This is a genomic window from Nocardia sp. NPDC003183 (assembly GCF_053590715.1).
The window spans coordinates 112,045-223,682 of record NZ_JBSFTG010000006.1 but is presented as its reverse complement, the minus strand read 5'-3'; the positions used below and the strand labels follow the sequence as shown (position 1 = coordinate 223,682).

Sequence of the window (111,638 nt, the reverse complement as noted above, 5' to 3'; positions counted from 1 at the left end):
CCGGCTCGCTGGTCGGCAACCCTCCTCCGCGGTGGGGTGCTCCGGGTGACGACCTGGCCGTGTGTTCGGGGATTTCCGGCACGGCAAGAGCGGATTCACGCAGGAGGATCGACATGACTTACGCTGGCGACATCACCCCTGAGAAGGCGTGGGAGCTGCTCACCGAGCACCCCGGCGCCGTGCTGGTCGACGTGCGCACCGAAGGCGAGTGGGCACACATCGGCATTCCCGACACCAGTTCCATCGAACGCCCGGCCCACTTCATCGAGTGGGTCGACGGCACCGGCACCCGCAATCCCGAGTTCGGCGTGCAGCTCGAGAAGGCACTCGCCGGTCGCCCCGACGACGCACCCGTGGTGTTCCTGTGTCGCTCCGGTCAGCGTTCCGCGCACGCGGCGAACCTGGCGACCGCGGCGGGCGTGGCACCGTCCTACAACGTGCTCGACGGTTTCGAAGGTGGTCCCGACGCGTTCGGTCAGCGCGGCAGCACCGGTTGGCGCGCTGTCGGCCTGCCGTGGCGTCAGGCATAAGGAGAAAAGCATGATCACCGGTGGTTCGTTCGACAAGCCACTGCCCGAAGGCGTCGGTCCCGGCACGCTCGGCGTGCGCGGCGGTCTGCGCCGTTCCGGCTTCGACGAGACCTCCGAGGCGCTGTACCTGACCTCCGGTTTCGTCTACGAGAACGCCGAAGCCGCCGAGGCCGCGTTCACCGGCGACGTCGAGCACTTCGTCTACTCGCGTTTCGGCAACCCGACCGTGGCCATGTTCGAGGAGCGCATCCGCCTGCTCGACGGCGCCGAAGCGGCCTTCGCGACCGCGTCCGGCATGTCGGCGGTGTTCACCGCGCTCGGCGCCCTGCTGAAGGCGGGCGACCGTCTCGTCGCCGCCCGCAGCCTGTTCGGGTCCTGTTTCGTGGTCTGTAACGAGATCCTGCCGCGCTGGGGCATCGAAACCGTGTTCGTCGACGGTGACGACCTCGACCAGTGGGAGCAGGCCCTCTCCGTCCCCACCCAGGCCGTGTTCTTCGAGACCCCGGCCAACCCGATGCAGACCCTCGTCGATGTCCGCAAGGTCACCGAGCTCGCCCACGCCGCGGGCGCGAAGGTGGTGCTGGACAACGTCTTCGCCACCCCCCTGCTCCAGCGCGGTTTCGAACTCGGCGCCGACGTGGTGGTCTACTCCGGCACCAAACACATCGACGGCCAGGGCCGCGTCCTCGGCGGCGCCATCCTCGGTGCCCAGGACTACATCGACGGCCCCGTCAAAACCCTGATGCGCCACACCGGCCCTGCCCTGAGCCCCTTCAACGCCTGGACCTTGCTCAAGGGCCTGGAAACCATGCCGTTGCGCGTGCGCCACTCCACCGAGTCGGCCCTGCGGGTAGCCGAGTTCCTGGAGACCAAGGATTCGGTCGACTGGGTGAAATACCCCTTCCTGGAATCACATCCGCAACACGCACTGGCCAAAGAGCAGATGACCGGCGGCGGCACCGTAGTCACCTTCGCCCTCAACGGCGAAGACGGCAAGAAGCGAGCCTTCGAGGTCCTCAACCGCCTCCGCATCATCGACATCTCCAACAACCTCGGCGACGCCAAAACCATGATCACCCACCCCGCCACCACCACCCACCGAGCCATGGGCCCGGAGGGGCGTGCGTCAATCGGCTTGTCCGACGGGGTAGTTCGCATCTCGGTCGGTCTGGAAGACCTCGAAGATCTCCTCGGCGACCTCGACAACGCCCTGAGCTAGTTCGTCCGAACGTCCCGAGTCGGCCTGTCGCAACGATCCACGTTCGGCAGGTCGACGTCGGACTCGTGGATCGCCTACCGGACCGGGTCGTAGACCGCGAACCCCAGGTGGCCCGCGACGGTGGCCATGTTCTTGTCGTGGGTCACCACCGTGAGATCGTCCAAGCCGCTGCGCAGTGCCGAGGCGAGATGAATCGCGTCGAGTGTCCGGATGTGCGAGATGATCGCTTCGGCTTCGTTCAGCACAGCGTGATCGATCGGAATGATGTCGATGTGGTCGATGATCTGACCTCGGTCGAGCACGGGCAGGCCTTCCCGGCGAAGGACGCGAGTGATCTCGGTGCGCAACAGTCGCGAAGAGACGATCCGGCACTCTTTGTCCGCGGTCGTCTCATCGAACCACCGTGCGGCTTCGATGGAATGCCCCAGCATGATCCGCATTGCCACCGAGGTGTCGAGGTAATAGGCCCTCACCACTCGCCCTTCTCGGACTCGAGGAGCTCGTCGATCGACGCAGCGCTGCGGAGTTCGTGCCGGGCGATGGCACTCGTGTGTGCCCCGCCGTCGACCGCGCGCCGGATGATCTGGGTCGACGAGACCGCGGGGACGATGTAGCCGACCCGATGGTTGTGGCGCGTCAACTCATAGACCTCGCCGGACTCGACGTCGGCGACCATCGCGGACGGATTCTGGCGGAGTTCGCCGACACTGATCGACTTCATGAAATCAGTCTAGCCGAAAATTGTCTACTATTGTCTACAGCCTTCAGGGTAGCTTCTCGGTGGCCTCGACCATGCCCTGAGCGGATTCACTGTCGTGCGGCGTCCAGAATCGCGATCGCCTCGTCGATCGGATCGATGACGAAAAGTTCGGTTCCGGTGTCGGTGTCGACGCGCAGACGAGTGCGCAGGCCGCCGCTGAACAGGCCGCCATCCGGGCTTTGCTGCCCGACGGCGCGCAGCTGGGTCAGGCGCGCTTCCCAGCGCTTGCCGCCGGTGATCGCGTCGAGGTGATTGGGTACGAAGAGCAGTCGGGTTTCGGTCAGATGGAGGCGTCCGCCGACGGCCCTGCTCCCTTGTGCTCGATTGGCGAGTTTCTGCCAGACGACCTTCTCGGTGGCGTTCAGCGCGGGGCTACCGATCCACAATCCCATGGTTCATTTCCTTGTGTCGTTCCGGTGTTCGTGACCATGGATCGACATCTGGCCGGGCGCCGTTAATGGGCGCCCGGCCAGGGATCTGAGCAGACCGGTCTCAGCCGAGCGCGCGCAGGCGGGGGGCCAGGTCTCGCTTGAAGAGGTCGAGGAAGCGGAGCTGGTCTTGGCCGGGGGCGTGGAAGACCAGGTGGTTGAGGCCCGCGTCGAGGTAGGGCTTGATCTTGGCGACGGCTTCGTCGGGGTCGCTGGCGACGATCCAGCGCTTGGCGACCTGTTCGATCGGGAGGGCGTCGGCGGCCTTCTCCATTTCGATGGGGTCGGTGATGTCGTGCTTCTGTTCGGGGGTGAGGGAGAGGGGGGCCCAGAATCGCGTGTTCTGGAGTGCCAGTTCGGGATCGGTGTCGTAGGAGATCTTGATCTCGATCATCTTGTCGATCTCGGCGACATCGCGGTCGACCTTCTCGGCGCCCTCGGCGACGGCGGGCAGCAGCTTCTCGGTGTAGAGGTCCATGCCCTTGCCCGAGGTGCAGATGAAGCCGTCGCCCGCGCGACCCGCGTACCTGGCGACCACCGGGCCGCCCGCGGCGATGTAGACGGGGATGCCGCCCTTGGGAACGTCGTAGATGGAGGCGCCGACGGTGTGGTAGTACTCGCCGTCGAAATCGACGCGATCGCCGGTCCACAGCTCGCGCATCATCTTCACCGCTTCGCGCAAGCGGGCGAAGCGCTCCTTGAAGTCGGGCCATTCGCCCTTGTAACCGGTGGCGATCTCGTTGAGGGCCTCACCGGTGCCCACGCCGAGCATCACCCGGTTCGGGTACAGGCAACCCAGGGTGGCGAAGGCCTGCGCGATCACCGCCGGGTTGTAGCGGAAGGTCGGGGTGAGTACCGAGGTGCCGAGCTGGATGCGTTCGGTGCGCTCGCCGACGGCCGCCAGCCAGGCCAGTGAGAACGGCGCGTGGCCGCCGTCGTGGCGCCACGGCTGGAAGTGGTCGCTCACGGTCGCGCTGTCGAGACCGTGCTGCTCGGCGGCGACGCCGAGTTCGACCAGCTCTCGTGGCCCGAACTGCTCTGCCGATGCCTTGTACCCGAGCTTGAGCTCAACCATTCCAGCCACTCCTGTCGTCCGTTGACCCCTGCCAACACGACACTAGCGCGCAGCCCGTCATCCGCGCCCATGCCGTTTCGTCACCCACCACGCCGAGTTTTAGCGGACAATTAACTGGTGGCCACCAAGGATGAGCAGATCTTGTCGTACCTCACCGACATGGACGGCGTGCTGGTGCACGAGGATCAACTGATCCCCGGCGCCGACGAGTTCCTCGCCGAACTGCGGGCCAACGAGATCCCGTTCCTCGTGCTGACCAATAACTCGATCCGCACGCCACGCGACCTCCAGGCCCGCCTGCGCCACACCGGCCTCGACATCCCCGAGGAGTCGATCTGGACCTCGGCGCTGGCCACGGCGACCTTCCTCGACGACCAGCGCCCCAACGGCACCGCCTACGTGGTCGGCGAATCCGGTCTCACCACCGCGCTGCACGAGATCGGCTACGTGCTCACCGACAGCGACCCCGATTACGTGGTCCTCGGCGAAACCCGGACGTACTCCTTCGAGGCGATCACCACCGCGATCCGGCTGGTGGACAGGGGCGCGAAGTTCATCGCCACCAATCCTGATGCCACCGGACCCTCGCGCGACGGCGTGTTGCCCGCCACCGGTTCGGTCGCCGCGCTGATCACCCGTGCCACCGGTAAGGAGCCGTACTACGTCGGCAAGCCCAATCCGCTGATGATGCGCTCGGCGCTGCGTCAGATCGGCGCGCATTCCCAATCGACGGTGATGATCGGCGACCGGATGGATACCGACGTGATCGCCGGCTTGGAGGCGGGTCTGCGCACGGTGCTGGTGACCTCCGGCATCTCGACGAAGTCCTCGGTGGAGGCCTATCCGTTCCGGCCGACGATGGTGGTGGGCTCGGTGGCCGACCTGATCGGCCGAACGCGCCGGCCGTTCGCCGAGTAACCATGTGATCCGCATCTCATCGGAATAGGTGCCCGCCTGCCGTGGTTATAGTTGCCATGGCAACCAAAGGAGGGCCCGTGCAGTTCGGAATCTTCAGCGTCGGCGATGTGACCACCGATCCCACCACCGGCCGCACCCCCACCGAGGCCGAGCGGATCAGGGCGATGGTCGCGATCGCGCAGAAGGCCGAGGAAGTGGGTCTCGACGTGTTCGCGATGGGCGAGCACCACAATCGACCCTTCGTGCCGTCGTCACCGACGACGATGCTCGGCTACATCGCCGGCCGCACCGACAACATCACGCTGTCCACCTCGACCACGCTCATCACCACGAACGACCCGGTCAAGATCGCCGAGGACTTCGCGATGCTGCAGCACCTGGCCGACGGCCGCGTCGACCTGATGCTCGGCCGCGGCAACACCGGCCCGGTCTATCCGTGGTTCGGCAAGGACATCCGCGACGGCATCCCCCTGGCCATCGAGAACTACGCGCTGCTGCACCGGCTGTGGCGTGAAGACGTCGTGAACTGGGAAGGCAAGTTCCGTACGCCGCTACAGTCGTTCACCTCGACCCCGCGTCCGCTCGACGACGTGCCGCCGTTCGTCTGGCACGGGTCGATCCGGAGCCCGGAGATCGCCGAACAGGCCGCGTACTACGGTGACGGCTTCTTCGCCAACCACATCTTCTGGCCCACCGACCATTTCAAGCGGCTGATCGACCTGTACCGCAGGCGCTACGAGCACTACGGCCACGGCAGCGCCGACCAGGCGATCGTCGGGCTCGGCGGACAAGTGTTCCTGCGCAAGAACTCTCAGGACGCGGTCCGTGAATTCCGGCCCTACTTCGACAACGCGCCCGTCTACGGACACGGCCCGTCGCTGGAGGATTTCACCGAGCAGACCCCGCTGACCGTGGGCAGCCCGGAGCAGGTCATCGAGAAGACCCTCACCTTCCGTGAGCACTTCGGCGACTATCAGCGCCAGCTGTTCCTGGTCGACCACGCCGGACTCCCGTTGAAGACGGTGCTCGAGCAGCTGGACCTGCTCGGCGAGGAGGTGATCCCGGTGTTGCGCAAGGAGTTCGCGGCTCGACGCCCGGCCCACGTCCCGGACGCGCCGACACACGACTCGCTGCTCGCCGCCAAGACCACGGCGGAGGTCGGCGCGTGACATCCACGCCGCGCCGCGCACTCGGCAGCCCGCACACCACGGAGGTGATCGCATGACAACCCGTATCGCCGTGGTGTCGGCAGGGCTTTCACAGCCTTCGTCGACACGTTTGCTGGCCGATCGACTGGCCGCCGCGGCAGCACGCGAGCTGCGCGCGAGAGGCGCCGAGGTCGAAGTGGACTTCGTCGACCTGCGCGATCACGCGCGCGATCTGGCCGACAACCTGCTCACCGGCTTCCCGGCCCCCGCACTGCGCGCGGCGATCGACAAGGTCGTCACCGCCGATGGCCTCATCGCTGTGACGCCGATCTTCAGTGCTTCCTACAGCGGCCTGTTCAAGACGTTCTTCGATGTGCTGGAACCGGATTCGCTCGCCGGGATGCCGGTGCTGACCGGCGCGACCGGCGGCACCGAGCGTCATTCCCTGGCGCTGGAGCACGCGGTGCGCCCGCTGTTCGCGTACCTGCGCTCGATCGTCGTCCCCACCGCGGTCTACGCGGCGTCGACCGACTGGGGCGCGAACGGCGGCGACAAGGCGGTCAACAATCGAATCGACCGCGCCGCAGCCGAATTCGGCGCGCTGCTGCTCGGCAAGTCCGCCACTCGGCCCACCGATCCCTACACCGATACAACCCCGTTCGAAGACCTTCTCGCAGCAAATCACTGATGCACACCAACCCCCAAGGAGCACACTCATGACCACCGCCATCGCCAAGGGACTCACCGCGGGCACCTGGGCCATCGACCCCACCCACTCCACCGTCGGCTTCTCCGTACGCCACCTGATGGTGAGCAAGGTCCGTGGCCGCTTCACCGACTTCGACGGCGCCCTCGTGATCGCCGAGGACGGCACCGCCACCGCGCACGCCGAGATCCGCGTCGACTCCCTCACCACCGACAACGCTCAGCGCGACGGCCACCTGCGCACCGCCGACTTCTTCCACGCCGAGGAATTCCCGCTGATGACCTTCAAGTCCACCGGGTTCCGCGGCGAGGGCAGCGATTTCGTCGTCGACGGCGAGTTCACCGTGCGCGGCAACACCAAGCCGGTCACCCTCGAGGTCGAGTTCGTCGGCGTGAGCCCGGGCATGGGCAACGGCCAGGTCGCCGGCTTCGAAGCAAAGACTGTGGTCTCGCGCCGCGACTTCGGCCTCGACATCGACATGCCGCTGCCCGACGGCGGCGCCGTGATCGGCGACAAGATCACTCTCACCCTCGAGATCGAGGCCGTCCTCCAGGGCTGACCCGGCACCGACGTGACGCCCCCATCGCCTGTGTGGTGATGGGGGCGTCGGCCGCTGTGCGCGGTGGCTAGTCCTCGTCGGCGATGATCGTGTCGAGTGTCGCCGCGAGACGGGTGAGGGTCTCGACCGTCGCGGCGAACTCGGTCGGACCGAGCGCCTCGGCCAGCCGGTGCGCCATGGCCGCGTGCTGCGGATCGATGCGACGGATGGCGGCCGTACCCTCCTCGGTCATCGCGACCAGCTTGGCCCGCTTGTGCGCGGGGTTGGGCCGGTACTCACACATGCCTTTGCCGACCAGCAGGTCCGCGATCCGCTGCACGCTCTGCCGGGTGATGCCCATCGCGCGGGCGATCCCCGCGACCGGCTGTGGCTGGTCCTGCACGGCGGCCATCACCTGCCACCAGGCCACCGAGATTCCGGCAGGCGCGGACAAGCCGTCGCCGATGGTCAGGAATTGACCGTTGAGCCGGAAGACGGTGAGGGCGGCGCCGTCGAGCAGGTCCTGTTCGGAGTTCAAGCCGCGTGGCTCCCTTCGTATTCGGCGAGCGTGGCGTACCCGGCCGGGTCCTTGCGCGCATACAGCTTGTACCAGGCATCGAGTACCCGCGGTTCGTACAGGTCGAGCCGCGCGAAGATCTCTCTGGCGAATTCGAACGGCGACATGCCGTCCGCGGTGATCACGTCACGGTCGGTGACCGCGGGGGCCTCGACGTAGTGCTGCGCACCCGAATATCCGCTGTAGACAAGGAATTCCGCGGCATTGCTGGTGTGCGCGCGATCATCGAGCAGGCCCGCCGTGGCCAGTCCGAAGGTCGCGCCGCAGATCGCGGCCACCGGGACCCCGGCGTCGGCGAACTCTTTCGCCTTGTGCGCGAACGTGATCAGGTCCTCGCCCAGCCACAGGTCCGCGCCGGGCAGGATCAGCATCGCGCTGTCGGCCGGGTCGAGATCGGCGACGGCGAGGTCGGGCGTCACGCGCAGACGCCCCATGGTGGTGATCGGTTCGGTGGTGAGGCCGACCGTCGCGACCTCGAACGTTCCGGGCTCCCGGTGCCAGTTGCCGTTGGCGATGTGCGCCGTCGCGGCCCCCACTTCCCAGTCGGCGAGGGTGTCGTAGACGGCTACGTGAACTGTTTTCTTCGACATGACAGCATCCTGTCATGTTTGACAGGATGCTGTCAATAAGAATTTTGCTACCGGCTTATAGCCGACCCTCCGTACGCTGACGGCATCCGGTGCGAGACAGGGAGGTTCACCCGCGATGACCGACTCCGTGCACGGCATGACGGGCACCATCACGTCACCGATTCGGGAGGCGGGCGCACTGGGTGAGGTACTGATCTCGATTCGCGGGGGCACCGAGCTCTATCTCGCCCGAGCCGACGAACCGATCGCCGCCTGGACCACCGTGTTGATCGTCGCGGTCCACCCGGGTCGCCTGGTCGACGTGGTCACCTGGATTCCGCTTCCCTCTGAATGAAAGGGGCCCGCGATGCTGGGCTATCACGTTCCCGATCCCGACGAAGCCATGCTGGTCAGTGGCGCCAAGACCAAGGACGACACCCCGTTCAAGGTGGTCATCGGGCGCGGCACCTGGGTGGTGCCGCTGTTCCGCAAGGTCCGATACCTGTCACTGGCCATGTTCGAGTCCGAGATCCGCGAGCGCTGTGTCACCAAGCAGGCCATCCAGCTCGATGTGCGTGCGGTGATCGCGTTCAAGGTCGCCAACGACACCCAGTCGATCGTCAATGCGGCACAACGCTTCCTGTCCGAACAGGAGCAGGAGATGTCGGTGCTGACAGGGCGGATCTTCTCCGGCCATCTGCGCTCGATCGTGGGCTCGATGACCGTCGAGGAGATCATCCGCGAACGTCAGAAGCTGGCCGACGAGGTGCTCATCGCCTCCAAGGTGGAGATGAGCAATATCGGCCTGTGGGTCGACTCGTTCCAGATCCAGTCCATCGACGACGGCAACCTCGGCTACATCAATGCCCTGGCGGCACCGCACAATGCGGCCGTCCAGCGCGATGCCCAGATCGCTCAGGCCCAGGCCGCGCAGCGCTCCGCCGAAGCCGAGCAGGAGTCGTTGCGCCGTCGCGCCGAATACGAACGCGAAACCTCGATCCTCAAGGCCGAGTATCAGCGCGACATCGACAAGGCCAACGCCGAAGCGGCACAGGCGGGCCCGCTCGCCGACGCCATCGCCAGGCAGGCCGTGCTGCACGCCCAGGCCGAGCAAGCCCGCAAGAATGCCGAACTGCGCGAACAGCAACTCCAGGCGGAAGTGGTGAAACCCGCTGAGGCGGAGGCGGAACGAGTCCGCATCCTCGCGGTGGCCGAAGCCGACCGCACCCGTATTCAGGCCGAGGCGGCGGCGTCCAACAACCGCATCGCGCTGGACCAGATGCTCATCGAGCAACTCCCGGAAATCGTCAAGCAGGCCTCGCACGGCCTGGCGGGCGCCAACCTCACCGTCCTCAACGGCCCCGACGGCGTCGGCGAGCTGCTCAACGGCATGGTCGGCCAGGGCCTGACGGTCTTCAACTCCCTGCAGAAGGCCCTGTCGAACGGCGAGGTCGACAAGGTCTGATCGCCGCCACGGCGCGGCCCGAGTACTCGAACCGGCAGGGCTGACCGGATACCAGGTCAGTCCTGTTGGTTCACGAGTGCGGTCACCCGGATCTCGACGCGCATGCCGGGAGCGCCGAGGGCGGCGACGCCGATTTGGGTCCAGATCGGCGCGCGCTCGCCCATGCGCTTGCGGAACTGCTCGACCATGACGCGGTTGTGCGCGTCGCCGATCGTGTCCTCGACCGCCGGGATGTGGAAGCTGTCCACGGCTATGACATCGGTCCAGGTCGCCCCGACCGTCGCGAGCGTGCGCTCCACGTTCTCGAAGGCCTGGACGATTTCTTCCTCGAGGGATTCGGGGAAGGTGATGTCGTCGTCCCAGCCGCCCTGGCCCGAGATGTCGACGCGGTCGCCGACGCGGACCGCCTGTCGGTAGTGAAGCAGGTCGAAGAGGGTCCGGCCGTATCCCGGGGTGCTGGCGAAGGTGGCGGTGCTCATCGCGACAAACCTTTCATTTGACTTCAACTATGAAGTCAAACTAGCACGGAATGACTTCACGTGTGAACTCAATTATCCTCGCTATGATTACCCGATGACTGCGGTGACCCCAGGATCCGACGGCGCGGACGCCGAGGCGCCGACGTGGCTGAACGCGGAGGAGAAGGAAGCCTGGACCGGCCTGGTCTCACTGATCCTGCTGCTACCGGGCCGTTTGGAGGCGCCGCTGCAGGCAGAAGCGGGGCTGACGCTCTTCGAGTATCTCGTGCTGAGCCATCTGTCCGAGGCTCCCGAGTACCGGATCAGGATGAGCGAGCTGGCCTTCCTGGCGAACGGATCGCTGTCGCGGCTCTCGAACGTCGTCAAGCGATTCGAGCAGCGGGGCTGGGTAACCCGAGCGCCCGACCCCGACGACGGTCGGTACACGGTCGCTTCGCTCACCGACTCCGGGTACGCGACGGTTGTGGCGGCGGCGCCGACGCATGTGCGCGCGGTCCGCGAGCGCTTCCTCGATCAGGTGAGCGCCGCCGATGGACGAGCGCTGGCCCGGATCGCCGCCAAGCTGCGCGTGCGCCCCGCCGATCTGGCCTGAAAACCAGCGGTTACGCCCGGCGCAGGGCGAACATGCGCAGGTCGCGGGTGGTGCGGTCGCGGTAGGCGGCGTAGGCGCCGGTGATGTCGATGAAGCGGGCGAAGATCGCGTCCTTGTCCGCGTCGGTGACCGGGGTGGCGGTCACCGGGATGCGTTCGCCGGCGATGGCGACGGTGGCTGTCGGATCGGCGAGCAGGTTGCCGGTCCAGGCCGGGTGGTGGGCCTGGCCGAAGTTGGAACCGACCACGTACAGGGTGTCGCCGTCGTGGACGTAGAGCAGCGGCTGGGTGCGCGCGACGCCGGACTTGCGGCCGGTGGTCGTGAGCAGGATCACCGGGGCGCCGATCGGGCCGAGCACGGTGTACTTGGCGTCGGTGCGCTCGAGCAGCGCGCGGTCGAGCGGGGTGATGGTGCGGATCAGCCAGGAACCCGGCTTGGTCGCGGCGAATCGGTTGGCGGCGCGGGACAGCGGATTGGCGCGGGAGCCCCACTGGCGATCCGGGAACTGCGATGTCATGGGCCGGACTATAACGCGACCGATCGGACCCCACCGAACCCCTGAATCGCCGACGATTCACTAAGCTCGCGAGCATGGTCGAACAAGCGCCGTCCACCGTGTACATCGCCTCGCCCGAGGGCGACACCGGAAAATCTACGGTGGCACTGGGTGTCCTCGGCATGCTGTGCGCGACCACCGCACGCGTCGGCGTGTTCCGTCCGATCACCCGCTCCACCGACGAACCCGACTACATCCTCGAACTGCTGCTCGAGCACAGCACCGCCGATATCAGCTACGAACAGGCCATCGGCGTCACCTACGAGGACGTGCACCGCGACCCCACCGCGGCGATCAGCGACATCGTGATGCGTTTCCACGACGTCGCCAAGGCCTGTGACGCGGTGGTGATCGTCGGCAGCGACTACACCGACGTCGCCAGCCCGAGCGAGCTGCGCTTCAACGCCCGGATCGCGGTGAACCTGGGCGCGCCCGTCCTGCTGGTCGTTCGCGGCGCGGAACGGACGCCCGGCGAGGTCAAGCAACTGGTCGAACTGTGTACCGCCGAGCTCACCACCGAGCACGCCCACCTGGTCGCGATCGTCGCCAATCGCTGCGCACCCGACGAGCTCGACGACATCGCGACCGCACTGGCCGGTTTCGACGTGCCGTCCTGGACGCTGCCCGAGGTGCCGCTGCTGATGGCGCCGACCATGGGCGAGCTGTGCGAGGCGATCGACGGCGAAATCTACAGTGGCGACCCGGAATTGCTGCAGCGTGAGGCGCTGCGCATCATGGTCGGCGGCATGACCGCCGAACACATCCTGGAGCGACTGTCCGACGGTGTGGTGGTGATCGCTCCTGGCGACCGCTCCGACGTGCTGCTGAGCCTGGTGAATGCCCATGAGGCAGAGGGGTTCCCGTCGCTGGCGGGCGTGATCATGAACGGCGGCCTTCGCCCGCATCCGGCCATCGCCCGGCTGATGGAGGGCCTGCACCCCAGGCTGCCGATCCTGGCCACCGAGCTGGGGACCTACGACACCGCCAGTGCCGTGCACGGCACTCGCGGCCGGATGTGGGCGGGTAGCCCGCGCAAGGTCGACACCGCGCTCGCGCTGATGGAACAGCGGGTGGACGCGCCGGAACTGTTGCGGCGCATCCAGGTTCCGTCCTCGACCGTCGTGACGCCGCAGATGTTCGAGTACCGGCTGATCGAACGCGCCCGCGCCGACCGCAAACGCATCGTGCTGCCGGAAGGCGACGACGATCGCATCCTCCGCGCCGCCGGCCGGGTGCTGCAGCGCAAGATCGCCGACCTCACCATCCTCGGTGACGAGACGTCGGTACGGGCCCGCGCCGCCGAGTTGGGTGTGGATATCGCCGACGCCCAGGTGATGGCGCCGCGCACCTCGGGCTACCTCGACGAATTCGCCGCCGAATACACCGAATTGCGCAAGCACAAGGGCATGACGCTCGAGCGCGCGCGCGAAACCATGTCCGACATCTCGTATTTCGGCACCATGATGGTCTACAAGGGGATCGCCGACGGCATGGTCTCCGGTGCCGCGCACACCACCGCGCACACGATCCGGCCCTCGTTCGAGATCATCAAGACGGTGCCGGGCGTCTCCACGGTGTCGAGTGTGTTCCTGATGTGCTTGGCCGATCGTGTGCTCGCCTATGGCGATTGCGCGGTGGTCCCCGATCCGACCTCGGAGCAGCTGGCCGATATCGCGGTGTCCTCGGCGGGCACGGCGGCCCGTTTCGGGATCGACCCCCGGGTGGCGATGCTGTCCTACTCGACCGGCGCGTCCGGCACCGGCGCCGACGTCGACAAGGTGCGCACGGCCACCGAACTCGTGCGTGAGCGTGCGCCGGAACTGCCGGTGGAAGGCCCCATCCAGTACGACGCGGCGATCGAGCCCGCCGTCGCCAGCGCCAAGCTGCCCGATTCCGAAGTGGCGGGCAAGGCAACGGTTTTCGTCTTCCCCGACCTCAATACCGGCAACAACACCTACAAGGCGGTGCAGCGCAGCGCCGGCGCGGTCGCGATCGGGCCGGTGCTGCAGGGGCTGCGCAAGCCGGTGAACGATCTTTCACGCGGCGCGTTGGTCGCCGACATCGTCAACACGGTGGCGATCACCGCCATCCAGGCTCAGGGGGATGGCAAGTGAGTGACCTGGTTCTAGTACTGAACAGCGGCTCCTCGTCGATCAAATATCAACTGCTGCACGCTGTCTCGGCCCAGGTGCTGGCATCGGGCCTCGTGGAGAAGATCGGCGAGTCGCACGGCGGCAGGATCGTGCACGAGGCGGGGCCCGCGAAACTCGACTACGACGGGGCGATACCCGACCACAGAGCCGGTCTGCTGCGGGCGTTCGAGATGTTCCGCGAGACCGGCCTCGACCTGACCACGATCGGCATCGGCGCGGTCGGGCACCGGGTGGTGCACGGCGGCGAGGTGTTCTGGGAACCGACCCTGATCACCGACGATGTGCTGCACGCGATCGACGAACTGTCGGTGCTCGCGCCGCTGCACAATCCCGCCAATGTGGTCGGCATCGAGTCGACGCGGGAGCTGCTGCCCGGCATTCCCGAGGTCGCGGTCTTCGACACGGCGTTCTTCCACACCTTGCCCGACGCCGCCAAGACCTACGCGATCGACGCGAAACTCGCCGCTGCCCACGGTATTCGCAAGTACGGCTTCCACGGGACCTCGCACCAGTACGTGTCGGAGAAGGCCGCGCAGTACCTGGGGAAACCGGCCGAAGAGCTGAACCAGATCGTTTTCCACCTGGGCAACGGGGCGTCCGCTTCGTCGATCCGCGGGGGCATCGCGATCGACACCACCATGGGGATGACCCCACTCGAAGGTCTGGTGATGGGAACCAGACCGGGCGATCTGGATCCCGGTGTCACGCCGTATCTCATGCGGGCGGCCGATCTGGACGTGAGTCAGGTGGAGCAACTGCTCAACCGCAGCTCCGGCCTCAAAGGCATGAGCGGGGTCAACGACTTCCGCGAATTGCAGCAGCTCATCGACAGCGGCGACACCCAGGCGAAGCTCGCCTACGACGTCTACATCCACCGCCTGCGCCGCTATCTCGGCGCCTACCTGGTGGAACTCGGCACCGTCGACACCATCATCTTCACCGCCGGTGTGGGGGAGAACAGCTCGGCGGTGCGCGCCGACGCACTGGCGGGTCTACAGGCGCTCGGCATCGAAATCGACCCGACCCGCAATGAGAAGAGAGCACCGGGCATCCGCCGCATTTCGCCGGAGTTCGCCCCGGTGACCGTGCTGGTGGTCCCTACCAACGAAGAACTGGCCATTGCCCGCGCGGCCCACGCGCTGGTCGGCGGGCGCTGAGCTGGTCGGCGGGCACTGAGCTCAGAACCAGGATTTCGGTCGTAGTGAGTTCGCCAGATCGACAAGGGCGTAGCGGTGCGTCCGGTCCGGGGCGTTGCGGGCGAGCGAGCGCAGTCCGGATTCGGTGCCGTCGCGCAGTTCGCGTTCGGTGAAGGCGCGGCCGAACAGCTTGGCGTCCTTACGTTTCGGTGTGTTCCCGGCCTGTAGCCAGGCCAATGCCGAGCCCTGGACCAGCGTGCGCATGAGGGTGGCGCGGTGCTCGCCCGCTGGGATGGACTGGGCGCGCGAGGCGGCCAGCCGCAGGATCTGCTCGTCGAGTTCGGCGACGGGAGAGCTGGTGAGCAGCAACAGGATCGCCGTGGTCTGAGCGGTGGTGAAGTGGCGCGACGCGGCGGGCACATCGTCGAGGGCGTGGACCGCTTCGCCGACTCGCCCGGCCACCGCCAGTTGTCTGGCCAGGCCGAATGCCGCGCTCACCACCGCCCTGTCGGTGCGCCAGACGGTGTCGTAATAACGTTCGGCGAAACTTCGCCACTGTTCGGGGGCGTCGGAATCCCAGTGTTGCAGAATGAGTTCCGCGGTGGCGGCCAACGCCAGCTTCGGCGCGATCTCGCCCGGCAGCACTCGCAATACCGCCTCGAACGACGCGAAGGCGGCCTCGAAGTCGAGTTCGAGCAGATGGGCCTGACCGGTGAACCAGTCGGTGCGCCAATCGGATTCGCTGGGCACCCGATCGAGCATGTGCAACACCGCCGCCGACTCGCCCAGTTCCAGCCGCGCTCGCGCCTCGGCGAAGAGCAATTCGCCCGCCAGGGTGTCGGGTGCGTTGTCCGGATCGGCCTCGGCCCGCTCGCGGGAGTCGTGCAGTGCCTCGAGTACCCGCTCCGGTTCGGGATTGGCGGTGGCGGCCAGCAGCGGCGCCGACGGATCGGCGGGGTCGATCAGCGGAATCGGCAGTGCGGCCACCACATCGCGGGAATCCAGCAGCGGCGAGCGACCCACACCGTCGAGATACGCGTCGGTCTGGCTGATCAGTTCCTCGGTCCCGAAGCTGGTGCGCTGTGGACTGAACACTGTGGACAGCTGTGGATGTTCCGTGCCGGTGTCGTAGGCGAGGATCTCGCGCAACACCCCGGCCAGCTGCGCCGACATCGCCCGCGCCGACGGAAAACGCTGTGCCGGATCGGGATCGGTGGCGGTGAGCAGGAATCGATGGAAGAACTCGTAGCGGGCCAGCAGCGGTTCGTCGGCGGGGTCGGGGATGCCGTCGAGGTAGCGGCCGTGCTCGCTGGGCAGCGCCAGCGTGAGCGCGGCGATCGTCCGGCCCACGGTGTAGACATCGGAGGCGGGCGTCGGCCCGGTGCGGGCGATCTCGGGCGCCTGGAAACCCTTGGTGCCGTACAGGTTGCCGTAGGCGTCGATGGTGGCGACCGCGCCGAGGTCGATGAGCTTCACCTGATCCTCGGTGACCATCACGTTGTCGGGCTTGAGGTCGTTGTAGGTGAGGCCGATCGAATGCAGATGTTCCAGCGCGGGCAGGATCTCCAGCACATAGGCGATGGCCTCGGCCAGCGGCATCTGCTCGCCACGTGGCCTGGCATCGAGAATGTCGCGCAGCGAATGCCCGCCCACGTACTCCATCACGATGTAGCCGATGGACCCGTCACCCGCGGTGTGCTCGACGAAGTTGTGGATCTTGACGATGCTCGGGTGCGCCACCTCGGCCAGGAACTGGCGCTCGGCCACCGCGACGGCCTGCGCCTCGGCGTCACCCGCGTGCAGCAGGCCCTTGAGTACCACCCACCGATCGCTCACATTGCGGTCGATGGCCAGATAGATCCAGCCGAGACCGCCGTGCGCGATGCACCCCTGGATCTCGTACTGCCCGGCGACCATATCGCCCTCGTGCAGCGACGGCCGGAAATCGTAGGCGGCCCCGCAGGTTTCGCACTCACCGCTGGTCGAGGCGGCTCGCGCCGGCGTCGACCGCCCGACCGGATTGCCGCAGCGCCAACAGAACCGACGGCCTTCCGAGACCATCGGATCGGCCAGCACGGCGTCCCGAGGGTCGGCCGGGGTGACTGTCGGAATCGGCACCAGCCCGGCGCCGAGCCGCCGCGTGGGCCGCGACCGCGCGGTCCGCACACTGCGCCCCGACCGCGCGGTACTCACCCCGGTCTGTGGCGCGGACGGCCAGGAATCGGACGTCGCTCGTGCGCCGGGCGCATCGTCGCGCTGGGCTGCCTCGGTCGCCGCGTGCGGTGCGTTCACCGGAACCCGCTGTGCCGCTTCGGTCGCCGCGTAGGGCGCGGTTTCGGCGGGGCGATGTGCCATTTCGGTTGCCGCGTAGGACGCGGTCTCGCGGGTGCGCTCGGCCGCCGCGTTCGGGGCCTCAGGGGCGCGTTGCGTCGCTTCGGTGGGGACATACGCGGCGGATTCTTGTGCCGTCGGCGCGGGGCGGCTCGCCCGCTGCGTAGCGAGATGGTCCCGCGCGTGTTGCGAGGCTTCGAAGTCGGCCGGGGAAACGTCGCCCTGTTGGACGGCCCCGGACGCTTCGGCGCGCCGGGTGGCATCGGTCGCCGGGGTCTGGTCGCGGCTGCTCGCCTGCTTCCTGGCGAACTCCGAGGCGGCCTCGGCGGTGAGTTTGGGCAGCGGCCGCGTCTCGTCGTCGCCGGGCAGCGTCCACCCACCGGGCAGCGTGCCAGGACGGTGGCGCTGGGTCAGCTGGGTCGGCTCGCGCCGTTCCTGGTCGTCCGGTGCCGCGGCGTGGGGTGTCGATTCGGCGGGTGCCGGGTCGTGGTCGGCGTCGTGCCGGGCTCGGGGGTGCACCGGTGATTCGGCGGGCGCCTGATCCTCCGGGGCCGGATCGCGTCGCCCTGGCTCTTCGCTGGTCGGGTTCGTGCTCATGGCCGTCAGTCCTGGTACTTCGGTGCGGGCGGGCTCGGTGTCTCGCCGAGCGTCGCGAGCCAGCGGCGGTGGATGCGGGTCCAGGTGCCGTCGTTGCGGATGCGGTCCAGGGTGGAGTTGACGAAACGCACCAGGTCGTCGTTGCCCTTGGGAATCCCGATGCCGTACGGCTCGGCGCTGATGCTCCCGCCCACCACTTCGGTGTAGGGGTCCTGGGCGGCCAGGCCCGCCAGGATCGAGTCGTCGGTGCTCACGGCGTCGACCTGGCGTTGTTGCAGCACCACCAGGCAGTCGGCCCAGGTGGGCACCGTCAGGATCGTGGCGGCAGGCTGGTCGCGGCGGATGTGGTCGAGCGAGGTGGTGCCGCGCACCACGCACACCCGCTTGCCCGCCAGATCGGCCAGGCCGTCGATGCCCGAACCCTTCACCGCGAGCACCCGCTGGTCGGCCCGCAGGTACACCGTCGAGAACGCCACCCGCTGACGTCGCTCGCAGGTGATCGTCATCGTCTTCGCGATCAGGTCGACCGTGTGATCCTGCAGTGCGCGCTCGCGCTCTTCCGAAGCGAGACTGCGGTATTCGATCAGATCAGGATTGCCGAGCAGGTCGCGGGCGATCTCGCGGGCGATGTCGGCGTCGAACCCGACGATGCGACCGGTGAGTGGATCGCGGAAGCTGAACAGGTTGCTGCCCGCGTCCAGGCCCACGACGAGCCTGCCGCGCGCGCGAATGGCATCGATCGTCGGGCCGGTGGCGGTGCTCGGCCGCAGACTCGCGGTCGGATCGCCGCACTGTTCGCCGCCGGTGGGCGGCACCGGGGTGTCGGTGCCGATCGGAATGGCCTTGGCGGGCAACGGAGGTTCGGAATAGACACCCCGCTCAGCGGGCGCGGGGGCGCCCTCGGAGCAGCCTGCGAGCAGTCCGGCCAGCATCAGTGCCGCGATAACTCGGCCGCGCCTCATCGGTACTCCCGCAGTCGCGGCCACAAACCGAGCGCGACGCATGCCGCCGCCGCGATCCCGAGCACGAACGCGCCGGGGGCGAGGAACGACAGCACATCGATCGCCTGCGACACCCTGGCGCGCAAGGTATCTCGCGTCACCGCGCCCGCCTTGTCCAGTGCCCGGTCGAGTGCGTCGACCTGGGCGGCGGAATCGGCGGCGCTCGGACCGGTCGCGACGGTGGCCGCGCCCACGAAATCGCCCCGCTGGAGGGTGTCGTTCATCCGCTGGTGGGCCGACTGCCAGCGGGTGAGCGCGGCGCGCGCGTGCGCCACCTCGTCGCGGGCAGGCGCGTCCGCGGGGTAACCGGCGAGCAGCTCGTTGAGCCGGGTGGCGTTCGTATCGAAGGTGCGGTCGTAGTCACCGGTCGCGTCGCGGCGGACCAGCTTCACCATTTCCGCTGATCTGGCTTGCTGCACGAGGATTCGGCTCTCGGCCAATCGCGCCGATGGCACCGCGCCCTCGTCCCGGCAGCGAATCATCGCCACCGCGGAGAGTGAACCGGCCGCCACCGTCCAGATCAGGGTCAGCGCCAGCGCGCCGGTGCCGACCAGCAAGCCCACGTTGAAGAATCGGCGCGAGCGCCGCGCCAGCTCGACCTGCACCCAGATCAGCGCGCCGAGCGCCACCACGAGCAGCACGATCGCCGTCCACGGTGGTTGCACGTGCCGGTACTGCGCGGCGGTGACCGCGTCGAAGCGGTGGTCCTCCAGCTCCTCGGCCATCGGCAGCAGTCCGGTCTGCATCTGATGTGATGCCTCGCTCAGATAGGCCGCGCCGACGGGATAGCCGTTGCGATTGTTCACCCGCGCGGTCTCGATCAGCCCGCTGTAGACGGGCAGCCCGGTCGCGATGCCGGTGCGCAGGCGGCGGTCGGTGCCCGACGGATCGGCCGCCTCTTCGTCGGAGACGTGCCCGGCCTGGGTCACCAGTTCGGCGGCGGCCTCACCGATGGCCTGGGTATAGCGGTCGCGCACCGCTTGGGGTTCGAGTCCGCCCGCGATGAACGCGGTGCCCGCGGCGGCGTCGGCGATGGAGAGCGAGGTGTAGAGGTGATTGGCCGAATGCGCGTCGGGTTCGGTGTCGTCGAGCAGGACGCCGAGAGCTTGCTGACGCTCGCTCACGGTCGTCGAAGTCACCGCGCCCGCGGTGACGCACAGCACCATCAGGACCAGTCCGGCGGCAACGAGCCGACCCGGCGAGGACTGCGCGAAGCTGCGCAACCGGGCGGGTTGGAACTGCGCGCGCAACGCTCTGACGTCGGGCGCGGGCGGCCGGTCGACCGGCGCGGCCGGTCGGCGCAGCGGCGCCCAGCGCGGTGTCACCGGTGCCGCGCCGGTCGTCTCGGAGTGCTTCGCACCCGTCGTGGCCTGCGGTGACGGGCGAACACGGACGGCCGCCACCTCCGTCGAGGCATTGCGATTCCCCGGTTCGACCATCGTTCACCTCCCGGCGCTGTCCGTGCACACCTACCTGTGCGGAGTTTATTGTGGGCCTACGGGTAGCGCAGCCCCTCACACACCCCCGCAGCGGTTGCTGTACGGCTGCTCGGAGGAAAGAGTATGGGATGCGCGGCGACGGAGACGGCTGGTTCAAGGGCCCCGATGGGGCCAAGCACTGGGGAAAATACGGTGCGGCGGGTCTGCTGCTGCGCGCACCGCTGCCCGGTGGCGGTTCCGCGGTGCTGCTGCAGCACCGGGCGCCGTGGAGTCATCAGGGCGGCACCTGGGCGCTGCCCGGTGGGGCGCGTGACTCGCACGAGTCGCCCGAGCACGCGGCGGTCAGGGAGGCCGAGGAGGAAGCGGGCATCGCCGCCGCCGACCTCCGGGTCAGGGCCGAGCGCCTGACCATGACCGCCCCCAGCGGCTGGACCTACATCACCGTCGTCGCCGACGCCGACAAGCCGCTGCCCACGGTCGCCAACAAGGAGAGCGCCGAACTGGCCTGGGTCCCCGAGGACGAGGTCGCCGATCTGCCGTTGCATCCCGGCTTCGCCGTCGCCTGGATCGAACTGCGCGCGGTGCCGTTGCGCGTGCGCCTGGACGCCGACGCCGAGCTCGCGCAAGCGCTACCCCGCACAGTCGAACTGCCCGACCAGGGCTTCTTCTGGCTGCACGCGCGGGCCGACGGCCCCGGCGTCGAAGTCGTTCTCGACGGTGAGCCCACCGAAGGCCCGGTCCTCACCCGGGCAGACGTTCTCGCCTGAGTCCGGACCTCCTCGACCCGACTGCGCGCACATCGCAGCCACGCCGGTCGTGGCACTCAGTCAGCGGCGAGGAGCGCTTGCTTCAGTTCGCGAGCCGCGGCTTCCGGATCGGCGGCTTCGGTGATCGCACGGACGACGACCACGCGGCGGGCACCGGCGGCCAGCACCTCGGGGAGTCGTTGCGCGTCGACGCCGCCGATGGCGAACCAGGGGAGGGTGGGATGGGACTCGGCGGTCGAGCGGACGAAGTCGACGCCCGCGGCCTGGCGGCCGGGCTTGGTCGGCGTGGTCCAGATCGGGCCGGTGCAGAAGTAGTCGAGGTGGCCGTCGATCGCGGCCAGACTCGCCTGGTTGCGGTTGTGGGTGGAGCGGCCGATCACCACATCGGGGCCGAGGACGCGTCGCGCGTAGGACGGCGGCAGGTCTCCTTGGCCGAGGTGCAGCACATCGGCGCCCGCGGCGAGTGCGATATCGGCGCGATCGTTCACCGCGAGCAAGGCGCCGTGGCGACGGGTCGCGGCCTTGATCTCGGCGAGCGCACCGAGCTCGGCCTTCGCCTCGAGCTGCCCGAATTCGGCCTCGCCCGGCGATCCCTTGTCCCTGAGCTGCACGATGTCGACTCCGCCTGCCAGCGCCGCGTCGACGAAGCGGGACAGATCACCTTTTTCCCGCCGCGCATCGGTGCACAGATACAGCAGTGCACTCGACAGGCGCTCCCTTGGCGGGACGGAACGGTTCGGATGGGAGGGCTGCACGTTCTCGACGGTAGTCGCGCTACCGTTGGAGTGCGAACGCCGTGGCGGGCGGTAGGCGAAAAAGACAGGTGGAACGGGATGCGAACTCTGGCGGTCGTTGGCGGCGGCGCCGTCGGACTTGCCGTCGCATGGCGGGCCGCCGAGGCGGGCTGGACGGTCACCGTCTACGACCCCGAACCCGCGCGCGGCGCCTCCTTCGTGGCCGGTGGAATGCTGGCGCCGCTGTCGGAAGGCTGGCCGGGGGAGGACCGGGTGCTCGCCTTCGGCGCGGCCGCGCTGGCGCAGTGGCCCGCTTTCGCCGAACGGCTCCGAGCGGTCTCGGATGAATCGATGTTCGTGGCGGAGGAGACGCTCACCGTCGCCCTCGACAGCGCCGATGTCACGGACCTGCGCACCGTCTCGGACTGGCTGGCCGGCTTCGGTCACGATCTGCGGGTGCTCGACCGTGCGGGAGTCCGCGCGCTGGAACCCGCGCTCGCGCGCACCGTCCGCGCCGGCCTGCACGCGAAAACCGAACCCGCCGTCGACAATCGGCGCGTACTGCGTGCGCTCCGATCCGCCTGCGCCGGAGCCGGCGTCGAGATCCGTGCCGAAGCCGTTGCCGCGCTGGATGAGCTACCGCAGGACCGGATAGTCCTCGCGGCGGGCGCCCGCTCCGCCGAGCTCTGGCCCGGCCTGCCGGTGCGTCCGGTGAAGGGTGAAATCCTCCGGTTGCGTCGCAGGCCCGGCGTCAGCCCGCCACCGACCAGGGTGATCCGCGCCCGGGTCCACGGCAGGCAGGTCTACCTGGTCCCCCGCGAAGACGGAATCGTTGTCGGTGCAACACAATACGAGGCGGGCTTCGACACCACCGTCACCGTCGGCGGTGTCCGTGACCTGATCGCCGACGCCGAAACCATCCTGCCCGGCATCGCCGAATACGAACTGGCCGAAGCGAACGCGGGCTCGCGGCCGGGAACCCCCGACAACCTGCCGCTGCTCGGCCACCTCGACGGCCGGGTCGTTGCCGCCACCGGTCACGGCCGTAACGGCATGCTCACCCTCGCGCTCACTGCGGCGGTCGTGCCCGCGCTGCTCGACGGCGAGACCCCCGTGGTCGTCGAAGCCGCAGCACCTCAACGTTTTCCGGCATCGCAGATGCCATCTCTGTCGCAAGGAGGAGTTCGATGACCTCGACCATTCCGATCGGCGTCACCGTCAACGGTGTCGACCACGAGTTCCCCGAGCCGCTCAGCGTCCGTGAACTGCTGGCCAAGCTCGAATTGCCCTGCCAGGGTGTGGCATTGGCGGTCGACGGCGCGGTCTTCTCGAAGTCGCGCTGGGACGAGCCGGTCGGGCGCGGCTGGACCATCGAGGTGCTCACGGCGGTGCAGGGTGGCTGAGTCGCCGTTGCGGATCGCCGACAAGGAGTTCGGCTCCCGCCTGATCATGGGCACCGGGGGCGCCGAAAACCTCGCCGTCCTCGAACAGGCGCTGATCGCCTCGGGCACCGAGCTCACCACCGTCGCCATGCGCCGGGTCGACGCCGCGGGCGGCACCGGCGTGCTCGACCTGCTCAAGCGCCTCGACATCACCCTGCTGCCCAACACCGCGGGCTGTCGCACCGCCGCCGAAGCCGTACTCACCGCCCAGCTGGCCCGTGAGGCGCTCGACACCAACTGGGTCAAGCTCGAGGTGGTCGCCGACGACCGCACCCTGCTGCCGGACCCGTTCGAGCTCCTCGACGCCGCCGAGAAGCTCGTCGACGACGGTTTCGTCGTCCTGCCGTACACCAACGACGACCCGATCCTCGCCCGCCGCCTCGAAGAAGCGGGCTGTGCCGCGGTGATGCCGCTCGGCTCCCCGATCGGCACGGGCTTGGGCATCGGCAACCCCCACAACATCGAGATGATCGTCGCCGCCGCCGGGGTCCCCGTGATCCTCGACGCGGGCATCGGCACCGCCAGCGACGCCGCTCTCGCCATGGAACTCGGCTGCTCGGCAGTCCTGCTCGCTACCGCCGTGACCAGGGCGAAAGAGCCCGAACTCATGGCGTCGGCCATGTCGGCAGCCGTGCGTGCGGGCTATCTGGCCAGGCAGGCGGGCCGTATCCCCAAGCGTTTCTGGGCTCAGGCTTCTTCCCCAGCCGTCTAGGGGTCGAAGGTCATCCTCGAGGATGACCCGACTCGCTACTTCTCGGCGACGCGCGGCACGGCGATCGTGAGGCAAGCTGGGGCGCATGATCGAGCTGAAGGGCCTGACGAAGCAATTCGGCCAGACCGTCGCGGTGCAGGACCTCACGTTCACCGTCCGACCAGGACTGGTGACCGGGTTCCTCGGACCCAACGGTGCCGGTAAATCGACGACCATGCGGATGATCCTCGGATTGGACAAGCCGACGGCGGGCAGTGCGCTCATCGACGGCAAGCAGTACCAGCAGCTGGAACGCCCGCTCACGCAGGTCGGCGCGCTGCTGGATGCCAAGTGGGTGCATCCGAACCGCTCGGCGCGCGCCCATCTGGAGTGGCTGGCCGCCTCCAACGACATCCCGAAGTCGCGGGTCGAAGAGGTCCTGCGACTGGTCGGCCTGTCCGAGGTGGCGAACAAGAACGCGGGCGGATTCTCGCTCGGTATGTCCCAGCGTCTCGGACTGGCGGGCGCGCTGCTCGGCGACCCGAAGGTGCTGCTGTTCGACGAGCCGGTCAACGGCCTCGACCCGGAGGGCATCCTGTGGATCCGCCGGTTCATGCAGCGCCTGGCCGCCGAGGGACGCACGGTGCTCGTGTCGAGCCACCTGCTCTCGGAGATGTCGCAGACCGCCGAGCAGCTCATCGTCATCGGTCGTGGTCAGCTGATGTTCGACGGCACCACCCAGGAGTTCATCGACCGTGCCTCCGAGCAGTCGGTGCGCGTGCGCAGCCCGCAGCTGGATCAGTTGCGCAGCCTGCTCACCTCGCACGGCATGACCGTGAAGGAAGACGGCGACGCCGCGCTGATCGTCGCGGGCGTCACTTCCGACGAGGTCGGCAAGGTGGCGGGCACGAACAACGTCACGCTCTACGAGCTGGCACCGCAGCAGGCCTCGCTCGAGGAAGCGTTCATGCGGATGACCGGCGGCGCCGTGGAGTACCACGGTGAAAGCTTCGATCAACAGGCGATGGGAGGTGCGCTCTGATGGGCGTGCTCGCAGCGGAACGAATCAAACTCACCTCCACCCGCTCGCCCTGGTGGTGCTCGGCGGTCGTGGTGGTGCTCGGCATCGGCCTCGCCGTGCTGATCGCCTTGGTCACCAACGCCGACTCCACCGGGGATTCCGGCGAGGGCCCGCCGTTGCTCACCCCGAGCGTGGCGGTGTCGGGTGTCGCCGGCTTCGGCGTCATGGTCCTGATGATCATGGCCGCGCTGACGGTGACCAGCGAATATCGCTTCGGCGTCATCCGCTCCAGCTTCCTCGCGGTCCCGAACCGATCCAAGGTCGTGCTGTCGAAGACCGCGCTGGTCGGCTTCTACTCGGCCGTGCTCACCGGTGTGCTCGCGCTCATCGCGTTCATCGTGGCCAAGCTGATCACCGGTGACGACGCTCCCGGTCTCGTGCTCGACGGCAACTGGCGAGCCATCTACAGCGTGCCGATCTACGCGTTCCTGTGCGTCATGCTCGCCATCGGTGTCGGTGTGCTGGTGCGCCAGTCCGCCGCGGCGATCTCGCTGATCGTGCTGTGGTCGCTGCTGCTGGAGAACCTGCTCGGCGCGTTCGGCAGCTTCGGCCGCACCGTCAAGCCGTTCCTGCCCTTCCAGAACGCGAACCGTTTCCTGAGCGTCGAGGAGTACGCGGGCGACTGGCACTGGGGCGTGTGGGGAAGCCTGATCTACTTCGCCGTGTTCGTGGCGATCGTGTTCGCCGGCGCACTCGTGCTGGTCAACCGCCGCGACGCCTGACAATCCTGCCCGGGCCGCCCTCGCATTGGCCCGGGTCGCGAGGGCCGCGACCTTGTCGGGAGGTCGCCCCTGCACGAGCCCCCGGCGTCCGCTGCCCGGACGCCGGGGGCTCGCGCATATCCAGTGAGGACCTGGGTAACTCGCCGGGCACGGGCGAACGCGCCCACGCACGGAACCGTCAGACGCGTCACCTCGTCCCCACTCACCTGAGTCTGGCTGGAAGTCTCGGGGAGGCGGATCGGCTAACCTTTGAGCGTGAGTGAAACGCCTTCTGGCGGGGTGAATCCGCGGCGGCGCGACGCCGCGGACGTGTCCATCCCGTTGGAGCCGATCGTGAGTGAATCCGCCGAGTCCGACACCGATGCGCGCGCGAGCCGCAAGCGCGCCCAGATCTCGTCGAAGCTGCAAGCGGCCAACCGCCGGGCGGACCTGATCGGCGCCTTACGCAAGGCACGCCACCAGCTGCCGGGCGACCCGTCCTTCGGCGACCCGCTGTCGGTGACAGGACCCGGCGGTGCGCGCGCGGTGGCCCGGGCGGCGGACAAGATCGCGGGCGGCGCCCCGACCGCGGCCAGGGAAATCGGTTTCGGTGCCCTACAGGTGTGGCAGGCGGGGCTGGAGCGGATCGGCCGTGGGCGCGGCTCCGAGGAGGTGACCATCGTGTTCACCGACCTGGTCGGGTTCTCGAGCTGGTCGCTGTCGGTGGGCGACGAGCGCACCCTGGAACTGCTGCGCAAGGTCGCCAAGGCCATCGAGCCGCCGATCGTCGAGCGTGGCGGTCAGGTGGTCAAGCGGATGGGCGACGGTCTGATGGCGGTGTTCTCCTCGCCCGATCGTGCCGTGCGCGCCGCGCTGGCGGCCCGGCGCAATCTCGCCGGGGTCGAGATCAACGGCTACACCCCGCGTATGCGGGTCGGCCTGCACACCGGCTCGCCCCGGGAGATCGGCGGCGACTGGCTCGGCGTCGACGTCAACATCGCCGCCAGGATGATGGAGGCGGGCGGTAACGGCAACACGATGATATCCAGCATCACGTTGGCCGCGCTGCGCCCGGAAACCCTCGATGAGCTGGGCGTTGTCGCCAAACCCTACAAGCGGAACTTCTGGGCGGCGCCGCTGAACGGCGTCCCGGAAGACGTCAGGATCTTCAAGCTACACACGTCGGGCTGAGCGCTTTTCCAGCCGATCCTGTTCCTTCCAGTACTCGCGGAAGGCCTTCTGGGTCGGGGTGGGCTTGTCGGTCAGCGCCTGCCAGCTCGTCGAACGCACGAAGTCGATGATGAGCAGCACCGGCAGGATGAACGCGTGGAAGAAGATCAGGTAGTCGCCGCCTTCGAACACGAACCACAGGTATCCCGCGTACCCGAGGAACGCGATACCGAACACCGCGTTGAGCCCGCGCGAGAGCTGGCTGCGCCCGTTGTCGACGTTGGCCATGATGATCATCGCGAGGCCGCTGAGCGCGAGCAGGCCGACATACCAAGTGAACATGTGGGCAAGCCAACAGCCCTCGCCTTGCCCTGATCTTGCGAAAGTCTTGCTACTCCAGCCAGAGCGCGGCGCCGAGGCCCGCGAGGACAGCGGCGACGATCAAACCGATCGCCACCGGGCGGTTGTTCTTCCAGGTCGTGTACGCGCCGCCGAGCAGGAATCCGGCGAGGGCGAAGAGGAGGACGGACAGCATGGGTTCCATCTTGCCTGGTGGATTGTACGGAATTAACAAGCACGCATGCTTGCTTTTTTTCTGAACCGCTGCGATCCTGGGTGCCATGAGTGCTCTCTCCGCTGACCCGGACCTGATCCGGATCGGGAATTGTTCCGGGTTCTACGGTGACCGGCTCAGCGCCATGCGCGAGATGCTGGAAGGCGGTCAGCTCGACGTGCTGACCGGCGACTACCTCGCCGAACTCACCATGCTGATCCTGGGCCGCGACCGGATGAAGGATCCGAGCCTCGGCTACGCCAAGACCTTCGTCAAGCAGATCAAGGACTGCCTCGCGCTCGCGCTCGAGAAGAACGTCCAGATCGTCACCAATGCCGGCGGGCTGAATCCGGCGGGGCTGGCCGAGCAGTTGCGCAAGGTCGCCGCCGAGCTCGGGCTCGACGCCGAGATCGCACACGTCGAAGGCGACGACCTGGTCTCGCGGGCCGCCGAGCTCGATCTGGGTCAGCCGCTCACCGCCAACGCCTATCTCGGCGCGTGGGGGATCGTCGAGTGCCTGAACTCCGGCGCCGACATCGTCGTCACCGGCCGCGTCACCGACGCCTCCGTGATCGTGGGTCCGGCGGCGGCCCACTTCGGGTGGGCCCGTACCGATTACGACGCGCTCGCCGGTGCGGTGGTCGCGGGCCACGTGATCGAGTGCAGCACTCAGGCCACCGGCGGTAACTTCGCCTTCTTCACCGAACTCGGTGACATCGGCCGCCCCGGCTTCCCGATCGCCGAGATCCGTCGCGACGGGTCCTGCGTGATCACCAAGCACGACGGCACCGGCGGCGCGGTCACTGTCGACACCGTCGAAGCCCAGCTCATGTACGAGATCCAGAGCGCGCGCTACGCCGGACCCGACGTCACCACCCGCCTGGACAGCATCGTGCTGAGCCAGGAGGGTAAGGACCGGGTATTGATCAGCGGCGTCACCGGTGAGGCCCCGCCGCCACAGCTCAAGGTCTCGCTGAACACCCTCGGCGGCTTCCGCAACGAGATGTCGTTCATCCTCACCGGACTCGATATCGAGGCCAAAGCCGCACTGGCACAACGACAGCTGGAATCCTGGCTGCCGGACAAACCCGCCGAGCTCACCTGGACCCTGGCTCGCCTCGATCGCCCCGACGCCGAGACCGAAGAGCAGGCCAGCGCGATCCTGCGCTGCGTGGTGCGCGATGCCGACCCGAACAAGGTCGGTCGCGGGTTCTCCAGTGTCGCTGTGGAATTGGCGCTCGCGAGCTACCCGGGTGCCAGCTTCACCGCGCTGCCCGGAAACGGTTCGCCCTACGGTGTCTTCACCCCGGGTTTCGTCGACGCGCACGAGGTGCCGCATATCGCCGTGCTGGCGAACGGCACCCGTGTCGACATCGCCCCCGCTACGGAAACCGTTGTCCTCGAACCTGTTTCCGAACCCGAACTGCCCGCACCGCTGCCGCCCGCCGAAACCCGTCGAGTCCCGCTCGGCACTATCGCGCTCGCGCGCAGCGGCGACAAGGGCGGCGACGCCAATATCGGCGTGTGGGTGCGCACCGACGACCAGTGGCGCTGGCTCGTGCACACCCTCACCGTCGAGAAGCTGCGAGAACTTCTTCCCGAGACGGCCGACCTGACCGTCACCCGCCACGTGCTGCCCAATCTGCGTGCGGTCAACTTCATCATTTCCGGGCTGCTGGGCAAGGGCGTCGCCTACCAGGCACGTTTCGACCCGCAGGCCAAGGGGCTCGGCGAATGGCTGCGCTCCCGCCACATCGATATGCCGACGGAGCTGTTCGCATGACCTCAGTTTGGGAAACGCCGGAGCGAAAAGAGCTGCGCGCCACTGTGCGCGGGTTCGTCGAACGGGAGATCCTGCCCGACCTCGATGCCTGGGAGCGGGCGGGCGAACTACCGCGCGAGCTGCACAAGAAGGCAGGCGAACTCGGCCTGCTCGGCATCGAGTACCCGGAATCGGCGGGCGGCGAGGGCGGCAACGCCATCGACTCGGTGATCGTGGGCGAGGAGATCCATGTCGCCGGTGCGTCCGGCGGGCTGTGGGCCTCGCTGCTGACCTGTGGAATCGCGCTGCCGCACATGATCGCCTCGGGCAACCAGGCTCAGATCGACCAGTGGGCCAAGCCGACGCTGGCCGGTGACCTGATCGGTTCGCTGGCCATCACCGAACCCGGCGGGGGTTCCGATGTCGGCCACCTCACCACCACCGCCGTGCGCGACGGTGAGGACTTCATCATCAACGGCGCCAAGACCTTCATCACCTCGGGCTGTCGTGCCGACTTCGTCGTCACCGCGGTGCGCACGGGCGGCCCTGGCGCGGCCGGTGTTTCGCTGATCCTGGTGCCGAAGGACACGCCGGGCTTCACCGTCAGCCGCAAGCTGGAGAAGATGGGCTGGCTGGCCTCGGATACTGCCGAGCTGTCGTACGTGGACGTACGGGTGCCCGCCTCGAACCTGGTCGGCGCCGAGAACAGCGGCTTCGCGCAGATCGCCGCCGCGTTCGTCAGTGAGCGGGTGGGCCTCGCGGTGCAGGCGTATTCGCTGGCCCAGCGCGCACTCGACCTCACCGTGCAGTGGTGCCGCGATCGCGAGACCTTCGGCCGGCCGCTGATCAGCCGTCAGAAGGTGCAGATGACACTCACCGATATGGCACAGCGCGTGGATATCTCGCGCACGTACACCCGGGCGCTGGTCGAGCGCTACGTCGCCGGTGACGAGAACCTGATCGCTCAGGTGTGCTTCGCCAAGAACAACGCCGTCGAGACCGCCGAATGGGTGGCCAACCAGGCCGTGCAGTTGCACGGCGGGATGGGCTACATGCGCGAGGCCGAGGTCGAGCGCATCTACCGCGATGTGCGCATCATCGGCATCGGCGGCGGCACCAACGAGATCCTGACCATGCTGGCGTCGAAAGTATTGGGGTACCAGTCGTGACGACCTTCCGTTCCCTCATCGACACCGCCTCGCCCGAGTACACCGCGGCCGCCGAGGCGATGTCCACCAAGCTCACCGAGGTCGAGGCGGAGTTCGCCAAGGCCATCGCCGGTGGTGGCCCCGACAAGGTGGCCCGGCACCACAAGCGCGGCAAGCTGACCGCGCGTGAGCGCATCGAACTGCTGCTCGACGAGGACTCGCCGTTTCTCGAGCTGTGCCCACTCGCCGCGTGGGGCAGCGACTTCCACGTCGGCGCGTCGACGATCGCCGGCATCGGCCTCGTCGAGGGCGTCGAGTGCATGATCGTCGCGCCCGACCCGACGGTGCGCGGCGGTACGTCGAACCCGTGGACGCTGCGTAAGACACTGCGTATCAACGACATCGTCCGGGAGAACCGGCTGCCGGTGATCTCGCTGGTCGAGTCCGGCGGCGCGGACCTGCCGACGCAGAAGGAAGTGTTCATCCCGGGTGGCGCGATGTTCCGCGACCTCACCCAGGCCTCGGCGGCCGGAATCCCCACCATCTCCCTGGTCTTCGGCAACTCCACCGCCGGTGGTGCCTATATCCCCGGTATGTCCGACTACGTGGTGATGGTCAAGGAAGCCGCGAAGGTCTTCCTCGCGGGCCCGCCGCTGGTGAAGATGGCCACCGGTGAGGACTCCGACGACGAGACCCTCGGCGGCGCCGAGATGCACGCCCGCACCTCCGGTCTGGCCGACTACATGGCCGCCGACGAGCAGGACGCGATCCGCCTCGGCCGCAATATCGTTCGTCGCCTGAACTGGAAGAAACAGGGACCGGAGCCGCGCGCGGAGGTGATCTCGCCGATCTACGATCCCGAGGAACTGCTCGGCATCGTGCCCTCGGACCTGAAGATCCCGTTCGATCCCCGCGAGGTCGTCGCCCGCGTGGTCGACGGTTCCGACTTCGACGAGTTCAAGCCGCTCTACGGCTCGAGCCTGGTCACCGGCTGGGCCGAGATCAACGGCTACCCGATCGGCATCCTCGCCAACGCGCGCGGCGTGCTGTTCTCCGAGGAATCGCAGAAGGCCACCCAGTTCATCCAGCTGGCCAACAAGAAGAACACGCCACTGTTGTTCCTGCACAACACCACCGGCTACATGGTCGGCAAGGAGTACGAGCACGGCGGCATCATCAAGCACGGCGCGATGATGATCAACGCGGTCGCCAACTCCACGGTCCCGCACATCTCGCTGCTGATCGGCGCCTCCTACGGCGCCGGGCACTACGGCATGTGCGGGCGCGCGTTCAACCCGCGCTTCCTGTTCGCCTGGCCGAGCGCGAAATCCGCCGTCATGGGTGGGGCGCAGCTGGGCGGCGTGCTCACCATCGTGCAGCGCGGCGCGGCCGAGTCCAAGGGCCTGCCGTTCGACGAGGAGGCCGCCGCCGGTCTCGCCGCGATGGTCGAGGCGCAGATCGAGGCCGAGGCCATGCCGATGTTCCTGTCGGGCAGGCTGTTCGACGACGGCATCATCGACCCCCGCGACACCCGCACCGTGCTGGGAATGGCTCTGTCGGCCGTTCACACAGCCCCGATCAAGGGCGCCGAGGGCTTCGGCGTCTTCCGAATGTGAGATGCGCTGTGGCCATTACGAATGTCCTCGTTGCCAATCGTGGTGAGATCGCTCGCCGCGTCTTCGCCACCTGCCGTCGGATGGGCATCGGCACCACCGCGGTCTACTCCGATGCTGATGCCGCGTCGCCGCACGTGTCCGAGGCCGACGCGGCGATCCGGCTGCCCGGAAACACCCCGGCCGAGACCTATCTGCGCGGTGAGCTGATCATCGAGGCCGCTTTGTCGGCCGGTGCCGATGCGATCCATCCCGGCTACGGATTCCTCTCCGAGAACGCCGAATTCGCGCGGTCCGTGCTCGACGCGGGTCTGGTGTGGATCGGCCCGCCGGTCGCGGCGATCGAGCAGATGGGCTCCAAAGTCGAGTCCAAGAAGATGATGGACGCCGCCGGTGTCCCCGTCCTCGCCGAGCTCGATCCGGCCGAGGTCACCGACGCGCACCTGCCCGTGCTGATCAAGGCGTCCGCCGGTGGTGGCGGACGCGGTATGCGCGTGGTGCGCGAGCTGGGCGAACTGCAGGATCAGATCGCGGGCGCTCGGCGCGAGGCCGAGTCGGCCTTCGGTGATCCGACGGTGTTCTGCGAGCGCTACCTCGAGACCGGCCGTCATATCGAAGTTCAGGTCATGTCGGACACTTTCGGCAAGACCTGGGCCGTCGGCGAGCGTGAGTGCTCGGTCCAGCGTCGTCATCAGAAGGTCGTCGAGGAAGCGCCGTCGCCGCTCGTCGAGAAGATCGACGGCATGCGTGATCGCCTGTTCGAGGCGGCGCGTCTGGCCGCCGAGGCGATCGGGTACGAAGGCGCGGGCACCGTCGAGTTCCTGGCCGACGAGAAGGGTGACTTCTTCTTCCTGGAGATGAACACCCGTCTCCAGGTGGAACATCCGGTCACCGAGCAGACCACCGGGCTCGACCTGGTCCGCCTGCAGTTGCAGGTGGCGTCCGGCCTGCCGCTGCCCGCGACCCAGCCCGCCCAGCGTGGTCACTCGATCGAGGTTCGCCTCTACGCCGAAGACCCCGCGCACGACTGGCAGCCGCAGAGCGGTCCGGTGCACAAGATCGAGATCCCGTTCACCGCCGGTGAATTCACTGTTCTCGACCAGCCGGGCGTGCGCCTGGACACCGGTGTCGTCGACGACTCGGTGGTCGGCGTCCACTACGATCCGATGCTCGCCAAGGTGATCTCCTACGCCGAAACCCGCGCGGAGGCAGCACATCTGCTCGCCACCGCGCTCCAGCGCGCCAAGATCCACGGCCTGGTCACCAACCGCGACCTGCTCGTGCGCGTGCTGCGGCACCCGGCGTTCCTCGCCGGTGACACCGACACCGCCTTCTTCGCCACCCACGACCTGGCCGTGCTCGCTGCGCCGCTGGTATCGGAGGCCGATGAGTCATTGTCGATTGTCGCTGCGGCACTTGCCGATTCGGCTGCCAATCGCGGCACCTCTCGCCTGGCCGGACTCACCCCGAGTGGCTGGCGCAACCTGTCTTCGCTGCCGCAGACCAAGTCGTACGAGAGCCGGACCTCCGGCACCCACGAGGTGCGCTACCGCTTCACCCGCACGGGTGTGGCGGTCGAGGGCCACGACGGTCTCGAGCTGATCTCGGTCGCGCCCGATCGGGTAGTTCTCGGTGTGCCGAATGAACGTGGTTCGGTGCGCAGGCAATTCGAGATCGCGCGCTACGGGGATCACGTCGCGGTCGACTCCCCGCTCGGCCCGGTGGCTGTGCGCAGGCTGCCCCGCTTCACCGATCCGTCGGAGCAGGTGGCCGCCGGTTCGCTGCTCGCGCCGATGCCGGGCAGCGTGATCCGCCTCGGCGCCGCTGAGGGCGACCACGTCAAGCAGGGGCAGCCCATTCTGTGGCTGGAGGCGATGAAGATGGAACACACCATCGCGGCCCCGGCGACCGGCATTCTCAGTGCACTCAACGTGACCGTCGGCCAGCAGGTCGAGGTCGGAACCGTCCTCGCCGTCGTCGAGGAAGAAGAGCAGGAGCAGGCATGAGTTTCATCGAGACCGAAGAGCAGAAGGCGCTGCGCGCGGCGGTCGCCTCGCTGGCGAGCAAGTACAACTACCGCGACTACGTGCTGCCGCTCTCGCGCAAGAACGAGCCGCTCACCGAGCTGTGGGACGAGGCGGGCAAGCTCGGCTTCCTCGGCGTGAACCTGCCCGAGGAGTACGGCGGCGGTGGCGCGGGCATGTACGAGCTGGCGCTGGTGCAGGAGGAACTGGCGGCGCAGGGCGCCGGGCTGCTGCTGATGGTCGTCTCGCCTGCCATCTGCGGCACCATCATCACCAAGTACGGCACCGAGGCGCAGAAGCAGAACTGGCTGACCAAGCTGGCCGACGGCTCGTCGAAGATGGTCTTCGCGATCACCGAACCCGACGCGGGCTCCAACTCGCACCAGATCACCACCACCGCCCGCCGTGACGGCGGCGACTGGATCCTCAACGGCCGCAAGATCTTCATCTCCGGTGTCGATCAGGCCGACGCCATCCTGGTGGTCTCGCGGACCGAGGACCACAAGACCGGCAAGCTCAAGCCCGCGCTGTTCATCGTGCCGGTGGACGCGCCCGGCCTGGTGAAGAACGTCCAGGAGATGGACGTGATCGAGCCGGACAACCAGTTCACGCTGTTCTTCGACGACGTGCGCCTGCCCGCCGACGCCCTCGTCGGTTCCGAGGACGCGGCCATCGCCCAGCTGTTCGCCGGATTGAATCCCGAGCGCATCATGGGCGCGGCCATGGCGGTCGGCCTGGGTCGCTACGCCATCGACCGGGCGGTGGAGTATGCCAAGGAGCGCACGGTCTGGAAGACGGCGATCGGTGCGCACCAGGGTATTTCGCATCCGCTGGCCCAGGTGAAGATCGAGCTGGAACTGGCCAAGCTGATGATGCAGAAGGCCGCGACGCTCTACGACACCGGCGACGAGTTCGGCGCCGCCGAGGCGGCCAACATGGCCAAGTACGCGGCCGCGGAAGCCAGCATCAAAGCGTTGGACCAGTCGATTCAGACCCACGGCGGTTCGGGTCTGACGCGTGAGGTGGGGCTGGCGGCGATGCTGCAGGCCGCGCGCATCTCGCGCATCGCACCGGTCAGCCGCGAGATGATCCTGAACTTCGTCGCCCAGCACTCGCTGGGTTTGCCGCGCTCGTACTAGGCACAACGGTGGTCGCCCCGGAGGTGGGGCGACCACCCCTACCGGATGAACAGGAGTCCCGATGAGTGACGCGACGGAAGCACCGTTCGTCCGCTACAAGGTCGTCGACGGGTTCGCCAGGCTGACCTTCGACTCGCCGCACAACCGCAATGCGCTCTCGTCCAGGCTGGTTCGCGAGCTGCTCGCCGGATTCGACGCGGCGGCCACCGATCCCGCCGTGCGCGGCATCGTGCTGGCCCACACCGGTGACACCTTCTGCGCGGGCGCTGACCTCAAGGAGGCGAGCAACGCCGATCCCGCGGTGGCCGCCGATGAGCGCACCCGCGTGATGATCGACGTGCTGCGCGGCATCCTCGCCTCGCCCAAGCCGGTGATCGCGCAGATCGACGGCAATGTCCGGGCCGGTGGCATGGGCATCATCGGGGCCTGCGATCTGGTCGTCGCGGGGCCCGGCAGTAGTTTCGCGCTCACCGAGGTGCGCATCGGGATGGCGCCGTTCATGATCTCGCTCACGCTGGTGCCGCGGCTGGACCAGCGGGCTGCGAGCCGCTACTTCCTGACCGGCGAGAAATTCGATGCTGCGACCGCGCAGGAGATCGGCCTGGTCACCGTGGCCGCGCAGGACGCCGCCGCCGAGGTGAAACGCCTGAGTGGCGAGCTGCGCAAGGGGTCGCCGCAGGGACTGGCCGAGTCCAAGAAACTGGTCAACGCGGCGGTGCTGGCTACGTTCGACGCCGAGGCCGAAGCACTGGCCAAGCGGTCGGCGAGCTTCTTCGGCACCCCCGAGGTGATCGAGGGCATGACGGCCTTCTTCCAGAAGCGTCCGCCCAGCTGGGCACAATAGTCCGATGGCGACACCCCACGAACCCAAGCAGGACCGCAGCCGGGCCACCCGGCAGCGGCTGCTGGAGGCGACCATCGACTGCCTGGCCGAAACCGGCTGGGCAGCCGCCACCGTGTCGGTGGTCGCCGAGCGGGCCGGGGTGTCGCGCGGTGCCGCCCAGCACCATTTCCCCACCCGCGAGGATCTGATCACGGCCGCGCTCGAGTTCATGTTCGAGTTCCGGATGGACCAGGCCAAGGCCGAGGCCGAAACGGTGAACGCGGTCGCCCAGGGTGCGGGCCGCACGCGCGCCGTCGTCTCCGCGCTCGTCGAGTCCTACACCACCCCGTTCTTCAAAGCCGCGCTCCAGGTCTGGACCCACGCCGCCGCCGACCCGGCCCTGCGCGAACGCATCCTGCCCCTCGAGGCCCGGTTCGGCCGTATCTCCCACCGCCGCGCCATCGAGGCCCTCGGCGTCGACGACTCCGACCCGGTCACCCACCACCTCGTCCAGGCCACCCTCGACCTGGCCCGCGGCCTCGGCCTCGCCGACGTCCTCACCGACGACTCCGCTCGCCGCAAACTGATCGTCGACCAGTGGGCCGCCACCCTGCACACCGCCCTGAACCTGTCCCACTGAACCCTTGTGACCTGGTCGTTTCGAGGTATATAGTTCGGGCATGGGGGAATATATATCGAGGGACTGTGCGATGACCAAACGCCTGATCGAGATCGACGACGAGCTACTCGAGTCCGCGCAGGACGCGCTCGGGACTACCGGCGTCTCCGATACCGTGCGTGCGGCCCTGCACTCGGCAGCGGTCACCGCGGCCCGAGCCCGTCATGTCGAGTGGCTCATCAACGGGGGGCTGGCAGAGATGGCCGATAAGGATCGGCGCGACGACGTATGGCGATGACAGCGCGATACCTGGTCGACACCAGCGCACTCGCGCGAATGCCTCGTCCGGAGGTTGCCGGTCATCTCGTGCCGCTCATCGACGCGGGAGTGGTCGCCACCTGTGCCGTTATCGACGCCGAGATCCTCTACAGCGCGCGCAATCCTGTCGAATACGAACAGCTCCGATCGGATCGGCGCGCGCTGTTCGAGTATCTACCGACCAACGACGAACACTGGCAGAGCGCGTTTGCTATCCAGCGCGAATTGGCGCGGTCCGGCCGCCACCGCGCGGTCGGCATCCATGACCTGCTCGCTTCGGTGTTGGCGATAGAACACCGCCTCGTCCTGTTCCACTACGACTCCGATTTCGAAACGGTCGCATCGGTGGTGGACCTCAATCACCGCTGGGTCGCGCCTCGGGGGAGTCTCGAGACATCGTGACCAGGTGATGTCACACTCCGGTCGCCTACGTCGTCGTCTCTGTGAACCCGCAAGAAGCGATGAAGGAGTGGATCATGGTGGAGCAGAAGAAGATCGCGGTGGCGGGGGCAACCGGGCGGCTGGGTCGGCACGTGGTGGATGTGCTGGTCGAGCGTGGGTATGACGTTGTCGCCTTCTCGCGCGCCGACGGTGTGGACATCGAGACCGGTGCGGGTCTCGACGAGGCGTTGACCGGGGTCGACATCGTTATCGACGCGTCGAGTACGCCGTCGGCCGATCAGCAGGTGGCGACCGAGTTCTTCACCGCTTCCGCGCGGAACCTGCATGCGGCGGGGGAGCGGGCCGGGGTCGAGCGGCTGGTGGTGGTGTCCATCATCGGGATCGACGGTTCGCTCGCCGGGTACAACGCCGCCAAGCTGGCCCATGAGCAGGAACTGCTCAAAGGTGCACTGCCGGTGCAGATCCTGCGTGCGGCGCAGTTCCACGAACTCGTCGAGGTGATGGTCGGATGGGGCACGCAAGGCTCCGTCGCCTACGTTGCGGGTATGCGTACCCAGCTGGTCGCCGCGCGAACAGTTGCCGAGGCGCTGGTCGATCTCGCCGCGAATCCGATTGCCGCCGAGGATATTCCGTTCCCCGAGATCGCAGGCCCGCAGCCGGAGACCATGGCCGGTGCGGCCGCCGTTCTGGTCGAGACCCGCGGGGACGCGCTACAGATCATCGAAACCTCCGACTCGGCCAACCCCGACCGCGAGCAATTCGAAAACGGCACCCTCCTGCCGTCCCCGCACGCCACCCTGGCCGGTCCCTCCTTCGCCGAGTGGGTCGCCGCTGCGCTCTAACGCTGCTCGGCGCTCCAGTGCTGCTCGGCACATCAACGACGCTCGCCTGTCCGATGTTGCTTCCCCGGGGAGCTCGTGCAAAGGCTGCTGCTCCCGTTCTCCGACGTCGGGCCGAATTGTGATTGCGTGGTGGATGAAATCTGGGCGGCAACGCAGGGTGCCGGCGGCGCGATGGGGTGAGGCGACACGAAGGCTGGGCCCGGCGGATCGGGGTGATCCGCCGGGCCCAGCCTGTCGTCGAGACGGCTACGACTTCGGTTGGGTGAGGTCGTAGAGCGTTACCCCGTCGACCGTCGTCGCCGAGTAGTTCGCCGTCACCCATGCGGTGATCGCCGAGCTGGTCGACGCGCTGTTCCCGCCGGGACCACCGCGCCCACCGGCGACGAAGTAGTGGATCTTTCCGTCGGCCACGTACTGCTGGAACTGTTCGAGGGTGGGCGACGGGTCGCTGCCGTTGAACCCGCCGACCGGCATCACCGGCAGTTCGGTGGCCAACTGATACCCGGCGGCGCTGTTGGAACCGACGGCCGCCGCGACCCAGGTGTAGTCGGTGCCGTTCGACTCGAGCAGGGTGACGATCTGATCGCTCGGCCGTGATCCGCCCAGCAATCCGCCGGCGCCACCCATGCGCTGGTCGCCGTTCGTTCCCTGCGCGGCACCGTCCGGCGTCGCCGCGCCGTCCTGCCCCAGCGCGGCACCGTCCGGCGCACCCGTGGCCGCACCGTCCGGGGTCGTCCCGCCAGGTGCGGCACCGTCCCTCGCGGATCCGTCGGCGCCGGGCCTGCCACCGTCGCCCCCGGGACGCATACCGGGTCCCCCCATACCGTGCATCCCGCCGGAACTCGGTCCGGCGGAAGGGATCGCACCGGAATGCGCGGACGCGAGGGTGTCGATCGAGTAGGCGATCGGCCCGGCGAGGCCGAGGAAGGCCGCGGCGAGCGCCACGATCACCGACTGCTTGCGAGCCAGTGGGAACACGAACGCGACGGTGGCGACGACACCGACGACAAGGATCGTCCAGCGCAACCACGGCTGGAAGGAAGCGCTGCGTGACAACAACATCCACGCGGTCGCCGTGGTGAGCGCAATGGCCACTGCGCCCGCGCACCGCACCCACAGCCGATCACGCGAACCCCAGATCTGCACGGCGCCGATCCCGACCAGCGCCGCCACGGCGGGCGCGAGCGCCACCGTGTAGTACTGGTGGAAGATCCCCGCCATGAAGCTGAACACCAGTCCGGTGACGAGAAGCCAACCGCCCCAGAGGATCAGCGCGGACCGCCGAGCATCGGTGCGCGGCGCGCGTCCGCGCAAGGCGAGCCCGACCACGAGCGCGAGCAACGCCGCCGGAATCAGCCACGCGATCTGACCGCCCTGCGCGGGTTCGAACATCCGGGTGATCCCGGTGCTTCCCCACATCCCGTTGCCGCCGGCGGGCAGTTCCCCGCCGGGTCCGACACTGCCGGTCTCGTTGCCGTTCAACCGGCCGAGGCCGTTGTATCCGAGAGTGAGCTCGATGATCGAATTGTTCTGCGACCCACCGATCCACGGCCGCGAATCCGACGGCCACAGCTCCACCGCCACTATCCACCAACCCGCGCCTGCCACCATCGCCGCTCCGGCGGCGAACAATTGCGCGACCCGCTTTCCCAGCTTCGGGGATCCGGCGATCAGATACATCAGGGCCAACGGTGGCACCACCAACAGCACCTGCAACTGCTTGGCCAGGAACCCGAATCCGATGAACGCGCCGGTGAGCAGCAACCATCGCCACCGTCCGTCCGCGACCGCTCGTGTCATCGCCCACGCGGCCGCGATCATCAGCAAGACGAGCAGCGCGTCGGGATTGTTGAACCGGAACATCAGCACCGCGACGGGAGTCACCGCGAGCACCGTGCCCGCGATCAACCCCGCCGCGGGTCCGAACGATCTGCGCACCGTCGCCCACAACAGTGCGACGCTCGCGACGCCGAGCAGCACCTGCGGCACCAGCATGCTCCAGCTGTTGAGCCCGAACAGCCGGACCGACAGTTCCATCACCCACAGCGAAGCGGGCGGTTTGTCGACGGTGATCGAGTTCGCGGCGTCGGAGGAGCCGAAGAAGAACGCCTCCCACGATTGCGAACCTGCCTGTACCGCAGCGGCATAGAAGTCGTTGGCCCAGCCGTTGGCGCTCAGATTGATGAGATAGGCGATCAGTGTGCCGAGCAGCAACGCCGCCAATGCGGTTCGCTCCCAACGCTTTCGGGTCGGCGTGGTCTTCGCGATGCCGGCGGGTGGGGTGGGTGCGATGGTCGTGGTCATCGACGGACCTCCACCGCGTGCGTGCGCGCTGCCGACTCCGCGCTCTCGGTGGCTGCGAACACCGGCGAGACGCTCGTGCTCCGGTCGGCGCCCGCGTGCCGGAACACCCAGCGCAGGCCGACGAAACGAGCGAGTGTCGCCACGAGATTGGCGGTGATCAGGACGGTGAGTTCCACCGCCACGGGTGCGTCGGGTGCCCAGCGGTGCAGGGCGAACAGGGACCCGCTGGTGACCGCCAGCCCGAACGCGAAGATGGCCAAGCCCTGGAACTGGTGCGAGATCGCGTTGCCGCGTCCGCGCACGCCGAAGGTGAATGCCCGGTTGGCGGCCGTATTGCCCACCGCGGTGACCAGCAGCGATATCAGATTGGCGCCCTGACTGCCGAGTAGCGGCTGCAGCAGCAGATACAGGACGATGTAGGCGAGGGTCGAGCTCACCCCGACGATCGCGAACCGCACCAGCTGCCCGACCATGCCGAGGGGTACTCCGGCGACCAGCGGTTCCCGCCCGACAGCGGCCCGCAGCTCGTCCAGCGGGAGGGCGCCGGTGGTCAGCGCCCTGGTCAACCGCCAGATTCCGCGCAGGTCCTTGCGTGCGGTATCGATGATGTCGACCCGGCTGTCGGGATCGTCGATCCAGTCGACGGGCACCTCGTGAATCCGCAGACCCGCCCGCTCGGCCAGCACCAGCAGCTCGGTATCGAAGAACCACTCGCCATCCCGAACCAGCGGCAGCAGTTCGCGCGCGACCTCGGTGCGTACGGCTTTGAATCCGCACTGCGCATCCGAAAAGCCTGCCCGCAGCGTGGTTTTCAGCAGCAGGTTGTAGCAGCGGGAGATGATCTCACGCTTGGGTCCGCGCACCACGCGAGCCGACGCGTCGAGCCTGGTGCCGATCGCGAGATCGGAATGCCCGGACACCAGCGGCGCGATCAGCGGCAGCAGCGCGTCCAGGTCGGTCGACAGGTCGACATCCATGTACGCGACCACCGCCGCGTCCGAGGCTTCCCACGCGGCCCGCAGGGCCCGCCCACGCCCTTTGGCGTCCAGGTGCAGCACCTCGACGCCGTCGAGTTCGGCGGCCAGCAACTCCGCCACCGCGAGGGTGGCGTCGGTGCTGGCATTGTCGGCGATGGTGATGCGGGCCGTGAACGGGAATCCGGCGCGCAGATAGGCATGTAACCTCCGCACGCACAGGCCGAGATCGACCTCTTCGTTGTACACGGGTATCACTACGTCGAGCACCGGCGCGCGGCTGCTCTGCATGGCCTTCTGCTCGGCCTCGGTCTGAGTCATGACACCCAGACTCGATGGCCGCGCTGCCACCGAGCTGGGACCGAGCTGGGAGGTTGCTGGGGATCGTGGTCAGCCGCGACGCAGGCGCAGCACGCTGTCGGCGCGCTCGCCGACCACACCGTCGGGGCTGGTCGAGGGGGTGTGGACCAGCTCTGCGGTCTCGACCTGCCACTCGGGCCCGAGCTCGAGCTGCTCGAGCACCTGCTCGATGGTCGGGAACACATGAGCGTGCATCTGGCTGGAGGCCCAGCTCGGCGCGGCCGCGTGCGCGCCGATCACCAGTACGCCACCCGGCGCGACGGCGGCCGCCGCGCTGCGCAGAATCCCGGCCCGCTCGTCCGGCAGCTCCACCGGGGAGTGCAGGAACTGCGCCGACACCAGGTCGAAGGTGCCCGCCGGGAAGCTCGCCTGGAGGTCGTGGCGCTCCCACACGATCGTCACGCCTACCTCGGCGGCCCGGCGCGCGCCACGCTCCATCGCGGTCGCGGAGATGTCGGCGGCGGTGACCTGCCAGCCGCCCTCCGCCAGCCAGATCGCGTCGGCACCCTCGCCGCAGCCCAGGTCGAGGGCGGTCCCGGGGGTAAGCTCGGAGACCTCGCGCACCAGGAGGGGGTTCGGGTTACCGGTCCAGATCTGCGCACGTTCGCGGTAGAAGTCTTCCCAGAACTCTTCGGCGTTCGCCACGGTCTCGGTCATCGATGCTCCTGGTCAGTCAGGGTGAAAGGATCATCCGATAGTGCATCGGCGGCTCCGGCGGGCGCCAGAAATCTTGCTGTTTCAGCAAATGTGTTCCCGCTCTCGGTGGGGTGCGTAACCCGCGGTACGGCCCGCCCTAGTATTACTACCGTGACGCGCGGTTACCCCAAGACGGACGAGGCGCCGCGGCGTCGTGTCGACGCGCGGACCGAACGCTGGCGTGAGCATCGCGTGCAGGTGCGGATCGAATTCGTCGACGCCGCGTTCCGGGCGCTCGATCAGGTCGGGCCCGATGTGAGCATGGGCGATATCGCCAAGGAAGCCGGTGCGGCCAAGCCGAAGCTGTATCGCCATTTCGAGGACAAGACCGACCTCTACAACGCGATCGTCGACCGGGTACGCGACATGCTCTGGGAGCGCGTGCTCACCAGCGTGAATCTCACCGACGATTCGATCAGCGAACTCGTCCATACCGCGGCCACCGAATACGTGGCGGTCGTGTCGGCGCATCCGAACGTCTTCCGGTTCATGCTGCACAGCCATTTCAGTCAGCAGGCCAAGGAAACCGAACGCGCGCTGGTCGCGGCCCGCCAATCGGCGCGGCGGGCGGCGGAATTCTTCGCGGGCCTGCTGCCGACCGAATCGATCGACGTGACCGGGATCGAATTGGTGAACTATTCGATTTTCGGCGCGGTCGCCTCGGCCACGGACTGGTGGCTCGGCGCGAACCAGCGCGAAGTATCGGCGATGCCGGTCGAGCGCTTCGTCGACTATCTGGCCGAGAGCATCTCGGCGCTGGCGCAGGCGCACGCTCGCTTCAACGGGGTCAAGATCGACCCGTCGGAACCGCTGCGCTCGGCTTTCGGTCTCGACTGAGATCTCGCGCCCGACACGAACTCCGTTGTTCTCGTCGATCACGTCGTTGGGGTCGACGGGGGTGCGATGGGTTCAGTATGAACCTGGGTACCGACATGTTCGGGACGCCACGCTAGGCATACCTCGGCCGTGCGCGGCCGCGCCGATCATGCGTCGACGTGAAGTCTCCAGAGCGGTGATACGGGGCCGTGGCCTGCGCCGAGATCGTAGGAGGCGGCGAGGCATCGGTAGGTCCACTCCTTGGCGAACTCCACCGCGTCGGGAACCGGGTAGCCGTTGGCGAGCGCGCTGGCGATCGCCGCGGCCAGGGTGTCGCCGCCGCCGTGATCGTTGCCGGTGGCGATGCGCGGTGCGCTGAACTCGCGGAAGGTGTCGCCGTCGTAGAGCAGGTCGGTGCTGAATTCCGAGGCGCGCAGGTGCCCGCCCTTCACGATCGCCCACTGCGCGCCCAGCGCGTGCAATGCCTCGGCGGCCTTGCGCGCGGTGGCGTCGTCGACCACCTCGATCCCGGTGATCAGACGCACCTCGTCGAGGTTGGGGGTAACGACGGTCGCCAGCGGAATCAGCGTAGTGCGCACTGCCTCCAGGGCCTCCGCGTGCAGCAGTGGATCCCCGTGCATGGAAGCCGCGACGGGATCGACCACCAGGGGGATGGTGCCCTCGCGCCCGATTCCGAGCTCGCGGCACACCCCGGCGACGGCCTCGATGATCGCGGTGGAGGCGAGCATGCCGGTCTTGGCCGCGCCGATGCCGATATCGCGCACGACCGCCCTTACCTGATCGGCCACGACCTGCGGCGGAATCTCGTGAAACCCGCTGACGCCCACCGTGTTCTGCACGGTCACGGCGGCCACCGCCACGCACGCGTGCACGCCGCACAGCGCCATGGTGCGCGAATCGGCCTGGATGCCCGCGCCGCCACCGGAGTCGGTGCCCGCGATGGTGAGCGCGCGAACGGGGGTCTGGCCATCGGGGGTCAGCGGCAACATCTTCACGCCCCAACCCTACGACCGCACTCGCCGTCGCGAGACCCCACCTGGGCACTGCAAATGAAAACCATTATCATTAACTTGTGACCAACACCCTGACACCTCTGCCCGTCACCGTCCTGTCCGGCTTCCTCGGCGCAGGCAAGACCACGCTGCTCGATCACATCCTCGCCAACCGCGACGGCCGCCGGGTCGCGGTGATCGTCAACGACATGAGCGAGGTCAATATCGACGCCGCGCTGATCGCGGGCCAGGGGCACCTCGACCGCACCCAGGAGAAGCTGGTCGAACTCACCAACGGCTGCATCTGCTGCACCCTGCGCGAGGACCTGATCGAAGCCGTCGCGCGTCTGGCACGCGAGGGCCGCTTCGACCAGCTGGTGATCGAGTCCACCGGCATCTCCGAACCCATGCCGGTGGCCGCCACCTTCGACTGGGAGTTCGACGACGGGTTCCGCCTCGGCGACATCGCCCGCCTCGACACCATGGTCACCGTCGTCGACGCCTCGACCTTCCTGGCCGAACTCGTCCGCGGACAGGCGCTCACGGAACGCGACCTCGAAGCCGGCGAGGGTGATGCCCGCTCGATCGCCGATCTGCTGGTCGATCAGGTGGAGTTCGCCGACGTGCTGTTGATCAACAAGACCGACCTGGTCAGTGCGAACGCCGCGGCCACGGTGGAGGCGACCGTACGAAGGCTCAACCCGCGAGCGCACGTGCTGCGAACCGAAAAGGGCGTCGTGGATCTGCGCGAAGTGCTTGCCACGGGACGCTACAACCCGGTGGTCGCGGCCGAATCCGAAGGTTGGGCAGAGGAATTGGCGGGGGGACACGCTCCCGAGACCGAGGAATACGGGATCAGCAGCATCACCTTTCTCGCCGACCGGCCCTTCCATCCGCAACGCCTCGCCGCCGTGCTGGAGCGATTGCGGGGGATGTTGCGCAGCAAGGGATTCTGCTGGATCGCGAGCCGTCCCGAGCTGGCGGCGATCTGGTCGCAGGCGGGCCCGAATCTGACCTTCGAACCCGGCGCGTGGTGGTCGGAACTGGAAGTGCCTGCCGGACAGGAGCTCGTGTTCATCGGAGTACGCCTCGACGCCCCCGCCGTGCGGCGCGAACTCGACGCCGCGCTGCTCACCGACGCGGAGTTCGCGGCGGGCCCGAGCGCGTGGATTGGCTACGCCGATCCGTTTCCGGCCTGGGCCGACCTGCACGAGCATCACTGATTGGCATCTTTGCTGCGCGTATCACACTGCGCTGGTGCATGATTCGAATGGGTCGCGACCCACGCACCGATGAGGGGAGCGTGGGCCGCGGCACCTGGACGGATCAGGCCAGCCCGGCGAAGAACTCGCGAATGTCGCCGACCAGCACCGCGGGCGCCTCGTGCGCGGCATAGTGCCCGGCCGCGTCGTTCGCGCCGCCCGTACCCGCGCTGATGTCGTAGGAATTCCAGCTGACGATCTTGCTGTGGTCGCGCTCGGCGAACCGGCGGATCGACTGGAAATCGCCGGCGAACATGGCCAGCCCGGTCGGGACCGTGGTCGGCTCGGTCGGCTGCTCGGTGGCGTGCGCGTCCTCGTAGTAGAAGCGCAGCGACGAACCCGCTGTCCCGGTGAGCCAGTACAGCGCCACATTCGCGATCACGAACTGCGCGTCGAGCGACTCGCCGAACAGCTGCGCGTTCCAGCCGAGCAGGCCCACCGGGGAATCGGCGAGCGCGTAGGCCAGCGTCTGCGGCTGCTGGCTGTGCAGGGTATTGAAGGCCATCTTGTTCTCGTGGAACCACTGGAGGTGCTGCAGCGCGGCCATATCCGCCTCGGACAGGCCCTCGAACTCGGCCGGGTCGCCGGACGGGAACGAGAACAGCTGGGTGACGTGCACGCCGATCACCGTGTTGGGCGCGATCCGGCCGATCTCCGGGGAGACCATCGAGCCGCCGTCGTTGCCGATGGCGCCGTAGCGCTGGTAGCCCAGGCGCGTCATCAGCTCGGCCCAGGCGCGGGCGGTGCGGTAGCGGTTCCAGCCGGTGCTGCGGGTGGGGCCGGAGAAGCCGAAGCCGGGCAGCGAGGGGATGACGAGGTGGAAGGCGGGCGCGTCGGCCGATTCCGGCTCGGTGAGGGGCGCGATCACGTCGAGGTATTCGAGGATCGAACCGGGCCAGCCATGGGTGAGGATCACCGGCGTCGCATCGGCGCGCGAGGAGCGGATGTGCAGGAAGTGGATGTCCTCGCCCTCGATCTCGGTGGTGAACTGCGGGTAGGCGTTGAGCTCGGATTCCAGCGCGCGCCAATCGAACTCCTCGAGCCAGTACTCGGCGAGAGTGCGGACGCGACCGGCCGGGACGCCGTAGGCGTCGCCGACGCCGGGCAGTTCGTCGGGGTACAGGGCGCCGCGCAGCCGGTCGGCGAGGTCGTCGAGGCGGGCCTGCGGAACGTCGATTCGGAACGGGGTGATGGTGGCCATGTCGACTCCTCAAATTGAAACGGAATGTTTCGTTCTGTTCCAACCGTAGCAGAACGGAGCATTCCGTTTCAAGTGGTAGGCTGATATTCATGGCGAACCAGACCGAAACCGCAGATCAGCCCCGCTTGCCCGGTCGCAAGGCGCAGGCCGCGCGCAACGACGGACTGATCCTCGACGCCGCCCGCGCGGTGTTCCTCGACGATCCGAACGCACCGATCGCCGCCGTGGCCGAACGGGCGGGCGTCGGGATCAGTGCGCTCTACCGGCGGTATCCGAGCAAGGAGGTACTGCTGCGCACCCTCTGTCACGAAGGGCTACGCCGATTCAACGCGGAAGCCGATGCGGCGCTGGCGGATTCGGATGGCTGGCGCGGGTTCGTCGGATTCTTGGAACGGGTCGTCGAGGCCGACGTGCACTCGCTCACCGTGCGCCTGGCGGGCACCTTCACGCCCGACGAGTCGATGCTGCCCGACGTCGTGCACTCGGGCGAGGCCGGCGAGGAGCTGGTCCGCCGCGCCCACGCCAGCGGTCGCCTTCGGCCCGATGTCGACGCCCTCGACCTCGGCCTGATTTTCGAGGCCTGCTCGGCCGTCACGATGCCCGACCCGGTGCGCACCGCCGAACTGCGCCACCGTGTCCTCGCGCTGATCGTGGACGGGCTCACCGCCGAGGGCGAGTTGCCGGGCCCACCCCCGGTGACCGGTGAATTCGCCTGGCGATGGGAACGCAAGCCCTGACCGCCGCCGATACGGCTCTGCTCCCGAGCACGCAGCTGGCAGACTTGGCGCATCACCCGGACTGCAACGCGGAGGCGCGTAGTGAACTGGACCCTGGAAGTTGTGATCGTCCCGGTTTCCGATATCGATCGGGCCAAAGATTTCTACGCGCGTCAGCTCGGGTTCGCCGTCGACCACGACACGGTGATCTCCGACGACGTGCGCATCGTGCAACTCACCCCGCCTGGCTCGGGCTGCTCGATCGTCATCGGCAAAGGGGCGGTGCCGCAGATGCCGCCGGGCTCGCTGAAGGGCCTGCAACTCGTGGTTCCCGATATCGAGCAGGCGCACGCGGAGCTGGTGGCGCGGGGAGTCGAGGTCAGCGAGGTGCGCGAGCTCGGCAAGAATCCACGGCCCGTCCCGCACCCGCTCGACAATGTCGGTTTCGTCTTCTTCAGCGATCCCGACGGGAATAGCTGGGCGGTGCAGCAGATCTCCAGCCGAGCCGACAAATCCTCGAGCTGATTCGAACCCTGTCGGTATACCGCTTCGGGCGGGCACCATGCTCGCATGCTGTTGGAGAGGCCCACCGAAACCGGCGAGCGACGGATCCCGCTGTACCGTCGCCCCGGGTTCCTGCGCGCGCTCTCGCCGCTCGCGGTGTTGGTCATCTGGCAGCTCGCCAGCGCCAGCGGCTCGATCCCGGCCAAGAAACTGCCCGCGCCGTCCGCGGTGCTGGACGCGGGTCTGGAAACCTACCGATCCGGCCAGCTCACCGAGGCCCTGCTGGTCTCCGGCCAGCGCGCGCTGTACGGCTTCGCCCTCGGCGCGGTTCTCGCGCTGGTACTCGGCGTGCTCTCCGGCCTGAGCAAGATCGGTGAGTACGCGGTCGACCCGCCGCTGCAGATGATCCGCACCATCCCGCTGTTCGGCCTGATCCCGCTGTTCATCATCTGGTTCGGCATCGGCGAGGAGCCCAAGGTCTACCTGATCGCCCTCGGTGTGTTCTTCCCGCTGTACCTCAATACCTTCTCGGGCATCCGCCAGCTCGACCCGAAACTGCTCGAACTCGGCAGTGCCCTGCACCTCGGACTCACCGAACGACTGCGCCTGCTCGTGCTCCCCGGCGCCCTGCCGCAGATCCTGGTCGGCGCCCGGCAGAGTCTAGGCATCGCCTGGCTCTCGCTCATCGTGGCCGAACAGATCAATGCCAGTGCCGGACTCGGCTTCGTCGTCAACAATGCCCGCGAATTCCTGCGAACCGACATCGTGGTGTTCGGCCTGGTGGTCTACAGCCTGCTCGGCCTGCTCACCGACTCGATCGTGCGGCTGCTCGAACGCCGCGCACTGCGCTGGCGCCCGGCGGTGCACCGCTGATGTCCGTTTCTTCCGCTGGCTCGAGGACCCACCCCGTCCCGAGAGCAGGCAGGCCCGCTACCCGCCGCCGTTCGATCGCGAGGTTCACCCCATGACCGCTGCCGCAGCCACGACCGTCACCCCCATCTCGTCGCGATCGGCTCGCGTGCCCGCCGCCCGGATCACCGCTCTCAGCAAGCGATTCGGTGACCGCGCCGTGCTCGACGGGATCGATCTCGAGATCGGCGCGGGCGAGATCGTCGCGCTGGTCGGGCGCAGTGGATCGGGCAAGTCCACGCTGTTGCGGATCATCGGCGGCCTCGATACCGCGACTCGCGGTGCGGCTTCCGTCGAAGGCAGGCCGACGATCGTCTTCCAGGAACCCCGCCTGATCCCGTGGCAGCCGGTGGTGCGCAATGTGGCCCTCGGCAGGCCGAAGCCGCGCAATCGACGTGCCGACGAGCAAGCCGCCCGCGACCTGCTCGCCGAGGTCGGCCTCGCCGGTCGCGCCGACGCGTGGCCGCTCACCCTGTCCGGTGGTGAGGCCCAACGTGCCGCGCTGGCACGGGCATTGGTGGCCGAGCCGACGCTGTTGCTGCTCGACGAGCCCTTCGGCGCGCTCGACGCGCTGACCCGGCTGACGATGCACGAGCTGCTCCTCGGCCTGCACGCTCAGCGCGAGTTCGGCGTCCTGCTGGTGACCCACGACGTGCTGGAGGCGATCACCCTGGCCGACCGCGTTCTCGTTCTCGACGACGGCCGCATCGCCGCCGACGTGCCCATCGAGCTACCACGCCCCCGCACCGCCGCCGCGCCGGAAGTCGCCGAGTACGCGACGCACCTGCTCGCGCTGCTCGGCGTGCACTGAACCCTCCGCACCATCGCACGAAAGTTGTTCCCGTGAAACGCACTCCGATGTCCCGTCTGGCAGGCCTTGCCCTCGCCGTCGTCGCAACGCTCGCACTGAGCGCCTGCGGCGACGACACGGCGACCGAGGCCGCGCCCTCGGGCCCGGTCGACCTGAGCACCGTCACGCTGAAAGTCGGTGACCAGAAGGCGATTTCGATCGAGGTGTTGCTGAAGGCATCGGGTCAGCTGGAGAACCTGCCCTACAAGATCGAATTCTCCACCTTCACCGCCGGTCTGCCGCTGGTCGAGGCGGCGAGTGCGGGCGGCATCGACATCGCCCAAACCGGCAATACCCCGGTGATCTTCGGCGCGGCCGCCGACGCCGACATCAAGATCGTCGGGGCGCTCTCGGCCACCGGCAAGGGTGACGCGATCCTGGTCGGCAAGGACTCCACAATCGGTTCGGTCGCGGCCCTCAAAGGCAAGAAGGTCGCCGTCTACAAGGGCAGTTCGGCCAACGCGAACCTGCTCCTGCAACTGCAGAAGGCGGGCCTGTCGCTGAGCGATGTCGAGCCGGTCTACCTGGCTCCCGGCGACGGCTACACCGCGCTCACCCGCGGTGACGTCGACGCCTGGGCCACCTGGGACCCCTACACCGCCATCGCGGAGAAGGAGATCGGCGCAAAGTCGATCGCCACCGCCGACCAGGCCGCCAACGGCTACAACTTCTGGGTGGCAGGCAACAAGACCGTCGCCGACGCGGGCAAGTCCGCCGCTCTCGCCGACTTCTTCCAGCGCTACGCCGCCGCCACCAAGTGGTCCTCGGACAATCTCGACACCTGGTCGACCAAATACGCCGAGCTGACCCAGATCAGCGTCGACGCCTCCCGCACCACCTGGACTCGCTCGATCAAGGAGCCGATCAAACTCACCGACCAGGTCATCGCCTCCGAACAGGAAATCGCGGATGCCTTCACCAAGGCCAAGGCCATCCCCGGCAAGGTCGACTTCAAGTCGTTCGTCGACACCCGCTTCGACAAGGCGTAAGTCGCGCTGAGCCGTCACGGCGCCGTCGATCCCACCGGATCGGCGGCGCCGCTACGCTTTTCCGAACGCGAGCGCGACATTGTGGCCGCCGAATCCGAACGAGTTGCTGAGGGCGTAGTCGATCTTGTGCGGTCGTGCGGCCCCGGCGACGATATCGAGATCGATCGCCGGGTCCGCGTTGTCGAAATTCAGTGTGGGCGGGACGATCTGCTCACGCAGGCTCAGGATCGTGAGCACCGCTTCGAGAGCGCCCACCGCGCCGATCGAATGACCGAGCGCTGACTTCGGGGCGTACACCGAGGCATCGGGAGCGACCGCGGTGATCGCCGCCGCTTCGGAAGCATCGCCGATCGATGTCGACGTCGCGTGCGCGTTCACGTGATCGATGTCGCGAACCCGCAGCCCCGCAGTGTGAACGGCCTTGCGCATCGCCCGCGCCGCACCGGTGCCCGCCGGGTCGGAGGCCACGATGTGGAAGGCATCGGAGGTGATGCCCGCACCGAGCACTCGCGCGTGGATGCGCGCACCACGCGCCTTCGCGTGCCGTTCGGATTCGAGCACGAGCAGCGCGCCGGCCTCGCCGAAGACGAAGCCGTCGCGGTCGCGGTCGAACGGCCGGGAGGCGCGTTCGGGCTCGTCGTTGCGGGTACTCATCGCCCGCATCATCGCGAAGCCCGCGATGGGGACCGGGTCGATATGCCCTTCGACGCCGCCGGTTACCACCACATCGGCCTCGCCGGTGCTGATCAGCCGCCAGGCGTGCGCGATCGCCTCCGACCCCGACGAGCAGGCCGACACCGGCGCGAAGACCCCACCCTGCGCGCCGATGTCGAGTCCGACGGTGGCGGCGGGTCCATTGGGCATCACCATCGGCACGGCCAGCGGCGAGACCTTGCGGTAGCCGCCCGCCCGCATCGCGTCGACGGCATCGATCAGTGCGTCGCCCCCGCCGAGGCCGGTGCCGATGGCCACGGCGAGTCGCTCACGGTCGACTTCCGGCGCGCCCGCGGCCTGCCAGACCTGTCTGCCGAGGACTAGCGCCATGCGTTCGACGTAGGAATGCCTGCGCTGCTCGATCCGCGTCAGTTCGGCATCGGGCGAGGTGACCAGTGGTCCGCCGATTCGCACCGGCAGATCGTGCTCGGCGAGGAACCGCGTGGGTAGCGCGCGGATTCCGCTCTCGCCGCGCAGCAGGCGCGACCAGGTCTCGTCCATGGTGTCGGCCAGTGCGGTGGTCGCCGCGTACGCGGTCACCACCACGCCGCCCCGAGTTTCTGAAGCGATCGGTACAGTCACGATGACATGAATACCTGTAGCACTCGCTACAGTCAACCCATGGCCCGTCCCCTCGACCACCGCAAGCGCGCCGAGATGCTGGCCGGTGTCGTCACCTACATCGCCTCGCACGGCTTGGCCGAGCTCTCGCTGCGACCGCTGGCCGCGGCGCTCGGAACCAGCTCGCGCATGCTGATCTACTACTTCGGAACCAAGGAAGAGCTGCTGGTCCAGGCGTTGGCGACGCAGCGACCCGACCTCGCCGCGGTCTTCGCCGATATCGCCGAGCCCGCGCAGCTACCCGCGCGGCTGATCGGGTTCTTCGACGTGAATTCCGAGGGTGCCGAGGCCGACAGCGTGCGAGTGCTGCTGCAGGTGCTGGGTGCCGCGTGTGCCCCCGGCTCGCCGTACCAGGACTACGCCGAGGCCGCGATCGCCACCTTCGTCACCGAACTCGCCGCCGCGCTGCGCCGGACCGGGCTGGCCGAAGATCCCGAGGTGGTGTCCACGCTGCTGGTCTCCGGATTGCGCGGCATCATCCAGGACCGCGTGATCACGGGCGACCGGGAACGTACGGGCCGCGCCGCGCGCACCCTCATCGCGGCGGTCCTGCCCGGCTGAGCGCCCGTCGGTGATCGGGTCTCATCCGGCCCGGATCGGCCTTCGCGTGCCCGGATCGCGGCTGGACCTGCCGCGAGCATTGCCGGGCGGGCGTCACTGGTGTGGGTAGCTTGTCGTCAACGGACGTCGAGGGCCGAGCGGCCGGTGAGGTGGCCAGGGTGAGCGAAGCGCGGGACGAGTCCTACGGGTCGGTGCGCTGGGTGATGCTCGGGGTGCTGTGCGCCAGTCTGTTGCTGGTGGCGATGGATGCCACGATTCTCAATGTGGCGCTGCCGTCGCTGATCGAGGATTTGCAGGTCGGGCCGATGGAACAGCTGTGGATCATCGATATCTACGGGCTCGTGCTCGGCGGCTTGCTGATCACCACCGGTGCGCTCGGTGATCGGGTGGGGCGAAAGTTGTTGTTCATCAGCGGGTTCGTGCTGTTCGGCATCGCGTCGGTGGTCGCGGCTACCGCCGGGAGCGCGGCGCAGTTGATCGGCGGCCGGGTATTGCTCGGAATCGGCGGTGCGATGGTGATGCCGTCGACGCTGTCGCTGATCCGCAACATCTTCACCGACGTGCGCGAACGCACCATGGCAATCGGGATCTGGGCGGCGGTCGCCGGGGTCGGCGCCACGGTGGGGCCCATCGTCGGTGGGTTCCTCGTCGAGCACTTCGGGTGGTCGTCGGCGTTCTGGCTCAATGTGCCGGTGGTGGTCGTGACGGTGGTGGTGGGGCTGTGGGTGTTGCCGGAATATCGTGCGCCGCAGGCGGGGAGCCTGGACTGGTTCGCCGCCGCGCTGTCGGTGGCAGGCATCGTCTGTCTGGCGTGGGGCGTCAAGCATCTCGCGAAAGGTGAAGCGAGCGAGGTGGACTGGGCGATCCTGCTGATCGGCATCGCCGCGCTGGCCTGGTTCACCCGACGTCAGCTCACTGCGGCCGACCCGCTGCTGGATGTGCGGCTGTTCCGCAACGGCGCGTTCACCGCGGCGGCCGTCGCGACGCTGCTGGCCATGATGGCGATCGGCGCGGCCATGTTCCTGATCTCGCTGTGGCTGCAATACGTCCACGGCTACAGCCCGTCGCAGGCGGGCATCCGGATGTTGCCCGCCGCGCTCACGCTGCTCACCGCCTCCCTGCTCACGCCGTTTCTGATGGAGAGGTTCGGTGTCCGCGCGGTGCTCGGTTTCGGCCTCGGCGCGGTCGCCCTCGGGTTCCTGCTGTTGGCGGTGAGTCCGGAACCCACCACCTATCCGGTGGTCGCGCTGGTGCTGGTGTCGTTCGGTCTCGGCGACGGTATGGCTGTGACCGCGGCGGCCGCAGTCCTGGTCGGCGCCGTGCCCGCGGACCGGGCGGGCCAGGCGGGTGCGGTGGAGGAGACCAACTACGAGGTCGGCGTCGGTTTCGGCGTCGCCCTGCTCGGCAGCCTGCACGCCAGGATCTTCAGTCAGCACATGACGGGCCTGTCCGTCCCCGCCGACAAGCTCGATCAGGCGAGCGGTTCGATCGGCGGCGCGGCCGAGGTGGCCACCGACCTACCCGAACCCGCCCGCGACGAACTCGCCCTTGCCGCCGGTCATGCCTTCGACGTCGCCCTCACCACCACGTCCTACATCTCGGCCGCCGTCGTCGCGGTGGTTGCTGTCGGCACGGTCTGGCTGGTCCCGAAAGGCTTCCGCGTCACCGGCGGCCACGGATGACCACACCCTTGACGCAACCCAACGGTTGCAATACCCTGAATTGCAACCAGTCGGTTGCAATATATGAGGAGGCATCATGGGATTTCCTGATCAGATCGTCCGGACCGTCGAGCTCGCGCATCCGCCCGCCAAGGTATGGGCGGCCATCACCACCGAGGAAGGGCTGGGGAGCTGGTTCGGCAATACCGCCGAGATCGACCTGCGACCGGGCGGGGACATGCGAATGACCTGGAAGGAAGGGTTCGCCGCCGACATGCGGGTGGAGCGGGTCGAGGAGCCCTCGGTGTTCGGCTACACCTGGCCGATCAACGGGCTGCCCGACGACGACCCGCGACGCACCTATGTCGAATTCAGCCTCGAGCCGGTCGGCGACGGCACCCGGCTGACGGTCACCGAGACCGGCTTCGCCCAGCTGCCCGAGGAGGCGCACAAGGCGGCGTTCGAGGGCAATGTCGGCGGCTGGAAGAGCGAGCTGGGCGAGCTCGTCGAGTACCTCGATGCGGCCTGAGCAGGAGGCCACCGCCGAACGGGTCTTCGTCGCGCTGGCCGATCCGAGCAGGCGGTCGGTACTCGCCGCACTCGCCGCGCACGGTCCGGCCACCGCGACCGACCTCGCCGATCGGCTGCCCATCACCCGGCAGGCGATCGCCAAACACCTTGCCCTGCTAGCGGATGCGGGCCTGGTGATCGCGGAACCGGGGGAGCGGCGGCGCGTGCGCTACCGCCTCGATTCCGCTCCGATGCACGTGGCACAACAATTTCTGGCCGCCCTGTCCCGTGACTGGGACGGCCCACTCGACGCGCTCCGCCGGCATCTCGACGGCTGAGCCGGAAGGAAACGCAATGAGCGACAACGATTTCACCGCCACCATCACCGTCGACAAGACACCCGACGAGGCCTTCGCGGCCATCAACAACGTGTGGGCCTGGTGGTCGGAGACCATCGAGGGCAGCACCGGCACGGTCGGTGACAGCTACCTCTTCGAGGTTCCCGGCCTGCACCGCTGCACCATGACGACCACCACGTCGATTCCGGGCGAGCGCCTGGTCTGGCACGTCACCGACTCGCACCTGTCCTTCATCGCCGACACCACCGAATGGGAGGACACCGACGTCGTCTTCGACATCACCGAGAACGCCGACGGCACCGAAATCCGTTTCACCCATGTGGGTTTGGTGCCCGCCGGGGAATGCTACGAGGTGTGCTCCAACGCCTGGGGCGCCTACATCACCACCAGCTTGCGCGGTCTGCTCACCACCGGTGAAGGCGACCCGTTCCGGCGCACGAGCACCGGCGAGTCGGAACTGCTCAAGCACGGCAACGCCGACTTGGTGAAGCCGCGTCCCTGATCAGCCCCGAGGCGCGATGAGCAGCGTCTGGGTGCTGCGCCCGATCGGCCCGGTCTCGTCGAACAGCGCGGATTCGGCGAGGCCGATGCCGTGTGGCTGGGGATGGGTGACCGCGTCCAGGCACACCCACTCGCCGACCGGCTGACGATGCAGGGTCACGGTGAGGTCGGTGTTGATGAACAGGTACTTCGACCAGTCGAGGACCGCGCTGACCCCGTTGCCCGAATCGGCGGCGGCCAGCGTGCGCTCCAGCGGACTCGGGGTGGTCCCCGCGACGATCGGGTACTTCAACCGGATCCAGCAGATCGCGGGCCCCGGCGCGGCGAATGATCCTGCGGAGAAACGGTATTCGATGCCGGTGTGGAAACCGATCTCCTGATCGGAGGGAAACTGCTCCGGCTCCGTCGCCGCGGGCAGTGGCCTGGTACCGGTCGGCAGGAACTGGGCGGGCAGATCGAGGGCGGGCTCGGCGAGCTTGAGCCGCCAGGCGTTGGCCTGCATCACGGGGCCGCGCTCCGACGACAGAGTCGCCTCGATCAGTTCGACACTGCGCCCCGACCGCACCACCTTCGCCTGCGCGGTGAGCGGAGCCAGCGGCACCGGCCCGAGAATCTCGACGGCGACTCGTCCGACCTGGAATCCCGGCCGGGGCTCGCAGCGCTCGATCACATGCCCGAGCAGAGCGGACGGCGGTCCGGCGTGCTGGGCGTCCGGCGACCACGGGCCCCGGGTCAGCTCGGTCGAGAGGTACCGGTTCGGGTCCGCGGGGTCTCGGCGGTAGAAGGCATCGGCCACCCGGCCGACGTTACCCCGCGCGCCCCGTGGCCTAGGCGCTGCCCGTCAAGAGGGCGGTGAACAGGTCGAACAGTGGGCGCAGGGCGCACGGGCTGGTGTCGGAGGTGCAGCCGATGGACGACGAACCGGAGTCGGCGACCGGGAGGGACGCGGCCTGGGCGGTGCCGAGCGGGGCGGCGACGGACAGGGCGGCGGCCGCGAGGGCCCCGGCGACGATGCGTTTCATTGATTCACTCCAGTGCTCGGCGTGCCGGTAGGTCGACACGATTGCCAATCGTTACCGATCGCCAGGGTGAGCGAAAGCCCCGAAATCCAGGGTGCACGCGCTGCGACGCCCGCCCGATCGCGAAGATCGGACGGGCGTCGACGAGGGCGGAGCGGGGTCAGGAGACGACCGGGAGGTACACCTTGCTGCCCTGGTCGGCGAACTCGGCGGACTTCTCGGCCATGCCCGCCTCGATGGCGGCCACATCGGTGAGCCCCTGCTTCTCCGCGTATTCGCGCACGTCGGCGGAGATGCGCATCGAGCAGAACTTCGGACCGCACATCGAGCAGAAGTGGGCGGTCTTGGCGGGCTCGGCGGGCATGGTCTCGTCGTGGTACTCGCGGGCGGTGTCGGGATCCAGCGAGAGCGCGAACTGGTCGTGCCAGCGGAATTCGAAACGGGCCTTGGACAATTCGTTGTCGCGGTCCTGGGCGTGCGGGTGACCCTTGGCGAGGTCGGCGGCGTGGGCGGCGATCTTGTAGGTGATCACGCCGACCTTGACGTCGTCGCGGTTGGGCAGACCGAGGTGCTCCTTGGGCGTGACGTAGCAGAGCATCGCGGTGCCGGCCTGGGCGATGATCGCGGCGCCGATAGCCGAGGTGATGTGGTCGTAGGCGGGTGCGATATCGGTGGCCAGCGGGCCGAGGGTGTAGAACGGCGCCTCTTCGCAGAGCTCTTCCTCGAGCTTCACGTTCTCGACGATCTTGTGCATCGGCACGTGGCCTGGGCCTTCGATCATCACCTGCACGCCATAGGATTTCGCGATCTTGGTGAGCTCCCCGAGAGTCCGGAGTTCGGCGAACTGGGCCTCGTCGTTGGCGTCGGCGATGGAGCCGGGACGCAGGCCGTCGCCGAGGGAGAAGGTCACGTCGTAGCGCGCCAGGATCTCGCACAGCTCACGGAAGTGCGTGTACAGGAACGATTCCTGGTGATGCGCCAGACACCACGCGGCCATGATGGAGCCACCGCGCGAGACGATGCCGGTGACGCGCTTGGCGGTGAGCGGGATGTAGCGCAGCAGCACGCCCGCGTGCACGGTCATGTAGTCGACGCCCTGCTCGCACTGCTCGATCACGGTGTCGCGGTACATCTCCCAGGTGAGCTTGGTGGGATCACCGTTCACCTTCTCCAGCGCCTGATAGATCGGGACGGTGCCGATCGGGACGGGGGAGTTGCGCAGAATCCACTCGCGGGTCTCGTGGATGTTCTTGCCGGTGGACAGGTCCATGATGGTGTCGGCGCCCCAGCGCGCGGCCCACACCATCTTCTCCACCTCTTCGGCGATCGACGACGACACCGCCGAATTGCCGATATTGGCATTGATCTTGACCAGGAACTTCTTGCCGATGATGGTCGGCTCCAGCTCCGGGTGGTTGTGGTTGGCCGGAATCACCGCGCGACCGAGTGCGACCTCGTCGCGCACCAGTTCGGGCGAGACCCCCTCGCGGGCGGCGATGAACCGCATCTCGGGGGTGATGATGCCCTGACGAGCACAGGCGAGCTGGGTCGGCGGACCGTCGACGGTCGGGGAGTCCCATTCGTCGCGCAGTTTCGGCAGCCCGGCCTCGAGGTCGATCACCGCGTTGTCGTCGGTGTACGGCCCCGAGGTGTCGAAGACATCGAAGTGGTCGCCGTTGGTGAGGTTGATCCGGCGCACCGGGATGCGCAGGCCGTCTACCTCCTGGTAGTGCTTGACGCTGCCCTGGATCGGACCGGTGGTGACGGTGTCGACCGTCCTGTCAGAAGACGTGTTCGAGCCCACGATATTTCCTCCCTACGCCGGCATTACCCGGTCAGGTTCATACGGTCGACGGCCCTGAACGCCCGAGATGGGCTAGCCGTCCTCTCAGCCCGCTGGTGCGAGCCCCCGTGCTTCTTTGAGCGCTGGCGCGCTCGAGTTCGCGGCCCCTGGTGTCCCGCCGATGGGAGGCCGTTGCTTGCTCCTTCGTCGCCTACGCAACGGCCTCCCATCGGCGGGACGGCCGCGAACCGCCGCTTCGCGGCGAGCCCCTCCTCGAGGTCGGGGCATGCGTGGCTGGTGTGCAGTCTAGGCGGCGGCCTGAGCGTTCGCTATCGGGTGCCGGATTCGGTCAGCTGGCGCTCGACCGAGGCCGGCATGTCGTCGGCTTCTTGCAGCCCGAACTTGTTGTGCAGTGCCACCAGTGGCTTCGGCGCCCACCAGTTCCAGGTGCCCATCATTCGCATGAGCGCGGGGGCGAGCAGGCCGCGGATCACGGTCGCGTCGCTGATCACCGCCAGTGCGCAGCCGAGGCCGAACAGCTTCATCATCGACACGCCGGAGCTGGCGACGCCGAGGAACACGATGCTCATCAGCAGCGCGGCGGCGGTGAAGATGCGTCCCGTGCGGGCCACGCCCATCGCGACCGCCTCGGTATTGCCCTCGGTGGTCTTCGGCCCGGCCAGCCATTCCTCGCGGATCCGCGACAGCAGGAAGACCTCGTAGTCCATGGACGCGCCGAACGCCAGGCTGAACATGAGGATGGGCATGGCCAGGTTGAGGGTGCCGGTCGCGGTGAAGCCGAGCAGGCCCGACAGGTGGCCTTCCTGGAAGATCCACACCATCGCGCCGAACGTCGCCGCCAGCGACAGGATGTTGAGGATCAGTGCCTTCACCGGCAGCACCACGCTGCCGGTGAACAGGAACAGCAGCACCAGCGTGGTGAGCGCGATCAGCGCGCCCGCCAGCGGCAGTTTGCCGGTGATCGCGTTGACCGAGTCCTGGTTCAGCGCGGCCGGGCCGGTGATCAGGGCTTTCGACGGCGCCGGAACGGCGCGCAGGGTGTCGAGTTGGTCGCCGCCCGCGTCGGAGTAGGGGTCGACCGTGGTGGCGACCGACAGGTAGGCGCCGTGCTGCGGGTCCGTCATCTCGGGCACGCCAGGGGCCACCCGCAGCCCGTTGCGGTACACCGCCGCGCTGCTGAGCACGGCCGGTACGTCGGGCACCTTGGACAGGTCGCGGGCGTAGGTGTCGAGTTCTGCTGTGCTGCCCCGGAATTCGGGTAGCACGATGGTCGCGCTCGAGGCCAGGTCGGCATCGAATTCGGTACGCAGGATGTCGCCCACTTCGCGACTGGCGACATCGGTGGGCAGCGACCGGTCGTCGGGGTAGCCGAACTGGACACCCAGGAACGGCGAGCCGAGCAGCAGCAGGAACGCGGTGGTGGCCAGGGCGATCGGCAACGGACGCTTCATCACCGCGTTGACCAGGCGATACCAGAAGGTCTGGCGCGGTTCCTTTTCCGTCCTCGGGGCCAGCCGGAACAGCCGGCGCATCGGTGCGCGCAGGTCGCCCGAATCGATGCGGTGACCCACCAGAACGAGCAGGGCGGGCAGCACGATCACCGCGGCGGCCGCCGCGGCGGCGACCACGGCGATACCCGCGTAAGCGAACGACTTGAAGAAGTACTGCGGGAACACCAGCAGCGCCGACAGCGAGAGCGCGACGACCAGCGCCGAGTACACGACCGTACGACCGGCGGTTTGGATCGCACGGGTCACCGCCGCAGTCGGGGTAAGGCCCGCCGTCAGCTCTTCGCGATATCGACTGACGATGAACAGGCTGTAGTCGATCGCCAACGCCAGTCCGAGTGCCGTGGTCATGTTCAGCGCGAAGATCGACACATCGGCGAGCGCGGTCAGCACGCGCAGAATGCCCAGCGACGCCGCGATGGCGAACAGCCCGATCGCGACCGGCAGCGCGGCGGCCATGAGGCTGCCGAACACCAGGGCCAGCAGCAGGCCGGTGATCGGGATCGCGATCGCCTCGGCGATGATCAGGTCTTTGCTGATCTGGGTGTTGATATCGGCGAAGGAGGCGGCGAGCCCACCGGCCTTGACCGTCACCGGACCGCTCTCGACCTGTAGTTCTTCGCTCAGCTGGGCCGCCCGGACGGGCAGTTCGGCGTCGTCGCCCTCGATGCTGGCCAGGATGAGCGCGTGGGTGCGGTCCTTGCTGAGCATCGCCTGTTTGAGATCGGGGCGCGCGGTCCAGTACGACTGGACACCGCTGACGATCTCGGGATGTGCGCCGAGGACGGCGAGCGCGCGGTCGGCGGCGGCGCGCGCGGCGGCGGAGTCGGCCACGCCCTCGGCAGTGATCGTCAGGACGTAGTTGGGCTCGCTGCCGGGGAAGTGTTCGCTCAGGTATTGACTGGCCTGGACCGAATCGAGATCGGAGGTGACGAATCCGCCCGATTTCATGTGCGAGTGCACGGTGGCGCCGATCGCGCCGCACAACACCATCAGCACCAGCGCAACCGCGACCACCCATCGTGGTCGGGCAACGGCGGTGCGGGCGATTCTCGTCAACATCGTCGGGTGCCCTCTGCTCGGAAACGTTCGAACCGTCACCGTATCCCGCGTCGAATTATATCCGATACCGCCTCGGGGTGGAGGCCGGCCGAGTACCATCTCCGCCCCTGGGTGGACGCGGAGGACGGCCCACAACCGCTAGCGGTGTCTCAGGTATCGCGTGCCCGCAGGATTCGGCCGCCGACCGCGCCGAGGCCGATTCGCCTGCCCGCGGTGCCCGGCGCGGTGGCGGTGATCGTCACCTCGTCGCCGTCGGCCAGAAATGTGCGGGTCTGATCCTTCACTGTGATGGGTTGTGTTCCACCCCAGGACAATTCGATGAAAGACCCGCGCTGGGACGGCTCCGGCCCGGAGATGGTGCCGGAGGCGTAGAGGTCGCCGGGCCGGATCGAGGCGCCGTTCGCGGTGAGGTGGGCAAGCATCTGCGCGGGTGACCAGTACATGCGTGAGTAGGGCGGATACGCGACGACCTCGCCGTTCCAGGCGACGGTCAGGTCGATGTCGAGGCCGAAGTCGCCGGTACCGCGCAGGTAGGGGAGAGGTTCTGGGTGCTGTGCGGGTAGCGGCACCCGCGCCTGAGTCAGCGCGGCCAGCGGGGTGATCCAGGCCGAGAGTGACGTGGTGAACGACTTGCCGAGGAAGGGGCCGAGCGGCTGGTACTCCCAGGCCTGGATATCGCGGGCCGACCAGTCGTTGACCAGGGCGACGCCGAACACGTGCTCGGTGAACTCGTCGACGGTGACCGGTGCGCCGAGCGTGGATCCGGAGCCGACGACGAAGCCCAGTTCGGCCTCGATGTCCAGCCGCTGCGACGGTCCGAAATCAGGTGTGCCCGCGGCGGTTCGGCGTTGTCCCCGCGGCCTGATGACCGGGGTGTCCGAGACGACGACGGTGCCCGCCCGGCCGTGGTACCCCACCGGCAGGTGCCGCCAATTCGGCAGCAGCGGTGCACTGTCCGGACGGAAGAGCCTGCCGAGGTTGGTGGCGTGGTCGATGCTGGCGTAGAAATCGACATAGTCGCCGATCCGTACCGGCAGTGCCATCCGCACAGCGGACAAGGGATACACGGCATCGATCGGCAGCGCCGTGTCCGCGAGCGCGCGCAACCTCGCGCGGACCTCACGCCAGCGGCCGGAACCCTGTGCCAGGAACGCGTTCATCTCGGGGCGAGCGAACACCGGATCATCCAGCAGCACAGCCAGATCGAGCACCATATCGCCCAAGCGGCAACCGACCCGGAGGGTGCCGCCGGGGGGTGCGAATACGCCGTAGGGCATATTCTCCGGCCCGAACAGCGAGTCTTCGGGTACCTCGACGCGCAACACCTGCGCGCCCGTCATCGGCCGCCGTCCACGCCGCTGCGCTCACTCATGCGAGCCCCGGCCCGCGACCGGACCAGGTCCACGCGTACGCGGGGTCTTCGCAGGCCAGCGCCCCTTCGCCGAGTTGCAGCGGGCGGAACGTATCCACCATCACCGCCAGCTCGTCGAAGAACTCCGCCCCGATACTGCGTTCATAGGCACCGGGCTGTGGGCCGTGCGCGTAACCACCGGGATGCACCGACACCGAACCCTGGGCGATACCGGAACCCTTGCGCGCCTCGTAGTTCCCGCCGCAATAGAACATGATCTCGTCGGAATCCACATTCGAGTGGTAGTACGGCACCGGAATCGACAGGGGGTGATAGTCGACCTTGCGCGGCACGAAATTGCAGATGACGAAATTGGTGGCCTCGAAGGCCTGATGCACCGGCGGCGGCTGATGAACGCGGCCGGTCAGTGGCTCGAAATCGGCGATGTTGAACGTGTACGGGTACAGGCAGCCGTCCCAGCCGACCACATCGAACGGATGCGTCGCGTAGGTCATCCTGGTGCCGATCACCTCGGTGCCCGCCCGATGCTTGACCAGCACCTCCACCTCGGTGTCCTCGACGAGCAGCAATTCGAGTGGCCCGTGCAGATCCCGCTCGCAATACGGCGAATTCTCCAGTAGCTGACCGAACTTCGAGAGATAGCGCTTGGGCGGGGTGATGTGGCTCGATGCCTCGATCACATACGCGCGCAACGGTTCCTCACCCATCGGCAGCCAGCGGTGGGTCGTGGCGCGCGGCATGAGCACCTGATCGCCCTGGCGGACCGGCACGATCCCGAAGACGCTCTCCACCACGGCCGCACCGGATTCCACGTACACCAGCTCGTCGCCGATGGCATTGCGGTACAGCGGGGACGCGCCCTTGGCGACCACGTACGAGATCCGCACATCGGCATTGGCCAGCAGCAACCTGCGCCCGGTCACCGGGTCGGTCGTGGTTGCCGTATCGCCGGGAAACAGCAGCGGCAGCCGCAGATGCCGGTGGTGCAGTGGATGATTCGGCGTCAATGTCTGGTCGGGCAGCTCCCAGACCGTAGCGTCGACGATCGCGGGCGGCAGCGCGCGGTGATACAGCAGCGAGGAGTCCCCGGAGAACCCCTCCTCGCCCATCAACTCTTCGTAGTAGAGGTTGCCGCGCGCATCCCGATGCTGCGTATGCCGCTTCGGCGGCACCGTTCCGACCCTGCGATAAAACGACATGAGGCGCGCCTCCCGCTACGTTGCAGGCTGAAACTTCCACCTCCAACGTAACCGAGAACGCGTGGCGGATCCGTCAGAATTCGGCGATCACCGGTGCGTGGTCGCTGGCGCCCTTGCCCTTGCGTTCCTCGCGATCCACCGAAGCGTCCTTGATCTGGTCGGCGAGGGCGGGGGAGGCGAGGATGAAGTCGATGCGCATGCCCTCTTTGCGGGGGAACCGCAGCTGGGTGTAGTCCCAATAGGTGTAGACGCCGGGGCCGGGGGCGAACGGGCGCATCACGTCGCGGAAGCCGATGTCGAGCATGGACTGGAACGCCTCGCGTTCGGGCGCGGACGTGTGGGTCTTGCCGACGAACAGCTCCGGCGCCCAGACATCGTCGTCGGTGGGGGCGATGTTCCAGTCGCCGACCAGCGCGATCTTCGCCTGCGGGTCGTCGGCCAGCCAGCCTGCCGCCTGCGCGCGCAGGGTCGAGAGCCAGTTCAGTTTGTAGGTGTAGTGCGGATCGGCGAGCGTGCGCCCGTTGGGGACATAGAGGCTCCACACCCGCACCCCGCCGCAGGTCGCACCGATCGCGCGCGACTCGACCACCGGCGATTCGATCAGCGAATCGCCGGCGTTCTTGTCGAAGCCGGGCTGATCGGGGAACGCGAGCTCGACATCGGTGAGCCCGACGCGCGACACGATCGCGACACCGTTCCACTGATTGATCCCCACGTGCGCCACCTCGTACCCCGCGGCCTCGAACTGCTCGAACGGGAACTGATCGTCACGGCACTTGGTCTCCTGCAACGCCAGCACATCGATGTCGTGACGGTCCAGAAAAGCGATCGCCCGATCGACGCGGGAGCGGATCGAGTTGACGTTCCAGGTGGCGAGACGCACGGTTGTGACGGTCCTTTCGAGGCTAATGACTCTGCGGGGCGGCGTAGCGATAGGCGTGGTGCTCCATGAAGCCGAGTTCGCGGTAGAGGGCGAGGGCGCCGGAATTGCCCACCTCCACCTGGACGTAGGCGTGGCTCGCGCCCAGCTCGGCACCCCACCGGATCAGTTCGGCGCACAGCAGCGCGCCGAGTCCGTTGCGGCGGTGCGCGGTCGCCACGGCCACACAGGTGAGCCCGACCCAGCGCCGGCCGTCGGGGGCGGTGGTCACCGCGCCGCGGCCGATGGACAGGGGTTCGGGCAGGCCGAGGGACGCGAAACCGAGAGTGCCGTCCAGGACCGAGGTGAGCACGGCACGGTCCGGTTCGCGCACGGAGGGGTCGAGGGGAATCTCGCCGCGGTAGCGGTGCGTCCGCAACCAACCGTCCTCTGGCTCGTCGGTGATGCGCACCATCGACGGTCCCTGCGGCAGCACGAAATTCGCGATGTCGAGACCGAGGACCACGGTCTCGCTCCAGGTGTTCCAGGTCGGCGGGACGGGAGCGAGCCGGTCGGGCAGTTGCAGCAGCAGCGGCAACCCCCGACTCGTGTACCAGTCCGCGATCTTGCGCATGGTGTCGATCGACAACACCGCGGGCACACCCGACTCGCCCAGCGGCACCGCCGAATTCGCGCGCCCGGTGTAGCCGTTGCCCGCTCGTACCAGCCAGCCGTCGATCCACAGGTGCGCGCTGCCCGGCCAGGCCATGGCCGCCGCGGTCTCCAGCGACCGGATCTCCTTGGTCCGAATGGGCCTGGGCCCCAGCGCCTTCAACGCCACAACGCGATCGGCGGACACCGAGACCAGCTCACCCTCGGCGGTCCGCACCGACGGCGGCGTGAGCGACACCAGTTCGCCGATCACGTCGGTGAGTGGCTGGGGATAACCCGCGGGCAGCTGGTACCGCATCACCACCCGGCGGCCGAGGGGGATATCAGTCGTCATGACCGAACGGATCAGGAACCGTTCCCGGGATCCAGCTCAAACCCGGTGTGCCCCAGCCGTTTCGCTTGATCGCCTTCTTGGCGGCGCGGGCATTGCGGCCGATCAGCACGTCGACGTAGAGGAAACCGTCGAGGTGGCCGACCTCGTGCTGGAGCATGCGCGCGAAGAAGCCGGTGCCCTCGATTTCCACGGGCTCGCCGTTCGCGTCGGTCCCGGTGACCTTCGCCCAGTCCGCGCGACCGGTCGGGAACTGCTCGCCGGGCACCGACAGGCAGCCTTCCTCGTCGTCATCGGGGTCGGGCATGGTCTCGGGGATCGCCGAGGTCTCCAGCACCGGGTTCACCACCACGCCCTTGCGGCGGAGGGGATTGCCGGTGGCGTCGAAGTCGGGGCAGTCGTAGACGAACAGGCGCTTGCCGACGCCGACCTGATTGGCCGCCAGGCCGACACCCTTGGACTCTTCGAGAGTGTCGTACATATCCGCGATGAGCTCGGCCAGCTCCGCGGGGGTCTCCGTCACCTTCGCGGTGGGGTTGTGGAGAACGGGGTCACCGACGATCACGATCGGGAGAATTGCCATGGTCGCCATTATCGCCGCTGGCGCGGGCGGACGATCGGCGGACCCCTGTGGGCCGCGCCACCCCTACTGGCCTTCAGTCAACACGCCGTGACATGGGTCGAAGGATCGGGGGAACCCGTGGTTGAATGACGACGGTATCTACCCATCTCGTGATACTCGGCGAGGGAGCAAGATGGACGGCGCAGCAGCTCGGCACATCGCGCAGGGCCACACTGCGGGCGAACAGGATTCGGCCGCCGACGAGAGCACCGGTCTGAGTCGTCGTGAACTCGACATCCTGGACTTCGAGCGCAAATGGTGGAAATACGCGGGCGCCAAGGAAGACGCGATCCGCGAGCTGTTCGCCATGTCTGCCACCCGGTACTACCAGGTCCTCAACGCTGTCGTCGACTCCGACGCGGCGCTGGCCGCCGACCCGATGCTGGTCAAGCGGCTGCGCAGGCTGCGAGCGAGCAGGCAGAAATCGCGTGCGGCCCGCAAACTCGGTTTCCAGGTCTGACATGACGGCCACACACCCTTCGTTGCGACTAGGGTTGGGCGGGTGAGCAACCCGAACCCCACCCCCGGCGGCCCGCCGTTGCGCGCGCTGGCGATGGTGTTGATCGCGCTGGCCATTGTCTTCGCCGGTCTGGGTGCGATGTCGCTGTCGAACTCCGATGCCGTGGCATCGGATACCGAGCAGACCGAGACCACCACCTCCAGCGCGGTCGCGCAGGCGCCTGCCACCACGCCCGCGCCGAAGACCACCAGCGCGGCCGCCGCCCCGACCACCACCACGACTTCCGTCGCACCGACGACCACCACCACGGCACCCGCGACGGGCGGCACGGATCAGACGGTATCGGTGCGGGTGCTGAACAACAGCCTGGTCGCCGGCCTGGCCGCGCGCACCGCGAGCGAACTGACCACCGCGGGCTGGACCAACGTGAGCACCGGCAACTACAGCGGTGAGAACCTGACCACCACCACCGTGTATTACGGCGGCGGCGCGCGCGACAAGGCCGCGGCCACCGAGATCGCCGAGCAGGTCGGCGGGACGGTCGCGCCCAAGTCGGGGGACACCTCGCCGGGTGTCGTCGTCGTACTGACCGGTCGCTGAACCAGGCGCGGCACGCGGTGCCGTAGGCCGTGTCGCCGCTGTGGCATCATCTTGAGCGGTATAGCCCCAGTCCGATAAGGAGTCCCCTGATGGCCACGTCGACAACTCGTCGCCCGTCCTGGCGCATTGTGACCCCGGTGCTCGCGGTCGCCGCGTTCGGGCTCGCAGCCTGCACCAACAGCCAGGAGTCGAGTGACGTCAAGGGCACCACGCCGCCGGTGTGGACCAGCTCGGCGGCACCCGCGGGCGAAAGCGGCGGTCATGGTGGCGGTCACGCCGCACCGTCGGAGACCGCGGCTCCCGGCCACGGCGACGACCACGGTGGCGTGGCGGGCGGCCTGAAGACCTCGCTCAAGAACGGTGCGGGCGCCGAGGTCGGCACCGCGACCATCGTCCAGGAGGGCAGCCACCTGGTCGTCACCGTCGAGGCGCGCGGTCTGACGCCCGGCTTCCACGGCCTGCACTTCCACCAGAACGGCACCTGTGAGGGCGACTTCGCCTCGGCCGGTGGGCATCTGCAGGTCGGCGGTGCCACCGCGCACCCGGCCAGCGGTGACCTCACCTCGCTGCAGGTCGGCGCCGACGGCTCCGCGAAGCTGGTCACCCGGACCGACTCGGTCACCCTCGACAACGTCAAGGGCAAGGCGCTGATCATCCACGGCGGCGCCGACAACTTCGGCAACATCCCGCCGCGCTACACCCGCGAGGGTGGCACCGGGCCGGACGAAACCACGCTGACCACCGGTGATGCGGGCGCCCGGGTGGCGTGCGGCGTCGTCGGTTAGCGAGACACTCCCATGGCCGGGGCATTCGAGTCGGTTTCGTTTCGCGGTTCGCCCCGGCCGACCATCGGCATCGAATGGGAGATCGCGCTCGTCGACAAGGTGACGCGGGATCTGTCCAACACGGCTTCGGCGGTCTTCGACGCGGTCGGTGACCTGCGCGCCCACGACGGCACCCAGCAGGTCACCAAGGAACTGCTGCGCAACACGGTCGAATTGGTGACCGGCGTGCACGACACGGTCGGCGGCGCGGTCGAAGACCTGCACGGCACCATGAACGCGGTGCGGCGCGCGGCCGATCCGCTCGGTGTCGACCTGTTCTGCGCGGGCACCCACCCGTTCGCGGCGTGGTCGGCCCAACAGCTCACGCGCTCACCGCATTACGACGAACTGATCGAGCGCACCCAGTGGTGGGGCCGCCAGATGCTCATCTGGGGCGTCCACGTGCATGTGGGAGTGTCGCACCGGGACAAGGTCTTTCCGATCCTGAACTCGCTGCTGCTGTCGTATCCGCATCTGCTCGCGCTGTCGGCGTCGTCGCCGATGTGGTCCGGCGACGACACCGGCTACGCCAGCAACCGGGCGCTGATGTTCCAGCAGTTGCCGACCGCCGGGCTGCCGTTCCAGTTCGAGAACTGGCGCCAGTTCGAAGGTTTCGTGCACGACCAGATGAAAACCGGTGTGTTCGAACAGCTCGGTGGGATGCACTGGGATATCCGGCCCGCGCCCAAGTGGGGCACCATCGAGGTGCGCGTGTGCGACGGGCTGTCCAGCCGCACCGAACTGGCCTCGGTGGCCGCGCTGATCCACTGCCTGATCGTCGACCTGGATCAGCGCCTCGAGAACGGCGAGCAATTGCCGACGCTGCCGCCATGGCATGTGCAGGAGAACAAATGGCGCGCCGCGCGTTACGGGCTCGACGCGATCGTGATCGTCGACGACGCCAGCAATGAGCGTTTGGTCACCGACGATCTGATGGATCTGCTCACCCGGCTCGAGCCGACCGCGAAGCGTCTCGGCTGCGCCGCCGAGCTGGCGGCGGTGGCCGACATTCCCCGTCACGGGGCCTCCTACCAGCGGCAACGCCGGGTCGCCGCGCAGACACAGGGCGACATGGTCGCCGTCGTCGACGCGCTGGTGCGCGAGCTGGACCAGTAGCGTTCAGCTGCCCGGGGAGATCGCGTTCACCCGCCGTTTACGATGGTCGGATGCTTGTCGAACATCCGCGCGCCGTTGCGGGGGGTGCCACCCTCGGTTCGCGTCTGCGTGAACCACGCACACTCGCCGTCGCCGGGGTGGCCGCAGTGCTCGCGCTGCTGGTCGGATTGCAGATCGTCGCGTGGATCATGGGTTTCGACGGACCGCTGGCCAGCCTGGCTCGCGACTTCGTCGGTACGCCCAAGTCGATGTCGGTGCCGTGGGCGGGACTGGTGCTCGCGCTCGTCGGGATCTCCACGCGCCGCCGGGTGTTCGCGCTGGCCGCCGCGATCGGGATCGACGCGGTGTGGGTCGCGCTGCGACTCATCGACGGCAAGCCGTTCACCGTCGGCAACGGGCCGACGATCGTGCTGGCCGCGCTGGCTGTCGTCGCGGCAGTGCGATGGCGGGGTCGTGAACGCCGCGACGCGTTGACGGCGGTCGCGCTCGGTGCGCTGCTGGTGCTGGCCACCAAGGTCGGCGATGTGTGGCTGCACCTGACTTCGGCGGTGCGGCCCACCGTGCTCGACGAATACGTGCTGCTCGCCGATCACGCGCTCGGTGATCCGTCGTGGGTCGTCGGGCGTGTGCTGGATGTGCTCGGGCCCGAGGTGTACGCGGTACTGCACTGGGTCTACATCGAATTGCCGGTGGCCGCGATCGCGGTGGCGGTATGGCAGTTGCGCACCGTGGTCACGACCGGGCAGTGGCCGACCCACTACCTGGTGCGCACCTTCCTGGTGCTCGGTCTGGTCGGGCCGCTGTTCTACGTGCTGTTCCCGGTGGTCGGGCCGATGTTCGCGTTCGGCGCCGACGGGCACGGCTTCCAGGTGGGCAATTTCTGGCCCGCCGCGATGCCGCCGCTCGATTCGAACCCGGCCGCGCTCACCTTCGACGAGTTCACCCCGCGCAACTGCATGCCCTCCATGCACACCGCGTGGGCACTGTCGCTGTTCATCCACACCCGGCGCGATGTCGACGGGTCGCGAGCCCCGGTCTGGATGCGCTGGGGCGGGGCGTTCTGGCTGGCTGCCACGGTCACAGCCACACTGGGTTTCGGGTATCACTACGGCGTCGACCTCGTGGCGGGCGCGGTGCTGTGCCTGACCGTCGAGTCGGCGCTGCGCGCGCCCGAGCGGGGTTGGGGCGGCTTCCGGATCCGGCTGGTCGGCTTCGGGGTGGCGGTGTTCGCGGGGCTGCTGCTGTCCTACCGGTACCTGGCGGTGCCGATGGCGGAGTATCCGGTGGCGGCGGGCGCGATCGTCATCGGGTTGCTGGCCGCGGTCGCGATCGCCTTCCACAACACCTGGTTCGCCACCGCGCCCGCACCGGCCCTCGAGCGAATCGCGACGCCCGCCACCTAGAACAACCCGTCGCGGTGGCGCTGTTCGCGGTAGGCGGTGCGGCCGATGAGATGGGCGATGACCGGCGCGGTGATGATCGTGAACAGGCCGGTGAGCACGAGCATCCAGACATTGACGTCGTCGCGGATGTCGATGCCGGTGCCGACGAGAACCAGCATGAGGCCGACCACCTGTGGTTTGGTGGCCGCGTGCATCCGAGTGAGGGTGTCGGGGAAGCGGACGATGCCGATCGACGCCGTGAACGCGAGTGCGCAGCCGGTGAGGATCAGCACCGCCGACACCCATTCCCAGACGCTCATCGGTCGTCCCTGACCCGGAATCGGGTGACCGCGGCCGAGCCGAGGAAACCGACCAGCGCGAGCGCCACGATCGCCGGGATCACCGTGGTGTCGCCGCTGTAGGCGGCCCACACCGCGAGCCCGGACGCGGCGATGGCCATCAGTGAATCGATGCCGACGACGCGATCGAGGGTGCTCGGCCCCGCGAGGACGCGGTAGCTGGTGATCACCGCGGCGGCCGTGAGCAGGACGGCGGCGATGACGGCGACGACAGTCATGGTTGCACCTCCGGTGGTGTTTCGACGCGGCGGCGTTCGCTCGGTCGTTCGAAGGCATTGATCATCAGGTGTTCCAGGCGCCGGGTGGTGCGGTAGAACTTCACCACCGCCTCGTCGCTGCCCACATCGAGCACGTGGACATAGACCACGCAGCGCGCGCGGTCGAGTTCGAGGACCATGGTGCCGGGGATCAGGTTGAGCAGATCGGTGCACATCACCAGCACCAGATCGGACTGGATGCCCAGATGCACGCGCAGCACGCCGGAGACCGGCGGGCCGCTGGGCCGAATCGCGAACCAGGCCACCTGCAAGCTCGATTCGAGCGCGTAATAGGTACCGACAGCGATCAATTCGAGAAACGACAGCGGATGGAAACGCCCGGACACCGGGACCAACGGGAGGGGAAGGGCGAAGACCACGATCAGTGCGACAACGGCCCCGGCGAGGGTGTTGGCCAGGCTCAGATCGCCCCACAGCGCGACCCAGACGGCGGTGAGCCAGATCAGCACGGCGACGCGAAGGATATTGTCGCGATTCACGAATCGGCTCATCGCAGCACCGGGCCGAGGACCGAGTCGATGTAGACCGACGGGTTGTTCAGGTCGCCGGCGGCGCGCTCGGCGATGCCGAGGACCGGCCCGGCGAACACCGTGAGCGCGAGGCCCGCGGAGACGAGCCCGATGGTGGCCAGCACCATCAGGACCGGCATCCGGCCGGGATCGGTGCGATCCTCGTAGTACACATCGGTCGAATCCTCCACCAGTGTCGGTAGATTCGCCGCGGTGAGATGACCTTCCGGCGCCTCTTCGCGTGGTCGCCAGAACGCTTTGCTCCAGACCCGCGCCACCGCGTACAGCGTGAGCAGGCTCGTGATCACCGAACCCGCGACCAGCACCCACGCCAGGACGCTGCCCTCGGCGGCACCGGCTTCCAGGAGTGTGACCTTGCCGATGAATCCCGAGAAGGGCGGGATACCACCGAGATTCAGGGCGGGGACAAGGAACAGCACGCCCAGCAGTGGACTGGCGGTGGCCAGTCCGCCGATCCGGCGCAACGACACCGAACCGGCCTGGCGTTCGATCAGTCCGACAGCGAGGAACAGCGCGGTCTGCACCAGGATGTGGTGGGCCACGTAGAACACCGCGCCGGTGAGGCCGGCGGTGGTGGCGAGACCGATACCGAACACCATGTAACCGATATGGCTGACCAGTGTGAACGAGAGCAGTCGCCGGATATCGGTCTGCGCGATGGCGCCGAGGATACCGACGATCATCGTCGCCAGTCCGCACACCAGCAGGATGTTGTCGAACGCGCCGTCAGGGAACCAGAGCGTGTGCGTGCGGATGATCGCGTACACACCGACTTTGGTGAGCAGACCCGCGAACACCGCGGTGACCGGCGCGGGCGCGGTGGGGTAGGAGTCGGGCAGCCAGCTCGACAGCGGGAACACCGCCGCCTTGATCCCGAACGCGACCAGCAGCACCGCGTAGCAGGCGGTGCGCACGCCACTGGGCGTCGCTTCCAGGCGCACGGCCAGTTGCGCGAGATTCAGGGTGCCCGTCGCCGCGTAGGTGAGGCCGATGCCGATCAGGAAGATCAGCGACGACACCATCGACACCATCACATAGGCGATGCCGGTGCGGATCCGTTCCTCGGTGGCGCCCACGGTGAGCAGCACGAACGAGGCGACGAGCAGGACCTCGAACCCGACGAACAGGTTGAACAGGTCACCGGCCAGGAACGCGGTCGACACGCCCGCGGTCAGAACCAGATAGGTGGGCCGGTAGATCGAGGTCGGCTGGTGTTCGCCACCATCGGAGATGTTCTGTCCCGCACCGTAGATCGACACCACGAGCAGCACGAAGGCCGAGACCAGCAGCATCGCGGCGCTGAGCCGATCCACCACCAGCGTGATGCCGATCGGGGTCGGCCAGCCACCCACCTGCACCGCGGTGGTGCCGTCGCGGTCGGCGAGATACAGCAGCAGGGCGCTGATCAGCAGCACCACCGACAGTGCCGTCAGCGTGATCATCGCCTGGAGCCGTGGGCGGCGGCCGAACACCAGCGTCGCCGCGGCGGCGAGCAGCGGAACCAGTACGGGCAGTGGGGCGATGGCGGGCAACAGTTCCGGGGACAGGGTCACTGTTCGGGATCCTCCCGTTCGCGGCGGGCGGCGACCTGGGCGTCCTCGGGGTCGTTGGTCACGTCTTCGGTGGTGGTCAGCATGTAGGAGCGATAGGCCAGCGCGAGCACGAAAGCCGCCAGGCCCATGGTGATCACGATCGCGGTGAGCACCATCGCCTGCGCGAGGGGATCGGCCATGCCGTCGGGGGAGGTGTCGGCGCTGCCGAGGATCGGTGGCTTCCCGTCCGGGCCGCCCATCGTGAGGATCAGCAGGTTCACCGCGTTGCCGAGCAGGATCATCCCCAGCAGCATCTTCGACACCACCCGCTCGAGCAGCAGGTAGACACCGCACGCGGTGAGCACGCCGATGGTGATCAGGAGAACGAGGTCGGCACTCATCGGATTTCCTTGTCCAGGCGGGCGCCGAGGCTGCGCAGGACGTCCAGCACCAGCCCGACGATCACCAGGTAGACGCCGAGGTCGAAGAACATGGCGGTGACCAGTTTGAGGTGGCCGAGCAGCGGCAGCGTCACCTCGATGATCGCCGAGGACAGCGGCGGTGCGCCGAGCAGCAGCGACGCGGTCGCGGTGCCCGCCGCGAGGGTGAGGCCGGCGCCGAGCAGGTGCCCGGCGTCGACCGGGAGCGCTTCGCCCAGTTCGTATCGGCCACCCGCCAGGTAGCGCAGGGTCAGGGCCAATCCGGCGACCAGGCCACCCGCGAAGCCGCCGCCGGGCGCGTTGTGGCCGGCGAAGAAGAAGTACACCGACAGCACCATGATGGTGGGGAAGACCAGGCGGGTGGTGATCTGCAGGACCATCGAGCGATCGCGGCGATCGAGGAGGCGGGCGGCGGGCAGCCAGCTCACCGCGTCGGGATCGTAGTTCGGGGAATCGGCGGCGCGGGGTGCGCTGCCGAAGCGGCGGCTGCGGAAGACCAGCGACGCGACGCCGGTCGCGGCGACGACGAGCACCGAGATCTCGCCGAGGGTGTCCCAGGCGCGGATGTCGACCAGCAAGACGTTGACCGCGTTCTTGCCGCCGCCGATCCGATAGGCGGCATCGGGGATGGCGTCCCAGATCGGGTTCCCGTGCTTGGCGGCGATGGCGAACGCGGCGAGTACGGGGACGGTGATGCCGACGCCGACGGCCAGCAGTGCCCGGCGGAACTTGAACGCCGTGCCCTGGCTTTCGGCGATCTCCGCCGGGAAGGCGCGCAACACGAGCACGAAGACGACCAAAGTCAGTGTCTCGACCAGGAATTGGGTCAGTGCGAGATCGGGGGCGCCGTGCAGCGCGAAGATCACGCCGCAGCCGTAGCCCGTCACCCCGACGACGAGCACGCTGGCCAACCTGTTGCGCAAGACGGTGGCGGCCAGCGCCATCGCGATCATGATCGCGCCGATCGCCGCCTGCAACGGTGAATCCCACAGTCGCAGCTGCACTCCGGTCCGCGTGCCGATCGCGAGCATGACCGTCGGCAACACGATGAGCGTGCCGAGGATGGTGGCCTGGCTGGCGGGCAGTGAACCGGACTGCACAGTTCCGGTGATACGCAACGACAGTCGGTCCATCGCGCGCAGGGCCGCGTCGTAGTTGCGATCGGCGTTGCCGAGACGCGGGTGCGCGGGTTCGCCGATCCGGCCGCGGATCAGGAACAGGGCGATACCGGCCGCGACGATGACCATCGTCAGCGCGAGCGGTCCGGTGAAGCTGTGCCAGAGGGCGAGATGGGTGTCGAGCACGCCCGGCAGCGACTCGGCGTAGGGGCTCAACCATCGATCGACCGCCTGGGTGTCGAGACCGCCCGCCAGCCCGGCCACGGCGAGCACCGCGGGCGGACCGAGCAGCAATGGGCCGGGCGCGTGCCAGGTGACCGCGCGTTCGGGATTCGCGGTGACTCCGAAAGCGCCCCAGACGAATCGGATGCTGTAGGCCACGGTGAACGCCGACCCGACGGTGACCCCGGCCAGCAGGGCGAACCGCACCGGCGGACTCAGTATCTCGGCCGACCACAGCGCGCCGAGCGCCGACTCCTTGCCGACGAAACCGAGCAGCGGCGGCAGCCCGGCCATGCTGAGCGTGGCGAGTACCGCGATCGCGCACAGCACCGGCGCGCGCCGGCCGAGCCCGGACAGTCTGCGCAGATCCCTGGTCCCCGCGCCGTGATCGATGATGCCGACCACCATGAACAGGCACGCCTTGAACAGTCCGTGCGCCACCAGGAGAGCGAGCCCGGCCAGCGCCGCGTCGGGCGTGCCGATGCCCATCATCATGATCATCAGCCCCAGCTGGCTGACGGTGCCGAACGCCAGTACCAGCTTGAGATCGTGTACCTGGATCGCCCGCCACCCGGCCAGCAGCATGGTGACGATGCCGAGTGGCAGCAGCATCAGATGCCAGGGCGGGGTCTGCGCGAGCGCGGGCGCCAGCCGGGCCACCAGGTAGATACCGGCTTTCACCATCGCGGCGGCGTGTAGATACGCGCTCACCGGTGTCGGCGCCGCCATCGCGCCGGGCAACCAGAAGTGCAGCGGCACGATCGCCGATTTGCTGATCGCCCCGATCAGTACCAAACCGATCGCGACCGGCACCGCGCTCCCGGCCGGGACCGAGCTCGCCGCGAGCAGGTCCGAGAGCAGGAAACTGTCGTAGCGCAGCCCGAGGACGACGATGCCGACCAGCATCGCCAGCCCGCCCGCGCCGGTCACCAGCAGCGCCTGGATCGCGGCTCTTCGACTGACCGCGCGTTCGGCGTAGTGGCCGACGAGCAGGAACGACAGCACCGTCGTGATTTCCCAGAACACGTACAGCAGCAGCATGTTATCGCTGGTGACGAGCCCGAACATGGCACCGGCGAACCCGGTGAGCTCGGCCGCGAACACCCCGAGCCTGGCCTCGTCACGCTCGAAGTACCGCCCGCAGTACGCCAGGATCAGCGCGCCGACGCCGAGCACCAGCGTGCACATCACCGCGGACAGGGCATCGAAGCGCAGATCGATGTCCATCGAGATCTGCGGCGCCCATTGCACATGCGTGCGCACGGTGGTTCCCCAGTGCGCGATCACCCAGCCGAGGCTGCCCAGCGGTACCAGGGCGAGCAGGTAGAAAGCGTTGCGGCCGAGCACTCGTACACACAGCGGGGCCAGGAGGGCGGCCAGTGCGTGAACGAGCAGTACGGCTAGCAACTCCCCCTCCGTCGGGTAGGTAGCGGTCGAGTAGCGCGTCCCGATCCTACGGGCGCGGACGGGATGTTCGGCGGCACCGAGGTTGTCGCGTCGGCCATGTCGCGAGCGGTTCGGCTATGGCTGCGCCGCCCGTGGCTGCGCGGGTGGCCGGATCTGATACAGCACCGCGAGTCCGGCCGCGGCGCCGACGGTGATGGCCAGTGCCACCTGCCCCGGCACTCGATCGGCGACGGCGGTGCTGCCCGTCGGCCAGTGCCGCTGCCCGGTGGGAATCGACCACAGGATCGACGGCAGGTACAGCGCACCGAGCGCCAGCATCGCGCTCGGCAGGTAGCTGACCCGGATCGAGCCGATCGCGAAACCGGTGACACAGGTCAGCAGCACCACCCCGGCCGTCCACACGAATGCCCACGGAAGACGCTCGGCCACAATGGCGAAACCGCAGATCACGGCGACGCCGAGCAACACGCCCCACGGTGTCGCCCACCGCAGGCCCGCCAGGATGGCGACCACACCGACCACCAGGACGAGGACGAGATGCCAGCCGAGGCGGGGTGCGTCACTGAGTGAATCGGCCGCGGCGGCGACGCTCACGGCGATCAGCACACCGGTGCCGTCGCGGCCCGGCAGGAGCGCGGCGGCCACGAACGCCGCCACGAGGGTGACGATCACGGCGAGCGCGACCTGCCAGGAGTTTCCGCGGCGGCCGTCGAACTCGCGGCCCAGCCACTCGGTGGCGATCAGCAGCGACAGCGACAGCACGGTGGTGGCGATGATCGGGGCGATCGGCAGATCCGCCGCCATCCGTGGCACCGCGGGCAGCATGATGCCGTGCCGGTGGCGCGCGGTGTTCACCGCCAGCAGCACGACGGCGGAGCCGATCAGCCAGAACGGGGTGTGCACGGCCTTGTCCGCCGTCGCCGCGGCGTTCGAGGTGAACACCGCCACGACTTCGCCGTAGACGAACACGACCAGGACCCCGAGCCCGAAACCGACCGCGGACCAGCGCATCCGCCACGCGCAGATGCACAGCGCCCCGAACAGCACACCGCCGCACAGCGAGTCGATGTAGTTCTGGGTGGTGAGTACGTCGGCGGAGGTCATCGCCTCGCCGATGAAGTAGTTGATCGCCAGCGCCGCCGCCCCGCCCGTCGCGGTGAGCCAGATCAGCCCCGGCCGGGTGATCGGCCTGGCCAGCACGGCGACGACGACAGCGACGATGAGACCGAGTGCGGCCGCGCGGGGAACGCTGTTGATCAGACTGGTGACGCGGTACGGCGAATCGATCGACGAATCGTCACCGAAGCTGAACGGCAGGAACAGCGACATCCCCGCGGCCGCGGCGCCGGCGAACGCCGTGACCACGTCCAGACCATCACCGATCTTGGGCACCGTGCCGACGTTACCGGCGACACACGCCCGCACCGGGGATGTCGCGGCCGGATCAGGGTGGCGAGTTCGGCCTCAAACCCTGCTCTCGGCATAGCGACGCAGCGATTCGACCTGCGCGGGGTCGAGGGACGGCCGCACGCTCGCGCGGGCGGTGGCCACGTCCTCGGCCGTGACGTCGGCGGCGGCCATATCGCGGCGCAGTGCCGAGAGCGCGGCCTCGCGCAGCAGGGCGGCGCAGTCGGCGGCCGAGTAGCCGTCGAGATCCTCTGCCAGCGCGGCCAGGTCGACATCCCGGGCCAGCGGTACCGAGCGTCCCGCCGTGCGCAGGATCTCGAGCCGGGCCGGACCGTCCGGCGGTGGGACGAAGACGAGCCGGTCGAGCCGACCCGGCCGCAGCAGTGCGGGGTCGATCAGTTCGGGGCGGTTGGTCGCGCCGACCACCACCACATCACGCAGGGGTTCGACGCCGTCGAGTTCGGTCAGCAGCGCGGCGACCACCCGGTCCGACACCCCGGAGTCGCTGCTCTGGCCGCGTCGGGGGGCGAGCGCGTCCACCTCGTCGAGGAAGATCAGCGAGGGTGCCGAGTCGCGGGCCCGCTGGAACAACTCGCGCACCGCGCGTTCGGAGGAGCCGACCCACTTGTCCATCAGCTCAGCGCCTTTCACCGCGTGCACGCTGAGCTGGCCGGTCCCTGCCAGCGCCCGCACCAGGAACGTCTTGCCGCAGCCGGGCGGTCCGTAGAGCAGGACCCCGCGCGGCGGTTCGATGCCGAGGCGGGCGAAGGAGTCGGGGTGGCGCAGCGGCCACAGCACCGATTCGGTGAGTGCCTGTTTGGTTTCGATCATGTCGCCGACGTCGTCGAGGTCGAGCGAGCCGATCGCCAATTCCTCTGTGCCCGAACGGGACAGCGGGCGAATCACGTCGAGCGCGCCGATCAGATCGTCTTGGACGAGTTCGGGTTCGGTGTGCTCCCGGCTGGCCCGGCCTGCCGCGCGCACGGCCGCTTCCCGGCACAGCGCGGTCAGGTCGGCCACCACGAAACCCGGTGTGCGTGCGGCGATCACGTCGAGGTCCAGTTTTCCCGCCGGCACCTTGCGCAGCAGCTGTTCCAGCAGTGCCCGCCGGATCGCCGCGGTGGGCAGCGGCAACGCCAGTTCGCGATCGCACAGATCCGGAGCGCGCAGACGCGAATCCACCTGTGTCGGATGGGCGGTGGTGGCCAGCAGGGCAACGCACGGTGCGCGCACCGCGGCCCGCAGCTGGTCGAGAACGAGGGTGGCGACGGGCTCGGCCTCGGCGGGCAGCAGCGCGTCGATATCGGTGATCAGCAGCACGCCGCCCTGTCCGGTGGCGACATCGGCCACCGCCTCGGCGACCTCACGCAGCCGGGTGCCGCTCTCGGTCGCGCCGACGCTCGGGCCGTCGAGCTCGACGATACGACGCGGTGCGACAACAGCTTTGGCGAAGGTGGCCTTGCCGACTCCGGCGGGTCCGGTGATGAGGACACCGAGATGGGCCGGTGCGCCGAGCGTCTTCAGCAACTCCGGCTCATCGAGAGCCAGGCTCAGCCATTCGGCCAGCTTGGCCGCCTGGCTCTGCACGCCCGCCAGATCCTCGATCTGGACCGGCGTGCTCCCCGAACTCACCTTCACCGCGCCGGATCCCGGCTGGTCCGGCTCCGAAAACCACTGCCGGCCCGGCGTGCTCGAAGGCTGGCGTACGTCGCCGTCACGTTCCACCGTGTGCTGGATCGCTGCCGCACCCGCACCCCAGCCGACGGCCGAATTCGGTTGCACGCTCACCGGTCCCGGCATGGGCTCGATCGCCGTCACGGTGAGCAGTTCGGTGGTCCAGGCGATCCCGAAGGCACGCGAGAGCGCCTGGGTGGCCGCCGAGGAACTGATATCGGGTCCGAGATCGCGCGGCAGCAGCGACACCGTGTCACCGACGGTCACCACCTTGCCGAGCAGCGCCTGCCGCAGGGTGGCCGCCGGGATGCTGGCCACAGCGTGCGCCGAGCCGCTCAGCGAGATCTGTCTGGCGCCGAAGACGGTCACCGGGGCGACCGTCACCGCCGCGTTCTCCCGCAGTCCCACATTCGACAGCGTCACGTCATCGAGCAGCGCCACCCCCGGCGGACTGTCCGCGGGCGCCTTCGCCACCACCGCCGCGGTCCGGCGCGCGCCGATCAGCGCGATGCCGTCCCATTCGCGCAGGCCGAGCGCGGTGAGCGTCTCGGGGTGCAGGCGCACCACCCCGCGACGAGCGTCGGCTGCGGAGGGATTGAGCCGGGCGGTGAGCGAAAGTTCAGCCACCGCCCCATTCTGCCCTTCTCGCCGCGATCAGGAATCGATAGGCCGACGGCAAGGTCAGACGGCCATTCTGGCTGACATGACGAACTATCGCCGCCAGTCGGTACGCTGCACCGGACGCGCCGGAGGTGCCGGCGCCGCGATCTACCGGGGAAGCAGCAGATGAACCGAATCTCCCTCGCCGTTCTGGCCGCCGGGGCACTGACCCTGACCTTGGTCGGGTGCGGGTCCGACGACTCCGCTGATGCGAGCGGGCTGCGCAAGGGCACGCCGAGCTCCAGCGCGTCCGCCACCGCCACCAAGGCGCCCACGTCGAGCGCGGCGCCGAGCTCGGCCGCGGCGGGCACCGACATCACTTGCACACAGTTCAAGACGCTCGACCCGGACGGCGAGAAGAAGGCCATCGATCAGATCCTCGCGGCACACCCCGGCGGTCCGTTCGAGGGCAGCCCCAACGTGGCGCTCAGCACTGTGAAGCTGGTCTGCCTCGTCCCGGCCAATGCCGACAAGCCGGTTGCCGACGCCGCCGGGATGAAGCCCTAGCCATCGCTCAGCCCAGCAGCGATTGCCAGTTCGCGGGGACCCGCGCGGCCGGTCCGGGGACCGACTGATCGGTGGGATGGCTGGTCGGCGCGGCGAGCTCGGGACCATCGCTGTACATCTCGCCGCTGGCGAAGTTGTAGAACCAGTCCTCGCCCGGTTCGTAGCTCTGCATGAACGGGTGCGCGGTGGCCTCGAAATGCTTCGTCGCGTGCTTGCTGGGAGAGCTGTCGCAGCAGCCCACATGCCCGCACTCGGCACAGCGGCGCAGATGCACCCACCAGCCGCCGCTCGCGTCGCATTCGACGCACCCGGCGCCACTGGGCGGCACGCTCGGATCGATCCCCGCTTCAGCCATCTAGACCTCCTGTAGTAGGTGTGCTGACATCCTCCGCCGCCGGGTGCAACGGCAGGCGGACGATGAAGCGCGTGTTGCCGGGTTCCGATTCCACCCGGATGTCACCGTTGTGCTTGTTCGCCACGATCCGGAACGAGATGTCGAGACCGAGACCGGTACCGTCGCCGACCGGTTTGGTGGTGAAGAACGGCTCGAAGATCCGGCCCCGCGCCTCGGGGGGAATGCCCGGCCCGGTGTCCCCGATTTCGATCGCGGCGCAGTCGTTCTCCTTGAAGGTGCGGATCGTCAGGGTGCCCTCGCCGCCCATCGCGTAGACGGCGTTGTCGATCAGGTTGGTCCACACCTGGTTGAGTTCGGCGGCGAAGCAGGGGATCGGCGGCAGCGCGCGGTCGTAGTCCTTCACCACGCGGATGCCGTCACCGAGTTTGCGGTTGAGCATCACCAGGGTGGAATCGAGCAGTTCGTGCAGGTCGACGACCTGATAGGGCGCGCGATCCATCTGCGAATACTGTTTGGCCGCCCCGACGAGAGTGGAGATGCGGGTGGTCGAGTCGAAGATCTCGTTCATCAGCAACTCGGTCTCGATGGTGTAGTTCAGCCAGCGCACGGCGCCCTCGAACACCGGCGCCTGGCAGGCTTCCAAGGTCGCGTGCACACCCTCCAGCCAGTCGGTGTCCAGGCCCGCCTGCACGAAGGTGGGCGCCAGATTCCAGCCGTCGGCGATGCCGCGCTCTTCGAACCAGTCGGCCAGCGCGTCCTCCCGATCGGCCGCTTCCAGTGGGCTGAGGTCGGGTGCCTTGGCGACCTGGTCGGCGGCCTGTTCCTGCATCTCGACGAGCTTGACCAGCGCGTCGGCCGGGAACTTGCCCTCGGCCATCATCTTCAGCTTGTGCCGCATCCCGGCGACGCGTTCGCGCAGGCCGGAGGTGGCACGCACCGCGGCGGCGGCGGGATTGTTGAGTTCGTGGGTGAGCCCGGCCGACAGCGATCCCAGGGCGAGCAGCCGTTCGCGTTCGGCGATCCGCTGGTTCGACTTCTGCCCGCCGAAGAACGCGCCCTCGAGCAGGTGCACGGCCATCGGGAACCACTCGTGCATGATCCGGGAGAAATCGGCCGCGTCCATGACCAGGAACCGGGAGCGGCGCAGCACGTACATCGAGCCGTTGTAGTCCTGATTCGCCCGATCGCCCAGGTAGGCCATCCAGGCGCCCGCGTACACCCCGCGATGGTCGGTGCGGTTGATCTCGATCTCCACCCCGCCGGACAGTTTGGTGAGCCGGACCTCGCCGTCGATCAGCACGTAGAAGCAGGTGGCGGGTTCGCCCTCGCGAAACACCGGACCCGGTTCGACGTACTCGATGCGCCCGATGGCGCACAGTTCGGCGAGCTGGGAGTCGTCGAGCTTCTCGAACAGGAACAGAGTGCGCAGTTCTTCCGGATCGCAGATCATAGAGTCCTCACTCACGCTGTCTCAATGGGCATGATCGGGCGGCCTGCGTGGTTACGCTCCGCTACCGCCTCCGGCCGCTGACCTCTCATGCCAGATACCGGTGGACGAGCATGACCGCCATCGCACCCTCGCCGACCGCCGAGGCGACCCGCTTGGCCGATTCGGCGTGCACATCGCCCGCCACGAACACGCCGGGGACGCTGGTCTCGAGGTGTTGCGGCGGGCGCGGCAGTTCCCAGCCGGGTGGTCGCGCGCCGTCGACCATCAGATCGGGCCCGGCCAGCACGTATCCGGCGGCGTCTCGGGTGACGACGCCGTCGAGCCACCCGGTCTGTGGCGCGGCGCCGATGAACAGGAACAGCCGTTGCGCGTCGACCTTGTCTTCGGTGCCGGTGCTGTTGTCGCGCAGAACGATGCGTTCCAGGTGTGTGTCACCGTCGACGCCGACGACCTCGGTCTCGGTGTGTACGACGATGTTGGGGATGGCCGCGATCTGCTGGACGAGATAGTGCGACATCGACTTGTCCAGCGAGTCGCCCCGGACAACCAGGTGCACGCGACGCGCGTTGCGGGACAGGAACACCGCGGCCTGTCCGGCCGAGTTTGCCCCGCCGACGATGTAGACCTCCTGTTCGGCGCACTCGGCCGCCTCGGTCATCGCCGAACCGTAATACACACCGCGCCCGGTGAATTCGTCCACACCCGGTGCCGGATGGCGTCGATAGTCCACGCCCGTAGCGATCAGAACCGTATGCGCGCACAGCTTTCCACCATCGGCGAATCGCACGGTGCGCGCCGACCCGTTGATCTCGAGCGCGACCACATCGCGAGTGGTGATGATCTCCGCACCGAATTTCGCCGCTTGTCGCCGCGCCCGATCCGCCAGCTGTGACCCCGAGACCCCGTCGGGAAATCCGAGATAGTTCTCGATCCGTGAGCTCTGCCCCGCCTGTCCGCCGGTGGCCGTGCGCTCGACCAGCACGGTGCGCAAGCCCTCCGACGCACCGTAGACCGCCGCGCCGAGTCCGGCGGGTCCGCCGCCGACCACGATCAGGTCGTAGAAGTCCCCGCTGGGTTCGACGGTGAGCCCGACGTTTTCGGCGAGCTCGCTGTCGGTCGGCTGGATCAGGGCGGTGCCCGCGGCCGTGATCACCACCGGACAGGTCAGCGGATCGGCACCCGCCGCCTCCAGCAACCGGGTGCCCTCCGGCTCGTCGACCGGATACCACCGATACGGCAACTGATTGCGCGCCAAGAACTCTCGCACCTGCGAAGACCGCGGCGACCAGCGATCGCCGACGACCTTGGTCTCGTACACCGGCCGCTGCTCGGCGCTGCGCCACACCTCGAGCAACCCGTCGATCACCGGGTAGAGCTTCTCCTCCGGCGGGTCCCACGGCTTGAGCAGATAGTGGTCGAGATCGATGACATTGATCGCGTCGATCGCGGCGTCGGTGTCGGCATAGGCGGTGAGCAGCACCCGGCGTGCGTAGGGGTGCAGGTCCATCGCCTGTTCGAGGAATTCGATGCCGTCCATGCCGGGCATCCGGTAGTCGGCGATCAGCACCGCCACGGGCTGCCCGCGCAGTTTCATCTCGCGCAGCGCCTCGAGTGCCTGCGGTCCCGATTCGGCCCGCAGAATCCGGTAGTCGGCGCCGTAGCGGCGGCGCAGGTCCCGCACCACGGCGCGCGATACGCCGGGATCGTCGTCAACGCTCAGAATGGCCGGTTTGGTTACCGAGGGAGTGCTCACCCGATCGAGTATCCCCCTGCTGTGAGGTAGCCGTCAGAGCTGGTGGTGGAGGACGAGGTCTAGTTCGGTGGGGGTGAGCAATCGTTCGAGGCGTTCCTCGCGTTTGAGACGGGTGCCGCGGGGCACGAACGCGCTGGGGAGCGCGAAGGCGTCGTCCGGTCCGATGCTCGGCAGGAGCGGGACCTCGTTGATGTGCCTGCGTGGCAGGAGTGAGCGCAGTTTCACGGCCGATCACCTCGGGTTGACGACGGGAACGCTGGAGGCTGAGCTTCGTCGATCAGCAAACGTCGGTAGCGAAAAGTTTGCCAGCATGTCCGAGTTGGTGCAAGCGGGACAAGGTGGACACGGCGAGCCAACCGGTCGGTGGCCTGCTTCGGCGCAGGCCACCCCGGTTTTGTGAGAATTTGCTGATCGGTTATTTCCAGGCGGGCATGGTGACAACCTGTGCCGCATAGGACAGCCCGGCGCCGAAGGCGATCAGCAGCGCGGTGTCGCCCGGCTTCGATTCGCCCTTGCGCAACAGCGCCTCCATCGCGAGGGGGACCGATGCTGCCGAGGTGTTGCCGGAATCCTCGATGTCGTTGGCGAGGGCGCAGTGCTCCGGTAGCTCGAGCACCCTGGCCATGATCTCGATGATCCGGCCGTTGGCCTGGTGCGGAATCATCGCGTCGAGGTCGCCGGTGGTCAGGCCCGCGCGGTCGATCGCGTCGCGGCACACCTTCTCCAGCGAGTGCGCGGCCCAGCGGAACACCGCGGTGCCCTCCATCGTGAGATAGGGGCGCACCGCGTCGGTGCCTTTCTCCTCGATCTCGTCGAAGAACTCCACCCAGTCCTTGGTCTGGCGGATGGCGTGGTGCTGAGTACCGTCCGAACCCCACACGGTCGGGCCGATGCCCTGTTCGGTGGACGGGCCGACGACCACCGCGCCCGCGCCGTCGGCGAACAGGAAGGCCGTCGCGCGGTCGGTGAAGTCGACGGTGGGGGTGAGTTTTTCGACGCCGAGCACCAGCACGTGATTCGAGGTGCCTGCCCGGACCAGGTCCGATGCCATGCCCACCGCGTGACAGAACCCGGCGCAGCCCGCCGAGATGTCGAAGGCGGCCGCGCCGGTCATGCCCAGCTCGGTGGCGATGCGTGGGCCGATGGCCGGGGTGAGCATCAGATGGGTCGACGTCGCCACGATGACGCAGTCGATCTGGTCCACCTGCACCCCGGCGGCGGCGATCGCGTCGCGCGCGGCGGCGACGCTCATGGACTGGATGGTTTCCTCGTCCGAGGCGAAGCGCCTGGTATGGATGCCGGACCGGGTGCGGATCCACTCGTCGCTGGAGTCGATCGGCCCCGCTACCTCGTCGTTGGTGACCACCCGAGCCGGGCGGTAGACGCCCAATCCGAGGATGGCGGTGTGCTCAGTACCCGTCGTCTGGGCGATTCGAGCCATTGTGCGTCTCCTATGTACCTGTCAACCTGCGGCAGTACCGCTGGGTGTACCCGAAGCATCGAAATCTGTCCCTCATCGCCCGTGACCCGTACGTGGACACCATGTGAACGCTCAGACATGAGGCTTCCTCATATTAGCGTCTCATGATCAGAGTGTCGATTGTCACAGTGGAGCCGGGGGTATCTTGGGGACAAGGCGATTGCTCGCCGACCCTTCGAGGGATCGAGGACAGCATGCTCGGACTCGGCATCATCAGTTGGATCATCATCGGCGGTCTGGCCGGTTGGATCGCGAGCAAGTTCATGAAGACCGACGCACAGCAGGGCATCCTGCTCAATATCGTGGTCGGGATCATCGGCGGGCTACTCGGCGGCTTCGTGCTGAGTCTGTTCGGCGTCGATGTGGAAGGCGCGGGCTGGATCTTCAGCTTCATCACCTGTCTGGTGGGCGCCTGCGTGTTGTTGTACCTGGTGAAGCTGTTCACCGGGCGTAAATCGGTCCACTGACCACAGGTGCTTGCCCCGGGCTTCCCGTAAGGTGTGATCGCTTGTAGTCATCACACGAAAGAGGGAGCCCGTGGCACGCCGCCCCACCCCGCCCGGCACGCCCGATACCACCGGCGTCGGACATGTCGTCGACTTGGTGCGGGCCGCTGTACCCCCACTACATCCCGCCGGACTGCCGTTCGTGGCGGTGCCGTTGGCAGTGGCGGTCATCGGCGGACGTAATAAATGGGTGCGGAGGGCCGGTCTGGCCTCGGCCGCCGCCTGCGCCGCTTTCTTCCGGCACCCGCATCGCGTGCCGCCGAACCGGGCGGGCATCGTGGTCGCGCCCGCCGACGGTGAAGTGGCGCTGGTCGACACCGCGGTGCCGCCCGTCGAGCTCGGACTCGGCGATCAGCCGTTGCCGCGCGTCAGCATCTTCCTGTCGGTGCTCGATGTGCACGTGCAGCGCGTTCCGGTGTCCGGAACCGTGCGCGAGGTGCTGCATCAGCCGGGCAAGTTCCTCTCGGCCGATCTGCCGGAGGCCTCCGACGCCAACGAGCGCAACAGCATGGTCATCGACACCGCCGACGGTAAGCAGGTCGTCGTGGTGCAGATCGCCGGACTGCTGGCCCGTCGCATCGTCTGCGACGCCCGCGTCGGTGACCTGCTCACCATCGGTGACACCTACGGCCTGATCCGGTTCGGGTCTCGCGTCGACACGTACTTCCCGATCGGCACCGAACTGCTGGTGGCCCCCGGGCAGCGCACGATCGGGGCCGAAACAGTCCTGGCTGTGCTGGGATGATCGAACAGGCTCGCACAGCACCTCGCAAACGACCCCGCTCGGTGCGATTGCTGCCGAGCGTCGTCACCATTCTCGCGCTGTGCGCCGGCCTGTCGGCAGTGAAGTTCGGGCTCGACGGTGAGCTCGGGATCGCGCTGGCGATGGTCGGTGCCGCCGCCGTGCTCGACACGCTCGACGGGCGGCTCGCGCGCATGCTCGACGCCACCAGCAAGATGGGCGCCGAACTCGATTCGCTCTCGGACGCGATCTCGTTCGGCGTCGCGCCCGCGCTGGTCATCTACGTGACCCTGCTCGACGGCAACAGCGCGGGCTGGATCGTCGCGCTGTTGTTCGCGGTGAGCCTGGTCTTGCGCCTTGCCCGCTTCAACACCCTGCTCGACGACGATTCCCGGCCCAACTGGGCGCGTGAGTACTTCGTCGGTGTCCCCGCGCCCGCCGGAGCGCTGATCGCGCTGGTGCCGATCGCGCTGAAGGTGCAGTTCGGCGACGGCTGGTGGGACGGTTTCGCCTTCGTCGCCGCCTGGACGGTCTTCGCCGCGCTGCTGTGCGTGAGCACCATCCCGACCCTGGCGATGAAGTCGGTGTCGGTCGCTCCGCAGGCCGCGGCCGGGCTGCTGGTGCTCACCGCGCTGGCCGCCGCGCTGCTGGTCACGTACCCGATCGTGCTGCTGCTGATCTTGGTCGCGCTCTACCTCGCGCACATCCCGTTCGCCTGGCGGTCGGCCCGCTGGGTGGCCGCGCGGCCGGAGACCTGGCAGCACAAGCCGGCTGAGCGGCGGGCTCAACGGCGGGCGCAGCGACGGATGCCCGCGATCCGCCGACCGGCGATCCGTGGCTCGGCGCGCCTGCGCCTGCGTCGCCCGCGCAACGACGACTGACCAGGCATCCGACCCTCGCGACTGGACGTTTCGACATGGAGCAATCAACGCCACCTCCGCCACCCGAGGACCCCGCGGCGCCGGCCACCGATATCACTGAGTTTCTGGAGCATCGGCCGCGGCTGTTCTCGCTTGCGTACCGGATGTTCGGTGCGGCGAGTGAGGCCGAGGACGTCGTGCAGGAGGTATACCTGCGGTGGGCGCTGGCCGACCACGCCGAGATCGCCAATACCGAAGCGTGGTTGACGACCGTCACCGTGAATCTGTGTCGTACCCAGCTCGTTTCGGCTCGCGCCCGGCGCGAGACCTATGTCGGGCAGTGGCTGCCGGAGCCGGTACCGACCGGCGGCGGCGCGCTCGGTCCGCTGGGCACCGTCGAGGAACGCGAATCGGTGTCCCTGGCGGTGCTCACCGCGATGGAACGGCTCAGCCCGATCGAACGCGCCGTGTTCGTGCTGCGTGAGGCGTTCGGCTACTCCCATGGCGAGATCGCGGAGATGCTCGACCTCACCGTGGCCAACACCCAGCAGATATTCCATCGGGCCGGTCAGCGGGTGCGCACCGGTAAGCAGCGCTTCGTGGTGTCGGCCGAGCACGCGCGCACGATGATCGAGAAGTTTCTGCAAGCGGCCTCGACCGGCGATGTGGCCGGTCTGCGCGAACTGCTCGCCGACGACGTGGTGTCGGTCGCCGATGGCGGCGGCCGGGTGGTCGCGGCCAAGATCCCGGTGGTCGGTGGCGATGTGGTCGCGCGCTACCTGTCCAACCTGCGGCGCTTCCTCAGCCCCACGTCGCGGTTCGAATTCACCGAGATCAACGGCGACGTGGGCCTGATCCTGATCCAGGACGAGATTCCGGCCGGTGTACTCGTGTTCGACTTCGACGAAGCGGGCTCGATCGCGGCGGTCCGCACGGTCGTGAACCCGATCAAACTGGGCGCCATAACCGTGTGATACAGATCACTTAGAGAAGCTGTCAGGAACTCGGGGGCTGATCGGTCTGGTGTGTGTAGGCATTTCGAGAGAAGGAGCCACACCATGACCGGTCAGCATCGGATCGTCGTCCTCGGCGCCGGGTACGCGGGACTCACCGCGGCCCGTGCCCTCGCGAAGAAGACTCGCGACTCCCAGATCACCGTCGTGGACGGCCGCGCCGAATTCGTGCAGCGGGTGCGTCTGCACCAGGCCGCCGCCGGTCAGCCGGTCAAGCGGCTCGACCTGCGGAAGTCGCTGGGACGCAAGGGCATCGAATTCCTCCAGGCGCGGGTCACCGACCTGGACCCGGATCGCAAGATCGTCGCCCTGGACGGCGAGTGGACGTTGCACTACGACACCCTCGTCTACGCGCTCGGCAGCCAGGCCGACCGCGACGCCGTGCCCGGAGCGGCCGAGCACGCGAAGTTCGTCGCCACCGCCGAGGATCTGACGGAACTGTCGGGTCAGATCGTCATCGTCGGCTCGGGCCCGACCGGCATCGAACTGGCCACCGAACTCGCTGAGTCGCAGCCGGATTCGCGGATCAGCCTGCTCGGTACCGAGGACCCGGGCGCTTGGCTCTCGCCGCGCGCGCACCAGTTGATCCGGGACGCGCTCACGTGGGCCGGCGTCGAAATCCGTTCCGGCGTCAAGGTTGTCGAGGTGCTCTCCGATGCGGTTCGCCTCGCCGACGGCACCCTGGTGCCCGCCGATACCACCGTTTGGACCACCGGTTTCACCGTCCCCGATCTGGCTCGTCGCGCGGGTCTGGAGGTCGCCGACGACGGCCGTATCCGCACCGACGACACGCTGCGCTCGGTGTCGCACCCCGACATCTACGCCGTCGGCGACGCCGCGCTGATGGTCGGCGTGGACGGCCGCCCGCTGCGGATGGCTTGCGCGACAGCGATTCCCGCCGGCCAGTACGTTGTCGGGGCCATCACGGCGCGGGCGCGTGGCCGCGAACCCGAGCCGATGAAGGGCCGCTACGTCGCGCAGTGCATCAGCCTGGGCCGCCGTGACGCGGTGTTCCAGGTGGTCAAGGCCGATGACACCCCGACGAGCACGGTGCTCACGGGCCGTGTCGGCGCGCTGATCAAGGAACTGATCGTGCGTGGCACGGCCTTCACGGTCGGCCTGCGATAGTCCGACCGACTGGCGTAGTCGCCCTCTTCGCGGCCGTTGGGTCAGATCTGACCGGGGGCCGCGAAGTGGGGCGATTGCGCCGGGGTCGTCCGGTGCGGTCAGGTGGCGGTGTCTCGTCTGCGGCGCGGCCACCGGCGTCGAGCGTGTCGGGTCAGCGGCCCTGCCCAGGGCGCGATCGCGATCACGAGGAGCACGCTGAGCCATGGCAGCCGCCACCACCAGCGCACATCTCGTGCGAGCGCCGTCGTCGGCTCGGTCAGCAGACGTGCCGTTGACGACCACACCACGAACGCGTCCCCGATGGGCATCAGGCCGAAGGCGTACCGCTTGGAGCCAGGCAGGCCGATCGGCAGTCCGAGCAGCTCACCTGCGGAGCCGATCGCGGCCGCCAAGTCGCTGTCGCCGTTCACGCGGGCGGCGCCCTGGGCGACGACAGTGGCGGAAAGGCTGACTCCGGCGACCAACGGTCCCGAGTCGACGTCACCGCTCCCGTCGACACCCTTCGGATATTCGCGAATGGCGGGCCCGAAACCGCCTGGATAGGTGAGATATCGGTCTCGGTACCGCGCGTAGTGGCTCTTCGCGAATGCTGGGTCGATCTCGGGCAGGAATCGAAGTATCACTGTCTGTGAGGTTGCCCGGGCGCCGGTCAACATCGATCCGTCGGTCGGTGAAACCTGATGCGGCAGTAGGCCGGTCGCGGGGTCGAGGCGGGTCTCGGCCTGCGCGAGCCAGCGATCTATCACCGCCGTGTACCGCGCCCCGAACAGCTTGTCGTGCAGGCGAAGGGAAGCCACCGCGACGGTCGAATCGACCGGCCACGCCTGACCTCGATAGGCCTGGAGAAACGGTGTGCCGGCCGCGGAGAACGCCTGTGCGATCTCGGCGCTGTGCGTGGAGAACTGGTGCACCGCAGTGGTATCGGAGCGGTCGAGCGACAGGATCGCGCCCCGCAGCCAGTTGGTCCACCCGGCCCAGAACACTCCGTACGCGGGCTGCAACCCGGGGCTGAAAACCGCACGGCCCTCGTCGGATTCGGTTCTGGCCAGCGCCCAGCGTGCTTCGCGGAGCGCGTTGTCACGCAGTCCTGGATCGGTGTGCGCGGCCTGTACCCAGGCGAGACCGTAGAGCACGTTCGAGAAGACGTACCCCTCCGGAAACAGTTGCTGCGCAGCGGTATCCGAGCCGTCGTCGAGCGCGTCACGCACGAAGGCCAGCTGGCGCGCGGTCGACCCGGGCTGCCCGTCCAGGCCCGGTTGCGGCCACAGCAGTCGCCCGGCTCCGATCAGGCACGCCGCCGTCACGATGATCCCCATCACGCGCGGCGCCCAGCGCCGAATTCTCCCCATGGCGACACTCTGCCAGGAATTTGCCGTCAACCAATCGTTGACGATCCGGCATCGTCAACCTATGGTTGACGCATGAGCACTCCGAACTTTCGCCTCGACGACCTCATCGACGGCATCAAGAAGGCCCGCCCCGACAACGTCCTCGACCAACTCTCCGACGCGGTGGTCGCCGCCAATCACCTCGGCGAGACCGCCGACCACCTGATCGGCCACTTCGTCGACCAGGCTCGCCGTTCCGGCGCCTCCTGGACCGATATCGGCGCCAGCATGGGCGTGAGCAAGCAGGCCGTGCAGAAACGATTCGTGCCCAAGGGTCCGAGCGATGCGGCCGCCATGGATCCGCAGGCGGGCTTCGCCAAGTTCACCGACCGGGCCCGGCAGGTGGTCGTAGGCTCGCAGGAGGCGGCCCGCGCCTCGGGGAGCAGCCAGATCGCGCTCGGGCATCTGATCCTCGGCCTGATCGGCCAGCCGGAAGGTCTGGCTGCCAAGGAGATCATCGCCAGGGGTGTCGCACTGGACGCCGTGCGCGCTGCCGCGACCGCCTCGCTGCCCGCCGCCGACGGTGACGTGCCCGCGCTCATCCCCTTCGACGGCGACACGAAGAAGGTCCTCGAGCTCACCTTTCGCGAGGCGCTGCGGCTCGGTCACAACTACATCGGCACCGAGCACATCCTGCTGGCTCTGCTGGAACAGGAGAACGGCGCGGGCGTACTCAGCGGTCTGGGCCTTGACAAGGCCGTCGTAGAGGCCGAGCTCGTCGAGCTGCTGAATCAGTTCCTGGCTTCGGTGCAGGACGAGACCTGAGAACGCGGGGGCGCGCCCGGTGTGTCCTGCGCGCTGGGCGCGACCTTGCACTCTCACCACCTGAGTGCTAAAAATGGCTTGGCACTCGTGACTGTTGAGTGCCAGGTCGGGACGGTGAGATCGGGTTCCATCGACACCCTCGGTCGTCCGTCGCGGGCACCTCCTGGCCAGCGTACTTTGGGGCGATCCAACCTGTGGTCGTCTCGTGTGTCAGCCATAGACATGTGGAGGATCTCAACGCAATGGCCAAGACAATTGCGTACGACGAAGAGGCCCGTCGCGGTCTCGAGCGGGGTCTGAACGCCCTCGCCGACGCTGTCAAGGTGACGCTGGGCCCGAAGGGTCGCAACGTCGTACTCGAGAAGAAGTGGGGCGCCCCCACGATCACCAACGATGGTGTGTCCATCGCCAAGGAGATCGACCTCGAGGACCCGTACGAGAAGATCGGCGCCGAGCTGGTCAAGGAAGTCGCCAAGAAGACGGACGACGTCGCCGGCGACGGTACGACCACCGCCACCGTGCTCGCCCAGGCGCTCGTGCGTGAAGGTCTGCGCAACGTCGCGGCCGGCGCGAACCCGCTCGGCCTGAAGCGTGGCATCGAGAAGGCCGTCGAGGCCGTCACCGCCAAGCTGCTCGACACCGCCAAGGAGATCGACACCAAGGAGCAGATCGCTGCTACCGCTGGTATCTCCGCGGGCGACCCGGCCATCGGCCAGCTCATCGCCGAGGCGATGGACAAGGTCGGCAAGGAAGGTGTCATCACCGTCGAGGAGAGCAACACCTTCGGGCTCCAGCTGGAGCTCACCGAGGGCATGCGCTTCGACAAGGGCTACATCTCCGGTTACTTCGTGACCGACCCCGAGCGTCAGGAAGCGGTCCTCGAGGATCCGTACATCCTGCTCGTCTCGTCCAAGATCTCGACGGTCAAGGACCTGCTGCCGCTGCTGGAGAAGGTCATCCAGGCCGGTAAGCCGCTGCTGATCATCGCCGAGGACGTCGAGGGCGAAGCCCTGTCGACCCTGGTCGTGAACAAGATCCGTGGCACCTTCAAGTCTGTCGCCGTCAAGGCGCCGGGCTTCGGTGACCGTCGCAAGGCCCAGCTGGCCGATATCGCCATCCTCACCGGTGGCGAGGTCATCAGCGAAGAGGTCGGCCTCTCCCTGGAGACCGCAGGCATCGAGCTGCTCGGCACCGCGCGCAAGGTCGTCATCACCAAGGACGAGACCACCATCGTCGAGGGTGCGGGCGACGCGGAGGCCATCAAGGGCCGCGTGGCGCAGATCCGCGCCGAGATCGAGTCCTCGGATTCGGACTACGACCGTGAGAAGCTGCAGGAGCGTCTGGCCAAGCTGGCCGGCGGTGTCGCGGTGATCAAGGCCGGTGCCGCCACCGAGGTCGAGCTCAAGGAGCGCAAGCACCGCATCGAAGATGCCGTGCGCAACGCCAAGGCCGCCGTCGAAGAGGGCATCGTTGCCGGTGGTGGCGTCGCGCTGCTGCAGGCCGCCCCCGCGCTCGACGGCTTCAGCGGCCTGACCGCTGACGAGGCGACCGGTGTCAACATCGTGCGCGTCGCGCTGTCGGCTCCGCTCAAGCAGATCGCCTTCAACGCGGGCCTCGAGCCCGGCGTCGTGGCCGAGAAGGTCTCCAACCTCCCCGAGGGCGAAGGCCTGAACGCCGACACCGGTGTCTACGAGAACCTGCTGGCCGCCGGCGTTGCCGACCCGGTCAAGGTCACCCGCTCGGCCCTGCAGAACGCGGCCTCCATCGCCGCGCTCTTCCTCACCACCGAGGCCGTAGTCGCCGACAAGCCGGAGAAGTCCGCCCCCGCGGGCGGCGATCCCACCGGCGGCATGGGCGGCATGGACTTCTGATCCGCTGATCAGCTGGTTCCAACGCAAGTCACGAAGGCCGGTCCACCACGGTGGGCCGGCCTTCGGCGTGCAAAAACAAAAAGGGGAGTGACAACGGCGGCTTCGCCGAGGTGGCGAAGTCAGCCGACCGGTGTGAGGCGGAGGCGTTCGGCGAGTTCGTTGAAGATGTAGAAGTTGGGGATGGTGCTGACGGGAGCCAGCGACATCCACACGCCGGAGAGTTTGATGCGGATGTGGCCGCTGCGGGCGTCGATGAGCTGGATGTCTTCCCAGGACAGGGCTTCGCTGCGGAAGGTGAGGGCGTCGAGGGAGAGGGAGAGGTCGCCGAAGGGGACGGTTTCGCCGTTGTCGATGGCGGCCACCGCGGCGGGGAGTTGGGTTGCGGTGACGGCGGATTGGATGGCGCGGGCCCATTCACGGGCGCGGGCGAAACCCTCTTCGTCGATGGTCGCTTCGACACCGCCGGGGCCCGACAGCTCCAGCAGGTAGGTGACGGGGGTGGTGTCGTGGAACGGGATCGCGTGCTGACGCACTTCGGTGCTGTCCCACCGGAATCCGGCCACGCGCTGACCCGAGCGGTAGACGGTGACGCCCTGGTCGAACAGGTCGATGCGGGCGGCGCGGTTCTGCCGGTTGATCACCCCGCGGCGCAGTGCGAGCAGGACGGGCGCGCCGGCGATCACGAGCAGTGCCACACCGCCCTGCCAGCCGCCGACGGCCGCGACGATGATGCCGATGGTGGCGATACAGCCCGCGACGATGCCACAGCCGCGCACGAAGGTGTCGTCGGCGGGGGTGGCGAGAAAGGTGTCACGGTGCGCGCCGAGCTGCTGATACTCCGCCATCAGGTGTATCAGTTGGGTCAACGGCACCGCGTGCCGAGCATCGGCTACGTCCTCCGGCCTGTTCGGAGTGATCACTCGTCCCTCCAAGAGGCGTTTTCATCCGCGGCGAAGCGTATGCGAACCGGCGGAATATTGCCACCGGTACGGAGATGAAATTCTGGCCGCGACCGGGCGGAATGGCTCAGCCGATGGCGAAAGCGACGAAGAATCCTGCCGCGGTTGCCATTCCGACCCACCAGCCGCCTTCGCGATAAGCCTCGGGGACGAGCGAGTCGGCCAGTACCGCGATCGTGGCGCCGCCCGCGAACGCTTGGACCGCGCTGATCGCGGTCGTCGAAACCGAGTCGGCGTAAGCGTTTCCCAGCACGGTCACCGCGACGAGCACCGCGGCGGTCACCGCCCAGAGCGCGAAGGTCCGGCCCGCCTCGAACCCGTGCTGCTCGCGCATGAGTACCGCCCCGCTGACCGCTTCGGGCACATTGCCCGCCGCGATCGCGACCACCAACACCAATCCGCCTCCGCCACTGAGGGATACACCCAGTGCGAGGTTCTCCGGCACGCCGTCGAGCACCGTCCCGAGCAACAACGCCCAGCCGATAGCGGCGGGCCCCAGTTTGTTCTCGATGAGATGGTTGGCGACCACGTACACCCCCGCACCGGCGAACAGCGCGCTGCCGGCGAGCAGCGCGCCGTCGCGGTGGAAGGCGGGCGCGAAGAGCTCCTCCGATATCGCCGCGATCATCGTGCCCGCGCCGAACGCCATCATCGCGGCGAGCACGGCTTTCGGCAGCGTCCACCGCAGCCCCACCGCCACCCCGATCAGCAGCGGGACCGCGGTACCGAGGCCGTACAGCAGGGCGGTAGACATGCCGAGAGCCTATTCGGCCGTGCGCGACTAGGGTGGTTGACGTGTTGGTTGTGGACGAAGGCGAACCCACGGCACCGGCGATCGTGTTCCTGCACGGCATCCCCGGCTCGGTCGACTGGTTCGCCGCGGTCGCCGAGCGGATGGTCGCGACCTTCCGGGTGATCCGCGTGGACATGCACGACCTGGGCGCCGACGGCGACTTCAGCGCCGCGGCCCGCACCGCTCCGCTCGTCGCCCTCATGAACGACCTCGACCTCACCGACGTGACGGTGGTCGGCCACTCGTTCGGCGCCGAGATCGCGCTGGAACTCGCCGCCGCGTCGCATCGGGTGGCTCGCGTCGTGGTCGTCGGCCAGGCTCCGGACTACCGGGCCGCGAGCATCCCGACCGCCGCGAGATGGGTGGTCCGTCCGTGGTCGGTGCGCTTGGCGCAACGGTGGACACCCGGACCGGTGATCCGCCTGGCGAACCGTTCGGTCTTCGCGCCCCGATTCCGTTACGACTCGGCGCCCGGCCTGGCCGAAGCGCTGGTCCGCGATTTCCGCACTGCCCTTCCCGGCGGCCTCGCCTACGCGGTGGGCGGCCGTGCCGCCGACTTCGCGGCCGCCCCGCTCGACATCCGCGCGCAAGCCCTCGACCAGCCCGTCCTCGCCGTCCACGGCCGTCACGACAACCTCTACGACAGCACCGAGACCCTCGCCCGCTTCGCCGCGGCGGGCGCCGACACCCACCTCGTCGAGCACGCGGGCCATTCGCCCCAGGTCGAGCAACCGGACGAGTTCGTCTCCGTGCTGGGCGAATTCATCAGATCCCACTGACGGCGGAGACCACGAACGTCCCCGGTGTGCCCTGCGCCCCCAGTGGTCCGCCCTTGTCGAACTGTGAGGAGACGATCAGCGCCTGCTCGCCCGAATGCACCATCGTGGTGGGAACATTCAGCGCGGGATCGTGGAATTCGCCGGTGCGGGTGGCGGTGGCGCCGTTGTCGCCGAGGGTCCAGCGGCTGATGGTGTTGTCGAGGTTGTGAACGATCCACAGGGTGTCCCCGCGCAGGTCCAAGCCGTCGCCGTGGCGCGCATCGCCACCGGTCAGCGCCACCTTACGAATCGTTTCCTGGCCGCCGGTGAGGTCGATGCGGTACAGCTCGGCCGCTGACATGGCGACGACGATCAGATACGTCCCGGCCGGGTCGGCGACAATTCCGTTGAGCTCGAACACCTTCGGCTCACGCGGTCCGAGGGTGGCGGTCAGGTCGTAGGCCACGGTCAATTCGTCACGGCCGGAGCCGACGACCGCTCGGTAGACGACATTGCGCACGCTGTCGGTCAGGTAGGCGGACCCGTCCGCCCCGAAATCCAGATCGTTGACGAAACGTGGTGCGTCACCGGGTACTGCGAACTTCGCGAGCAGTGCGCGTGACCCGGTGTCGTACACACTCACGCCCACACCGGAATCGATCACCCACAGCCGACCGCTCCGATCGACCTTCACGCCGTTCGCTGTCTTCCTGCCGTCGGCGCCCGCGGGCAGGAACACCTCCGCGCGCGCGGCGTCGGCCGTCGCCCGGTAGACGGCTCCGTCCGCGAACGACCCGACATAGGTGTCGCCGTTGCGCGCGTCCAAGCCGATGCCCTCGGGATATACGGCGCTGCCCGGCAGTTCGTAGGCCGTGCTCAGCGTGGGTGTGGCAGGCGAGGTCCCGCACGCGGTCAGGGCCAGGCATGCGGTGGCGACGGCAATGGTTCGCAACATGATGAAGCCTCTCAGTGATGTAATGCCGAACATCAAGCGATAGGCAGTAATGTAAATTAGAGTCGTTATGATCGTCAAGGGAGTTACGAAGTGATGGGCGGATATCATGCACTCATGACGTCCATGCCCGCCGCCGAGAGGCTCGGCTCGTACATCAAGCGCGCCGAGCAAGCCCTGATCGCGACCAAGACTGCCGCGTTGAAACCGGCCGGGCTGACCGTCGCGCAGTACAGCGCGCTGTTGCACCTCGCGGAGAACCCCGGCATCTCGGCGGCCGCCCTGGCCCGGCTGGCCGGCGTCACCCCGCCGACGATGAACACCGTGCTGACCAACCTCCAGGAGCGCGGCCTGGTGGATCGGACCCCGCACGAGTGGCACAAGAACGTGCTGGAGACTCGCCTGACCGAGGCGGGACGGTCGGTGATGGCCGATGCCGACACCCGCGCGATCGCGGTGGAGCGCACACTGGCCGATCGATTCACCGCGGCGGAACTGGCGGCGGTGCAGGAGCTGCTCACGCGCAGCGCGCAGGCACTCGACGAGATCCGCGACAACCTGCCGTGACGAAAAAGAGCCCGCCGGAAAGTTCCGGCGGGCTCGGGCGTAGCTCGGCGTCAGCGCTCGGCGGCGACTTTCACCTTGCTCAGCGTCTCGTGCATCCCCGAGACCAGGTCGGCCTCGAACTTCTCCTCGCCGCCCATGGCGACCTTGATCGTGCCCCGCAGCCAGCCCGGCAGGCCCTTGGCGTCGACGGTGCGCGTCTCGACGACGCGGGTGCCGGTGGCGGTCGGCTCGAGCTCGTAGGCCCAGACCGTGCGGTTCTCGTTCATCCGGAACGCCAGCGCCTTGTTCGGCTCGAAGCGCACGATCCGCGAGGTGGTCGGGTAGACCTTCCAGCCCACCTTGTTGACGTTGACGGTGAAGGCGCCGTCGCGAACGCCGCCGAGCGCGACCATCTTCACGGTTGTCGGGCTGAGCTCGGACATGCGGCGCAGATCGGCGAGTACCGACCAGACCTTCTCCGGCGGTGCGGCGATGTCGATGCTGGCTTCGAGAGTGTTCGGCAACGGTGCCTCCGGGTATGCGTGACGGACTGTCACGCTCAGCATAGGCACCCCCATGGGGACCGGCCTCCGCCCGTAGGTGAATTCTTGCAGGCTGATCGCAACCCGGGCGCGGCGGCTGAGGCAGCGCAGAACCAACCGCGGCGCGCGGAACGCGGAGGCGAACCCCGTACGGCGGGACCCGTGCTCGAATTCCGCATCGCGATCACCGCAGGGGTGGACAAGGCCGTCGGACTCCCGGCGATCACCGGGCTCCACCGGTTCCACGACGGGCCGGTGGCCGGACGGCCGGCGTGGTGGGCGAGCCTGAAAGCAGGGATTGTCCAGGTCGCCGCGCCGCGGGCGGTGTCCTGCGCCTCGGTCGGGTCGCCGAGCATCGGCAGCGCCACGTAGAGCTGTCCGGCGACGAGAATCCCTACGGCACAGATTGTCGCGGCTGTTCTGCCTGTCGGCGCTCACCCCCGGTCCGTCGTTTCAGTAGTCGCCGACGGGCTCGAGCCCGTCGCTCAGCGGAGTGGTCATGGGAACAGGAGTACCCCGCCCAGCGCTCGGCGGCAATGATTTGTCGCACCCTGCGCTGATCCGATAACGCCGTATTCGACTGTCCGGCAGTCACATCGGTTGCCGCCGGATCCGTCTGCTCGTGGGTATCGGCGATCAACGGATGTGAGTACCACGCTTCGGTACACTCACGTTTCACATCGCGGTTGCCCCAGCGCGTCGATGACGTGTCGGCGATGCCGATATTCACGATCCCGTGCTGTCGACGGCTTCGTTCTCATGAGTGAATCGGCTCATGTAGGGCCCGCGCGCGCCCCGAGTTCCTTGGTCTTGTGTCCCATGACAAAAAATTCTAGAAAATTCCTTTAAAACACTCCCACTTCACATTGTCACTGGGTATCGTCCGAGACGGCAAATGGCCAGTGACAACGAAGTCACAAAACATCGACTTGGAGTGACACATGCTTTACAACATCACTGACGACAGCAGCGACGGCAACATCCTGACCCTGCTGCTCGGCCTGCTCACCAGCTCGCTGAGCACCGGTTCGGTGCAGGGCTCGGGCAACTGAGCCGTCTGTAGCCATCTTTCGGCTAACGCGCGGTTGGCCGATTGGGCAGCCGAAGGGCCTGATCCATGACGAGGGGATCAGGCCCTTCGGTATTGTCAGCGACAATGTCACAGGATGCGAATACGGGACGAATGTATGCCGGGCAACCCGTAGAGGACCGGCAACGCCAGCGGCGTGCGCGTTTTCTGGAGTCAGGCCTGACGGTCTTCGCGCGCGACGGGTATGCCAACAGTTCGGTCGGTGCGATCTGTAAGGACGCGGGACTATCGTCTCGGCAGTTCTACGAGGAGTTCACCGGTCGCGAATCTCTGCTGCTGGAGCTGTACGAGCAGATCGACCGACATTCGCGCGAGGCGGTGGCCACCGCGCTCGAGGACAAGTCCGAGGCGACCGTACTCGAGCAGATCGATGCGGCCGTACGGGCCTACGTCGAGTCGATCGGCAACGATCCCCGCAAGGCGCGGGTCGCGTTGGTCGAGGTGGTCGGAGCAGGCCCCAAGGTCGAGAAGTTCCGCCTGGAACTGCGCCGCGTGTGGGGTTCGCTGCTGGCCAGCGCCGCCGAGGACGCGGCCATGCACGGCGAAATCCCGCCCGGCGACTACGAACTGCGCGTGCTCGCCATCATCGGCGCGGTGAACTACGTGGTCGACGGCTGGAGCGGCAGCGACCCACGCCCGCCGCTCGACGAAGTGATCAAGGTGCTGAGCCGGGTGATCCTGGGCGCGGTCGGGGCTTGATGGCGCGGGTCGAGATCGTCCCGATCCAGGTACCCGACGGCAGCACCTTGCCGGTGCGTCTCATTCCGGCCACCGGTGCGCACCGGCATCCGGTCACCCCGGACGCACCACGCGCGGTCGTGGTCATCGTCCCCGGTCTGGCCGTGCCCGGCGAGTTCTACGAGTACTTCGGACACCGGCTGGCCGCGTGCGGATTCGATGTCGCCATCGGCGAATTGCGTGGTCAGGGCGAGAGCACCCGCCGACCCGATGGCGAGAGTACCTACGGCTACCACGAATTGGTCTCGGTGGACTTTCCGGCGATGCTGGCCGCGGTGCGCAACCGGTTCCCCGCCAGCACGCCGTACCTGCTCGGCCACAGCATGGGCGGGCAACTCGCGGCGATGTACGCGGCCAGGGTGCGCGGCAGGCTCGGCGGCCTGATCCTGATCGCCTCCGGCACACCGTATTTCCGGGGGTATCGCGGGGTGTTCGGTCCGGGCGTGCTGGTGGGCACCGCGGCGGTGGCGGTGGCGTCGAACCTGGCCGGGTTCTGGCCGGGGGACCTGCTCGGCAAGCGCGCCTACGGCAGGCAGTCCAAAGTTCTCATGTCGGACTGGGCCAGGCTGGCGCGTACCGGGCGCTTCGTGCCCGTCGGCGCCGATATCGACTACGACGAGCGGATGTCGCGGCTGAAGTTCCCGGTCCTGTCGATCACCGTCGCCGGTGACGACATGGCCCCGCAGACCTCCGCGGATCACCTGCTGAGCAAGCTGCCCGGCACACAGGTCACCCGGTGGTTCCAGCCGGAGGCCCTCGGGCACAACGGCTGGATCACCGATCCGGACTCCACCGTCGACGCGGTGGAGAAGTGGCTGCGCGACCGCTGACCCTCAGGCCGAGCGGCGCCCCTCGATCAGCATCTGGATGAAGAACTCGTAGACCAGCGCGGACAGGTACGCCGACTGCTTGTTGTCGGCGGCGCCGCCGTGACCACCCTCGATGTTCTCGTAGTACCAGACGGTGCGATTCTGGGACTCCAGGAGCGCGGCCATCTTTCGCGCATGGCCGGGATGGACCCGGTCGTCGCGGGTGGAGGTGGCCAGCAGGATCGGCGGGTACTGCTTGCCGGTGTCGGTGTTCTGATACGGCGAGTACTCGCTGATGTAGGCCCATTCTTCCGGCTTGTCCGGGTCACCGTATTCGGCGACCCACGACGCGCCCGCCAGCAGCAGGTGGTAGCGCTTCATGTCCAGCAGCGGCACCTGGCAGACGATGGCGCCGAACAGTTCCGGGTACCGGGTGAGCATCACGCCCATCAGCAGGCCGCCGTTGCTGCCGCCGATCGCGCCGAGCCGGTCCGCGGTGGTAATGCCGCGGGTCACGAGGTCGCGCGCGATGGCGGCGAAGTCCTCGTAGGCGCGGTGGCGGTGCTCCTTCAGTGCGGCCGTGTGCCATTCGGGGCCGTACTCGCCGCCGCCGCGGATGTTGGTCATCACGTAGGTGCCGCCGCGTTCGAGCCAGTTCATGCCCGCCGAGCCGAGATAGGCCGGAGTCTTGGAGATTTCGAAGCCGCCGTAGCCGTTCATGATCGTCGGGCCCGGCGTGCCGCGCCGGTCGCGATGGCGGATCACGAAGTAGGGCACCGCGGTTCCGTCGTCGGAGGTCGCGAAGAACTGTTCGGTTTCGATGCCGGTGGCGTCGAAGTAGCCGGGGGCCTGCTTCAGCGTCACCGCGGTTTCGCCGATCGCGCTGCTGAGCAACGTGGTCGGCGTGGTGAAACCGGTTGTGGTGAGCATGAACTCGTCGCCGCCCTCGAGTGGGTCGAGGTTGGCCACCGAGGTGGACGACATGGCGGGGGAGTCGGCGAGTTCGCTGCTCGCCCAGCCGTCCGGGCCGGGGGTGAGCACGCGGAATCCGGTCTGTACATCGCGCAGGGTGGTGAGGATCAGGTGGTTCTCGGTCCAGCCCCACGATTCCAGTGAGGTGTGCGGATCCGGGGCGAAGAGAACCTCGAATTCCCGAGCCCCGGAGAGGAATTCGTTCAGATCGGTGACCAGCAGGCTGCCGGGAGCGAAGGAGGTCTCGCCCGGTGTCCACTCGGTCTTCAAGCGCACCAGCAGCCAGTCGCGGTACCAGTCCACGTCCGCGTCGGTGGGGGTCTCGATCAGCCGCCACTCCCCGTCGTCGAGCAGCGATACCTCGCTGTTGAAGAAGTCGGTCGACCGGTGCAGATAGTGTCGTTCGTAGCCGGGGTGGCGGTCGTATCCGGCGCCGATCGAGACGTCGCTCGACTTGCCCTCGAACACCGTTTCGGCAGCGGACAATTCGGTGCCACGCCGCCAGCGCTTGGCGATGCGCGGGTATCCGGAATCGGTGAGTGATCCCGGCCCGAAATCGGTGCCGAGGTAGACGGTGTCGGCATCGATCCAGCCGATCCGCGACTTCGCCTCCGCGACGAAGAACCCACCGTCCTCGGGCGCGACGAAGTGCCTGGTGGTCAGGTCGAATTCGCGCTCGACGGTCGCGTCGGCGCCGCCACGGGACAGGTGGATGATGGCGCGCTCCTGCGACGGCCGCAGCACCGCGGCGCCCGCCCACACCCAGTTCTCCCCGTCGGCCTCGGCCAGCGCGTCGACGTCGATCAGCACATCCCACTCGGGGGCGTCGGTGGCGTAGGACTCGAACGTGGTCCGCCGCCACAACCCGCGCTGATGCTCGGCATCACGCCAGAAGTTGTACAGCCACGGCCCCCGTCGGCCGGGATAAGCGATCTTGGTGTCGTCGTCGAGCATCGCCAGTACGCGACGCTCCATCTCGGCGAATCGGTCGGTCGCCGCGAACCGCCGCCCCACCACGTCGTTGCGGGCGCGCGCCCAGTCCAGCGCGCCCTCGTCGGTCACGTCCTCGAGCCAGAGATAGGGATCGGTCACGTTTTCTTCAACGCCGCTCATCCCCACATTGTTGCCGATGCGGCCGATCGCGGTCACACTCGTGCCGGTTTGTGGTTTGCCACGCCAGGGCATCGGGCCTGCGCGCATAATCCCCATACCTGGTAGGTACGGGTAGTGGTCGAGGTTGCCGTGCTGTTGCGTGTTGCCCCGGTCGGGGTAGGGGAGTGTGTTCTCCTGATTCGGTGACCTCGCTACAGACAGCGGTACGCACCGGGTCCCCGACCCTCAACCTTGTCTTGGCCACCTGGGTTTCGGCCATCAACTTCTGGGCGTGGAACCTCATCGGTCCTCTCTCGCCGAACTACGCCGACAAGATGGCGCTCAGCAGTATGGCGGCCTCGATCATGGTGGCGATGCCGATTCTCGTCGGCTCGCTGGGCCGGATCGTGTCGGGCGCGCTCACCGACCGGATCGGCGGCCGGATGATGTTCATCGGGGTCTCGTTGGCCTCGATCGTGCCGGTCGTCGCGGTCGGGATCGCGGGCAGCATCGAGTCCTACCCGATGATGCTGGCGTCGGCTTTCCTGCTCGGCATCCCGGGCACGGTGTTCGCCGTCGGTATCCCGTTCGCGAATTCCTGGTACGTGCCCGCCCGGCGCGGCTTCGCGACCGGAGTGTTCGGTGCGGGCATGGTCGGCACGGCGGTGTCGGCGTTCTTCACACCCCGGTTCGTCCGCTGGTTCGGGTTGCTGCCCACCCATCTGATCGTGGCGGCCGCGCTCGCGGTGACCGCGGTGCTGTGCATCCTGTTCATGCGCAACTCGCCGGACTTCACTCCGAACACCGACCCGGTGCTGCCCAAGTTGCGCGCCGCGATGAAGCTCGGTGTCACCTGGGAGATGTCGTTCCTGTACGCGGTGGTGTTCGGCGGCTTCGTCGCCTTCAGTTCGTATCTGCCGACCTACATCAAGAACGTGTACGGGTTCTCCGCGGTCGACGCGGGCACGCGCACCGCCGCCTTCGCGCTCGCCGCGGTGATCGCCCGGCCCATCGGCGGCGCGCTGTCGGACCGGATCGCGCCGAAGTACATCGTGGTCACCTCGCTGGCCGGGACGGCGGTGATGGCGGTGGTCGCGGCTTTCAAACCGCCGGCCGACGTGGCCTCGGCGGCCACGTTCATCACGATGGCGCTGTTCCTCGGGATCGGCACCGGCGGCGTCTTCGCCTGGGTGGCCAGGCGCTCGCCGAGTTCCAGTGTAGGCAGTGTCACCGGAATCGTCTCGGCCGCAGGCGGCCTCGGTGGCTACTTCCCGCCGCTGATCATGGGTATCACCTACGACGAGGCAGGCCACAGCTACACCATCGGGCTGCTGTTGCTCGCCGCTACCGCGCTGGCCGCCCTTGTCTACACCTCGGTAAAACTGCGCGCCGTCGAACAGTGCCCCGCCGCACCTTGATCCGACCTCGTCGAAGGAGACAGATCCAGTGCCATCCCCAGCGCGAATCGGCGGTGCCGTCGAAGACCTGCTCGTGCGCAGCGGCCGGTTCTTCACCCCCGGTGTCGAATCCGCGGATCTGCGCACTGTCAGCCGCATCGGCGGTCGTGAGGGCGACATCTTCTATCGCAACCGTTGGAGCCACGACAAGGTGGTGCGATCGACCCACGGGGTGAACTGCACCGGGTCGTGTTCGTGGAAGGTCTACGTCAAAGACGACATCATCACCTGGGAGACCCAGGACGTCGACTACCCCTCGGCCGGTCCCGACCGGCCGGGTTACGAGCCGCGCGGCTGCCCCCGTGGCGCCGCCTTCTCCTGGTACACCTACTCGCCGACGCGGGTGCGCTACCCCTACGCGCGCGGGGTGCTGGTCGAGATGTATCGCGAGGCCAAGCGGCGGCTGGGCGATCCCGTGCTGGCCTGGGCCGACCTGCAAGCCGACCCGGAGCGGCGCCGCGCGTATCAAAAGGCCAGGGGGATGGGTGGTCTGGTACGGGTGAGCTGGGACGAGGCCGTCGAGATGATCGCCGCGGCGCACGTGCACACCATCGCCGAATACGGTCCCGACCGGGTGGCCGGGTTCTCGCCGATCCCGGCGATGTCGATGGTCTCCTTCGCGGCGGGGTCCCGGTTCGTCGAGATGATCGGCGGGGTCATGACCTCGTTCTACGATTGGTACGCCGACCTGCCGGTGGCCTCGCCGCAGGTCTTCGGCGACCAGACCGACGTGCCGGAGTCGGGTGACTGGTGGGACGCCTCGTATCTGATGATGTGGGGCTCCAATGTGCCGGTGACACGCACGCCGGACGCCCACTGGATGGCCGAGGTGCGCTACCGCGGTACCAAGGTCGTCACGGTCAGCCCCGACTACGCCGACAACACCAAATTCGCCGACGAATGGATGCCGTGCGCGGCGGGTACCGACGGCGCGATGGCGATGGCGATGGGCCACGTCATCCTCACCGACTACTTCGTGCGCGCACGGGAGCCGTTCTTCGTCGACTATGTCCGCCAGTTCACCGATCTGCCCTTCCTGATCAGCGTGGTCGAACGTGACGGTCGTCTGGTTCCCGGCAAGAATCTCACCGCCGCCGATCTCGGCTCCAGCGCGGAGAACGCCGCCTTCAAGCCCGTGTTCATTGACAGCGTCACCGGTGAGCCCGCGGTACCGCACGGCTCGCTGGGGTTCCGATTCGGGCCGGAGGGCGTCGGGAAATGGAACCTCGACCTCGGCGACCTACAGCCCGCGCTGACCGCCGACGCGGGCGACGGGCGGTCGGTGATCGTGACGTTGCCGCGTTTCGACACCGTCGACGGCCACGGCGAGACGATCGATCGTGGTGTGCCGGTGCGGATCGTCGCGGGCCGCCCGGTCTGCACCGTCTTCGACCTCATGCTCGCCCAGTACGGCGTGGCACGGCCGGGGTTGCCGGGGGAATGGCCGAGCGGCTACGACGATCCCGGTTCGCCGTACACCCCCGCCTGGCAGGAGCCGATCACCGGCGTCTCGAGCGCGCAGGTGATCCGGATCGCCCGCGAATTCGCCACCAACGCCGTCGATTCCGGCGGACGCAGCATGATCATCATGGGCGCGGGCATCTGCCAGTGGTTCCACGGCGACGCCACCTACCGCGCGATTCTGGCGATGCTGCTGCTCACCGGCTCGATGGGCCGCAACGGCGGCGGCTGGGCCCACTATGTCGGGCAGGAGAAATGCAGACCGGTGACGGGCTGGTCCACCGTCGCGATGGGCACCGACTGGTCGCGCCCGCCGCGCCTGATGGCAGGCACCTCCTACTGGTACGCGCACACCGACCAGTGGCGCTACGACGGGTACCGCGCCGACGTGCTCGCGGCGCCGACCGGTCGCGGTCTGTTCCGCGACAAGCACACGATGGACGTGATGAGCTCGGCGGTGGCCATGGGCTGGACGCCGTTCTACCCCCAGTTCGACCGTTCGTCGCTGGACCTGGCCGACGAGGCGGCCGCCGCGGGCCTCGACCCGGTGGCCTACACCGTCGACCAATTACACAGCGGCACACTGCGTTTCGCGGTTCAGGATCCGGACAGCCCGAAGAACTGGCCCCGGGTCCTGAGTGTATGGCGGTCGAATCTGCTCGGTTCGTCATCCAAGGGCAACGAGTACTTCCTCAAACATCTGCTCGGCACCGGCTCCAACGTGCGCAACACACCCGCGGGTCCCGGGCACCGTCCCGTGGATGTGGTCTCGCCTGATCCGGTGCCGGAGGGCAAGCTCGATCTGCTGATGTCGATCGACTTCCGGATGACCTCGACCACCCTGTTCTCCGATATCGTGCTGCCCGCGGCGACCTGGTACGAGAAGGCCGACCTGTCCAGCACAGACATGCACCCGTTCATGAACGCCTTCACCCCGGCCATCGATCCACCGTGGGAAACCAAGTCCGACTTCGACGCCTTCGCCGCGATCGCGCGCGCCTTCTCGGCGATGGCTCGCGTGCACCTGGGGACGAGAACCGATGTCGTGCTCGGCACCCTTCAGCACGACACACCCGGCGCGATGGCCTACCCCCATGGCACTCAGTCGAATTGGCAGACCACGGGCGAGGTGCCGATACCGGGCAAGACGATGAGTCCACTGGCCGTCGTCGAACGCGACTACGCGGCGATCGCCCAGAAGTGGGCCGCGCTCGGACCGCTGGTGGAGCAGAAGGGGATGACCACCAAGGGCGTCACCGTGTTTCCCGATCAGGAGGTCATCGAGCTGGGACACCTGCACGGGGTGATGGATTCCGGTGTGGCGGTGGGTCGTCCGGCGATGGAGACGGCGGAGAAGGCGGCCGAGACCATCCTCATGCTGTCGGGCACCTCCAACGGCAGGCTCTCGGTCGCGGGGTTCGAAGAGCTGGACCGGCGCACCGGGCGTTACATGGTCGAGCTGGCCGAGGGCAGCGAGGAACGACGAATCACCTTCGCGGAGACCCAGGCTCGCCCCGTGCCGGTGATCACCAGCCCGGAATGGTCGGGCAGTGAGACCGGTGGCCGCCGCTACGCGCCCTTCACCCAGAACATCGAATACCTCAAACCGTTCCACACGCTCACCGGCCGCATGCACTTCTACGTCGACCACGACTGGCTGGAGGAGCTCGGCGAGGCGTTGCCGATCTACCGCCCGCCGCTGGACATGGCCAAGCTCTACGGCGAACCGGCGATCGGCGAGCGCGACGGTATCGGGTTGAGCGTGCGCTATCTGACACCGCACTCCAAGTGGTCCATCCACTCCGAATACCAGGACAATCTGCTGATGCTGGCGCTCTCGCGCGGCGGCCCGACGATGTGGATGAGCCCGGCCGACGCCGCGAAGATCGGCGTGCGCGACAACGAATGGGTCGAGGCCCTCAACCGCAACGGTGTGCTGGTGTGCCGCTCGGTGGTGTCGCAGCGGATGCCGGAGGGCGTCGTCTACGTGTATCACGCCCAGGAACGCACCATCGATGTTCCGCTGTCGGAAACGACCGGAACCCGCGGTGGCATTCACAATTCGATCACCCAGCTGCTCATCAAACCCACCCACCTGGCGGGCGGGTACGCCCAGACCTCGTTCGCGTTCAACTATCTCGGCCCGACCGGAAACCAGCGCGACGAAGTCACCGTGGTCCGTCGCCGTAGCCAGGAGGTGACGTACTGATGAAAGTCATGGCGCAGTTGGCGATGGTGATGAACCTGGACAAGTGCATCGGCTGTCACACCTGTTCGGTGACCTGTAAACAGGCGTGGACCAACCGCACCGGCACCGAATACGTGTGGTTCAACAATGTGGAAACCCGCCCGGGACAAGGTTATCCGCGCACGTACGAGGATCAGGAGAAGTGGCGGGGCGGCTGGACCATGAAGAAGGGCCGGTTGCGTCTGCTCGGCGGCGACCGGTTCAGCAAGCTCGCCAATATCTTCGCGAATCCGAAGATGCCCGCGATCGGCGACTACTACGAGCCGTGGACCTACGACTACGAGAACCTGACCAATGCCCCACTGAGCGATCAGATCCCGGTGGCAGCGCCGCGCAGCCTGCTCACCGGTGAGCCGATGATGATCAAGGGCTCGGCCAATTGGGACGACGACCTGGCCGGGTCGCCCGAGATCCTCCCCGGCGACCCGGTGCTGGCGAAGGTGAGCGAGAAGGTCAAGGCCGATCTCGAACAGACCTTCATGTTCTATCTGCCGCGCATCTGCGAGCACTGCCTCAACCCGGCGTGCGTCGCGTCCTGTCCCTCCGGTGCGATGTACAAGCGCACCGAGGACGGGATCGTGCTCGTCGATCAGGACAAGTGCCGCGGCTGGCGGATGTGCATCTCCGGATGTCCGTACAAGAAGGTGTATTTCAACCACAAGACGGGCAAAGCGGAGAAGTGCACCTTCTGCTATCCGCGCGTGGAGGTCGGCTTGCCGACGGTGTGCGCGGAAACCTGCGTGGGCCGGTTGCGCTATATCGGGCTGATCTTCTACGACGTGGACAAGGTGCTCGACGCCGCCGCCGTCGCCGATGAGCGCGATCTGTACGAGGCGCAGGTGGATGTACTCCTCGATCCCGCCGATCCGGACGTTGTCGCGGGAGCGCGTGCCTCGGGTATTCCGGACAGCTGGATCGAGGCGGCGCGGAGATCCCCGATTCACGCGCTGATCAAGGACTTCCGGGTCGCGCTTCCGCTGCATCCGGAATATCGGACGATGCCGATGGTGTGGTACATCCCGCCGCTGTCGCCGGTGGTCGACGCCGTCAGCCGGGACGGTCATGACGGCGAGGATGTGGGCAACCTGTTCGGCGCGCTCGAATCGTTGCGAATTCCCCTGGAATACCTGGCCGGGCTGTTCACCGCCGGCGATACCGACGCGGTGGCGGTGGTTTTGCGCAAGCTGGCCGCGATGCGGTCGTATATGCGCGACATCAACCTCGGACGTGAACCGCGAGCGGAGATTCCCGCGGCGGTCGGGATGACCGAGGAGAAGATGTACGAGATGTACCGGCTGCTGGCACTGGCGAAAATCGAGGACCGCTACGTGATTCCCTCGGCCTACGCCGATCAGGGGCATCAGCTCGAGGAATCCGTAGCCGACTGCGCCCTCGACTTCGACGGCGGACCCGGCATGTACGAACAGGTCTCGGGCCCCTTCGGCGAGACCAGTGGCAAGCCGGTGCCGGTCGCGGTGGAGACCTTCCACGCGCTCAAACAGCGCCAGACCAGTGAATCCGCCCCTTCGACCGGCGGCTCCCGGGTCAACTTGCTGAACTGGGACGGCAAGGGCGCACCGGAAGGCATGTTCCCCGGTGGCCGGAAATGATGCGCGCTCGCGCGGCCCGGCGCGCCGCCGAGCAGCGGCTGGTGTGGCAGGCGGCCTCGCTGCTGCTCGCCTACCCCGACAGCGAACACCGAACGCGGCTCGAACTCGTCACGCGACTGTGCGCCCACCTGCCGCGCGAGCAGGCCCGACCGTTGCTGCGGGTGGTGACAGAACTGGGCGAGCTCTCCGAAGTCGTTGCCGCACAACAGTTCACCGCGACCTTCGACCTGCGCAGGCGGGCGACGCTGCTGCTCACCTACTGGACCGATGGCGATACCCGCAATCGCGGCATGGCGATGCTCGCCTTCACCGAGGCGTACCGCGGCGCGGGTGTGGAGCCGCCGACCGGCGAGGTCGCCGACCACCTTCCCGTCGTGCTGGAGTTCGCGGCCACCGTCGACCCCGTCGCCGGCGCGGCCCTGCTCACCGCGTATCGGCGCGCGATCCACGCGATCGGACTCGCACTGTCGGACGAGGATTCGCTCTATGCCCCGGTGCTGGCCGCGGTGGTCGCGACCCTGCCGCCGGCGACCGAACAGGATCTCGGCTGGGCCCGCAGGCTGGTCGAGGTGGGACCGGCCGCCGAATCGGTGGGACTGGCGCCGTTCACTCTCACCGTGCCGCCGCGCCGAAGCGCGCACGAGCGCGAACCCGCTGTAGTGAAAGGACATCGGTGACATGGCAGCCAACGAGGTGTCGGCGGGCGAGATCTACTGGGACATCGTCCCCTATGTGAGTCTGGCGATCCTGATCGTGGGCACCTGGTGGCGCTACCGGTACGACAAATTCGGCTGGACCACCCGGTCTTCCCAGCTGTACGAGTCCACGCTGCTTCGCATCGGCAGTCCGCTGTTCCACTACGGGATGATGGTGGTGATCGTCGGCCACATCATCGGGCTGGTCATCCCGGAATCCTGGACCGACGCCATCGGCGTGAGCCAGCACGTCTATCACATCCAAGCGATCGTGCTCGGCAGTATCGCGGGGGTCGCCACCCTCACCGGCATCGTGTTGCTGATCTATCGTCGCCGCCGCAACGGCCCGGTTTTCACCGCGACCACGCTCAACGACAAGCTCATGTACCTGGTCCTGGTCTGCGCGTTGATCACCGGGCTGGCGACCACCCTGCTGGGTTCCGGCGCCGTCGGTCCCGAGCACAACTACCGGGAGACGGTGTCGCCGTGGTTCCGTTCCATCTGGATCCTGCGGCCGCGCGGCGACCTGATGGCCGAGGCGCCGCTGTCGTTCCACATCCATGTGACGATCGCGTTGATCTTGTTCGCGATCTGGCCGTTCACCCGGCTCGTGCACGCCTTCAGCGCACCGTTGAGCTACTTCTACCGCCCTTACATCGTGTACCGCTCCCGGGCGACCGCCAAGCCTGATGAGCTGATCGGCTCGCGCCCGGAGCGGCAGGGGTGGTGAGTCACCAGGAGTGGGCGACGTCGACGACCACGCGGGTCGGGTTGTCGAAGGTGCTCACGCGGAAGGGGAGGCGGGCGCGGACGCCGAGGCCGAAGGTGGTCCGGCCTTCGAAGGAGCCGGCGAACGCGACTTGGCGGAAGGTCGGATAGCCGCTCGTCGAGAGCAGGTCGGTGCGGTTCGAGGGGTTGTAGGTGCTGTTGCCCGCGTCGTCGTAGGCGGGGGCGAAGACCGCGATCTGGAGGAACCCGCCGCCACGGAGGGGGACGGTCGCGCCGGAGCCGTCCTGGGTGACGGTGCCGACGTACCCGACGAGGTAACCGGCGGCGGGGCCGGACAGGTCGATG

Annotated in this window: 111 protein-coding genes, 1 pseudogene and 1 riboswitch (2 of these 113 only partly in view); of the genes and pseudogenes, 63 read left to right on the top strand and 49 right to left on the bottom strand. The window is 67.9% G+C overall.

The window, feature by feature from the left end; all coding sequences use genetic code 11:
• Window positions 1-96, top strand: a riboswitch (SAM riboswitch) (it extends 24 nt beyond the left edge of the window).
• 17 nt (window positions 97-113) lie between these two features.
• Both ACWDXS_RS20810 and ACWDXS_RS20805 read left to right on the top strand, forming a co-directional pair.
• Complete coding sequence (locus ACWDXS_RS20810; protein WP_056815009.1) at window positions 114-530, top strand: rhodanese-like domain-containing protein; 417 nt, start codon at window positions 114-116, stop codon at window positions 528-530.
• 10 nt (window positions 531-540) lie between these two features.
• The gene (locus tag ACWDXS_RS20805) at window positions 541-1,749 is read left to right on the top strand and encodes an O-succinylhomoserine sulfhydrylase (RefSeq protein WP_387445479.1); all 1,209 of its coding nucleotides are present in this window, start codon (window positions 541-543) and stop codon (window positions 1,747-1,749) included.
• A gap of 74 nt (window positions 1,750-1,823) precedes the next feature.
• Here ACWDXS_RS20805 and ACWDXS_RS20800 read toward each other — a convergent pair whose 3' ends face one another.
• The 4 genes and pseudogenes from ACWDXS_RS20800 to fgd form a co-directional block, all read right to left on the bottom strand.
• Entirely contained in the window at window positions 1,824-2,222 is a 399-nt protein-coding gene (locus ACWDXS_RS20800) for a PIN domain-containing protein (protein ID WP_378633645.1), read from the bottom strand.
• A gap of 98 nt (window positions 2,223-2,320) precedes the next feature.
• A pseudogene (locus tag ACWDXS_RS20795) lies at window positions 2,321-2,470 on the bottom strand (type II toxin-antitoxin system Phd/YefM family antitoxin); the annotation flags it as partial.
• A gap of 86 nt (window positions 2,471-2,556) precedes the next feature.
• On the bottom strand, window positions 2,557-2,901 hold the full coding sequence (locus ACWDXS_RS20790) for a hypothetical protein (RefSeq protein WP_449967856.1): 345 nt from the start codon (window positions 2,899-2,901) through the stop codon (window positions 2,557-2,559).
• 100 nt (window positions 2,902-3,001) lie between these two features.
• Entirely contained in the window at window positions 3,002-4,012 is a 1,011-nt protein-coding gene (fgd, locus tag ACWDXS_RS20785) for a glucose-6-phosphate dehydrogenase (coenzyme-F420) (RefSeq protein WP_378996048.1), read from the bottom strand.
• Window positions 4,013-4,171: 159 nt separating this feature from the next.
• On the opposite strand from fgd, the gene ACWDXS_RS20780 reads away from it, so the two are divergent.
• The 4 genes from ACWDXS_RS20780 (at window position 4,172) to ACWDXS_RS20765 (ending at window position 7,343) form a co-directional block, all read left to right on the top strand.
• Complete coding sequence (locus tag ACWDXS_RS20780; protein WP_378996145.1) at window positions 4,172-4,930, top strand: HAD-IIA family hydrolase; 759 nt, start codon at window positions 4,172-4,174, stop codon at window positions 4,928-4,930.
• A 77-nt stretch (window positions 4,931-5,007) separates the two neighbouring features.
• Window positions 5,008-6,099, top strand: a complete 1,092-nt coding sequence (locus ACWDXS_RS20775; protein WP_449967853.1) for an LLM class flavin-dependent oxidoreductase — start codon at window positions 5,008-5,010, stop codon at window positions 6,097-6,099.
• A 52-nt stretch (window positions 6,100-6,151) separates the two neighbouring features.
• Window positions 6,152-6,766 (top strand): FMN reductase, encoded by a 615-nt coding sequence (locus ACWDXS_RS20770; protein ID WP_449967850.1) that lies wholly within the window; start codon window positions 6,152-6,154, stop codon window positions 6,764-6,766.
• A 28-nt stretch (window positions 6,767-6,794) separates the two neighbouring features.
• The gene (locus ACWDXS_RS20765; RefSeq protein WP_378996055.1) at window positions 6,795-7,343 is read left to right on the top strand and encodes a YceI family protein; all 549 of its coding nucleotides are present in this window, start codon (window positions 6,795-6,797) and stop codon (window positions 7,341-7,343) included.
• 67 nt (window positions 7,344-7,410) lie between these two features.
• Here the strand turns inward: ACWDXS_RS20765 and ACWDXS_RS20760 are convergent, their stop codons facing one another.
• The gene (locus ACWDXS_RS20760; RefSeq protein WP_449967847.1) at window positions 7,411-7,860 is read right to left on the bottom strand and encodes a MarR family winged helix-turn-helix transcriptional regulator; all 450 of its coding nucleotides are present in this window, start codon (window positions 7,858-7,860) and stop codon (window positions 7,411-7,413) included.
• Window positions 7,857-8,489, bottom strand: coding sequence for a DJ-1/PfpI family protein (locus ACWDXS_RS20755; protein ID WP_449967844.1), 633 nt, complete (start codon window positions 8,487-8,489; stop codon window positions 7,857-7,859). The genes ACWDXS_RS20760 and ACWDXS_RS20755 overlap by 4 nt, the downstream gene beginning before the upstream one ends.
• 115 nt (window positions 8,490-8,604) lie before the next feature.
• Here ACWDXS_RS20755 and ACWDXS_RS20750 point away from each other — a divergent pair, with 115 nt between their 5' ends.
• Complete coding sequence (locus tag ACWDXS_RS20750; RefSeq protein WP_056814983.1) at window positions 8,605-8,823, top strand: hypothetical protein; 219 nt, start codon at window positions 8,605-8,607, stop codon at window positions 8,821-8,823.
• 12 nt (window positions 8,824-8,835) lie between these two features.
• Window positions 8,836-9,933 (top strand): SPFH domain-containing protein, encoded by a 1,098-nt coding sequence (locus tag ACWDXS_RS20745; RefSeq protein WP_062986140.1) that lies wholly within the window; start codon window positions 8,836-8,838, stop codon window positions 9,931-9,933.
• A 56-nt stretch (window positions 9,934-9,989) separates the two neighbouring features.
• On the opposite strand, the gene ACWDXS_RS20740 is transcribed toward ACWDXS_RS20745, so the two are convergent.
• Window positions 9,990-10,412 carry a Rid family hydrolase gene (locus tag ACWDXS_RS20740; RefSeq protein WP_378996060.1) on the bottom strand — a complete coding sequence of 141 codons (423 nt, stop codon included), beginning with the start codon at window positions 10,410-10,412 and terminating at the stop codon, window positions 9,990-9,992.
• A 94-nt stretch (window positions 10,413-10,506) separates the two neighbouring features.
• Between ACWDXS_RS20740 and ACWDXS_RS20735 the strand changes: the two genes are divergently transcribed.
• The gene (locus tag ACWDXS_RS20735) at window positions 10,507-11,004 is read left to right on the top strand and encodes a MarR family winged helix-turn-helix transcriptional regulator (RefSeq protein WP_449967839.1); all 498 of its coding nucleotides are present in this window, start codon (window positions 10,507-10,509) and stop codon (window positions 11,002-11,004) included.
• Between the two features lie 10 nt (window positions 11,005-11,014).
• Here the strand turns inward: ACWDXS_RS20735 and ACWDXS_RS20730 are convergent, their stop codons facing one another.
• Window positions 11,015-11,521, bottom strand: a complete 507-nt coding sequence (locus ACWDXS_RS20730) for a nitroreductase/quinone reductase family protein (RefSeq protein WP_378996064.1) — start codon at window positions 11,519-11,521, stop codon at window positions 11,015-11,017.
• 74 nt (window positions 11,522-11,595) lie between these two features.
• On the opposite strand from ACWDXS_RS20730, the gene pta reads away from it, so the two are divergent.
• Window positions 11,596-13,674: a phosphate acetyltransferase gene (pta, locus tag ACWDXS_RS20725; protein ID WP_378996066.1), complete on the top strand. Its 2,079-nt coding sequence runs from the start codon at window positions 11,596-11,598 to the stop codon at window positions 13,672-13,674.
• The gene (locus ACWDXS_RS20720; RefSeq protein WP_449967835.1) at window positions 13,671-14,870 is read left to right on the top strand and encodes an acetate kinase; all 1,200 of its coding nucleotides are present in this window, start codon (window positions 13,671-13,673) and stop codon (window positions 14,868-14,870) included. The genes pta and ACWDXS_RS20720 overlap by 4 nt, the downstream gene beginning before the upstream one ends.
• Window positions 14,871-14,891: 21 nt before the next feature.
• Here ACWDXS_RS20720 and ACWDXS_RS20715 read toward each other — a convergent pair whose 3' ends face one another.
• From ACWDXS_RS20715 to ACWDXS_RS20705, 3 genes are all read right to left on the bottom strand, one after another.
• On the bottom strand, window positions 14,892-17,204 hold the full coding sequence (locus ACWDXS_RS20715; RefSeq protein ID WP_379312745.1) for a serine/threonine-protein kinase: 2,313 nt from the start codon (window positions 17,202-17,204) through the stop codon (window positions 14,892-14,894).
• Between the two features lie 578 nt (window positions 17,205-17,782).
• The gene (locus ACWDXS_RS20710; RefSeq protein WP_378996070.1) at window positions 17,783-18,739 is read right to left on the bottom strand and encodes a glutamate ABC transporter substrate-binding protein; all 957 of its coding nucleotides are present in this window, start codon (window positions 18,737-18,739) and stop codon (window positions 17,783-17,785) included.
• On the bottom strand, window positions 18,736-20,217 hold the full coding sequence (locus tag ACWDXS_RS20705) for a hypothetical protein (protein WP_449967832.1): 1,482 nt from the start codon (window positions 20,215-20,217) through the stop codon (window positions 18,736-18,738). The genes ACWDXS_RS20710 and ACWDXS_RS20705 overlap by 4 nt, the downstream gene beginning before the upstream one ends.
• Before the next feature lie 128 nt (window positions 20,218-20,345).
• Between ACWDXS_RS20705 and ACWDXS_RS20700 the strand changes: the two genes are divergently transcribed.
• Window positions 20,346-20,984, top strand: coding sequence for an NUDIX domain-containing protein (locus ACWDXS_RS20700; RefSeq protein WP_449967829.1), 639 nt, complete (start codon window positions 20,346-20,348; stop codon window positions 20,982-20,984).
• Window positions 20,985-21,040: 56 nt separating this feature from the next.
• On the opposite strand, the gene thiE is transcribed toward ACWDXS_RS20700, so the two are convergent.
• Window positions 21,041-21,739 carry a thiamine phosphate synthase gene (gene thiE, locus ACWDXS_RS20695; RefSeq protein WP_449967826.1) on the bottom strand — a complete coding sequence of 233 codons (699 nt, stop codon included), beginning with the start codon at window positions 21,737-21,739 and terminating at the stop codon, window positions 21,041-21,043.
• A 78-nt stretch (window positions 21,740-21,817) separates the two neighbouring features.
• Here thiE and thiO point away from each other — a divergent pair, with 78 nt between their 5' ends.
• The 6 genes from thiO (at window position 21,818) to ACWDXS_RS20665 (ending at window position 26,824) form a co-directional block, all read left to right on the top strand.
• Entirely contained in the window at window positions 21,818-22,909 is a 1,092-nt protein-coding gene (gene thiO, locus ACWDXS_RS20690; RefSeq protein ID WP_449967823.1) for a glycine oxidase ThiO, read from the top strand.
• Window positions 22,906-23,121: a sulfur carrier protein ThiS gene (thiS, locus tag ACWDXS_RS20685; RefSeq protein ID WP_358104244.1), complete on the top strand. Its 216-nt coding sequence runs from the start codon at window positions 22,906-22,908 to the stop codon at window positions 23,119-23,121. The genes thiO and thiS overlap by 4 nt, the downstream gene beginning before the upstream one ends.
• Complete coding sequence (gene thiG / locus ACWDXS_RS20680; protein ID WP_449967819.1) at window positions 23,114-23,872, top strand: thiazole synthase; 759 nt, start codon at window positions 23,114-23,116, stop codon at window positions 23,870-23,872. Before thiS ends, thiG begins: the two co-directional genes overlap by 8 nt.
• Window positions 23,873-23,957: 85 nt before the next feature.
• Complete coding sequence (locus ACWDXS_RS20675) at window positions 23,958-24,893, top strand: ABC transporter ATP-binding protein (RefSeq protein WP_378633694.1); 936 nt, start codon at window positions 23,958-23,960, stop codon at window positions 24,891-24,893.
• Window positions 24,893-25,654 carry an ABC transporter permease gene (locus ACWDXS_RS20670; RefSeq protein WP_378633697.1) on the top strand — a complete coding sequence of 254 codons (762 nt, stop codon included), beginning with the start codon at window positions 24,893-24,895 and terminating at the stop codon, window positions 25,652-25,654. Before ACWDXS_RS20675 ends, ACWDXS_RS20670 begins: the two co-directional genes overlap by 1 nt.
• Window positions 25,655-25,969: 315 nt before the next feature.
• Window positions 25,970-26,824 (top strand): adenylate/guanylate cyclase domain-containing protein, encoded by an 855-nt coding sequence (locus ACWDXS_RS20665; protein ID WP_378996150.1) that lies wholly within the window; start codon window positions 25,970-25,972, stop codon window positions 26,822-26,824.
• Here ACWDXS_RS20665 and ACWDXS_RS20660 read toward each other — a convergent pair.
• Window positions 26,807-27,145 carry a hypothetical protein gene (locus ACWDXS_RS20660; RefSeq protein WP_449967815.1) on the bottom strand — a complete coding sequence of 113 codons (339 nt, stop codon included), beginning with the start codon at window positions 27,143-27,145 and terminating at the stop codon, window positions 26,807-26,809. The two genes, ACWDXS_RS20665 and ACWDXS_RS20660, sit on opposite strands and share 18 nt — an antisense overlap.
• A 49-nt stretch (window positions 27,146-27,194) precedes the next feature.
• Entirely contained in the window at window positions 27,195-27,338 is a 144-nt protein-coding gene (locus ACWDXS_RS20655; protein WP_378633702.1) for a hypothetical protein, read from the bottom strand.
• Window positions 27,339-27,423: 85 nt separating this feature from the next.
• Between ACWDXS_RS20655 and ACWDXS_RS20650 the strand changes: the two genes are divergently transcribed.
• The 10 genes from ACWDXS_RS20650 to ACWDXS_RS20605 all read left to right on the top strand — a co-directional run bounded on the left by ACWDXS_RS20650 (window position 27,424) and on the right by ACWDXS_RS20605 (window position 38,046).
• A complete protein-coding gene (locus ACWDXS_RS20650) occupies window positions 27,424-29,139 on the top strand; it encodes an acyclic terpene utilization AtuA family protein (protein WP_379316753.1) in 1,716 nt (571 codons plus the stop codon).
• A complete protein-coding gene (locus tag ACWDXS_RS20645; RefSeq protein WP_378996086.1) occupies window positions 29,136-30,287 on the top strand; it encodes an acyl-CoA dehydrogenase family protein in 1,152 nt (383 codons plus the stop codon). Before ACWDXS_RS20650 ends, ACWDXS_RS20645 begins: the two co-directional genes overlap by 4 nt.
• Entirely contained in the window at window positions 30,284-31,882 is a 1,599-nt protein-coding gene (locus tag ACWDXS_RS20640; protein WP_449967811.1) for an acyl-CoA carboxylase subunit beta, read from the top strand. Before ACWDXS_RS20645 ends, ACWDXS_RS20640 begins: the two co-directional genes overlap by 4 nt.
• Before the next feature lie 8 nt (window positions 31,883-31,890).
• Window positions 31,891-33,885 carry an acetyl/propionyl/methylcrotonyl-CoA carboxylase subunit alpha gene (locus ACWDXS_RS20635; RefSeq protein WP_449967808.1) on the top strand — a complete coding sequence of 665 codons (1,995 nt, stop codon included), beginning with the start codon at window positions 31,891-31,893 and terminating at the stop codon, window positions 33,883-33,885.
• Window positions 33,882-35,042, top strand: coding sequence for an acyl-CoA dehydrogenase family protein (locus ACWDXS_RS20630; RefSeq protein WP_449967805.1), 1,161 nt, complete (start codon window positions 33,882-33,884; stop codon window positions 35,040-35,042). Before ACWDXS_RS20635 ends, ACWDXS_RS20630 begins: the two co-directional genes overlap by 4 nt.
• 61 nt (window positions 35,043-35,103) lie before the next feature.
• The gene (locus ACWDXS_RS20625) at window positions 35,104-35,886 is read left to right on the top strand and encodes an enoyl-CoA hydratase family protein (RefSeq protein WP_378996093.1); all 783 of its coding nucleotides are present in this window, start codon (window positions 35,104-35,106) and stop codon (window positions 35,884-35,886) included.
• A gap of 4 nt (window positions 35,887-35,890) precedes the next feature.
• Window positions 35,891-36,505, top strand: coding sequence for a TetR/AcrR family transcriptional regulator (locus ACWDXS_RS20620; protein WP_378996095.1), 615 nt, complete (start codon window positions 35,891-35,893; stop codon window positions 36,503-36,505).
• A gap of 70 nt (window positions 36,506-36,575) precedes the next feature.
• Entirely contained in the window at window positions 36,576-36,782 is a 207-nt protein-coding gene (locus ACWDXS_RS20615) for a DUF2191 domain-containing protein (RefSeq protein ID WP_358104280.1), read from the top strand.
• The gene (locus ACWDXS_RS20610) at window positions 36,779-37,204 is read left to right on the top strand and encodes a PIN domain-containing protein (RefSeq protein ID WP_449967800.1); all 426 of its coding nucleotides are present in this window, start codon (window positions 36,779-36,781) and stop codon (window positions 37,202-37,204) included. The genes ACWDXS_RS20615 and ACWDXS_RS20610 overlap by 4 nt, the downstream gene beginning before the upstream one ends.
• A 74-nt stretch (window positions 37,205-37,278) precedes the next feature.
• Window positions 37,279-38,046, top strand: coding sequence for an SDR family oxidoreductase (locus ACWDXS_RS20605; protein ID WP_378996100.1), 768 nt, complete (start codon window positions 37,279-37,281; stop codon window positions 38,044-38,046).
• 246 nt (window positions 38,047-38,292) lie between these two features.
• Here ACWDXS_RS20605 and ACWDXS_RS20600 read toward each other — a convergent pair whose 3' ends face one another.
• The 3 genes from ACWDXS_RS20600 to ACWDXS_RS20590 all read right to left on the bottom strand — a co-directional run bounded on the left by ACWDXS_RS20600 (window position 38,293) and on the right by ACWDXS_RS20590 (window position 42,341).
• On the bottom strand, window positions 38,293-40,350 hold the full coding sequence (locus ACWDXS_RS20600) for a glycosyltransferase family 39 protein (RefSeq protein ID WP_449967796.1): 2,058 nt from the start codon (window positions 40,348-40,350) through the stop codon (window positions 38,293-38,295).
• Complete coding sequence (locus ACWDXS_RS20595) at window positions 40,347-41,645, bottom strand: glycosyltransferase (RefSeq protein ID WP_378996104.1); 1,299 nt, start codon at window positions 41,643-41,645, stop codon at window positions 40,347-40,349. The genes ACWDXS_RS20600 and ACWDXS_RS20595 overlap by 4 nt, the downstream gene beginning before the upstream one ends.
• Window positions 41,646-41,714: 69 nt before the next feature.
• A complete protein-coding gene (locus tag ACWDXS_RS20590) occupies window positions 41,715-42,341 on the bottom strand; it encodes a class I SAM-dependent methyltransferase (RefSeq protein ID WP_387445522.1) in 627 nt (208 codons plus the stop codon).
• 150 nt (window positions 42,342-42,491) lie between these two features.
• Here ACWDXS_RS20590 and ACWDXS_RS20585 point away from each other — a divergent pair, with 150 nt between their 5' ends.
• Window positions 42,492-43,217, top strand: coding sequence for a TetR/AcrR family transcriptional regulator (locus ACWDXS_RS20585; RefSeq protein WP_378633734.1), 726 nt, complete (start codon window positions 42,492-42,494; stop codon window positions 43,215-43,217).
• A 146-nt stretch (window positions 43,218-43,363) separates the two neighbouring features.
• Here the strand turns inward: ACWDXS_RS20585 and thiD are convergent, their stop codons facing one another.
• Entirely contained in the window at window positions 43,364-44,212 is an 849-nt protein-coding gene (thiD, locus tag ACWDXS_RS20580) for a bifunctional hydroxymethylpyrimidine kinase/phosphomethylpyrimidine kinase (RefSeq protein ID WP_449967790.1), read from the bottom strand.
• 89 nt (window positions 44,213-44,301) lie between these two features.
• Between thiD and ACWDXS_RS20575 the strand changes: the two genes are divergently transcribed.
• Window positions 44,302-45,432: a GTP-binding protein gene (locus ACWDXS_RS20575; RefSeq protein ID WP_449967962.1), complete on the top strand. Its 1,131-nt coding sequence runs from the start codon at window positions 44,302-44,304 to the stop codon at window positions 45,430-45,432.
• A 103-nt stretch (window positions 45,433-45,535) separates the two neighbouring features.
• On the opposite strand, the gene ACWDXS_RS20570 is transcribed toward ACWDXS_RS20575, so the two are convergent.
• The gene (locus ACWDXS_RS20570; protein WP_449967787.1) at window positions 45,536-46,672 is read right to left on the bottom strand and encodes an epoxide hydrolase family protein; all 1,137 of its coding nucleotides are present in this window, start codon (window positions 46,670-46,672) and stop codon (window positions 45,536-45,538) included.
• A gap of 89 nt (window positions 46,673-46,761) precedes the next feature.
• On the opposite strand from ACWDXS_RS20570, the gene ACWDXS_RS20565 reads away from it, so the two are divergent.
• The 5 genes from ACWDXS_RS20565 (at window position 46,762) to ACWDXS_RS20545 (ending at window position 50,640) form a co-directional block, all read left to right on the top strand.
• A complete protein-coding gene (locus ACWDXS_RS20565; RefSeq protein ID WP_449967784.1) occupies window positions 46,762-47,409 on the top strand; it encodes a TetR/AcrR family transcriptional regulator in 648 nt (215 codons plus the stop codon).
• Between the two features lie 81 nt (window positions 47,410-47,490).
• The gene (locus tag ACWDXS_RS20560; protein ID WP_378996116.1) at window positions 47,491-47,913 is read left to right on the top strand and encodes a VOC family protein; all 423 of its coding nucleotides are present in this window, start codon (window positions 47,491-47,493) and stop codon (window positions 47,911-47,913) included.
• Between the two features lie 45 nt (window positions 47,914-47,958).
• On the top strand, window positions 47,959-48,765 hold the full coding sequence (locus ACWDXS_RS20555) for an ABC transporter permease (protein WP_449967781.1): 807 nt from the start codon (window positions 47,959-47,961) through the stop codon (window positions 48,763-48,765).
• A 91-nt stretch (window positions 48,766-48,856) separates the two neighbouring features.
• A complete protein-coding gene (locus ACWDXS_RS20550) occupies window positions 48,857-49,612 on the top strand; it encodes an ABC transporter ATP-binding protein (RefSeq protein WP_449967778.1) in 756 nt (251 codons plus the stop codon).
• Between the two features lie 32 nt (window positions 49,613-49,644).
• Window positions 49,645-50,640, top strand: coding sequence for an aliphatic sulfonate ABC transporter substrate-binding protein (locus ACWDXS_RS20545; RefSeq protein ID WP_378996122.1), 996 nt, complete (start codon window positions 49,645-49,647; stop codon window positions 50,638-50,640).
• 51 nt (window positions 50,641-50,691) lie between these two features.
• Here the strand turns inward: ACWDXS_RS20545 and ACWDXS_RS20540 are convergent, their stop codons facing one another.
• Complete coding sequence (locus ACWDXS_RS20540; protein ID WP_378996124.1) at window positions 50,692-51,936, bottom strand: KasA/KasB family beta-ketoacyl-ACP synthase; 1,245 nt, start codon at window positions 51,934-51,936, stop codon at window positions 50,692-50,694.
• 39 nt (window positions 51,937-51,975) lie between these two features.
• On the opposite strand from ACWDXS_RS20540, the gene ACWDXS_RS20535 reads away from it, so the two are divergent.
• The 5 genes from ACWDXS_RS20535 to ACWDXS_RS20515 all read left to right on the top strand — a co-directional run bounded on the left by ACWDXS_RS20535 (window position 51,976) and on the right by ACWDXS_RS20515 (window position 55,568).
• Window positions 51,976-52,536, top strand: coding sequence for a TetR/AcrR family transcriptional regulator (locus tag ACWDXS_RS20535; RefSeq protein ID WP_379314688.1), 561 nt, complete (start codon window positions 51,976-51,978; stop codon window positions 52,534-52,536).
• A 158-nt stretch (window positions 52,537-52,694) separates the two neighbouring features.
• Entirely contained in the window at window positions 52,695-54,218 is a 1,524-nt protein-coding gene (locus ACWDXS_RS20530; protein ID WP_449967774.1) for an MFS transporter, read from the top strand.
• Window positions 54,219-54,294: 76 nt separating this feature from the next.
• Entirely contained in the window at window positions 54,295-54,726 is a 432-nt protein-coding gene (locus ACWDXS_RS20525; protein WP_449967771.1) for an SRPBCC domain-containing protein, read from the top strand.
• Window positions 54,716-55,045 carry an ArsR/SmtB family transcription factor gene (locus tag ACWDXS_RS20520; RefSeq protein WP_378996132.1) on the top strand — a complete coding sequence of 110 codons (330 nt, stop codon included), beginning with the start codon at window positions 54,716-54,718 and terminating at the stop codon, window positions 55,043-55,045. Before ACWDXS_RS20525 ends, ACWDXS_RS20520 begins: the two co-directional genes overlap by 11 nt.
• Window positions 55,046-55,061: 16 nt before the next feature.
• Entirely contained in the window at window positions 55,062-55,568 is a 507-nt protein-coding gene (locus ACWDXS_RS20515) for an SRPBCC family protein (RefSeq protein WP_378996134.1), read from the top strand.
• Here ACWDXS_RS20515 and ACWDXS_RS20510 read toward each other — a convergent pair whose 3' ends face one another.
• From ACWDXS_RS20510 to ACWDXS_RS20470, 9 genes are all read right to left on the bottom strand, one after another.
• Window positions 55,569-56,363 carry a thioesterase family protein gene (locus tag ACWDXS_RS20510; RefSeq protein WP_378996136.1) on the bottom strand — a complete coding sequence of 265 codons (795 nt, stop codon included), beginning with the start codon at window positions 56,361-56,363 and terminating at the stop codon, window positions 55,569-55,571. It lies immediately after the preceding gene.
• A 31-nt stretch (window positions 56,364-56,394) separates the two neighbouring features.
• On the bottom strand, window positions 56,395-56,589 hold the full coding sequence (locus ACWDXS_RS20505) for a hypothetical protein (RefSeq protein ID WP_378996138.1): 195 nt from the start codon (window positions 56,587-56,589) through the stop codon (window positions 56,395-56,397).
• Between the two features lie 157 nt (window positions 56,590-56,746).
• Complete coding sequence (thiC, locus tag ACWDXS_RS20500; RefSeq protein ID WP_449967765.1) at window positions 56,747-58,390, bottom strand: phosphomethylpyrimidine synthase ThiC; 1,644 nt, start codon at window positions 58,388-58,390, stop codon at window positions 56,747-56,749.
• Window positions 58,391-58,698: 308 nt separating this feature from the next.
• Entirely contained in the window at window positions 58,699-60,960 is a 2,262-nt protein-coding gene (locus ACWDXS_RS20495; RefSeq protein ID WP_449967762.1) for an MMPL family transporter, read from the bottom strand.
• Between the two features lie 149 nt (window positions 60,961-61,109).
• The gene (gene fahA / locus ACWDXS_RS20490) at window positions 61,110-62,300 is read right to left on the bottom strand and encodes a fumarylacetoacetase (protein ID WP_449967759.1); all 1,191 of its coding nucleotides are present in this window, start codon (window positions 62,298-62,300) and stop codon (window positions 61,110-61,112) included.
• A gap of 28 nt (window positions 62,301-62,328) precedes the next feature.
• The gene (locus tag ACWDXS_RS20485) at window positions 62,329-63,531 is read right to left on the bottom strand and encodes a homogentisate 1,2-dioxygenase (RefSeq protein WP_449967756.1); all 1,203 of its coding nucleotides are present in this window, start codon (window positions 63,529-63,531) and stop codon (window positions 62,329-62,331) included.
• A gap of 73 nt (window positions 63,532-63,604) precedes the next feature.
• Window positions 63,605-64,414, bottom strand: coding sequence for an exodeoxyribonuclease III (locus tag ACWDXS_RS20480; RefSeq protein WP_387445554.1), 810 nt, complete (start codon window positions 64,412-64,414; stop codon window positions 63,605-63,607).
• A gap of 22 nt (window positions 64,415-64,436) precedes the next feature.
• Entirely contained in the window at window positions 64,437-65,396 is a 960-nt protein-coding gene (locus ACWDXS_RS20475; protein WP_378991221.1) for an N-acetylglutamate synthase, CG3035 family, read from the bottom strand.
• Complete coding sequence (locus ACWDXS_RS20470; protein ID WP_387445556.1) at window positions 65,386-65,976, bottom strand: peptide deformylase; 591 nt, start codon at window positions 65,974-65,976, stop codon at window positions 65,386-65,388. Before ACWDXS_RS20470 ends, ACWDXS_RS20475 begins: the two co-directional genes overlap by 11 nt.
• 172 nt (window positions 65,977-66,148) lie before the next feature.
• Here ACWDXS_RS20470 and ACWDXS_RS20465 point away from each other — a divergent pair, with 172 nt between their 5' ends.
• The 5 genes from ACWDXS_RS20465 (at window position 66,149) to ACWDXS_RS20445 (ending at window position 70,418) form a co-directional block, all read left to right on the top strand.
• On the top strand, window positions 66,149-66,475 hold the full coding sequence (locus ACWDXS_RS20465) for a DUF3263 domain-containing protein (protein ID WP_378991218.1): 327 nt from the start codon (window positions 66,149-66,151) through the stop codon (window positions 66,473-66,475).
• A gap of 42 nt (window positions 66,476-66,517) precedes the next feature.
• Window positions 66,518-67,075, top strand: a complete 558-nt coding sequence (locus ACWDXS_RS20460; protein WP_378991216.1) for a LytR C-terminal domain-containing protein — start codon at window positions 66,518-66,520, stop codon at window positions 67,073-67,075.
• Window positions 67,076-67,164: 89 nt separating this feature from the next.
• Window positions 67,165-67,860 carry a superoxide dismutase[Cu-Zn] gene (gene sodC / locus ACWDXS_RS20455; protein ID WP_449967750.1) on the top strand — a complete coding sequence of 232 codons (696 nt, stop codon included), beginning with the start codon at window positions 67,165-67,167 and terminating at the stop codon, window positions 67,858-67,860.
• Between the two features lie 12 nt (window positions 67,861-67,872).
• Complete coding sequence (locus ACWDXS_RS20450; protein ID WP_378991215.1) at window positions 67,873-69,015, top strand: glutamate--cysteine ligase; 1,143 nt, start codon at window positions 67,873-67,875, stop codon at window positions 69,013-69,015.
• Window positions 69,016-69,065: 50 nt separating this feature from the next.
• Window positions 69,066-70,418 (top strand): phosphatase PAP2 family protein, encoded by a 1,353-nt coding sequence (locus ACWDXS_RS20445; protein WP_387445560.1) that lies wholly within the window; start codon window positions 69,066-69,068, stop codon window positions 70,416-70,418.
• Here ACWDXS_RS20445 and mnhG read toward each other — a convergent pair.
• The 8 genes from mnhG to ACWDXS_RS20405 all read right to left on the bottom strand — a co-directional run bounded on the left by mnhG (window position 70,415) and on the right by ACWDXS_RS20405 (window position 79,991).
• Complete coding sequence (gene mnhG / locus ACWDXS_RS20440; RefSeq protein ID WP_378991213.1) at window positions 70,415-70,717, bottom strand: monovalent cation/H(+) antiporter subunit G; 303 nt, start codon at window positions 70,715-70,717, stop codon at window positions 70,415-70,417. The two genes, ACWDXS_RS20445 and mnhG, sit on opposite strands and share 4 nt — an antisense overlap.
• Window positions 70,714-70,974: a monovalent cation/H+ antiporter complex subunit F gene (locus ACWDXS_RS20435; protein ID WP_067450173.1), complete on the bottom strand. Its 261-nt coding sequence runs from the start codon at window positions 70,972-70,974 to the stop codon at window positions 70,714-70,716. Before ACWDXS_RS20435 ends, mnhG begins: the two co-directional genes overlap by 4 nt.
• The gene (locus ACWDXS_RS20430) at window positions 70,971-71,513 is read right to left on the bottom strand and encodes a Na+/H+ antiporter subunit E (protein WP_378991211.1); all 543 of its coding nucleotides are present in this window, start codon (window positions 71,511-71,513) and stop codon (window positions 70,971-70,973) included. The genes ACWDXS_RS20435 and ACWDXS_RS20430 overlap by 4 nt, the downstream gene beginning before the upstream one ends.
• Before the next feature lie 8 nt (window positions 71,514-71,521).
• Window positions 71,522-73,117: a Na+/H+ antiporter subunit D gene (locus ACWDXS_RS20425; protein ID WP_449967744.1), complete on the bottom strand. Its 1,596-nt coding sequence runs from the start codon at window positions 73,115-73,117 to the stop codon at window positions 71,522-71,524.
• Window positions 73,114-73,497 (bottom strand): Na(+)/H(+) antiporter subunit C, encoded by a 384-nt coding sequence (locus tag ACWDXS_RS20420; protein WP_378991207.1) that lies wholly within the window; start codon window positions 73,495-73,497, stop codon window positions 73,114-73,116. Before ACWDXS_RS20420 ends, ACWDXS_RS20425 begins: the two co-directional genes overlap by 4 nt.
• Window positions 73,494-76,283, bottom strand: a complete 2,790-nt coding sequence (locus ACWDXS_RS20415; protein ID WP_449967741.1) for a Na+/H+ antiporter subunit A — start codon at window positions 76,281-76,283, stop codon at window positions 73,494-73,496. The genes ACWDXS_RS20420 and ACWDXS_RS20415 overlap by 4 nt, the downstream gene beginning before the upstream one ends.
• 114 nt (window positions 76,284-76,397) lie before the next feature.
• Window positions 76,398-77,675, bottom strand: coding sequence for a hypothetical protein (locus ACWDXS_RS20410; protein ID WP_378991204.1), 1,278 nt, complete (start codon window positions 77,673-77,675; stop codon window positions 76,398-76,400).
• A 72-nt stretch (window positions 77,676-77,747) separates the two neighbouring features.
• Window positions 77,748-79,991 carry an AAA family ATPase gene (locus ACWDXS_RS20405; protein WP_449967737.1) on the bottom strand — a complete coding sequence of 748 codons (2,244 nt, stop codon included), beginning with the start codon at window positions 79,989-79,991 and terminating at the stop codon, window positions 77,748-77,750.
• A gap of 159 nt (window positions 79,992-80,150) precedes the next feature.
• Here ACWDXS_RS20405 and ACWDXS_RS20400 point away from each other — a divergent pair, with 159 nt between their 5' ends.
• A complete protein-coding gene (locus tag ACWDXS_RS20400) occupies window positions 80,151-80,531 on the top strand; it encodes a hypothetical protein (protein ID WP_449967735.1) in 381 nt (126 codons plus the stop codon).
• Between the two features lie 7 nt (window positions 80,532-80,538).
• On the opposite strand, the gene ACWDXS_RS20395 is transcribed toward ACWDXS_RS20400, so the two are convergent.
• From ACWDXS_RS20395 to ACWDXS_RS20375, 5 genes are all read right to left on the bottom strand, one after another.
• Complete coding sequence (locus ACWDXS_RS20395) at window positions 80,539-80,886, bottom strand: UBP-type zinc finger domain-containing protein (protein WP_378633825.1); 348 nt, start codon at window positions 80,884-80,886, stop codon at window positions 80,539-80,541.
• Window positions 80,879-82,336 (bottom strand): ATP-binding protein, encoded by a 1,458-nt coding sequence (locus tag ACWDXS_RS20390; RefSeq protein ID WP_378991251.1) that lies wholly within the window; start codon window positions 82,334-82,336, stop codon window positions 80,879-80,881. Before ACWDXS_RS20390 ends, ACWDXS_RS20395 begins: the two co-directional genes overlap by 8 nt.
• Before the next feature lie 85 nt (window positions 82,337-82,421).
• Entirely contained in the window at window positions 82,422-84,089 is a 1,668-nt protein-coding gene (locus ACWDXS_RS20385) for an FAD-dependent oxidoreductase (protein ID WP_387445565.1), read from the bottom strand.
• Window positions 84,090-84,122: 33 nt separating this feature from the next.
• Window positions 84,123-84,314 (bottom strand): hypothetical protein, encoded by a 192-nt coding sequence (locus ACWDXS_RS20380; protein WP_378633833.1) that lies wholly within the window; start codon window positions 84,312-84,314, stop codon window positions 84,123-84,125.
• A gap of 190 nt (window positions 84,315-84,504) precedes the next feature.
• Window positions 84,505-85,530, bottom strand: a complete 1,026-nt coding sequence (locus ACWDXS_RS20375) for a beta-ketoacyl-ACP synthase III (protein ID WP_378991197.1) — start codon at window positions 85,528-85,530, stop codon at window positions 84,505-84,507.
• Between the two features lie 233 nt (window positions 85,531-85,763).
• On the opposite strand from ACWDXS_RS20375, the gene ACWDXS_RS20370 reads away from it, so the two are divergent.
• The 5 genes from ACWDXS_RS20370 (at window position 85,764) to ACWDXS_RS20350 (ending at window position 89,818) form a co-directional block, all read left to right on the top strand.
• A complete protein-coding gene (locus ACWDXS_RS20370; RefSeq protein ID WP_101465422.1) occupies window positions 85,764-86,036 on the top strand; it encodes a GlsB/YeaQ/YmgE family stress response membrane protein in 273 nt (90 codons plus the stop codon).
• A 70-nt stretch (window positions 86,037-86,106) separates the two neighbouring features.
• Window positions 86,107-86,820 carry a phosphatidylserine decarboxylase gene (locus tag ACWDXS_RS20365; RefSeq protein ID WP_364403759.1) on the top strand — a complete coding sequence of 238 codons (714 nt, stop codon included), beginning with the start codon at window positions 86,107-86,109 and terminating at the stop codon, window positions 86,818-86,820.
• Entirely contained in the window at window positions 86,817-87,698 is an 882-nt protein-coding gene (locus ACWDXS_RS20360; protein WP_378633841.1) for a CDP-alcohol phosphatidyltransferase family protein, read from the top strand. The genes ACWDXS_RS20365 and ACWDXS_RS20360 overlap by 4 nt, the downstream gene beginning before the upstream one ends.
• Window positions 87,699-87,733: 35 nt before the next feature.
• Complete coding sequence (locus ACWDXS_RS20355; RefSeq protein WP_449967728.1) at window positions 87,734-88,651, top strand: RNA polymerase sigma-70 factor; 918 nt, start codon at window positions 87,734-87,736, stop codon at window positions 88,649-88,651.
• A gap of 84 nt (window positions 88,652-88,735) precedes the next feature.
• On the top strand, window positions 88,736-89,818 hold the full coding sequence (locus tag ACWDXS_RS20350) for an NAD(P)/FAD-dependent oxidoreductase (RefSeq protein WP_449967725.1): 1,083 nt from the start codon (window positions 88,736-88,738) through the stop codon (window positions 89,816-89,818).
• 98 nt (window positions 89,819-89,916) lie between these two features.
• On the opposite strand, the gene ACWDXS_RS20345 is transcribed toward ACWDXS_RS20350, so the two are convergent.
• Window positions 89,917-91,167 (bottom strand): hypothetical protein, encoded by a 1,251-nt coding sequence (locus ACWDXS_RS20345; RefSeq protein ID WP_449967722.1) that lies wholly within the window; start codon window positions 91,165-91,167, stop codon window positions 89,917-89,919.
• Between the two features lie 72 nt (window positions 91,168-91,239).
• On the opposite strand from ACWDXS_RS20345, the gene ACWDXS_RS20340 reads away from it, so the two are divergent.
• Together ACWDXS_RS20340 and groL are read left to right on the top strand one after the other, a co-directional pair.
• Window positions 91,240-91,971 carry a Clp protease N-terminal domain-containing protein gene (locus tag ACWDXS_RS20340; RefSeq protein WP_449967719.1) on the top strand — a complete coding sequence of 244 codons (732 nt, stop codon included), beginning with the start codon at window positions 91,240-91,242 and terminating at the stop codon, window positions 91,969-91,971.
• Window positions 91,972-92,213: 242 nt separating this feature from the next.
• Entirely contained in the window at window positions 92,214-93,842 is a 1,629-nt protein-coding gene (gene groL / locus ACWDXS_RS20335; RefSeq protein ID WP_056816261.1) for a chaperonin GroEL, read from the top strand.
• Between the two features lie 119 nt (window positions 93,843-93,961).
• Here groL and ACWDXS_RS20330 read toward each other — a convergent pair whose 3' ends face one another.
• Together ACWDXS_RS20330 and ACWDXS_RS20325 are read right to left on the bottom strand one after the other, a co-directional pair.
• Complete coding sequence (locus ACWDXS_RS20330) at window positions 93,962-94,762, bottom strand: DUF6585 family protein (protein WP_378991184.1); 801 nt, start codon at window positions 94,760-94,762, stop codon at window positions 93,962-93,964.
• Window positions 94,763-94,868: 106 nt separating this feature from the next.
• On the bottom strand, window positions 94,869-95,555 hold the full coding sequence (locus ACWDXS_RS20325; RefSeq protein WP_378991182.1) for a ZIP family metal transporter: 687 nt from the start codon (window positions 95,553-95,555) through the stop codon (window positions 94,869-94,871).
• Window positions 95,556-95,596: 41 nt separating this feature from the next.
• On the opposite strand from ACWDXS_RS20325, the gene ACWDXS_RS20320 reads away from it, so the two are divergent.
• Window positions 95,597-96,373 carry an alpha/beta fold hydrolase gene (locus ACWDXS_RS20320; RefSeq protein ID WP_387445571.1) on the top strand — a complete coding sequence of 259 codons (777 nt, stop codon included), beginning with the start codon at window positions 95,597-95,599 and terminating at the stop codon, window positions 96,371-96,373.
• Here ACWDXS_RS20320 and ACWDXS_RS20315 read toward each other — a convergent pair.
• Window positions 96,360-97,307 carry an SMP-30/gluconolactonase/LRE family protein gene (locus ACWDXS_RS20315; RefSeq protein WP_387445572.1) on the bottom strand — a complete coding sequence of 316 codons (948 nt, stop codon included), beginning with the start codon at window positions 97,305-97,307 and terminating at the stop codon, window positions 96,360-96,362. The two genes, ACWDXS_RS20320 and ACWDXS_RS20315, sit on opposite strands and share 14 nt — an antisense overlap.
• A 114-nt stretch (window positions 97,308-97,421) precedes the next feature.
• On the opposite strand from ACWDXS_RS20315, the gene ACWDXS_RS20310 reads away from it, so the two are divergent.
• Window positions 97,422-97,871 carry a MarR family winged helix-turn-helix transcriptional regulator gene (locus ACWDXS_RS20310; RefSeq protein WP_378633870.1) on the top strand — a complete coding sequence of 150 codons (450 nt, stop codon included), beginning with the start codon at window positions 97,422-97,424 and terminating at the stop codon, window positions 97,869-97,871.
• 50 nt (window positions 97,872-97,921) lie between these two features.
• Here the strand turns inward: ACWDXS_RS20310 and ACWDXS_RS20305 are convergent, their stop codons facing one another.
• Window positions 97,922-98,374 carry an SRPBCC family protein gene (locus tag ACWDXS_RS20305; protein WP_379313541.1) on the bottom strand — a complete coding sequence of 151 codons (453 nt, stop codon included), beginning with the start codon at window positions 98,372-98,374 and terminating at the stop codon, window positions 97,922-97,924.
• 180 nt (window positions 98,375-98,554) lie between these two features.
• Here ACWDXS_RS20305 and ACWDXS_RS20300 point away from each other — a divergent pair, with 180 nt between their 5' ends.
• The 3 genes from ACWDXS_RS20300 (at window position 98,555) to ACWDXS_RS20290 (ending at window position 101,050) form a co-directional block, all read left to right on the top strand.
• Entirely contained in the window at window positions 98,555-98,764 is a 210-nt protein-coding gene (locus ACWDXS_RS20300) for a hypothetical protein (protein WP_449967712.1), read from the top strand.
• A 784-nt stretch (window positions 98,765-99,548) separates the two neighbouring features.
• Window positions 99,549-100,181: a TetR/AcrR family transcriptional regulator gene (locus ACWDXS_RS20295; RefSeq protein WP_378916482.1), complete on the top strand. Its 633-nt coding sequence runs from the start codon at window positions 99,549-99,551 to the stop codon at window positions 100,179-100,181.
• A complete protein-coding gene (locus ACWDXS_RS20290; RefSeq protein ID WP_378991177.1) occupies window positions 100,181-101,050 on the top strand; it encodes an alpha/beta hydrolase family protein in 870 nt (289 codons plus the stop codon). Before ACWDXS_RS20295 ends, ACWDXS_RS20290 begins: the two co-directional genes overlap by 1 nt.
• Window positions 101,051-101,053: 3 nt before the next feature.
• Here ACWDXS_RS20290 and ACWDXS_RS20285 read toward each other — a convergent pair whose 3' ends face one another.
• Complete coding sequence (locus ACWDXS_RS20285) at window positions 101,054-103,114, bottom strand: prolyl oligopeptidase family serine peptidase (protein WP_449967708.1); 2,061 nt, start codon at window positions 103,112-103,114, stop codon at window positions 101,054-101,056.
• A gap of 182 nt (window positions 103,115-103,296) precedes the next feature.
• Here ACWDXS_RS20285 and ACWDXS_RS20280 point away from each other — a divergent pair, with 182 nt between their 5' ends.
• From ACWDXS_RS20280 to narI, 5 genes are read left to right on the top strand one after another with little or no spacing between them, the layout of a single operon-like run.
• Window positions 103,297-104,511, top strand: coding sequence for an MFS transporter (locus ACWDXS_RS20280; RefSeq protein WP_387445579.1), 1,215 nt, complete (start codon window positions 103,297-103,299; stop codon window positions 104,509-104,511).
• A gap of 28 nt (window positions 104,512-104,539) precedes the next feature.
• The gene (locus ACWDXS_RS20275) at window positions 104,540-108,220 is read left to right on the top strand and encodes a nitrate reductase subunit alpha (RefSeq protein WP_449967703.1); all 3,681 of its coding nucleotides are present in this window, start codon (window positions 104,540-104,542) and stop codon (window positions 108,218-108,220) included.
• A complete protein-coding gene (gene narH, locus ACWDXS_RS20270) occupies window positions 108,220-109,869 on the top strand; it encodes a nitrate reductase subunit beta (protein WP_387445583.1) in 1,650 nt (549 codons plus the stop codon). Before ACWDXS_RS20275 ends, narH begins: the two co-directional genes overlap by 1 nt.
• Window positions 109,866-110,546, top strand: coding sequence for a nitrate reductase molybdenum cofactor assembly chaperone (gene narJ, locus ACWDXS_RS20265; protein ID WP_449967699.1), 681 nt, complete (start codon window positions 109,866-109,868; stop codon window positions 110,544-110,546). The genes narH and narJ overlap by 4 nt, the downstream gene beginning before the upstream one ends.
• A 16-nt stretch (window positions 110,547-110,562) precedes the next feature.
• Complete coding sequence (gene narI / locus ACWDXS_RS20260; protein WP_387445881.1) at window positions 110,563-111,294, top strand: respiratory nitrate reductase subunit gamma; 732 nt, start codon at window positions 110,563-110,565, stop codon at window positions 111,292-111,294.
• Between the two features lies 1 nt (window position 111,295).
• Here narI and ACWDXS_RS20255 read toward each other — a convergent pair whose 3' ends face one another.
• A protein-coding gene (locus tag ACWDXS_RS20255; protein ID WP_449967695.1) for an AMIN-like domain-containing (lipo)protein crosses the window boundary here: on the bottom strand, window positions 111,296-111,638 show its 3' portion. It continues 188 nt past the right edge of the window; the window shows 343 of its 531 coding nt (coding positions 189-531); its start codon lies off the right edge, out of view; it ends in the stop codon at window positions 111,296-111,298.

What these genes read in the sequence shown, in the direction of transcription:
- ACWDXS_RS20810 (WP_056815009.1), top strand. Translation starts at nt 114, where the DNA reads ATGACTTACGCTGGCGACATCACCCCTGAGAAGGCGTGGGAGCTGCTC.
- ACWDXS_RS20805 (WP_387445479.1), top strand. Translation starts at nt 541, where the DNA reads ATGATCACCGGTGGTTCGTTCGACAAGCCACTGCCCGAAGGCGTCGGT.
- ACWDXS_RS20790 (WP_449967856.1), bottom strand. Translation starts at nt 2,901, where the DNA reads ATGGGATTGTGGATCGGTAGCCCCGCGCTGAACGCCACCGAGAAGGTC.
- fgd (WP_378996048.1), bottom strand. Translation starts at nt 4,012, where the DNA reads ATGGTTGAGCTCAAGCTCGGGTACAAGGCATCGGCAGAGCAGTTCGGG.
- ACWDXS_RS20780 (WP_378996145.1), top strand. Translation starts at nt 4,172, where the DNA reads ATGGACGGCGTGCTGGTGCACGAGGATCAACTGATCCCCGGCGCCGAC.
- ACWDXS_RS20770 (WP_449967850.1), top strand. Translation starts at nt 6,152, where the DNA reads ATGACAACCCGTATCGCCGTGGTGTCGGCAGGGCTTTCACAGCCTTCG.
- ACWDXS_RS20765 (WP_378996055.1), top strand. Translation starts at nt 6,795, where the DNA reads ATGACCACCGCCATCGCCAAGGGACTCACCGCGGGCACCTGGGCCATC.
- ACWDXS_RS20755 (WP_449967844.1), bottom strand. Translation starts at nt 8,489, where the DNA reads ATGTCGAAGAAAACAGTTCACGTAGCCGTCTACGACACCCTCGCCGAC.
- ACWDXS_RS20750 (WP_056814983.1), top strand. Translation starts at nt 8,605, where the DNA reads ATGACCGACTCCGTGCACGGCATGACGGGCACCATCACGTCACCGATT.
- ACWDXS_RS20745 (WP_062986140.1), top strand. Translation starts at nt 8,836, where the DNA reads ATGCTGGGCTATCACGTTCCCGATCCCGACGAAGCCATGCTGGTCAGT.
- ACWDXS_RS20740 (WP_378996060.1), bottom strand. Translation starts at nt 10,412, where the DNA reads ATGAGCACCGCCACCTTCGCCAGCACCCCGGGATACGGCCGGACCCTC.
- ACWDXS_RS20735 (WP_449967839.1), top strand. Translation starts at nt 10,507, where the DNA reads ATGACTGCGGTGACCCCAGGATCCGACGGCGCGGACGCCGAGGCGCCG.
- ACWDXS_RS20730 (WP_378996064.1), bottom strand. Translation starts at nt 11,521, where the DNA reads ATGACATCGCAGTTCCCGGATCGCCAGTGGGGCTCCCGCGCCAATCCG.
- pta (WP_378996066.1), top strand. Translation starts at nt 11,596, where the DNA reads ATGGTCGAACAAGCGCCGTCCACCGTGTACATCGCCTCGCCCGAGGGC.
- ACWDXS_RS20715 (WP_379312745.1), bottom strand. Translation starts at nt 17,204, where the DNA reads ATGGCACATCGCCCCGCCGAAACCGCGCCCTACGCGGCGACCGAAGCG.
- ACWDXS_RS20710 (WP_378996070.1), bottom strand. Translation starts at nt 18,739, where the DNA reads ATGAGGCGCGGCCGAGTTATCGCGGCACTGATGCTGGCCGGACTGCTC.
- ACWDXS_RS20705 (WP_449967832.1), bottom strand. Translation starts at nt 20,217, where the DNA reads ATGGTCGAACCGGGGAATCGCAATGCCTCGACGGAGGTGGCGGCCGTC.
- ACWDXS_RS20700 (WP_449967829.1), top strand. Translation starts at nt 20,346, where the DNA reads ATGCGCGGCGACGGAGACGGCTGGTTCAAGGGCCCCGATGGGGCCAAG.
- thiO (WP_449967823.1), top strand. Translation starts at nt 21,818, where the DNA reads ATGCGAACTCTGGCGGTCGTTGGCGGCGGCGCCGTCGGACTTGCCGTC.
- thiS (WP_358104244.1), top strand. Translation starts at nt 22,906, where the DNA reads ATGACCTCGACCATTCCGATCGGCGTCACCGTCAACGGTGTCGACCAC.
- ACWDXS_RS20675 (WP_378633694.1), top strand. Translation starts at nt 23,958, where the DNA reads ATGATCGAGCTGAAGGGCCTGACGAAGCAATTCGGCCAGACCGTCGCG.
- ACWDXS_RS20670 (WP_378633697.1), top strand. Translation starts at nt 24,893, where the DNA reads ATGGGCGTGCTCGCAGCGGAACGAATCAAACTCACCTCCACCCGCTCG.
- ACWDXS_RS20660 (WP_449967815.1), bottom strand. Translation starts at nt 27,145, where the DNA reads ATGTTCACTTGGTATGTCGGCCTGCTCGCGCTCAGCGGCCTCGCGATG.
- ACWDXS_RS20655 (WP_378633702.1), bottom strand. Translation starts at nt 27,338, where the DNA reads ATGCTGTCCGTCCTCCTCTTCGCCCTCGCCGGATTCCTGCTCGGCGGC.
- ACWDXS_RS20650 (WP_379316753.1), top strand. Translation starts at nt 27,424, where the DNA reads ATGAGTGCTCTCTCCGCTGACCCGGACCTGATCCGGATCGGGAATTGT.
- ACWDXS_RS20645 (WP_378996086.1), top strand. Translation starts at nt 29,136, where the DNA reads ATGACCTCAGTTTGGGAAACGCCGGAGCGAAAAGAGCTGCGCGCCACT.
- ACWDXS_RS20630 (WP_449967805.1), top strand. Translation starts at nt 33,882, where the DNA reads ATGAGTTTCATCGAGACCGAAGAGCAGAAGGCGCTGCGCGCGGCGGTC.
- ACWDXS_RS20625 (WP_378996093.1), top strand. Translation starts at nt 35,104, where the DNA reads ATGAGTGACGCGACGGAAGCACCGTTCGTCCGCTACAAGGTCGTCGAC.
- ACWDXS_RS20620 (WP_378996095.1), top strand. Translation starts at nt 35,891, where the DNA reads ATGGCGACACCCCACGAACCCAAGCAGGACCGCAGCCGGGCCACCCGG.
- ACWDXS_RS20615 (WP_358104280.1), top strand. Translation starts at nt 36,576, where the DNA reads ATGACCAAACGCCTGATCGAGATCGACGACGAGCTACTCGAGTCCGCG.
- ACWDXS_RS20610 (WP_449967800.1), top strand. Translation starts at nt 36,779, where the DNA reads ATGACAGCGCGATACCTGGTCGACACCAGCGCACTCGCGCGAATGCCT.
- ACWDXS_RS20605 (WP_378996100.1), top strand. Translation starts at nt 37,279, where the DNA reads ATGGTGGAGCAGAAGAAGATCGCGGTGGCGGGGGCAACCGGGCGGCTG.
- ACWDXS_RS20600 (WP_449967796.1), bottom strand. Translation starts at nt 40,350, where the DNA reads ATGACCACGACCATCGCACCCACCCCACCCGCCGGCATCGCGAAGACC.
- ACWDXS_RS20595 (WP_378996104.1), bottom strand. Translation starts at nt 41,645, where the DNA reads ATGACTCAGACCGAGGCCGAGCAGAAGGCCATGCAGAGCAGCCGCGCG.
- ACWDXS_RS20590 (WP_387445522.1), bottom strand. Translation starts at nt 42,341, where the DNA reads ATGACCGAGACCGTGGCGAACGCCGAAGAGTTCTGGGAAGACTTCTAC.
- ACWDXS_RS20570 (WP_449967787.1), bottom strand. Translation starts at nt 46,672, where the DNA reads ATGGCCACCATCACCCCGTTCCGAATCGACGTTCCGCAGGCCCGCCTC.
- ACWDXS_RS20565 (WP_449967784.1), top strand. Translation starts at nt 46,762, where the DNA reads ATGGCGAACCAGACCGAAACCGCAGATCAGCCCCGCTTGCCCGGTCGC.
- ACWDXS_RS20555 (WP_449967781.1), top strand. Translation starts at nt 47,959, where the DNA reads ATGCTGTTGGAGAGGCCCACCGAAACCGGCGAGCGACGGATCCCGCTG.
- ACWDXS_RS20550 (WP_449967778.1), top strand. Translation starts at nt 48,857, where the DNA reads ATGACCGCTGCCGCAGCCACGACCGTCACCCCCATCTCGTCGCGATCG.
- ACWDXS_RS20535 (WP_379314688.1), top strand. Translation starts at nt 51,976, where the DNA reads ATGGCCCGTCCCCTCGACCACCGCAAGCGCGCCGAGATGCTGGCCGGT.
- ACWDXS_RS20525 (WP_449967771.1), top strand. Translation starts at nt 54,295, where the DNA reads ATGGGATTTCCTGATCAGATCGTCCGGACCGTCGAGCTCGCGCATCCG.
- ACWDXS_RS20520 (WP_378996132.1), top strand. Translation starts at nt 54,716, where the DNA reads ATGCGGCCTGAGCAGGAGGCCACCGCCGAACGGGTCTTCGTCGCGCTG.
- ACWDXS_RS20515 (WP_378996134.1), top strand. Translation starts at nt 55,062, where the DNA reads ATGAGCGACAACGATTTCACCGCCACCATCACCGTCGACAAGACACCC.
- ACWDXS_RS20505 (WP_378996138.1), bottom strand. Translation starts at nt 56,589, where the DNA reads ATGAAACGCATCGTCGCCGGGGCCCTCGCGGCCGCCGCCCTGTCCGTC.
- ACWDXS_RS20495 (WP_449967762.1), bottom strand. Translation starts at nt 60,960, where the DNA reads ATGTTGACGAGAATCGCCCGCACCGCCGTTGCCCGACCACGATGGGTG.
- fahA (WP_449967759.1), bottom strand. Translation starts at nt 62,300, where the DNA reads ATGACGGGCGCGCAGGTGTTGCGCGTCGAGGTACCCGAAGACTCGCTG.
- ACWDXS_RS20485 (WP_449967756.1), bottom strand. Translation starts at nt 63,531, where the DNA reads ATGTCGTTTTATCGCAGGGTCGGAACGGTGCCGCCGAAGCGGCATACG.
- ACWDXS_RS20475 (WP_378991221.1), bottom strand. Translation starts at nt 65,396, where the DNA reads ATGACGACTGATATCCCCCTCGGCCGCCGGGTGGTGATGCGGTACCAG.
- ACWDXS_RS20470 (WP_387445556.1), bottom strand. Translation starts at nt 65,976, where the DNA reads ATGGCAATTCTCCCGATCGTGATCGTCGGTGACCCCGTTCTCCACAAC.
- ACWDXS_RS20465 (WP_378991218.1), top strand. Translation starts at nt 66,149, where the DNA reads ATGGACGGCGCAGCAGCTCGGCACATCGCGCAGGGCCACACTGCGGGC.
- sodC (WP_449967750.1), top strand. Translation starts at nt 67,165, where the DNA reads ATGGCCACGTCGACAACTCGTCGCCCGTCCTGGCGCATTGTGACCCCG.
- ACWDXS_RS20450 (WP_378991215.1), top strand. Translation starts at nt 67,873, where the DNA reads ATGGCCGGGGCATTCGAGTCGGTTTCGTTTCGCGGTTCGCCCCGGCCG.
- ACWDXS_RS20445 (WP_387445560.1), top strand. Translation starts at nt 69,066, where the DNA reads ATGCTTGTCGAACATCCGCGCGCCGTTGCGGGGGGTGCCACCCTCGGT.
- mnhG (WP_378991213.1), bottom strand. Translation starts at nt 70,717, where the DNA reads ATGAGCGTCTGGGAATGGGTGTCGGCGGTGCTGATCCTCACCGGCTGC.
- ACWDXS_RS20435 (WP_067450173.1), bottom strand. Translation starts at nt 70,974, where the DNA reads ATGACTGTCGTCGCCGTCATCGCCGCCGTCCTGCTCACGGCCGCCGCG.
- ACWDXS_RS20420 (WP_378991207.1), bottom strand. Translation starts at nt 73,497, where the DNA reads ATGAGTGCCGACCTCGTTCTCCTGATCACCATCGGCGTGCTCACCGCG.
- ACWDXS_RS20400 (WP_449967735.1), top strand. Translation starts at nt 80,151, where the DNA reads ATGAACCGAATCTCCCTCGCCGTTCTGGCCGCCGGGGCACTGACCCTG.
- ACWDXS_RS20395 (WP_378633825.1), bottom strand. Translation starts at nt 80,886, where the DNA reads ATGGCTGAAGCGGGGATCGATCCGAGCGTGCCGCCCAGTGGCGCCGGG.
- ACWDXS_RS20390 (WP_378991251.1), bottom strand. Translation starts at nt 82,336, where the DNA reads ATGATCTGCGATCCGGAAGAACTGCGCACTCTGTTCCTGTTCGAGAAG.
- ACWDXS_RS20375 (WP_378991197.1), bottom strand. Translation starts at nt 85,530, where the DNA reads ATGGCTCGAATCGCCCAGACGACGGGTACTGAGCACACCGCCATCCTC.
- ACWDXS_RS20370 (WP_101465422.1), top strand. Translation starts at nt 85,764, where the DNA reads ATGCTCGGACTCGGCATCATCAGTTGGATCATCATCGGCGGTCTGGCC.
- ACWDXS_RS20360 (WP_378633841.1), top strand. Translation starts at nt 86,817, where the DNA reads ATGATCGAACAGGCTCGCACAGCACCTCGCAAACGACCCCGCTCGGTG.
- ACWDXS_RS20355 (WP_449967728.1), top strand. Translation starts at nt 87,734, where the DNA reads ATGGAGCAATCAACGCCACCTCCGCCACCCGAGGACCCCGCGGCGCCG.
- ACWDXS_RS20350 (WP_449967725.1), top strand. Translation starts at nt 88,736, where the DNA reads ATGACCGGTCAGCATCGGATCGTCGTCCTCGGCGCCGGGTACGCGGGA.
- ACWDXS_RS20345 (WP_449967722.1), bottom strand. Translation starts at nt 91,167, where the DNA reads ATGGGGAGAATTCGGCGCTGGGCGCCGCGCGTGATGGGGATCATCGTG.
- ACWDXS_RS20340 (WP_449967719.1), top strand. Translation starts at nt 91,240, where the DNA reads ATGAGCACTCCGAACTTTCGCCTCGACGACCTCATCGACGGCATCAAG.
- groL (WP_056816261.1), top strand. Translation starts at nt 92,214, where the DNA reads ATGGCCAAGACAATTGCGTACGACGAAGAGGCCCGTCGCGGTCTCGAG.
- ACWDXS_RS20325 (WP_378991182.1), bottom strand. Translation starts at nt 95,555, where the DNA reads ATGTCTACCGCCCTGCTGTACGGCCTCGGTACCGCGGTCCCGCTGCTG.
- ACWDXS_RS20315 (WP_387445572.1), bottom strand. Translation starts at nt 97,307, where the DNA reads ATGTTGCGAACCATTGCCGTCGCCACCGCATGCCTGGCCCTGACCGCG.
- ACWDXS_RS20310 (WP_378633870.1), top strand. Translation starts at nt 97,422, where the DNA reads ATGACGTCCATGCCCGCCGCCGAGAGGCTCGGCTCGTACATCAAGCGC.
- ACWDXS_RS20295 (WP_378916482.1), top strand. Translation starts at nt 99,549, where the DNA reads ATGTCACAGGATGCGAATACGGGACGAATGTATGCCGGGCAACCCGTA.
- ACWDXS_RS20290 (WP_378991177.1), top strand. Translation starts at nt 100,181, where the DNA reads ATGGCGCGGGTCGAGATCGTCCCGATCCAGGTACCCGACGGCAGCACC.
- ACWDXS_RS20285 (WP_449967708.1), bottom strand. Translation starts at nt 103,114, where the DNA reads ATGAGCGGCGTTGAAGAAAACGTGACCGATCCCTATCTCTGGCTCGAG.
- narH (WP_387445583.1), top strand. Translation starts at nt 108,220, where the DNA reads ATGAAAGTCATGGCGCAGTTGGCGATGGTGATGAACCTGGACAAGTGC.
- narJ (WP_449967699.1), top strand. Translation starts at nt 109,866, where the DNA reads ATGATGCGCGCTCGCGCGGCCCGGCGCGCCGCCGAGCAGCGGCTGGTG.